General features: G+C 72.5%; 95 protein-coding genes, 3 rRNA genes and 1 pseudogene (2 of these 99 only partly in view). 40 read left to right on the plus strand and 59 right to left on the minus strand.

All coding sequences use genetic code 11. From position 1 onward, the window contains the following. Window positions 1-1,153 carry the 5' portion of an ROK family protein gene (locus FB470_RS30195; RefSeq protein WP_306996953.1) on the minus strand. It extends 62 nt beyond the left edge of the window, so only the first 1,153 of its 1,215 coding nucleotides appear in the window; its start codon is at window positions 1,151-1,153; the stop codon falls past the left edge of the window. Window positions 1,154-1,394: 241 nt separating this feature from the next. Here FB470_RS30195 and FB470_RS30200 point away from each other — a divergent pair, with 241 nt between their 5' ends. Next, the gene (locus FB470_RS30200) at window positions 1,395-2,546 is read left to right on the plus strand and encodes an epoxide hydrolase family protein (protein WP_306996955.1); all 1,152 of its coding nucleotides are present in this window, start codon (window positions 1,395-1,397) and stop codon (window positions 2,544-2,546) included. Here FB470_RS30200 and FB470_RS30205 read toward each other — a convergent pair. Next, window positions 2,530-3,726, minus strand: coding sequence for an ROK family transcriptional regulator (locus FB470_RS30205; RefSeq protein WP_306996957.1), 1,197 nt, complete (start codon window positions 3,724-3,726; stop codon window positions 2,530-2,532). The genes FB470_RS30200 and FB470_RS30205 overlap by 17 nt on opposite strands. A 188-nt stretch (window positions 3,727-3,914) precedes the next feature. Here FB470_RS30205 and FB470_RS30210 point away from each other — a divergent pair, with 188 nt between their 5' ends. The 3 genes from FB470_RS30210 (at window position 3,915) to FB470_RS30220 (ending at window position 9,387) form a co-directional block, all read left to right on the plus strand. After that, window positions 3,915-4,874 carry a sugar phosphate isomerase/epimerase family protein gene (locus tag FB470_RS30210; protein ID WP_306996959.1) on the plus strand — a complete coding sequence of 320 codons (960 nt, stop codon included), beginning with the start codon at window positions 3,915-3,917 and terminating at the stop codon, window positions 4,872-4,874. Window positions 4,875-4,910: 36 nt separating this feature from the next. After that, window positions 4,911-8,189: a PQQ-dependent sugar dehydrogenase gene (locus FB470_RS30215; protein ID WP_306996961.1), complete on the plus strand. Its 3,279-nt coding sequence runs from the start codon at window positions 4,911-4,913 to the stop codon at window positions 8,187-8,189. An 88-nt stretch (window positions 8,190-8,277) separates the two neighbouring features. Beyond that, window positions 8,278-9,387 (plus strand): CapA family protein, encoded by a 1,110-nt coding sequence (locus FB470_RS30220; RefSeq protein WP_306996963.1) that lies wholly within the window; start codon window positions 8,278-8,280, stop codon window positions 9,385-9,387. 465 nt (window positions 9,388-9,852) lie between these two features. Here FB470_RS30220 and FB470_RS30225 read toward each other — a convergent pair whose 3' ends face one another. Further along, complete coding sequence (locus FB470_RS30225) at window positions 9,853-10,266, minus strand: VOC family protein (RefSeq protein ID WP_306996965.1); 414 nt, start codon at window positions 10,264-10,266, stop codon at window positions 9,853-9,855. 63 nt (window positions 10,267-10,329) lie between these two features. Between FB470_RS30225 and FB470_RS30230 the strand changes: the two genes are divergently transcribed. Beyond that, window positions 10,330-10,629 carry a hypothetical protein gene (locus tag FB470_RS30230; protein WP_306996967.1) on the plus strand — a complete coding sequence of 100 codons (300 nt, stop codon included), beginning with the start codon at window positions 10,330-10,332 and terminating at the stop codon, window positions 10,627-10,629. 50 nt (window positions 10,630-10,679) lie between these two features. Continuing rightward, window positions 10,680-11,468, plus strand: a complete 789-nt coding sequence (locus FB470_RS30235; RefSeq protein WP_306996969.1) for an SDR family NAD(P)-dependent oxidoreductase — start codon at window positions 10,680-10,682, stop codon at window positions 11,466-11,468. Here the strand turns inward: FB470_RS30235 and FB470_RS30240 are convergent. After that, window positions 11,462-12,721, minus strand: a complete 1,260-nt coding sequence (locus FB470_RS30240; protein WP_306996971.1) for an alpha-amylase family protein — start codon at window positions 12,719-12,721, stop codon at window positions 11,462-11,464. The two genes, FB470_RS30235 and FB470_RS30240, sit on opposite strands and share 7 nt — an antisense overlap. A gap of 57 nt (window positions 12,722-12,778) precedes the next feature. Between FB470_RS30240 and FB470_RS30245 the strand changes: the two genes are divergently transcribed. The 9 genes from FB470_RS30245 (at window position 12,779) to glgB (ending at window position 31,499) form a co-directional block, all read left to right on the plus strand. After that, on the plus strand, window positions 12,779-14,719 hold the full coding sequence (locus FB470_RS30245) for a 4-alpha-glucanotransferase (protein WP_306996973.1): 1,941 nt from the start codon (window positions 12,779-12,781) through the stop codon (window positions 14,717-14,719). Between the two features lie 58 nt (window positions 14,720-14,777). Then, window positions 14,778-16,895 (plus strand): glycogen debranching protein GlgX, encoded by a 2,118-nt coding sequence (gene glgX, locus FB470_RS30250; RefSeq protein WP_306996975.1) that lies wholly within the window; start codon window positions 14,778-14,780, stop codon window positions 16,893-16,895. Next, window positions 16,892-19,162: a malto-oligosyltrehalose synthase gene (gene treY / locus FB470_RS30255; protein ID WP_306996977.1), complete on the plus strand. Its 2,271-nt coding sequence runs from the start codon at window positions 16,892-16,894 to the stop codon at window positions 19,160-19,162. Before glgX (FB470_RS30250) ends, treY begins: the two co-directional genes overlap by 4 nt. Next, window positions 19,159-20,868 carry a malto-oligosyltrehalose trehalohydrolase gene (gene treZ / locus FB470_RS30260; protein WP_306996979.1) on the plus strand — a complete coding sequence of 570 codons (1,710 nt, stop codon included), beginning with the start codon at window positions 19,159-19,161 and terminating at the stop codon, window positions 20,866-20,868. The genes treY and treZ overlap by 4 nt, the downstream gene beginning before the upstream one ends. Window positions 20,869-20,902: 34 nt before the next feature. Then, a complete protein-coding gene (gene glgX / locus FB470_RS30265) occupies window positions 20,903-23,038 on the plus strand; it encodes a glycogen debranching protein GlgX (RefSeq protein ID WP_306996981.1) in 2,136 nt (711 codons plus the stop codon). Between the two features lie 1,005 nt (window positions 23,039-24,043). Next, entirely contained in the window at window positions 24,044-26,023 is a 1,980-nt protein-coding gene (locus FB470_RS30270; RefSeq protein WP_306996983.1) for an alpha-1,4-glucan--maltose-1-phosphate maltosyltransferase, read from the plus strand. 91 nt (window positions 26,024-26,114) lie between these two features. Then, complete coding sequence (treS, locus tag FB470_RS30275) at window positions 26,115-27,926, plus strand: maltose alpha-D-glucosyltransferase (RefSeq protein ID WP_306996985.1); 1,812 nt, start codon at window positions 26,115-26,117, stop codon at window positions 27,924-27,926. A 1-nt stretch (window position 27,927) separates the two neighbouring features. After that, window positions 27,928-29,316, plus strand: coding sequence for a maltokinase N-terminal cap-like domain-containing protein (locus tag FB470_RS30280; protein WP_306996987.1), 1,389 nt, complete (start codon window positions 27,928-27,930; stop codon window positions 29,314-29,316). Continuing rightward, complete coding sequence (gene glgB, locus FB470_RS30285; protein WP_306996989.1) at window positions 29,313-31,499, plus strand: 1,4-alpha-glucan branching protein GlgB; 2,187 nt, start codon at window positions 29,313-29,315, stop codon at window positions 31,497-31,499. Before FB470_RS30280 ends, glgB begins: the two co-directional genes overlap by 4 nt. Before the next feature lie 69 nt (window positions 31,500-31,568). Here glgB and FB470_RS30290 read toward each other — a convergent pair whose 3' ends face one another. Then, the gene (locus tag FB470_RS30290) at window positions 31,569-32,312 is read right to left on the minus strand and encodes a TetR family transcriptional regulator (protein ID WP_306996991.1); all 744 of its coding nucleotides are present in this window, start codon (window positions 32,310-32,312) and stop codon (window positions 31,569-31,571) included. 122 nt (window positions 32,313-32,434) lie between these two features. On the opposite strand from FB470_RS30290, the gene FB470_RS30295 reads away from it, so the two are divergent. Further along, window positions 32,435-32,887 (plus strand): hypothetical protein, encoded by a 453-nt coding sequence (locus FB470_RS30295; RefSeq protein WP_306996992.1) that lies wholly within the window; start codon window positions 32,435-32,437, stop codon window positions 32,885-32,887. A gap of 538 nt (window positions 32,888-33,425) precedes the next feature. Here FB470_RS30295 and FB470_RS30300 read toward each other — a convergent pair. The 3 genes from FB470_RS30300 to FB470_RS30310 form a co-directional block, all read right to left on the minus strand. Then, window positions 33,426-34,691, minus strand: coding sequence for an FAD-binding oxidoreductase (locus FB470_RS30300; RefSeq protein WP_306996994.1), 1,266 nt, complete (start codon window positions 34,689-34,691; stop codon window positions 33,426-33,428). A 79-nt stretch (window positions 34,692-34,770) separates the two neighbouring features. After that, complete coding sequence (locus FB470_RS30305; RefSeq protein WP_306996996.1) at window positions 34,771-35,088, minus strand: nuclear transport factor 2 family protein; 318 nt, start codon at window positions 35,086-35,088, stop codon at window positions 34,771-34,773. 10 nt (window positions 35,089-35,098) lie between these two features. Further along, the gene (locus FB470_RS30310; protein WP_306999562.1) at window positions 35,099-36,664 is read right to left on the minus strand and encodes a PucR family transcriptional regulator; all 1,566 of its coding nucleotides are present in this window, start codon (window positions 36,662-36,664) and stop codon (window positions 35,099-35,101) included. Between the two features lie 111 nt (window positions 36,665-36,775). On the opposite strand from FB470_RS30310, the gene pruA reads away from it, so the two are divergent. Then, window positions 36,776-38,401, plus strand: coding sequence for an L-glutamate gamma-semialdehyde dehydrogenase (pruA, locus tag FB470_RS30315; protein WP_306996998.1), 1,626 nt, complete (start codon window positions 36,776-36,778; stop codon window positions 38,399-38,401). A gap of 10 nt (window positions 38,402-38,411) precedes the next feature. After that, entirely contained in the window at window positions 38,412-39,320 is a 909-nt protein-coding gene (locus FB470_RS30320; RefSeq protein WP_306997000.1) for a proline dehydrogenase family protein, read from the plus strand. Here FB470_RS30320 and FB470_RS30325 read toward each other — a convergent pair. The 5 genes from FB470_RS30325 to FB470_RS30345 are packed head-to-tail and all read right to left on the minus strand — an operon-like array spanning window position 39,310 to window position 43,997. Continuing rightward, entirely contained in the window at window positions 39,310-40,290 is a 981-nt protein-coding gene (locus FB470_RS30325) for a serine hydrolase domain-containing protein (protein ID WP_306997002.1), read from the minus strand. The genes FB470_RS30320 and FB470_RS30325 overlap by 11 nt on opposite strands. A 33-nt stretch (window positions 40,291-40,323) precedes the next feature. Next, a complete protein-coding gene (locus FB470_RS30330) occupies window positions 40,324-41,481 on the minus strand; it encodes an LLM class flavin-dependent oxidoreductase (protein ID WP_306997003.1) in 1,158 nt (385 codons plus the stop codon). 2 nt (window positions 41,482-41,483) lie between these two features. Continuing rightward, entirely contained in the window at window positions 41,484-42,491 is a 1,008-nt protein-coding gene (locus tag FB470_RS30335; protein ID WP_306997005.1) for an ABC transporter substrate-binding protein, read from the minus strand. Continuing rightward, the gene (locus FB470_RS30340) at window positions 42,478-43,188 is read right to left on the minus strand and encodes an ABC transporter ATP-binding protein (RefSeq protein ID WP_306997007.1); all 711 of its coding nucleotides are present in this window, start codon (window positions 43,186-43,188) and stop codon (window positions 42,478-42,480) included. Before FB470_RS30340 ends, FB470_RS30335 begins: the two co-directional genes overlap by 14 nt. Then, complete coding sequence (locus FB470_RS30345) at window positions 43,173-43,997, minus strand: ABC transporter permease (protein WP_306997009.1); 825 nt, start codon at window positions 43,995-43,997, stop codon at window positions 43,173-43,175. The genes FB470_RS30340 and FB470_RS30345 overlap by 16 nt, the downstream gene beginning before the upstream one ends. Window positions 43,998-44,166: 169 nt before the next feature. Here FB470_RS30345 and FB470_RS30350 point away from each other — a divergent pair, with 169 nt between their 5' ends. Further along, window positions 44,167-44,505 (plus strand): cupin domain-containing protein, encoded by a 339-nt coding sequence (locus FB470_RS30350; protein WP_306997012.1) that lies wholly within the window; start codon window positions 44,167-44,169, stop codon window positions 44,503-44,505. Here FB470_RS30350 and FB470_RS30355 read toward each other — a convergent pair. Continuing rightward, window positions 44,498-44,908: a winged helix-turn-helix domain-containing protein gene (locus FB470_RS30355; protein WP_306997014.1), complete on the minus strand. Its 411-nt coding sequence runs from the start codon at window positions 44,906-44,908 to the stop codon at window positions 44,498-44,500. The genes FB470_RS30350 and FB470_RS30355 overlap by 8 nt on opposite strands. An 88-nt stretch (window positions 44,909-44,996) precedes the next feature. Between FB470_RS30355 and FB470_RS30360 the strand changes: the two genes are divergently transcribed. The 3 genes from FB470_RS30360 (at window position 44,997) to FB470_RS30370 (ending at window position 47,993) form a co-directional block, all read left to right on the plus strand. Beyond that, the gene (locus FB470_RS30360) at window positions 44,997-45,758 is read left to right on the plus strand and encodes an IclR family transcriptional regulator (RefSeq protein WP_306997016.1); all 762 of its coding nucleotides are present in this window, start codon (window positions 44,997-44,999) and stop codon (window positions 45,756-45,758) included. Window positions 45,759-45,843: 85 nt separating this feature from the next. Continuing rightward, on the plus strand, window positions 45,844-46,773 hold the full coding sequence (locus FB470_RS30365) for a PDR/VanB family oxidoreductase (protein ID WP_306999564.1): 930 nt from the start codon (window positions 45,844-45,846) through the stop codon (window positions 46,771-46,773). Window positions 46,774-46,787: 14 nt separating this feature from the next. Continuing rightward, complete coding sequence (locus FB470_RS30370; protein ID WP_306997018.1) at window positions 46,788-47,993, plus strand: cytochrome P450; 1,206 nt, start codon at window positions 46,788-46,790, stop codon at window positions 47,991-47,993. Here FB470_RS30370 and FB470_RS30375 read toward each other — a convergent pair. From FB470_RS30375 to FB470_RS30395, 5 genes are read right to left on the minus strand one after another with little or no spacing between them, the layout of a single operon-like run. Beyond that, a complete protein-coding gene (locus FB470_RS30375) occupies window positions 47,974-48,543 on the minus strand; it encodes an ABC transporter permease (protein WP_306997020.1) in 570 nt (189 codons plus the stop codon). The genes FB470_RS30370 and FB470_RS30375 overlap by 20 nt on opposite strands. Window positions 48,544-48,570: 27 nt before the next feature. Continuing rightward, entirely contained in the window at window positions 48,571-49,431 is an 861-nt protein-coding gene (locus tag FB470_RS30380; protein ID WP_306997022.1) for an FtsX-like permease family protein, read from the minus strand. A gap of 2 nt (window positions 49,432-49,433) precedes the next feature. Continuing rightward, window positions 49,434-49,943 carry an ABC transporter ATP-binding protein gene (locus FB470_RS30385; RefSeq protein ID WP_370876608.1) on the minus strand — a complete coding sequence of 170 codons (510 nt, stop codon included), beginning with the start codon at window positions 49,941-49,943 and terminating at the stop codon, window positions 49,434-49,436. Next, window positions 49,940-50,164, minus strand: coding sequence for a hypothetical protein (locus FB470_RS30390; protein WP_306997024.1), 225 nt, complete (start codon window positions 50,162-50,164; stop codon window positions 49,940-49,942). The genes FB470_RS30385 and FB470_RS30390 overlap by 4 nt, the downstream gene beginning before the upstream one ends. Before the next feature lie 15 nt (window positions 50,165-50,179). Next, window positions 50,180-51,028 (minus strand): universal stress protein, encoded by an 849-nt coding sequence (locus FB470_RS30395; protein WP_306997026.1) that lies wholly within the window; start codon window positions 51,026-51,028, stop codon window positions 50,180-50,182. Window positions 51,029-51,085: 57 nt separating this feature from the next. Here FB470_RS30395 and FB470_RS30400 point away from each other — a divergent pair, with 57 nt between their 5' ends. Beyond that, window positions 51,086-52,027: a zinc-binding dehydrogenase gene (locus tag FB470_RS30400; protein WP_306997028.1), complete on the plus strand. Its 942-nt coding sequence runs from the start codon at window positions 51,086-51,088 to the stop codon at window positions 52,025-52,027. A gap of 29 nt (window positions 52,028-52,056) precedes the next feature. On the opposite strand, the gene FB470_RS30405 is transcribed toward FB470_RS30400, so the two are convergent. Beyond that, the gene (locus FB470_RS30405; RefSeq protein ID WP_306997030.1) at window positions 52,057-52,899 is read right to left on the minus strand and encodes a DMT family transporter; all 843 of its coding nucleotides are present in this window, start codon (window positions 52,897-52,899) and stop codon (window positions 52,057-52,059) included. Between the two features lie 52 nt (window positions 52,900-52,951). Between FB470_RS30405 and FB470_RS30410 the strand changes: the two genes are divergently transcribed. After that, window positions 52,952-53,503, plus strand: coding sequence for a CGNR zinc finger domain-containing protein (locus FB470_RS30410; protein ID WP_306997031.1), 552 nt, complete (start codon window positions 52,952-52,954; stop codon window positions 53,501-53,503). Between the two features lie 197 nt (window positions 53,504-53,700). Here FB470_RS30410 and FB470_RS30415 read toward each other — a convergent pair. Together FB470_RS30415 and FB470_RS30420 are read right to left on the minus strand one after the other, a co-directional pair. Further along, a pseudogene (locus tag FB470_RS30415) lies at window positions 53,701-53,867 on the minus strand (IS5-like element ISMra2 family transposase); the annotation flags it as partial. 74 nt (window positions 53,868-53,941) lie between these two features. After that, entirely contained in the window at window positions 53,942-54,976 is a 1,035-nt protein-coding gene (locus FB470_RS30420) for a DNA polymerase IV (RefSeq protein WP_306997033.1), read from the minus strand. A 38-nt stretch (window positions 54,977-55,014) separates the two neighbouring features. Between FB470_RS30420 and FB470_RS30425 the strand changes: the two genes are divergently transcribed. Further along, window positions 55,015-55,782 carry a class I SAM-dependent methyltransferase gene (locus FB470_RS30425; RefSeq protein WP_306997036.1) on the plus strand — a complete coding sequence of 256 codons (768 nt, stop codon included), beginning with the start codon at window positions 55,015-55,017 and terminating at the stop codon, window positions 55,780-55,782. A 3-nt stretch (window positions 55,783-55,785) separates the two neighbouring features. On the opposite strand, the gene FB470_RS30430 is transcribed toward FB470_RS30425, so the two are convergent. Together FB470_RS30430 and FB470_RS30435 are read right to left on the minus strand one after the other, a co-directional pair. Next, window positions 55,786-57,702 carry a primary-amine oxidase gene (locus tag FB470_RS30430; RefSeq protein WP_306997038.1) on the minus strand — a complete coding sequence of 639 codons (1,917 nt, stop codon included), beginning with the start codon at window positions 57,700-57,702 and terminating at the stop codon, window positions 55,786-55,788. A gap of 15 nt (window positions 57,703-57,717) precedes the next feature. After that, on the minus strand, window positions 57,718-59,118 hold the full coding sequence (locus tag FB470_RS30435) for an APC family permease (RefSeq protein WP_306997040.1): 1,401 nt from the start codon (window positions 59,116-59,118) through the stop codon (window positions 57,718-57,720). Between the two features lie 240 nt (window positions 59,119-59,358). Between FB470_RS30435 and FB470_RS30440 the strand changes: the two genes are divergently transcribed. From FB470_RS30440 to FB470_RS30450, 3 genes are all read left to right on the plus strand, one after another. Continuing rightward, on the plus strand, window positions 59,359-60,798 hold the full coding sequence (locus FB470_RS30440; protein WP_306997041.1) for an APC family permease: 1,440 nt from the start codon (window positions 59,359-59,361) through the stop codon (window positions 60,796-60,798). Continuing rightward, window positions 60,795-61,541, plus strand: coding sequence for an IclR family transcriptional regulator (locus FB470_RS30445; protein WP_306997043.1), 747 nt, complete (start codon window positions 60,795-60,797; stop codon window positions 61,539-61,541). The genes FB470_RS30440 and FB470_RS30445 overlap by 4 nt, the downstream gene beginning before the upstream one ends. Before the next feature lie 81 nt (window positions 61,542-61,622). After that, window positions 61,623-62,117, plus strand: coding sequence for a pyridoxamine 5'-phosphate oxidase family protein (locus FB470_RS30450; RefSeq protein ID WP_306997045.1), 495 nt, complete (start codon window positions 61,623-61,625; stop codon window positions 62,115-62,117). Between the two features lie 15 nt (window positions 62,118-62,132). Here the strand turns inward: FB470_RS30450 and FB470_RS30455 are convergent, their stop codons facing one another. Beyond that, complete coding sequence (locus FB470_RS30455) at window positions 62,133-62,594, minus strand: hypothetical protein (RefSeq protein ID WP_306997047.1); 462 nt, start codon at window positions 62,592-62,594, stop codon at window positions 62,133-62,135. Between the two features lie 46 nt (window positions 62,595-62,640). Between FB470_RS30455 and FB470_RS30460 the strand changes: the two genes are divergently transcribed. Continuing rightward, complete coding sequence (locus tag FB470_RS30460) at window positions 62,641-63,570, plus strand: ABC transporter substrate-binding protein (RefSeq protein WP_306997049.1); 930 nt, start codon at window positions 62,641-62,643, stop codon at window positions 63,568-63,570. Here the strand turns inward: FB470_RS30460 and FB470_RS30465 are convergent. Both FB470_RS30465 and FB470_RS30470 read right to left on the minus strand, forming a co-directional pair. Continuing rightward, window positions 63,525-64,025, minus strand: coding sequence for an OsmC family protein (locus tag FB470_RS30465; protein ID WP_306997051.1), 501 nt, complete (start codon window positions 64,023-64,025; stop codon window positions 63,525-63,527). The two genes, FB470_RS30460 and FB470_RS30465, sit on opposite strands and share 46 nt — an antisense overlap. Before the next feature lie 119 nt (window positions 64,026-64,144). Next, window positions 64,145-65,026, minus strand: a complete 882-nt coding sequence (locus FB470_RS30470) for a LysR family transcriptional regulator (protein WP_306997053.1) — start codon at window positions 65,024-65,026, stop codon at window positions 64,145-64,147. A gap of 87 nt (window positions 65,027-65,113) precedes the next feature. Here FB470_RS30470 and FB470_RS30475 point away from each other — a divergent pair, with 87 nt between their 5' ends. The 5 genes from FB470_RS30475 (at window position 65,114) to FB470_RS30495 (ending at window position 72,126) form a co-directional block, all read left to right on the plus strand. Next, window positions 65,114-66,901, plus strand: a complete 1,788-nt coding sequence (locus FB470_RS30475; protein WP_306997055.1) for a gamma-glutamyltransferase family protein — start codon at window positions 65,114-65,116, stop codon at window positions 66,899-66,901. 212 nt (window positions 66,902-67,113) lie between these two features. Next, on the plus strand, window positions 67,114-68,715 hold the full coding sequence (locus FB470_RS30480) for an ABC transporter substrate-binding protein (protein ID WP_306997057.1): 1,602 nt from the start codon (window positions 67,114-67,116) through the stop codon (window positions 68,713-68,715). A 5-nt stretch (window positions 68,716-68,720) separates the two neighbouring features. Next, window positions 68,721-69,677 (plus strand): ABC transporter permease, encoded by a 957-nt coding sequence (locus FB470_RS30485; RefSeq protein WP_306997059.1) that lies wholly within the window; start codon window positions 68,721-68,723, stop codon window positions 69,675-69,677. Beyond that, window positions 69,674-70,546 carry an ABC transporter permease gene (locus tag FB470_RS30490; RefSeq protein ID WP_306997061.1) on the plus strand — a complete coding sequence of 291 codons (873 nt, stop codon included), beginning with the start codon at window positions 69,674-69,676 and terminating at the stop codon, window positions 70,544-70,546. Before FB470_RS30485 ends, FB470_RS30490 begins: the two co-directional genes overlap by 4 nt. After that, on the plus strand, window positions 70,543-72,126 hold the full coding sequence (locus FB470_RS30495; RefSeq protein WP_306997063.1) for an ABC transporter ATP-binding protein: 1,584 nt from the start codon (window positions 70,543-70,545) through the stop codon (window positions 72,124-72,126). Before FB470_RS30490 ends, FB470_RS30495 begins: the two co-directional genes overlap by 4 nt. A gap of 197 nt (window positions 72,127-72,323) precedes the next feature. Here FB470_RS30495 and FB470_RS30500 read toward each other — a convergent pair whose 3' ends face one another. The 4 genes from FB470_RS30500 to FB470_RS30515 form a co-directional block, all read right to left on the minus strand. Beyond that, entirely contained in the window at window positions 72,324-73,499 is a 1,176-nt protein-coding gene (locus tag FB470_RS30500; protein WP_306997065.1) for an ROK family transcriptional regulator, read from the minus strand. A 45-nt stretch (window positions 73,500-73,544) separates the two neighbouring features. Continuing rightward, complete coding sequence (locus FB470_RS30505) at window positions 73,545-74,975, minus strand: sugar ABC transporter permease (RefSeq protein WP_306997067.1); 1,431 nt, start codon at window positions 74,973-74,975, stop codon at window positions 73,545-73,547. 14 nt (window positions 74,976-74,989) lie between these two features. Continuing rightward, complete coding sequence (locus FB470_RS30510) at window positions 74,990-75,763, minus strand: ATP-binding cassette domain-containing protein (protein ID WP_306997069.1); 774 nt, start codon at window positions 75,761-75,763, stop codon at window positions 74,990-74,992. A gap of 92 nt (window positions 75,764-75,855) precedes the next feature. Continuing rightward, window positions 75,856-76,974: a sugar ABC transporter substrate-binding protein gene (locus FB470_RS30515; protein ID WP_306997070.1), complete on the minus strand. Its 1,119-nt coding sequence runs from the start codon at window positions 76,972-76,974 to the stop codon at window positions 75,856-75,858. 240 nt (window positions 76,975-77,214) lie between these two features. Between FB470_RS30515 and FB470_RS30520 the strand changes: the two genes are divergently transcribed. Continuing rightward, window positions 77,215-77,577 carry a cupin domain-containing protein gene (locus tag FB470_RS30520; RefSeq protein WP_306997072.1) on the plus strand — a complete coding sequence of 121 codons (363 nt, stop codon included), beginning with the start codon at window positions 77,215-77,217 and terminating at the stop codon, window positions 77,575-77,577. A 7-nt stretch (window positions 77,578-77,584) separates the two neighbouring features. Here FB470_RS30520 and FB470_RS30525 read toward each other — a convergent pair whose 3' ends face one another. From FB470_RS30525 to cmk, 5 genes are all read right to left on the minus strand, one after another. After that, the gene (locus FB470_RS30525; RefSeq protein WP_306997074.1) at window positions 77,585-78,835 is read right to left on the minus strand and encodes a M1 family metallopeptidase; all 1,251 of its coding nucleotides are present in this window, start codon (window positions 78,833-78,835) and stop codon (window positions 77,585-77,587) included. Further along, window positions 78,823-82,683 (minus strand): Pls/PosA family non-ribosomal peptide synthetase, encoded by a 3,861-nt coding sequence (locus FB470_RS30530; protein WP_306997075.1) that lies wholly within the window; start codon window positions 82,681-82,683, stop codon window positions 78,823-78,825. Before FB470_RS30530 ends, FB470_RS30525 begins: the two co-directional genes overlap by 13 nt. Before the next feature lie 139 nt (window positions 82,684-82,822). Beyond that, on the minus strand, window positions 82,823-84,247 hold the full coding sequence (gene der / locus FB470_RS30535; RefSeq protein ID WP_306997078.1) for a ribosome biogenesis GTPase Der: 1,425 nt from the start codon (window positions 84,245-84,247) through the stop codon (window positions 82,823-82,825). Next, window positions 84,244-84,921 (minus strand): lysophospholipid acyltransferase family protein, encoded by a 678-nt coding sequence (locus tag FB470_RS30540; protein WP_306997079.1) that lies wholly within the window; start codon window positions 84,919-84,921, stop codon window positions 84,244-84,246. The genes der and FB470_RS30540 overlap by 4 nt, the downstream gene beginning before the upstream one ends. After that, window positions 84,918-85,619, minus strand: coding sequence for a (d)CMP kinase (gene cmk, locus FB470_RS30545; protein ID WP_306999567.1), 702 nt, complete (start codon window positions 85,617-85,619; stop codon window positions 84,918-84,920). The genes FB470_RS30540 and cmk overlap by 4 nt, the downstream gene beginning before the upstream one ends. A gap of 117 nt (window positions 85,620-85,736) precedes the next feature. Between cmk and FB470_RS30550 the strand changes: the two genes are divergently transcribed. Both FB470_RS30550 and FB470_RS30555 read left to right on the plus strand, forming a co-directional pair. Beyond that, window positions 85,737-86,219: a cation:proton antiporter regulatory subunit gene (locus FB470_RS30550; RefSeq protein ID WP_306997080.1), complete on the plus strand. Its 483-nt coding sequence runs from the start codon at window positions 85,737-85,739 to the stop codon at window positions 86,217-86,219. 4 nt (window positions 86,220-86,223) lie between these two features. After that, a complete protein-coding gene (locus FB470_RS30555; RefSeq protein ID WP_306997082.1) occupies window positions 86,224-87,423 on the plus strand; it encodes a cation:proton antiporter in 1,200 nt (399 codons plus the stop codon). Between the two features lie 32 nt (window positions 87,424-87,455). Here FB470_RS30555 and FB470_RS30560 read toward each other — a convergent pair whose 3' ends face one another. The 11 genes from FB470_RS30560 to FB470_RS30610 form a co-directional block, all read right to left on the minus strand. Further along, the gene (locus FB470_RS30560; protein WP_306997084.1) at window positions 87,456-88,043 is read right to left on the minus strand and encodes a TetR/AcrR family transcriptional regulator; all 588 of its coding nucleotides are present in this window, start codon (window positions 88,041-88,043) and stop codon (window positions 87,456-87,458) included. A gap of 55 nt (window positions 88,044-88,098) precedes the next feature. Continuing rightward, on the minus strand, window positions 88,099-88,455 hold the full coding sequence (locus FB470_RS30565) for an arsenate reductase family protein (RefSeq protein ID WP_306997086.1): 357 nt from the start codon (window positions 88,453-88,455) through the stop codon (window positions 88,099-88,101). Next, window positions 88,455-90,293, minus strand: coding sequence for a DNA helicase RecQ (gene recQ / locus FB470_RS30570; protein ID WP_306997088.1), 1,839 nt, complete (start codon window positions 90,291-90,293; stop codon window positions 88,455-88,457). Before recQ ends, FB470_RS30565 begins: the two co-directional genes overlap by 1 nt. A gap of 59 nt (window positions 90,294-90,352) precedes the next feature. Continuing rightward, on the minus strand, window positions 90,353-91,096 hold the full coding sequence (locus FB470_RS30575) for a pseudouridine synthase (protein WP_306997090.1): 744 nt from the start codon (window positions 91,094-91,096) through the stop codon (window positions 90,353-90,355). Beyond that, the gene (scpB, locus tag FB470_RS30580) at window positions 91,086-92,048 is read right to left on the minus strand and encodes an SMC-Scp complex subunit ScpB (RefSeq protein WP_370876713.1); all 963 of its coding nucleotides are present in this window, start codon (window positions 92,046-92,048) and stop codon (window positions 91,086-91,088) included. Before scpB ends, FB470_RS30575 begins: the two co-directional genes overlap by 11 nt. 56 nt (window positions 92,049-92,104) lie before the next feature. Further along, window positions 92,105-92,965: a segregation and condensation protein A gene (locus tag FB470_RS30585; protein ID WP_306997092.1), complete on the minus strand. Its 861-nt coding sequence runs from the start codon at window positions 92,963-92,965 to the stop codon at window positions 92,105-92,107. Beyond that, window positions 92,962-93,387: a cobyrinic acid ac-diamide synthase gene (locus tag FB470_RS30590; RefSeq protein ID WP_306997095.1), complete on the minus strand. Its 426-nt coding sequence runs from the start codon at window positions 93,385-93,387 to the stop codon at window positions 92,962-92,964. Before FB470_RS30590 ends, FB470_RS30585 begins: the two co-directional genes overlap by 4 nt. Then, complete coding sequence (locus FB470_RS30595; RefSeq protein WP_306997097.1) at window positions 93,384-94,358, minus strand: ParA family protein; 975 nt, start codon at window positions 94,356-94,358, stop codon at window positions 93,384-93,386. The genes FB470_RS30590 and FB470_RS30595 overlap by 4 nt, the downstream gene beginning before the upstream one ends. 86 nt (window positions 94,359-94,444) lie before the next feature. After that, entirely contained in the window at window positions 94,445-95,347 is a 903-nt protein-coding gene (xerD, locus tag FB470_RS30600; RefSeq protein WP_306999571.1) for a site-specific tyrosine recombinase XerD, read from the minus strand. Between the two features lie 46 nt (window positions 95,348-95,393). Beyond that, a complete protein-coding gene (locus tag FB470_RS30605) occupies window positions 95,394-96,020 on the minus strand; it encodes an NUDIX domain-containing protein (protein WP_306997100.1) in 627 nt (208 codons plus the stop codon). Beyond that, the gene (locus FB470_RS30610) at window positions 96,017-97,717 is read right to left on the minus strand and encodes a CTP synthase (RefSeq protein ID WP_306997102.1); all 1,701 of its coding nucleotides are present in this window, start codon (window positions 97,715-97,717) and stop codon (window positions 96,017-96,019) included. The genes FB470_RS30605 and FB470_RS30610 overlap by 4 nt, the downstream gene beginning before the upstream one ends. 97 nt (window positions 97,718-97,814) lie before the next feature. On the opposite strand from FB470_RS30610, the gene aroA reads away from it, so the two are divergent. Beyond that, window positions 97,815-99,101 (plus strand): 3-phosphoshikimate 1-carboxyvinyltransferase, encoded by a 1,287-nt coding sequence (gene aroA / locus FB470_RS30615; RefSeq protein ID WP_306997104.1) that lies wholly within the window; start codon window positions 97,815-97,817, stop codon window positions 99,099-99,101. Here the strand turns inward: aroA and FB470_RS30620 are convergent. Beyond that, complete coding sequence (locus FB470_RS30620) at window positions 99,094-99,927, minus strand: LLM class flavin-dependent oxidoreductase (protein ID WP_370876611.1); 834 nt, start codon at window positions 99,925-99,927, stop codon at window positions 99,094-99,096. The two genes, aroA and FB470_RS30620, sit on opposite strands and share 8 nt — an antisense overlap. Window positions 99,928-100,083: 156 nt before the next feature. Here FB470_RS30620 and FB470_RS30625 point away from each other — a divergent pair, with 156 nt between their 5' ends. Continuing rightward, a complete protein-coding gene (locus FB470_RS30625) occupies window positions 100,084-100,932 on the plus strand; it encodes a TIGR03621 family F420-dependent LLM class oxidoreductase (RefSeq protein WP_306997109.1) in 849 nt (282 codons plus the stop codon). A 74-nt stretch (window positions 100,933-101,006) separates the two neighbouring features. Here the strand turns inward: FB470_RS30625 and FB470_RS30630 are convergent, their stop codons facing one another. The 8 genes from FB470_RS30630 to FB470_RS30665 all read right to left on the minus strand — a co-directional run bounded on the left by FB470_RS30630 (window position 101,007) and on the right by FB470_RS30665 (window position 108,851). Beyond that, window positions 101,007-101,954 (minus strand): copper transporter, encoded by a 948-nt coding sequence (locus FB470_RS30630; RefSeq protein WP_306997111.1) that lies wholly within the window; start codon window positions 101,952-101,954, stop codon window positions 101,007-101,009. Then, window positions 101,951-103,135 carry a putative cytokinetic ring protein SteA gene (steA, locus tag FB470_RS30635; RefSeq protein WP_306997113.1) on the minus strand — a complete coding sequence of 395 codons (1,185 nt, stop codon included), beginning with the start codon at window positions 103,133-103,135 and terminating at the stop codon, window positions 101,951-101,953. Before steA ends, FB470_RS30630 begins: the two co-directional genes overlap by 4 nt. 105 nt (window positions 103,136-103,240) lie before the next feature. After that, on the minus strand, window positions 103,241-105,028 hold the full coding sequence (gene recN / locus FB470_RS30640; protein ID WP_306999573.1) for a DNA repair protein RecN: 1,788 nt from the start codon (window positions 105,026-105,028) through the stop codon (window positions 103,241-103,243). A 47-nt stretch (window positions 105,029-105,075) separates the two neighbouring features. Continuing rightward, window positions 105,076-105,987, minus strand: a complete 912-nt coding sequence (locus FB470_RS30645; protein WP_306997115.1) for an NAD kinase — start codon at window positions 105,985-105,987, stop codon at window positions 105,076-105,078. Next, the gene (locus FB470_RS30650; protein WP_306997117.1) at window positions 105,984-106,793 is read right to left on the minus strand and encodes a TlyA family RNA methyltransferase; all 810 of its coding nucleotides are present in this window, start codon (window positions 106,791-106,793) and stop codon (window positions 105,984-105,986) included. Before FB470_RS30650 ends, FB470_RS30645 begins: the two co-directional genes overlap by 4 nt. Window positions 106,794-106,797: 4 nt before the next feature. Continuing rightward, window positions 106,798-107,019, minus strand: coding sequence for a hypothetical protein (locus tag FB470_RS30655; RefSeq protein ID WP_370876612.1), 222 nt, complete (start codon window positions 107,017-107,019; stop codon window positions 106,798-106,800). A gap of 10 nt (window positions 107,020-107,029) precedes the next feature. Continuing rightward, window positions 107,030-108,049, minus strand: a complete 1,020-nt coding sequence (locus FB470_RS30660) for an HAD-IIA family hydrolase (RefSeq protein WP_306997121.1) — start codon at window positions 108,047-108,049, stop codon at window positions 107,030-107,032. Continuing rightward, on the minus strand, window positions 108,042-108,851 hold the full coding sequence (locus tag FB470_RS30665) for a tetratricopeptide repeat protein (RefSeq protein ID WP_306997123.1): 810 nt from the start codon (window positions 108,849-108,851) through the stop codon (window positions 108,042-108,044). Before FB470_RS30665 ends, FB470_RS30660 begins: the two co-directional genes overlap by 8 nt. Between FB470_RS30665 and FB470_RS30670 the strand changes: the two genes are divergently transcribed. Beyond that, window positions 108,822-110,813, plus strand: coding sequence for a hypothetical protein (locus tag FB470_RS30670; RefSeq protein ID WP_306997125.1), 1,992 nt, complete (start codon window positions 108,822-108,824; stop codon window positions 110,811-110,813). The genes FB470_RS30665 and FB470_RS30670 overlap by 30 nt on opposite strands. A 61-nt stretch (window positions 110,814-110,874) precedes the next feature. On the opposite strand, the gene rrf is transcribed toward FB470_RS30670, so the two are convergent. The 3 genes from rrf to FB470_RS30685 all read right to left on the minus strand — a co-directional run. Beyond that, a 5S ribosomal RNA gene (rrf, locus tag FB470_RS30675) occupies window positions 110,875-110,991 on the minus strand. Between the two features lie 71 nt (window positions 110,992-111,062). Continuing rightward, a 23S ribosomal RNA gene (locus FB470_RS30680) occupies window positions 111,063-114,183 on the minus strand. Window positions 114,184-114,471: 288 nt separating this feature from the next. Next, window positions 114,472-115,343: ribosomal RNA gene (locus FB470_RS30685) — 16S ribosomal RNA — on the minus strand; it runs 651 nt beyond the window's last position. The 16S, 23S and 5S rRNA genes sit together here, the layout of an rRNA operon.

Here is a 115,343-nt window from a genome sequence, read left to right on the forward strand (position 1 = left end):
GGATCGCGGCCTGGGCCGCGCCGGTGCCGACCGCGGTGAACCCGAGCCGGGACGCCACGATGCGGGGGCCACCGGCTTCGGCGGTCACCGAGCGGGCGGCCAGTTCGATGCGGATCGGTTCGGTCAGCCACTCGCGCAGCGGGGCGAAGTAGCCGCCGAGCACGACGGTGTCGGGGTCGAGCAGGTCGGTCAGCACCGCGATGCCGTGCCCGAGGTGCGCGCCCAGCTGGGTGAGCGCGCCCAGGACGCGGCGGTCGCCCTGCTGGGCGCGCTGGCGGATGATCGCGGTCCGCTGCGCGAGGTCGAGGGCCGGGTCGTGGAGCAGGTCGCCCGGTGCGGCCAGGGAGTGCAGGAGCGCGTCGATGCCGACGACGGTCTGCCAGCAGCCGCGGCGGCCGCACACGCAGGGCCGGCCGGTGGGTTCGAGGGAGAGGTGCCCGGCCTCGCCCGCCGCGCCGCGGATCAGGGTGCCGCCGGTGATCAGCCCGGCGCCGACGCCGAGGCCGCCGAGGAGGTAGACGACGTCGGTGGCGCCGGTGTTGTCGGTCTCGGCGAGGGCGGCGAGGTTGGCGTCGTTGCCGATCGCGATGCGGGCGAGGGGGAAGCCCGTGCGAGCGGCGAGCCCGTCGGCGAGGGCGACACCCCGCCACCGCAGACCCGGCGCGAGGCGCACGGTGGTGGCATCGACGATCCCGGGTGCGGCGATGGCGATCCCGGCGACGTGTCCGTCCACTTCGGACATCGCGGCGTCGGCGAGGGCGGCCAGGGCGTCCAGCGTGCGTTCCGGGCCCAGCGCGCGCACGTCGGCGGTGGTGCGGCGGCGCGTGGTGGCGGTGCCGGACAGGTCGAGGACGGTGCTGCCGAGGTGGTCGGAGTCCAGTTCGAGGCCGATGCCCCAGATGCCGCGGGGCTTGAGTTCGACCAGCTGGCCGGGGCGGCCCTGGCCGCCTTCGTGGCGGCCGCCGGCCTGCAGGAGCTGCCGGGTTTCCAGCTCGGCGACCAGGTTGGAGACGGTCGCCTTGCTGAGCCCGCTGCGGACCGCCAGCTGGGCCCGGGACTGGGCGCCGTGGCGGCGCAGCAGCCGGACGAGCAGGGCGAGGTTCGCCCGGCGGACACCGGCGCGATCTCTCGGCCGGGTGAGGGTGTGCGGCACCGCGGAGCTCCACTTCGTTGGGAAACTGGCCGGTTCTCAGTGCTCTTGCGTACCGGGCCTACTCTGACCGGCCGACGACTTCTGCCGCAATCCGGCAAAAGGAGTAACAACGAGATCGTTACTTTCGAACGAGGATGCCAAAAGTCGGCTCAGCTTCGAACGGGATTCCACTGAGTGGAAGCGGTAAGGGCGTCTCGGCAACGGTCAGGATCCGGCCGCTAGGGGTGACACCGTGTACCCCATGACCACACCGGAACCGTTCCGCATCGCCGTGCCCCAGTCCGATCTGGACGACCTCGGCGCCAGGCTCGGGCGCACTCGCTGGCCGGGCCAGCTCCCCGGCGCCGGCTGGACCTACGGCGTCGACGAGGACTACCTCGTCGACCTCGCCGAGTACTGGCGGACCGGCTACGACTGGCGCGAGCACGAGGCCCGCCTGAACGAGGTCCCGCAGTTCACCACCACCATCGACGGCCAGACCGTGCATTTCCTGCACGCGCGCTCGCCCGAGCCCGGTGCGACACCGCTGATCATCACGCACGGGTGGCCCAGCACGGTGTACGACTTCATCGACATCCTCGGCCCGCTGACCGATCCACGCGCCCACGGCGGGGACCCCGCCGACGCCTTCCACGTGGTGGCCCCGTCGGTCCCGGGATTCGCGTTCTCCGGGCCGACCCGCGAATCCGGCTGGGGCGTGCGCCGCATCGCCCGGGCCTGGGCGGAGCTGATGCGGCGGCTCGGATACCGGCGCTACGGCGCTCAGGGCGGCGACTTCGGCAGCATCGTCTCACCGGAGCTCGGCCGGATCGCGCCGGAGCGCGTCCTCGGCGTGCACGTCAACGCGCTGGCCAACGCCTCGACCCCGATCCACCCCGGCGAGCTGGACCTGGTCTCCGAGGAGGAGCGGGAGCAGGCCCGGCAGAACCAGCGGTGGTGGTACCGCCACTCCGGCTACGCCACCCAGATGTCGACCCGGCCGCAGACCCTGGCCTACGCGCTCAACGACTCGCCGGCCGGCCAGCTGGCCTGGAACCTGGAGTGGTTCGCCGACTGGGACCCGGACCGCAGCGACCGGACGCCGATCGACCGGGACGCCGTCCTGACCGACGTCACGATCTTCTGGCTGACGGGAACGGCCGGCTCCGCGGCACGCCTGTACTACGAGGCGGGCGCCGAGGCGTGGGGCCATCGCCCCGCGCGCTCACCCGTGCCGACCGCCGTGGTCAACTTCCTCGGCGACCGGGCGATCCGCGGCCTCGCCGAACTGTCCAACACCGTCACGCGCTGGACGAGTCATCCGCGCGGCGGTCACTTCGCCTCGCTGCAGGCACCGGACCTCCTGGTCGCCGACATCCGGGAGTTCTTCCGGCCACTCACCCCGGCACGCTGAACGCGTGGTCGCTGGCCAGCCAGGCCGCTCCGACCACCCCCGCCTGATCACCCAGCTCCGACAGCACGATCGGCAGGTTCCCGGTCGCCAGCGGCAGCGACCGCCGGTACACCGCAGACCGCACCTCGGCCAGCAGCGCGTGCCCCAGCCGCGACACCCCGCCGCCGATGACGACCATCCCCGGGTTGAGGAAGCTCACCAGCGAAGCGATCACCTGCCCCAGCCGCCGCCCGCCCTCGCGCACCAGGGTCGCCGCCGCGAAGTCGCCCGCCTGCGCCGCTTCGGCGACGTCCCGTCCGGTCAGCCGGTCCCGCCCGGCCAGCAACCCCGCCAGGTACGGCGACCGCCCGCTCCGGGCCAGCGTCATCGCGTCCCGCGCGAGCGCCGCCCCGCCGAAGTACGCCTCCAGGCACCCGACCTCGCCGCAGGCGCACGCCGGCCCGTAGTCGTCCAGCTTGATGTGCCCGATGTCCCCCGCGGTGCCGGCCACCCCGCGGTACACGCGCCCACCGACGATGATCCCCCCGCCGATACCCGTGCCGACCTTCACGAACACCAGATCGTCCAGCGACCGCGCCACCCCGGCGTGCCGCTCCCCCAGCGCCATCACGTTCACGTCGTTGTCGACCGTCACCGCGCAACCCCAGTGCCCCGCCAGCCGGTCGCGCACCGGGAACCGGTCCCAGCCGGGCATGATCGGCGGCGCGACCGGCATCCCCTCGCGGAAACTCACCGGCCCGGGCAGCCCGACACCGGCGCCCGCCAGCCGTCCCGGGGCGTCGCCGAGCACCTTCGCCGCCAGCTGCTCCACCCGGTCCAGGACCGGCACCGGCCCGCGCCGCACGTCGCAGTCCTCCACCGCGTGCGCCAGCACCTCGCACCGCCCGTCGGTGACGGCCACGCCCACCGACGTCGCGCCGACGTCCACCCCCAGGAACCGCACGTCGTCGGCCAGGCGCACCAGCGTCGAGCGCCGCCCGCCGCGGCTGGCCGCCGGACCGCCCGCGAGCACCAGCCCGCCTTCGGCCAGCCGGGTGATCTCCGCGGCCAGGCGGGCCCGCGGCACACCCAGGCGTTCGCCGAGTTCGACGCGCGCCAACGGCCCCTCGTCGCGCAGCAGGGCGAGCAGCCCGGCCTGCTCGCGGGTCTCGGCCGATGGGGGAAAACCGCTGGTGGTCATGGGGCACCAGCCTCCTCGCAGCTCGCGCGTGCTCCGACCCTAACCCCGTTCACCCGGCTTTTGAGCACACGCGGCCGAACTTTGTTCCGCGAAGTTCGAAACTCTGGACACTTCCGGCGAAAGGCTCCTACGTTGACCCGCGCACTGCGCAAGGGGGGTCGGTTCCTACTCGGCTGAAGGAGAAACCCGTGTCCCACTCGTCGTTCGACCGCCGCGGATTCCTGCGTACCGCGGCGGGCGCGACCGTCGCGGTCAGCGCCGCGGCACTCGCCGGCTCGCTGCCGGCCGCCGCGACCCAAGGCGGCGGCCGCCTCGTCCCGCAGAACCAGATCGGCATCCAGCTTTACAGCGTCCGCGACAAGGTCACGCAGCTCGGCTTCCGGGCGGTGTTCGAACAACTGTCCCGCATCGGCTACCGCGAGATCGAGTTCGCCGGCTACACCCAGAGCACCTCGATCCTCGGGCGGCAGATCACCGTGCCCGAGATCGCCCAGCTGCTCAACGACTTCGGCCTCAAGGCCGTGGGCAGCCACGTCGGGCTGGGCAACTTCCGCACCAACCTCCAGGGCGAGCTCGACAACGCCGAAATCCTCGGCCTGAAGCACATCGGGACCGCCAACGCGCCCAGCAACGTCAACACCGTGGCGGGTTACCAGGCGGCCGCGGAGGAGTTCAACCGGTTCGGGGCCGCGGCCGCCGACCGCGGCATGAAGTTCTACCAGCACAACCACTCCGGCGAGTTCGCCTTCGCCACCGACCGCCCGGACGTGCGGCTCTACGACGTCTTCTTCGACAACACCGACCCGGATCTGGTCTTCCTCGAGATGGACGTCTACTGGGCCTACGTCGGCCAGTACCGCTACCCCGGGTTCGAACCGGCCGACTACATCACGCGCGCGCCGCACCGCTACCCGTTGCTGCACCTCAAGGACGGCGACACCAACCCGGCCAACCCCAACGGCTACGACATCGTCGAGTTCGGCGCCGGCGACCTGCCCTACAGCCAGTTCCTGCGCCGCGTGAACGGACGCGGCCGCTACCACGGCATCTGGGAGCAGGACACCGCCCCGAACACCCAGCCCAACCCGCCCGGCTCGTTCGCCGCCGCCCTGCGCAGCTACCAGGCGCTCACCGACCTGCGCGGCTGACCCTCCCCGTCGAAACCCCATCGGAGTGATGTCGCGATGCATGCTGCCCTGAGACGGCTGCTCACCGCCGCGGCGGTGACAGCCCTGCCGGTGCTCGGCCTCGCCGTGCCGGCGTCGGCACTCGAGGAAGACCCCGCACTCAACTGGACCAACTACGAAAAGATCACGCTCACCAAGACCGTGGGCGAACCGATCGACCTGGCGGTGCTGCCGGACAGCCGCGTCCTGCACACCGCCCGCAGCGGCGAGCTGCGGCTGACCGACCCGAAGACCGGTGTGACGAAGGTCGTCAACACCATCCCCGTCTACCAGAACTCGGAGATGGGCCTGCAGACGGTGACGCTCGACCCGGGCTTCGCCGAGAACCACTGGGTCTACCTCTACTACTCCCCCAAGCTGAACACCCCGGCCGGCTCGGCGCCGGAGCGGCTTCCCGCCGGCGCTGACGACTCCTACTGGAAGCAGTGGGAGGGCTACGACGTCCTGAGCCGGTTCAAGTGGACCGGCGACGCGCTGGACCTGAGCACCGAGCAGGAGATCATCCGCGTCACCACCAACCGCGGCCAGTGCTGCCACGTCGCCGGTGACGTCGACTTCGACGCCCAGGGCAACCTGTACCTGTCCACCGGCGGCAACACCCCCGCCTCCGGCCCGAACGTCAACGGCTACACCCCGATCAACGACGCCCCCGGCTACAACCCCGGCCTCGACGAGCGGCGGGGCTCGGGCAACACCAACGACCTGCGCGGCAAGATCCTGCGCATCCACGTCAACGACGACGGCAGCTACACCATCCCCGAAGGCAACCTGTTCGCGCCGGGCACCCCGCTGACGCGGCCGGAGATCTTCGTGATGGGCCTGCGCAACCCCTACCGGATGACCGTCGACAAGGCCACCGGCGCGGTGATGTGGGGCGACTACGGCCCCGACGCCGGTACCGCGGATCCCAACCGCGGCCCGATGGGCTACGTCGAATGGCAGACCACGACGAAGGCGATGAACTCGGGCTGGCCGTACTGCACGGCCGACAACACCCAGCCCTACCGGGACTTCGACTTCGCCACCCTCACCCCGGGACCGGCGTTCGACTGCGCCGCCCCGGTCAACGACTCGCGCTGGAACACCGGCCTGCGCACGCTGCCGCCCGCCACCCCGGCCACCCTGTGGTACGGCGACAAGGACAGCGACCAGCCCTGGCCCGAGCTGACCGCGTTCCGCTCCAGCGGCGGTCAGGCCCCGATGGGCGGCCCGGTCTACCACTACGACGCGAACAACCCGTCGCCGACGAAGTTCCCGGCCTACTGGGACGGCAAGGCGTTCTTCGGCGAGTTCTCGCAGGACTACGTCGCCGCGTTCACCCTGGCCGGCCCGGACGGACCGGTGACGAAGCTGGAGAACTTCCTGCCCAACAAGGACCTGTCCACCTTGGGCCAGCCGATCTGGGACAACCCGATGGACCTGGAGTTCGGCCCGGACGGTTCGCTCTACGTGCTGGAGTACGGTGACGGCTTCTTCCGGCAGAACCCGGACGCCGGGCTGTACCGGATCGACTTCGCGCAGGGCAACAAGACGCCGACCGCGCGGATGACGGCGACCCCGTCCTCCGGGCAGGCGCCGCTGACGGTGTCCTTCGACGCCAGTACCTCCAGCGACCCCGAAGGGTCCGCGCTCACCTACGAGTGGGACTTCGATGGCGACGGCACGTTCGACGCCACCGGCGTCCAGGCCTCGCACACCTACACCGAAAACGGTCAGGTCGAGGCACGGCTGCGGGTCACCGACGACGCGGGCAAGCACGGGCTGACCTCGGAGCAGGTGACGATCGGCAACACCGCGCCGACCGTGGGGCTGCCCGCGCCGGCCAACGGCGGGTTCTTCGACTGGGGCGACGCGATCCCCTACGCGGTGACCGTGACCGACCCGGAAGACGGCGCGAACCCGGTGTGCAGCCGGGTGGCGTGGGCCTTCGGCCTGGGCCACAACCAGCACGGGCACCCCGTCAACAGCGGCACCGGCTGCAGCGGCGCGGTGGTCACCCCGGCCGACGCGGGCCACGGTGCGACGGAGAACGTCTTCGGCGTGCTCAACGTGACCTACACCGACAACGGCGCGAACGGCGTTCCCGCCGCGACCGGTGAGGCGCAGGCGATCCTGAACCCGAAGCTCATGCAGGGCGAGCACGCCGACGCCAGCAGCGGCGTGACCATCACCGACGACACGTCCGCGTCCGGGCTGCGTTCGGTCACCGGCTTCGACGCCGGCGACTGGCTCGCCTACGACCCGGTCAACTTCACCGGCATCACGGGCGTGCAGACCCGGGCGCACGGGGCGGGCCGGCTGCAGCTGCGGTGGAACGCCGCGGACGCCGCACCGTTCGCGACGATCGACGTGCCCGCCGGCGACGGCTGGCAGACGGTGACCACACCGTTGAGCGGCCTGCCCGCCGGTGCCGGGAAGCTGTTCGTCACCTCCGGCGGCGGGGTCGACGTCGACGCCTTCACCTTCCAGGGCGCCGGAGTCGCCGACAAGACACCGCCCGCGGTGACGGCGTCGCTGACGCCGCCGGCGCCGACCGGCGCGAACGGCTGGTACACCGGCAACGTCACGCTCGCCGTGTCGGCCACCGACAACGGCACCGTGTCCAGCCGGCAGTACTCGGTGAACAACGGCGCGACGTGGGCCAACGCGGCCAACCCGGTGACCCTGTCGGCCGAGGGCACCACCACGGTGCTGTACCGGGCGACCGACAGCGGCGGCAACGTGTCCCAGCCGGGCAGTCTGACGGTCAAGATCGACAAGACCGCGCCCGCGGTGACGGTCGGCGGCGTGAGCGAGGGGCAGAACTTCGGCGACTCCGCCGTCCTGACCCCCGTGATCACCGCGACCGACGCCACGTCCGGGGTCGCCGCGGTGACCGCGACGGTCGACGGGCAGCCGGCCGAACCGGGCAAGCCGCTGGAGCTGTGGCGGCTGCCGCTCGGGGCGCACCGGCTGGCGGTGACCGTCACCGACCAGGCCGGTCTCACCACGACCAGGACGGTGGCCTTCACGACCGGGACGTCGTTCGGTGACGTGCGGACGCTGGTCGACCGGTTCCGGGACGCCGGCCTGGTGACCAGGACGGGCGCGATGCAGCTGCACAACGCGCTCGACCAGGCCCAGAAGCACGCCGATGCGGGACGGATCGACGCCGCGCGGGACGCGCTGCAGAACTTCGCGGCGGTCACCACCGACCCGGCGAAGGTCCGGGACCGGCTCGTCGCGGAGGCCCTCCGTCGCGACGCCACCGCCCTGTCGGAGTCACTGAAGTCCTGACCGGGTGAATACGAGGGCCACCCTCGGTGCACGGACGCACCGAGGGTGGCCCTTCCCGTGTCCGGCGGGACTGGCAACATCGGGCGCTATGCGCATCCGCTCGGTTCTCGCGGCCCTCGCGGCGGTCCCGCTGCTCGCCTCCTGCTCCGGATCCGGCGGCGACCCGGCCGGCGGTGGCACGAGCGCCGCGGTCACGCCGCGGGCGGACAGCGGGTTCACCGTCGCCGCCACCGGGGACGTGCTGATCCACCCCGCGCTGACCGACCAGGCCACCTCCGACGGCGGCGGGACGCGCGACTACCGGCCGCTGCTGGCCGCGATCGCCCCCGAGATCAGCAGCGCCGACCTGGGTGTGTGCCACCTGGAGACGCCGCTCGCGCCGGCGGACGGCCCGTTCGAGGGCTACCCCGAGTTCAGCGCGCCGCCGGAGATCGCCGGCGCGCTGGCCGCCACCGGGTACGACGACTGCTCGACCGCCTCCAACCACACGCTCGACCAGGGCGTCGAGGGCGTGAACCGGACGCTCGACGAACTCGACGCGGCCGGCATCCGGCACACCGGCTCGGCGCGGAGCCGGCAGGAGGCGGCCACACCGCTGGTGCTGGACGTGCACGGGGTGAAGGTCGGGCACGTGTCCGCCACGTTCGGGTTCAACGGCAAGAAGCCACCCGCGGGCAAGCAGTGGGTGTCGAACACGCTCGACGCGGACGCGGTGCTGGCCTCGGCTCGCGCGGCGCGGGCCGCCGGGGCGGAGGTCGTGATCGCGAGCCTGCACTGGGGCACCGAGTTCCAGCACGAGCCGACCGCCTCCCAGCGCCAGATCGCGCAGCGCCTGCTGGGCGACCCGGCGGTGGACCTGATCATCGGGCACCACGCGCACGTCGTGCAGCCCATCGAGAAGATCAACGGCAAGTGGGTCGCCTACGGGCTGGGCAATTCGATCGCCAAGCACGACGAGCCGCGCGGCACCACCGAGGAAGGCCTGATCGGGCGGTTCCACTTCACCCGCTCGGGCACCGGGTGGACCGTCGACCACGCGGAGTACGTGCCGACGGTGATCGACCTGGGCCCGCCGATCCGGCTGCGCACCGCCGACGACCCGGCCCTGGCCCCGGCCCGCGCCGCCCAAGCGGTCGCGCGCACGGACGGGATCGTGCTCAGCCGGGGCGCCGGCGGGCAGGGCCTGACCCGCGGCTGAGCACCGGACTCGCCCCGGCTCGCGAGTTCCGCGACCCGGGAGCGCCGCGCCGCCGTCGGCGAGGCGGTCGCCGAGAGCCGGGTGCCGCACCGTCCACAACAGACCAACCCGGCCGGGTGGCGGGTGCGCTCTGAAAACTGCCAGAGGTTGTTGACGGTCTGGGCTCCTGATGCAGGAAGGGAGCTCATGGCTGGGCGAGTGTGGAGTGAGATTCGGCCCACTGAAGATTCGAAATGTACCTGCGTCGCTACCACGATCACCAGATCGGCCACTCGACGATCTACCGCATCCTCAACCGCGTGGGCATGAGCCGGCTGCCCGCCTCCCAGCGCTACAAACGCCATCACCACCGGTGGAAGCGCTACGCCCACACGGCGGCCTGGGCGGCCACACCCCGGATGAGAAGCCCCTACAGAAGACCCAGTCCCGATCCCCGGGTGTCAACGACCAACAGCAGCAGCACAGCTAGCGGCCGTTGATCTGCTGCACCGCCCAGGAATTGCCGTCCGGGTCGGCGAAGAAGACGAATCCCGTGTTGTGCAGGTCGTCGTCGGCCCGGGCGGGGCGGAACCCCTCCGGGCCGGCGAACTGCACCTCGCTCGCCTCGACCCCGCGCGAGACCAGTTCATCGTGCGCGGCGCGGACGTCGGGCACCACGAGCTGCAGCCCCTTGAGCGACCCGGGCGTCATGTCCGGGACCACGCCGCGGCCGATGACGATCGAGCAGCCGGATCCGGGCGGGGTCAGCTGGACGATCCGGTTGCCGCCACCGACGTCGGTGTCGTGGTCGACCGCGAAGCCCACCTGGTCCGCGTAGAACGCCTTGGCGGTGTCCAGGTCGGACACCGGCACGATCACCACTTCGAGGCCCCAGTACATCGCCCCACGATGCCACGCCCGCGCGTGGGTGTGAAGGTTCCGCCGTCCGGGTAACTCACGGTCGTGACACCGCGCAACGACGAGCCACTGGACCTGGGCGCCACGGAACTGTCCGGCGCCGAGGAGGACCGCATCCGCGACGAGCACGACCTGGACCGGCCGCAGGTGTTCGACGAGCGCAACGCCGTGGGTGACCGCGCGGAGACGCGCTCGACGCTGCTGCCCGAGGAGGAGCACGCCGGCAGCGCCGACCCGCGGGCGCAGGCCCGCGAGGTGCTGCGGGACTCCGACCTGCGCACCGAGGTCCCCGAGTCGGCCCCGGACACCATGATCGAGCGGCGCCGCCCCGAAGAAACCGCCTGAGCCGCCGCCGGCACCGCGGCACCCGCGTCCGCCTCTGATTCAATGCGGGAATGGATCTCCGGCTGAACGGGAAACGGGCCATCGTCACCGGCGGCAGCCGGGGCATCGGGTTCGCGGTCGCGGCGGCGCTCACCGCCGAGGGCGCCGACGTCGCGATCGTCGCGCGCGACGCCGAAGCGCTCGACCGCGCCCGCGCGCGGATCGGCGGCAACACCCTCGCCGTGCCGGCGGACGCGACCGACGACAGCGCCGTGCGCGCCGCGGTGGAGCGGACCGTCGCCGGATTCGGCGGGGTCGACATCCTCGTCAACGCCGCCGCGCAGCCCGCCGACCCGACGAAGCCGGCCACCCTGGCCGACCTGGACGACGACGACCTGCGCGCCGAGATCGAGACGAAGGTGCTCGGCTACCTGCGGTTCGCCCGCGCCGCCGCGCCGCACATGATCGCGGGTGGCTGGGGCCGCATCGTCAACATCTCCGGCCTCAACGCGCGCCGCACCGGCAGCCCGTTCGGGTCGATCCGCAACGTGAGCGTCGCCGCGCTGACCAAGAACCTCGCCGACGAACTCGGCCCGCACGGCATCACCGTCACGGTCGTCCACCCCGGGCTCACCGTCACCGAACGCACCCCGGGGATGGTGGAGGGCGTGGCACGCTCCCACGGCGTCAGCGCGGCCGAGGCGGAGACCCTCCTCGGCCGCGGCAGCGCGATCGGCCGGATGGTCACCGCCGAGGAGGTCGCCGACGTCGTCACCTTCCTCGCCTCACCGCGCAGCGTGGCCATCACCGGTGACGCGATCGCCGCCGGCGGCGGCATGCCGGGCCCGATCTTCTACTGACCGAGGATCGCCCACCCGTGCGGCGGCACGGTCGGCCACGGCGCCTTCCCGTCCGGCGACGAGGAGTCCAGCACCCGCAGCCCGTCGATGCCCACCGGGAATGAATACGGGTCGTCGCGGGTGTTGAGCAGCGTCAGGACCTGGTTGCCCTCGTCGTCGCGGGAGCGGAACGCCATCGCCCGGTTCGTGAGGTGCTCGACCTCCGTGCGGGCGCGCACCAGCCAGGCGTTGCGCCGCCGCAGGCCGATCAGCCGCTGGTGCAGCCGGTACACCGGCCAGCCGTGCGGCGCGAGCCGGGTGGCGTCGGCGGGGAACTCGGGCCGGATCTCGTCGTCTCCTCCGGCCCGCTGCTCCTTGACACCGCGGAAGGCCTGCTCGTCGCCGTAGTACACGCTGGGCACGCCGCCGACGGTGAACAGCACGGCCAGCGCGTGCGCCAGGTGCCGCTCGTCGGGCAGCTGGCTGGCCAGCCGGGTCACGTCGTGGTTGCCCGCGAAGGTCTGCGGCACGAACGAGCCGAGCAGCTCGTCGTGCCGCTCGAGCGCCCAGGACAGCTCGAAGAAGTTGCCGTCGCGCAGGGAACTCCAGATCGCCTTCCACAGCTCGTACTGGGTGACCGTGTCCAGCCCGCTGCGCGCGACGTAGGCCGCGTAGTCACCGTGCAGCACCTCGCCGGCGAACCAGGCATCCGGGTACCGCTGCCGCACGCCCGGCAGGACCCGCGCCCAGAACTCCGGCGGCACCGCGTACGCGGCGTCCAGCCGCCACCCGGACACGCCGCGGGCGAGCCAGTGGCTCATCACGCGGGCCACGTAGTCCGCGACGGCGGGCTGGTCGTGGTCGAGCGCGACGAGGTGCCGGTGGCCTTCGAAGACCGCGTGGTCGCCGCCCTCGCGCCGGAACCACTCCGGATGGCCGAAGCCGCGGGCGACGTGATTGAACACACCGTCCAGCACGATCCGCAGCCCGCGGTCGTGCGCGGCGGCCACCAGCCGGTCGAAATCGGCGTCGTCGCCCAGCCTGGGGTCGATCCGGAAGTGGTCGACCGTGTCGTACCCGTGGGTCTCGGCGGCGAACACCGGCCCCAGCAGCAGACCCGAACAGCCCAGTTCAACCGCGTAGTCGAGCCACCCCTCCAGCCGGGCGAGCCGGTGCTGCGGCTCACTGCCCGCCGGGAGCGCTTCGCGCGGCGCGCCGGTGAAGCCGAGCGGGTACACGTGCCACCAGATCGCGTGGTCGGCCCAGCGCGCCATGCCTTCTCCTCGTCTCGTCGTGTGGCGGCACCCGCCCCGGACCGCGATCCTGGACGGGTGGACACCGACCTCGCCGCTCTCGCGCACGCCTACGGCGTGGCCACCCGGTACGAAAACGCCGAGCGCCGCGAGGTCGAGGTGGAGCCGGACGTCGTCGTCGCCGTGCTCGCGCAGTTCGGCGTGGACGCGTCCGGGCCGGACGCGGTCCGCCGCGAACTGGCCGCGATCCGCGAGCGGCGGGCAACCACGGTGCTGCCCCCGACCCTCGTGCTGCGAGAAGGTACCGAACACGACGCGGGCGGCCCGGCTGTCCTGCATTTGGAGGACGGCACCCGCCGGGAGATCGGACGGACGATTCCCGCCGATCTGCCGCTGGGCTGGCACCGGGTGGAGACCGCGGACGCCGAGATCACCCTCGCCGTCGTGCCGCACCGCCTGCCCGAGGTGCCGCCGGCCTGGGGCTGGATGCTGCAGTTGTACGCGCTGCGCTCGGCGGAGTCCTGGGGTGCCGGCGACTTCGCCGACCTCGCGGAGTTCGCGCGCCGGTCGGCCGCGGAGCTGGGCGCCGGCGTGGTGCTGGTCAACCCGGTGCAGGCGATCAGCCCGACCCACCCGGTCGAGCGCTCGCCCTACTCCCCCGCCAGCCGCCGCTACGCCAACCCGCTCTACCTCCGGGTCACCGACACGGCCGAGTTCGCCCGCGCGGACGATGACCTGCGCGCCCGGGTGCTCGCCCTGCGCCCGGACAACCCGGACCTGATCGACTACGACGCGATCTGGAACGCCAAGCTCGGCGCGCTGGACCTGCTGTGGCCCCTGCACGAGCCGGAGCCGCTGGACGAGGCCGTGCGCGACTTCGCGACCTTCTGCGCGCTGGCCGAGCGGCACGGGCCGGACTGGCGCGAGTGGCCGGAACCGCTGCGCGATCCGCACGGCGCCGCGGTCGCCGCCGCCCGCGGCGAACTCGGCGACCGGATCGCCTTCCACGGCTGGCTCCAGCAGTTGTGCGAGGACCAGCTGGGCCGGGCCCGGGAGGCGGCGCGGGCGATGCCGGTCGGGATCGTGCACGACCTGCCGGTGGGGGTGCACCCGGGCGGCGCCGACACCTGGGCGCTGGGCGAGGTGTTCGCGGCGAAGGTGACGGTCGGCGCGCCGCCGGACACCTTCAGTCAGCAGGGCCAGGACTGGAACCTGCCGCCGTTCCGCCCGGACCGGCTCGCCGAGCTGGGCTACGCGCCGTTCCGCGACGTCGTCCGCGGGGTCCTGCGGCACGCCGACGGCATCCGCGTCGACCACGTGGCCGGGCTGTGGCGGTTGTGGTGGATCCCGCCAGGCGAGCCGCCGTCGCGCGGCACGTACGTGCACTACGACGCCGAGGCGATGCTCGGCATCCTCGCGCTGGAGGCGCACCGCGCGGGCGCGGTCGTGGTGGGCGAGGACCTGGGCACGGTCGAGGCGGCGGTGACCAAGACGCTGCACGAGCGCGGCGTGCTCAGCTCCGCCGTGCTGTGGTTCCAGCGCGACTACGACGCGCCCGGTCACCCGTTCGTGCCGCCGCCGGACTGGGACCGCGACGCGATGGCGAGCATCACCACGCACGACCTGCCGACGGCCGCCGGCTGGCTCGCGGGCGAGCACGTGCGCGTGCGCGCCGAACTGGGCCTTCTCCACGAGCCGCCGGAGCAGGAGCACGCCACGGCCGCGGCCGAGCGCGCGGACCTGCTGGCGTTCGCCGCGGCGCGGGGCATCCCCGTCGACGACCCGGTCGCGGCGCTGCACGCGCTGCTGGCGTCCGCCGCGTCGCGCCTGCTGCTGACCACACCGGCCGACGTCGTCGGCGAACGGCGCCAGCCCAACCTGCCCGGCACCATCGACGAGTACCCGAACTGGCGGATTCCCTTGCCCGTCACCGTGGAATCGTTTTTCGCGGACGCACGACTGCGCCACTTCGTGAGCGCATTGCGCGCCGCGCGCCCGCTGACCCGGCGAAGCGCGTGAAGACCGCTAGATTGGGCACACATCGGAAGTCACGGCTCACGACGCAAGAGGAGACCCTGTGCCGCCCTGGCCCGGAATGCCCTACCCGCTCGGCGCCACCTACGACGGTGTGGGCACCAACTTCGCCCTCTTCTCGGAGGTCGCGGAGTACGTCGAGCTGTGCCTGGTGAACCCCGACGGCACCGAGGAACGGCACCGCCTGACCGAGGTCGACGGTTTCGTCCACCACGGTTACCTGCTCGGTGTCGGTCCCGGTCAGCGCTACGGCTACCGCGTGCACGGGCCCTACGACCCGTCGCGCGGCCTGCGCTGCAACCCGAACAAACTGCTGATCGACCCCTACGCCAAGGCGATCGCGGGTCACGTCGACTGGGACGAGTCGCTGTTCGCCTACCCGTTCGGTTCGCCGGACGAGCGCAACGACACCGACTCCGCCGCGCACGTGCCGCACTCGGTGGTGGTCAACCCGTTCTTCGACTGGGGTGACGACCGCCCGCCGCGCACGCCGTACAACGAGTCGGTGATCTACGAGGCGCACGTCCGCGGCCTCACCATGACCCACCCCGAGGTGCCGCCCCGGCTGCGCGGCACCTACGCGGGGCTGGCGCACCCGGCGGTCATCGACCACCTCACGAAACTCGGCGTCACGGCGATCGAGCTGATGCCGGTGCACCAGTTCATCACCGACCACGGGCTGTCCGAAAAGGGCCTGCGCAACTACTGGGGCTACAACACCATCGGGTTCTTCGCGCCGCACGAGGGCTACGCGGCGCTGCCCGAGCAGGCCGGCCAGGTGCAGGAGTTCAAGGGCATGGTCAAGACCCTGCACGAGGCCGGCATCGAGGTGATCCTCGACGTGGTCTACAACCACACCGCCGAGGGCAACCACCTCGGTCCGACGCTGTCCATGCGCGGCATCGACAACCAGGCCTACTACCGGCTGGTGGAGGACGAGCCGCAGTACTACATGGACTACACCGGCACCGGCAACTCGCTGAACGTGCGCAACCCGCACACACTGCAGCTGATCATGGACTCGCTGCGGTACTGGGTCACCGAGATGCACGTGGACGGGTTCCGCTTCGACCTGGCCGCCACACTCGCCCGCGAGTTCTACGACGTCGACCGGCTGTCCACGTTCTTCGACCTGGTGCAGCAGGACCCGACCGTCAGCCGGGTCAAGCTGATCGCCGAGCCGTGGGACGTCGGGCCCGGCGGCTACCAGGTGGGCAACTTCCCGCCACTGTGGACGGAGTGGAACGGCCAGTTCCGCGACACCGTGCGGGACTTCTGGCGCGGCGAGCCGGCCACGCTGGGCGAGTTCGCCTCGCGCATCACCGGCTCCTCGGACCTCTACCAGGACGACGGCCGCCGCCCGTACGCCTCGATCAACTTCGTCACCGCGCACGACGGCTTCACGTTGCAGGACCTGGTGTCCTACAACAGCAAGCACAACGAGGCCAACGGCGAGGACGGCCGCGACGGCGCCGACGACAACCGGTCGTGGAACTGCGGTGTCGAGGGTCCCACCGACAAGACCGAGGTGCTCGAGCTGCGAGCCCGCCAGCGCCGCAACATGCTCGCCACGCTGCTGCTGTCGCAGGGCGTGCCGATGCTGCTGCACGGTGACGAGATGGGCCGCACCCAGCAGGGCAACAACAACGTCTACTGCCAGGACAACGAGATCTCCTGGATGGACTGGTCGCTGGCCAAGACCAACGCCGACCAGGTCTCCTTCGCCGCGGCGCTGGCCGCGTTCCGCAAGAAGCACCCGGTGTTCCGGCGCCGCCGCTTCTTCGCGGGCAAGCCCATCGGCAAGGGCGAGGAGCTGCGCGACATCGCCTGGTTCACGCCCTCCGGCGAGGAGATGAAGGAACAGAACTGGGACGACGGCTTCGGCAAGTCGATCGTGGCGTTCCTCAACGGCGAGGGCATCAACGACCTCGACCCGCGCGGCATCAAGGTGGTCGACGACTCGTTCCTGATGGCGTTCAACGCGCACTACGAGGACATCGAGCTGACGCTGCCGAACGCCGACTACGGCGCGGGCTGGGCCGTCGTGGTGGACACCGAAGCGGGCACGGTCGCCGAGGAGCCCGGCGAGCCGGTCCCGGCGGGCGGGACGCTGAACCTGCCCGCGCGGTCCCTGGTCGTGCTGCAGCGAGTCGACGCATGAGACCGTCGTCGACCTACCGGATCCAGCTGCGCCCGGAGTTCACCTTCGCCGACGCCACCGGCCAGATCGGTTACCTGCGCCGGCTCGGCGCCGGCGCGCTCTACGCGTCGCCGGTGCTCGACGCCACCCCCGGGTCCACGCACGGCTACGACGTCGTCGACCCGACGCGGGCGCGGCCCGAGCTGGGCGGCGAGGAGGCCCGGCGGGAGCTGGCGAAGCGGCTGCGCGACGCGGGGCTCGGGTTCGTCGTGGACATCGTGCCCAACCACATGGCGATCGAGGCCGCCCAGGCGAACCCGTGGTGGTGGGACGTACTGCGAAACGGCCCGGGCTCCGCGTACGCCGACTACTTCGACATCGACTGGCGCCGCGGCAAGATCCTGCTGCCCGTCCTCGGCGACGACGCGGACGTGGCGGAGTTGCGCGTCGAGGGGGACGAGCTCGTCTACTACGAGCACCGGTTCCCCGTCGCGCCGGGCACGGGTGAGGGCTCGCCGCGGGAGGTGCACGCCCGCCAGCACTACGAACTCGTGGGCTGGCGGCGCGGCAACGCGGAGCTGAACTACCGGCGGTTCTTCGACATCACCACGCTCGCCGCGGTGCGGGTCGAGCTGCCGGACGTCTTCCACGCCACGCACGGCGAGGTGCTGCGCTGGGTCGCCGAGGGCGACGTCACCGGGCTGCGCGTCGACCACCCGGACGGGCTGGCCGATCCCGGCGGCTACGTGCGGATGCTGCGCGCGGGCGCCCCGGAGGCGTGGCTGGTGGTGGAGAAGATCCTGCACCCGGGCGAGGACCTGCCGCAGAGCTGGCCGGTGGACGGCACGACCGGCTACGACGCGCTCCGCGAGATCACCGGGCTGCTCGTCGACCCGGCGGGCGAGGCGCCGCTGACCGAGCTGGCGCGGTCGCTGGGCCAGCCGGTGGACTACCACGAGGTCGAGCAGCGGGCCCGGCGCCTGGTCACCGACGGCATCCTGGTGGCCGAGGTGCGGCGGATCGCGGCGCTGGTGCGCGGCATCGACCACGAGGCGGCCCAGGGCGCGGTGGCCGAGACGATGATCGCCTTCCCGGTGTACCGGTCGTACCTGCCCGAGGGCGAGTCGCACTGGGCCACCGCGATCGCCGAGGCCCGCGCCGCCCGGCCGGATCTGGCCGAGGCGATCGACGCGCTGGACTTCCAGGTGCGCGAGGACCCGCACGGCGAACTGGCCACGCGCATCCAGCAGACCTCCGGCATGGTGGTCGCCAAGGGCACCGAGGACACCACCTTCTACCGCTACACGCGCTTCGCCGCGCTCAACGAGGTCGGCGGCTCGCCGAACGACTTCGGCGGCGAGGTGGACGCCTTCCACGCGATGGCCGCCGCGCGCGAGGCCGGCTGGCCCGCGGCGATGACCACGCTGACCACGCACGACACCAAGCGCTCGGAGGACGTGCGGGCCCGCCTGGCGGTGCTGTCCGAGGTGCCGGCCGAGTTCGCCGCCGCGGTCCGCCGGTGGACGCGCCGGCGCGGGATCGACGAGCCGTCGCTGAACCTGCTGGCGTGGCAGACGCTCGTGGGCGCGTGGCCGATCACGCCGGACCGCCTGCGCGGATACCTGGACAAGGCGGCCAAGGAGAGCAAGCTCCGCACCACCTGGACCGACCACGACGAGGAGTTCGAGCGGGCCGTCGCCGCCTGGCCGGAGCAGGTCCTCGGCGACGCCGAGCTGGCCGGCGAGGTCGAGGCGTTCGTCGGGCGCGTCCGGGGTCCCGGCTGGTCGAACTCCCTGGCGCAGAAGCTCGTCCAGCTCACCGCGCCCGGCGTGCCGGACGTCTACCAGGGCACCGAGCTGTGGGATCTGTCGCTGGTCGACCCGGACAACCGGCGGCCGGTGGACTACGCGCTGCGGTCGGCACTGCTGGCCGAGATCGAGGGCGGGTGGCTGCCCGAGGTCGACGAATCCGGGGCGGCGAAGCTGCTGGTCGTGCACCGCGCGCTGACCCTGCGACGGGACCGGCCGGAGCTGTTCACCGGCTACCGCCGCCTGCACGCCGAAGGCCCGGCCGCCGGTCACGCGATCGCCTACGAGCGCAGCGGGCTCGTCGTGGTGGCCACCCGGTTGCCCGTGGGCCTGGCCGCGGCGGGCGGCTGGCGTGACACCGTGCTGCCGCTGCCGGCGGGTGAGTGGACCGACGCGATCACCGGGTCGGCCGTCACCGGTGAGCTGTCCGCGATGCTCGCGCGCTACCCGGTCGCCCTGCTGGTGCGAGGAGAGTCATGACGTTCCGCGTGTGGGCCCCCGCGGCCTCCCGTGTCCGCGTACGCACCCGGGACACCGATCACGAGATGACCACCGGTGGCGGCGGCTGGTGGTTGTCCGACGTCCCGGCGCCGCCGGGCACCGACTACGCCTTCGTGCTCGACGACGACGAGAAAGCGCTTCCCGACCCGCGCTCGTCGTGGCAACCCCGGGGTGTGCACGGGCCGTCGCGGGTCTACGACCACTCCGCGTTCCCCTGGACCGACCAGGACTGGACCGGGCGCGCACTGCCCGGCGGGGTGATCTACGAGCTGCACATCGGCACGTTCACGCCGGAGGGCACGTTCGACGCGGCGATCGACCGGCTCGGCCACCTCGCCGACCTCGGTGTCACCTTCGTCGAGGTGCTGCCCGTGAACTCCTTCGACGGCACGGACGGCTGGGGCTACGACGGCGTGCTGTGGGGCGCGGCGCACGAGCACTACGGCGGGCCGGACGGGTTCAAGCGGTTCGTCGACGCCTGTCACGCCCGCGGCCTGGCCGTGGTCCTCGACGTCGTCTACAACCACCTCGGCCCCTCCGGTGCCTACCTGGACCGGTTCGGGCCGTACTTCGCCGGCCGCAACGACTGGGGCCCCGGGCTCAACCTGGACGGCGAGGGCTCCGACGAGGTCCGCCGCTACGTCCTGGACAACGCGCTGGGCTGGCTGCGGGACTTCCACGTCGACGCGCTGCGGCTGGACGCCGTGCACGCACTGGCCGACCGGCGGGCGACGCACCTGCTGGAGGAACTGGCCGTCGAGGTCGAGGCCCTGTCCGCGGCCGTGCGGCGCCCGCTGACGCTGATCGCCGAGTCCGACCTGAACGACCCGCGGCTGGTCACCGCCCGCGAGGGCGGCGGGTACGGCCTGCACGCCCAGTGGTGCGACGACCTGCACCACGCGCTGCACGTGACGCTGTCCGGCGAGACCAGCGGCTACTACACCGACTTCGGCACGCCCGGCGCCCTGGAGCGGACGCTCCGGCAGGCGTTCTTCCACGCCGGCACGTGGTCGTCGTTCCGCGAGCGCACGCACGGCCGTCCCGTGGACACCCGCACCCTGCCGGGCCACCGGTTCCTGATCTACCTGCAGAACCACGACCAGATCGGCAACCGCGCCACCGGCGACAGGCTGTCCGCGTCGGTCTCCCCCGGCCGTCTGGCCTGCGGCGCGGCCATCGTGTTCTGCTCGCCCTACACACCGATGATCTTCATGGGCGAGGAGTGGGCGGCGAGCACGCCGTGGCAGTTCTTCGCGTCCTTCCCGGACCCGGAGCTGGCCGAGGCGGTGCGCACCGGGCGGCGGCGCGAGTTCGCCCGGCACGGCTGGGGCGAGGCCGAGGTGCCCGACCCGATGGACCCGGAGACCGTCGAGCGCTCCCGCCTGGACTGGTCCGAGCCGGCCAAGGAGGGGCACCGCGAGGTGCTCGAGCTGTACCGGGCGCTGATCAGGCTGCGGCGGGAGCGGCCGGAGCTGGCCGACCCGTGGCTGGACCGGTTCCGGGTGCGGTCGGAGGGGTCGTGCCTGGTGCTCGACCGCGGCCCGCTGCGGCTGGTGTGCAACTTCGGTCCCGACCCCGCCGACCTGGGCGGACAGGCCGGTGAGGTCGTCCTGTCGTGGGGCTCGGCCACGGCGGGTCACCTTCCGCCGGACACCTTCGTCCTGATCGACACCGATCGGCCCTGACGGAACTGTCGGGGGTGCCTGGGACAATCGGGGCATGGCCACCCGACCTGCCTCCGACAGCCTCGTCCTCGCCGGGCGCCCCTTCCCCCTGGGCGCGCACCCCGAGGGCGGGGGTGTCCGGTTCGCCGTGACCTCGACCGTCGCCGACGCCGTGGAGGTCTGCCTGATCAGCGAGGACGGCACGGAGCGGCGGGTCGAGCTGACCGAGCGGACCTTCGGGGTGTGGCACGGGCTGGTGCCCGGCGTGACGTCGGGCCAGAAGTACGGCTACCGCGTGCACGGCCCGTACGACCCGTCGCGCGGCCTGCGGTGCAACCCGAACAAGATCCTCGTCGACCCGTACGCCACCCGGATCTCGGGCGGCCTGACCGACCTCGACGCCGCACTGGGGTACGCGGGCGATCCCATGCACCACCGCCGCTCCAAGGTCGACTCGCTGGGCAGCGTGCCGCTGTCCGTGGTCACCTCGCACGGCGGGCCGGACACCGGCGCGAAGCCGGAGGTGCCGTTCGAGGAGTCGGTCCTCTACGAGTTGCACGTCAAGGGCTTCACGCAGCGGCACCCGGAGATCCCGCCGAACCTGCGCGGCACCTACCTGGGCCTGGCGCACCCGGCGGCGATCGAGCACCTGGTGCGGCTCGGGGTCACCGCCGTGGAGCTGCTGCCCGTGCACTGGTTCACCGAGGAGCCCTACCTGGTGCGCACCGGGCGGAAGAACTACTGGGGCTACTCGCCGCTGGGCTACTTCGCACCGCACGCCGGGTACGCCACCGAGCCCGGGCGGGAGGTGGCCGAGTTCCGCACCATGGTCGCCGCGCTGCACGCCGCCAACATCGAGGTCATCCTCGACGTGGTGTTCAACCACACCTGCGAGGGCGGCCTGGACGGGCCGACGCTGTCCTTCCGCGGCCTGGACGCCCCGGCCTACTACCTGCACGCCGGGCGCGGCCACGCGATCGACCTCACCGGCTGCGGCAACACCCTGGAGCCGCGTTCGCCCACGGTCATCCGGCTGGTCACCGACTCGCTGCGGTACTGGGCGACCGAGATGGGCGTCGACGGGTTCCGGTTCGACCTCGCCAGCACGCTGGGGCGGCCGGGCGGCGGCGCGTTCGACCGCGATTCGGCGATGCTGACCGCGATCACGGCCGATCCGGTGCTGTCCCGGTGCAAGCTGATCGCCGAGCCGTGGGACGTCACCGGCCACGGCTACCGGGTGGGCGACTTCGGGGCCCAGTGGGCGGAGTGGAACGGCCGCTACCGCGACACGGTGCGCGACTTCTGGCGCGGCGCGGTCAGCGTGGACGACCTGGCGTTCCGGCTGTCCGGGTCGTCGGACCTCTACGACCACAACCTGCGCCGCCCGTGGCAGTCGATCAACTTCGTGACGGCGCACGACGGTTTCACGTTGCGGGATCTGGTGTCCTACAACGACAAGCACAACGAGGCCAACGGTGAGGACAACCGCGACGGCACCAACGACAACCGGTCGTGGAACCACGGCGCCGAGGGCGAGACGGACGATCCGGAGATCCGCGCGCTGCGGGCCCGCCAGGCGCGCAACCTGCTCGCCACGCTGCTGCTGTCGACGGGCACGCCGATGCTCGTCGCGGGCGACGAGCTGTGGCGCACCCAGGGCGGCAACAACAACGCCTACTGCCTGGACGACGAGACGTCGTGGCTGGACTGGTCCGGCGACCCCGACGCGACGGCGATGCTGGCGTTCACGCGCCGGCTGGTGCACCTGCGGGCCGCCAGTCCCGCGCTGAGGCAGCCGGAGTTCTTCGAGGGCCGCACGACACCCACCGGGCGCCCCGACCTGATCTGGTTCCGCCCGGACGGGGAGGAGATGACGGAGGAGGACTGGTTCGACGGCGGCCGGCGCACGCTGATGATGTGGATCGACGGGTCGAACAGCCAGTCCCGCACCCGCGAGGGCGAACTGATCGCCGACCACTCGTGGCTGCTGATCCTGCACGCGGGCGACGAACCGGCGAAGGTGGTCCTCCCCGGGCCCGAGTTCGGAGCCACCCTGAAGCCGACGCTGGACACCACCACCCCCGACGGGAGCCCCGCCACGCCGGGCACGCTGACGGCCGGCAGCCGCGTGACGCTGCGCCCGCGATCACTCCTGCTGCTGCGAGCGCCCCGCGACATCCCGGAGCGCTGACACCCCGGACGCCCGGACAACCGGCTCCCGCGAACACCGCCGGACGCTGCGGGCCGCTCCCCGATCGCCGGGCCCCCGATCTCCGGGCGCACCGCGGAGCAGCGGCTCGCGAAGCGCGCCGCCCCCGGCCGGGCACATCGGGCGGCGCCCGCGCCGCCGCTCGCGAGCGCCGGGCCGACCGGGTGGGTGGGGCGCGCGCTGCTGCCCGCGAAGGTGCCGCGACCGGAACCCGGCGCGAACCAGCCGGGCGAACCCTGCGGGCCGGCTGGTCGCCGCCCGCCAGCGCCGCGCCCGGCGTCCGCCGGAGACGCGGGGCGCGCCGCGAGCGGCACGGGCACTCACCCGGCGCAGGACACAGCCGGAAATTCCGTCGACCCGACCCGACCCGACCCGCCACGCACAGCGCCGTCTTCCTGTCCCGGGCGCCCCTGCCCGGGGCACGCCTCCCCCGCACCCGGGCACGCGTTCCGCCGCCACGCTCCGGGCACGCCTCCGCCCCGCCGGACCTTCCGAACCTCCCCCGCACCCGCCGCATCCCGGGACGCGCCCCCGCCCCGCCGAACCTTCCGAACTTCCCCACACCCGCCGCACCCCGGGGCACGCCTCCCGCCGCCGCGCTCCGGGCACGCACCCGCCGGACCTTCCGCCAATCCCGGCAGCATCCGCAAACCCGGTTACCCGCCAGTACGCCCACCGGCCCGAATCCCGCGGAGCGGCAAGCCCTTTCAAGCTGACGCCCGTTGGAGTTACCCGGCTTGCCTGAACGCCGTCGAAGGGCCGAAAGTGCACTCCGGAAGGCCCCGGAGCGAACCGGGCCGTGACGCCTGGGTTACCAGTCGATGACCACACTGGACACACGTGGCCCCCCGACGGAAAGTGGCACCCGAGGCGGTAGTTTGCGCACGTTCGCGGCTGGGTACTTCCTTTCGAAGACCTGCACGTCCCCCACCGGGTCGTCGGGTGAGGCTGCACTACCACACAACTCGGGTGAGAGGGGCTCTGCCGATGACCGGCCGGCTCGGCATCGACGACGTGACCCCAGCGGTCAGCTGTGGCCACTACCCGGCCAAGGCCGTGGTGGGGGAACACGTTCCGATCTCGGCGACGGTCTGGCGGGAGGGTCACGACGCGGTCGCCGCCACCGTCTCCTGGCGCGGCCCGCACGACCGGATCTCCCGCCGCACCCGGATGGCCGAGCAGGGCACCGGTCTGGACCGCTTCGGCGCGGTCATCGTCCCCGACGCCGAGGGCCTGTGGACCTTCCGCGTGGACGCGTGGAGCGATCCCTGGTCGACCTGGAAGCACACGGTCAAGGTCAAGGTGGCCGCCGGCCAGGACGCCGAAGAGCTCGCCAACGACCTGGAGGCCGGCGCGCGCCTGCTGGACCGCGTCTCCCGCCGCCCGGACCGCCGCCGCGAGCGGGCCCTGCTCGCCAGCGCGGCGCACGCCCTGCGCGACACCGACCGCTACCTGTCCGAACGGGTCGGCCCGGCGCTGTCCGACGACGTCGAGCGGATCATGCACGAGTACCCGGTGCGCGAGCTCGTCACCAAGGGCAAGCCGATGCGCATCTGGGTCGACCGCGAACGCGCCGCGTACGGCTCCTGGTACGAGTTCTTCCCGCGCTCCACCGGCGGGGTCGACGCCGAGGGCCGCCCGGTGCACGGCACCTTCGCCACCGCCGCGAAGGCACTGGACCGCATCGCCCGCATGGGGTTCGACGTCGTCTACCTGCCCCCGATTCACCCGATCGGCCGGGTGAACCGCAAGGGCCGCAACAACACGCTCACCCCGGACGAGACCGACGTCGGCTCGCCGTGGGCGATCGGCGCCGACGAGGGCGGCCACGACGCCGTCCACCCGCAGCTGGGCACCATCGACGACTTCGACGACTTCGTGGCCCGCGCGCACGAGCTCGGCCTGGAGGTCGCCCTCGACCTCGCGCTGCAGGCCGCGCCCGACCACCCGTGGGTGCTCAAGAACCCGGAGTTCTTCACCACCCGCCCGGACGGTTCCATCGCCTACGCCGAGAACCCGCCCAAGAAGTACCAGGACATCTACCCCCTCAACTTCGACAACGACCCCGAGGGCATCTACGCCGAGGTGCTGCGGGTCGTGCTGCACTGGGTCTCGCACGGGGTGCGCATCTTCCGGGTCGACAACCCGCACACCAAGCCGCCGGACTTCTGGGCGTGGCTGATCAAGACCGTGAAGGACGCGCACCCGGACGTGCTGTTCCTGTCCGAGGCCTTCACGCGCCCGGCGCGGCTGTGGGGCCTGGCCAAGCTCGGTTTCACCCAGTCCTACACGTACTTCACCTGGCGCACGACCAAGGAGGAGCTGATCGAGTTCGGCGTCGACCTGGTCGAGCACTGGGACACGGGCCGCCCGAACCTGTTCGTCAACACGCCGGACATCCTCCACGAGTCGCTGCAGAAGGGCGGCCCGGGCATGTTCGCGCTGCGCGCCGCGCTGGCCGCCACGATGTCGCCGACGTGGGGCGTCTACTCCGGCTACGAGCTGTACGAGAACCAGCCGGTGCGCGAGGGCAGCGAGGAGTACCTCCACTCGGAGAAGTACGAGCTGCGCCCGCGCGACTTCGAGAAGGCGCTCGCCGAGGGCCGCTCGCTGGAGCCGTGGCTGACCAGGCTCAACGCGATGCGGCGCGCCCATCCGGCCCTGCAGCAGATGCGCACGCTGCGGTTCCACCACGTGGACAACCCGGCGCTGCTGGCGTATTCCAAGCAGGATCCGGCGACGGGCGACACCGTCGTCGTGGTGGTGACCCTGGACCCGCACCAGGCCCAGGAGGGGACCCTCTGGCTCGACCTGCCCTCGCTCGGTTTCGACTGGCACGAGCGGCTGATCGCGCACGACGAGGTCACCGGCGAGACCTGGGACTGGGGCCAGGCCAACTTCGTGCGTCTCGAACCCTGGCGATCGGTCGCGCACGTGGTGGGCGTGCAACGGCGGCTGGCCGGCTGACGCCACAACAGATGTTGTCCCGCAACCCCGCGCACCGACCGGCGCCGGGGTGATCGAACGCACCCGGATGAGGTGGGGAGAGGTGGAGTTCATGGACGAAGACGCCCGGCCCGACTCGGCACTCGGGCTGGAGGGCATCCCGCACACCGGTGAGGCGATGACTCCGGACGGGATGCTCGTCGAGCCGCAGGCCGAGGACTTCAAGCACGCGAAACAGGCCCCGGACAACCCGCTGTGGTACAAGGGCGCCGTCTTCTACGAGGTGCTGGTGCGCGCCTTCCGCGACTCCAACGGCGACGGCACCGGTGATCTGCGCGGTCTGGCGAGCCGGCTCGACTACGTCGAATGGCTCGGCGTCGACTGCCTCTGGCTGCCGCCCTTCTACGCCTCGCCGCTGCGCGACGGCGGTTACGACATCAGCGACTTCCGCGCGGTGCTGCCCGAGTTCGGCACCGTCGAGGACTTCGTCTACCTGCTCGACGAAGCCCACCGGCGCGGCATCCGGGTGATCACCGACCTCGTCCTCAACCACACCTCCGACCTGCACCCGTGGTTCCAGCAGTCCCGCTCGGACCCGGACGGCCCCTACGGTGACTACTACGTCTGGAGCGACGACGACTCGCGCTACTCCGACGCCCGCATCATCTTCGTCGACACCGAGACCTCCAACTGGACCTACGACCCGGTGCGCGGGCAGTTCTACTGGCACCGCTTCTTCTCCCACCAGCCCGACCTCAACTACGAGAACCCGGACGTGCAGGAGGCCATGCTCGACGTCCTGCGGTTCTGGCTGGACCTGGGCATCGACGGGTTCCGCCTGGACGCGGTCCCCTACCTGTTCGAACAGGAGGGCACCAACTGCGAGAACCTGCCCCGCACGCACGAGTTCCTCAAGCGCTGCCGCAAGGTCGTCGACGACGAGTACCCGGGCCGGGTTCTGCTGGCCGAGGCCAACCAGTGGCCCTCCGACGTGGTCGAGTACTTCGGCGACCCGGCCACCGGCGGCGACGAGTGCCACATGGCGTTCCACTTCCCGCTGATGCCGCGCATCTTCATGGCCGTGCGGCGGGAGTCCCGCTTCCCGATCTCGGAGATCCTGGCGCAGACGCCGAAGATCCCCGACGGCGCCCAGTGGGGGATCTTCCTGCGCAACCACGACGAGCTGACCCTGGAGATGGTCAGCGACGAAGAACGCGACTACATGTACGCGGAGTACGCCAAGGATCCGCGGATGAAGGCCAACATCGGCATCCGCCGCCGTCTGGCGCCGCTGCTGGAGAACGACCGCAACCAGCTCGAGCTGTTCACGGCTTTGCTGCTTTCGCTGCCCGGCTCACCCGTTCTGTACTACGGTGACGAGATCGGAATGGGCGACAACATCTGGCTGGGTGACCGCGACGCGGTGCGCACACCCATGCAGTGGACGCCCGATCGCAACGCCGGTTTCTCGGGTTGCGACCCGGGCCGGATCTACCTGCCGGTGATCATGGACCCGGTGTACGGGTACCAGGCGATCAACGTCGAGGCCCAGCGGGACAGCGCGTCGTCGCTGCTCAACTGGACCCGGCGGATGATCGAGGTCCGCAAGCAGCACCACGCGTTCGCCGAGGGCGACTTCGTCGAGCTCGGCGGGTCGAACCCGAGCGTGCTGGCGTACAAGCGCACCTGGATCCGGCCGGACGGGCGGCTCGACATCGTCCTGTGTGTGAACAATCTGTCGCGATTCCCGCAACCGGTCGAGCTGGACCTGTCGGAACACCACGGCTACACGCCCCTCGAGCTCACCGGCGGTGTGCAGTTCCCCGACATCGGGGAACTGCCGTACCTGCTGACGTTGCCCGGGCACGGCTTCTACTGGTTCCAGCTGCTGGACGCGGACGCGAAGGCGAGGCGAGGTGAGTGACTTGACCGATCCCCGTGACCTGGTCGGTGCGCTGGTGACCGAACTCCCGGAGTGGCTGCCCACGCAGCGGTGGTTCGCCGGGAAGGACCGGCCGGTCACCGCGGTCCGCCCGCTCAGCACGACGGTCCTGCTGGAGGGCGACCCGCTCCTGCTCCACCTCGTCGTCGAAGTGGAGCAGGACGACCGTCGCGAGCCGTACCAGCTGCTGATCGGCAGCCAGGCGCACCTGCCGGAGTACCTCGGCTCCAGCTGGATCGGCACCGAGCGCGGCCTGCCCTGCTACGAGGCCGCCGGCGACGCCGACCTCACGGGCACGCTGCTGGACCTCATCGTCGAGGACGCGCGGATCGGGTCGCTGCGGTTCGCCCGCGAACCCGGCGCGCAGGTGCGCGGCGGGCTGCGGGCACGGCCGGTGACCGCCGAGCAGAGCAACACCTCGCTGGTGTTCGGCCACCACTACATCCTCAAGCTGTTCCGCAAGCTCACCCCGGGCGAGAACCCGGACCTGCGGCTGCACCGCGCGCTGCACGGGGTGGGCTGCACGCACATCGCGGAGCTGCTCGGCTCGATCACCGGGGACCTCGGCGGCGAGCCGGCCACGATCGGGATGCTGCAGAAGTTCGTGCCCGACGCGGTGGACGGCTGGGCCATGGCCACCACCAGCGTCCGCGATCTCATGGCCGATCCCGAGCTGCCCCCCGACGAGGTGGGCGGCGATTTCGCCGGGGAGGCGCAGCGGCTCGGCCAGGCTGTCGCCTCCGTGCACTCCGACCTGCGGCGGGCCCTCGGCGACGAAATCGCCGACGAGGGCGAGTTCGACCGCACGGTCAAGGCGATGCGGGATCGTCTGGACACCGTGATCCGCGCGGTGCCCGCACTGGCCGAGCACGCCACCGCGCTGCGGGCCGCGTTCGACAAGGTGCGTGAAGCCCGTGGACCGGTGTCCATGCAGTACATCCACGGCGACCTGCACCTGGGGCAGGTGCTGCGCACGGTCACCGGATGGCTGCTGATCGATTTCGAGGGCGAGCCGGCCGCGCCGGCGGCCGAACGGGTCGCGCTGCGCTCGCCGTTGCGCGACGTCGCCGGGATGCTGCGCTCGTTCGACTACGCCGCGCACCAGATGCTCATCGGTCAGGACGGCGACCCGAAGCTCACCGAGCGGGCGCTGGAGTGGGCGCGGCGCAACCGGTCGGCGTTCTGCGACGGCTACGCCAAGGCGGCGCCGGACACGGTCGGCGACCCGCGCGGGCACGCGGACCTGTTGCGCGCCTTCGAGCTCGACAAGGCCGTCTACGAAGTGGCCTACGAACACGCCAACCGGCCGGAGTGGCTGACCGTGCCGCTGACGTCCATCGCCCGGATCACCGCAGGAGGCGAACAACCGTGAACGCGGTCCCAGCCGAACTGCCGGACGCGGCCCCGCCGCCCGGCGACATCGACCGGCTGCTGGCCGGCTCGCACCACGACCCGCACTCGGTCCTCGGTGTGCACACCGTGGGTGAGACGGTGGTGGTGCGCGCCTTGCGGCCCGGCGCACGCCGGGTCACCGTGGTCGCCGCCGACCACAAGTTCGACCTCGACCGCGTCGTCGACGGGCTGTGGGCCGGCTCGGTGCCCGAGCACCCCGGCGACTACCGGCTCGAGGTCGACTACGACGGGCACGTGTGCACGATCGACGACCCGTACCGGTGGCTGCCCACGGTCGGGGAGCTCGACCAGCACCTGATCGGCGAGGGCAGGCACGAGCGGTTGTGGGACGTGCTCGGCGCCCACCCGCGCTCCTACGAAACGCCCAACGGGGTCGTCACCGGCACCTCGTTCGCCGTGTGGGCGCCCACCGCGCGCGGGGTGCGGGTGATCGGCGACTTCAACGGGTGGGACGGCCGGTCGCACCCGATGCGCTCGCTCGGCTCCTCCGGGGTGTGGGAGCTCTTCATCCCCGGCGTGGAGATCGGGACGCACTACAAGTTCCGCATCCTCGGCGCCGACGGCAACTGGCACGAGAAGGCCGATCCGATGGCGTTCGCGACGGAGAAGCCGCCCGCGACCGCGTCGGTGGTCACCGCGTCGGCCTACGAGTGGTCCGACGACGCGTGGCTGGCCCAGCGCGACGCGACGAACTGGGCCAACGCGCCGATGAGCGTCTACGAGGTGCACCTCGGGTCGTGGCGGCCCGGCCTGGATTACCGGGAGCTGGCCGAGGCGCTCGCGGACTACGTCCAGGACATGGGTTTCACCCACGTCGAGCTGCTGCCGATCGCCGAGCACCCGTTCGGCGGGTCGTGGGGCTACCAGGTCACCTCCTACTACGCACCGACCGCGCGGTTCGGGCACCCGGACGACTTCCGGTACTTCGTGGACCGGCTGCACCAGCGCGGCATCGGGGTGATCGTGGACTGGGTGCCCGCCCACTTCCCGAAGGACAACTGGGCGCTGGCCCGCTTCGACGGCACGCCGCTGTACGAGCACCCCGACCCGCGCCGCGGCGAGCAGCCGGACTGGGGCACCTACGTGTTCGACTTCGGCCGCAACGAGGTCCGCAACTTCCTGGTCGCCAACGCCCTGTTCTGGCTGGAGGAGTACCACCTGGACGGTCTGCGCGTGGACGCGGTGGCGTCGATGCTGTACCTGGACTACTCGCGGCCCGAGGGCCAGTGGGTGCCCAACTCCTACGGCGGGCGTGAAAACCTGGACGCGGTGCGGTTCCTCCAGGAACTCAACGCCACCGTCTACAAGCGACACCCGGGCGCGGTGATGATCGCCGAGGAGTCGACCGCCTGGCCCGGTGTCACCCGGCCGACGCACCTGGGCGGGCTCGGGTTCGGGTTCAAGTGGAACATGGGCTGGATGCACGACACGCTGCACTACCTGGCCCACGACCCGGTGTACCGGTCCTACCACCACAACGAGATGACCTTCTCGCTGGTGTACGCGTGGAGCGAGAACTTCGTGCTGCCGCTGTCGCACGACGAGGTGGTGCACGGCAAGGGTTCGCTGTGGGGGCGCATGCCCGGCGACGACTGGAACAAGGCGGCCGGGGTGCGGTCGCTGCTGGCGTTCATGTGGGCGCACCCGGGTAAGCAGCTGCTGTTCATGGGCGGCGAGTTCGGCCAGGAGCAGGAGTGGTCGGAGGAGCGGTCGCTGGACTGGCACCTGCTGGACCAGCCGCTGCACGCCGGGATCCAGAAACTGCTGCGGGACCTCAACGGGGTGTACGCCTCGACGCCGGCGTTGTTCAGCGCGGACACCACGCCGGAGGGCTTCGCGTGGATCGACGCGAACGACTCGGGCGGCAACGTGGTGAGCTTCCTGCGCATCGGCGAGGACGGGTCGCGGCTGGCGTGCGTGGCGAACTTCGCCGGCATGCCGCACCACGACTACCGCGTGGGCCTGCCGGTGGCCGGCCGGTGGCGCGAGGTGGTCAACACCGACGCCGGGATCTACGGCGGGTCCGGCGTGGGCAACTACGGCGCGGTGGAGGCCGAACTGGAGCCCTGGCACGGGCAGCCGGCGTCCGCGGTGCTGCAGCTCCCGCCGAACGGGGTGCTCTGGCTGACCCCGGACGAGTGAGCCGGACCACGATCACCAGCACTAATGGCACGGGGTGCCACTCCTCCCGGAGTGGCACCCCGTGCCGTTTCAGTCCTCGGACCGCAGCGCCCGGCTGATCTGCCGGACCACTTCGGACAACGGCGCGGAAGCTTTGAGCACGGCGATCACCGCCTCGTCGTCGCCGGTGTCCCGCGGGGGTCCGGTCGTGTCGCCGAAGGCGTCGATGACCAGTGCGAAGGCTTCCTTGGCGTGGGCGTGGGCGTCCTCGGCGCCGCCGCTGCGCAGCCACCGCCGCAGCACGTGGTTGTGCGCCGCCGCGACGGCCGCCGCCGCCACCGAGCCGCGCAGGTCCCACAGCGGATCGCCGGCCGCCTGGAACCGCGCGCGCAGGTACGTCGCGAGCACGCGCTGGTAGCGGTCGACGCTCGCGACCTCCTTGTCCCGCAACGAGGGCACGGTGCGGGTCAGCGCGAAGCGCTTGACCGAGACGTCCGGGTCGGCGAGGTAGGAGTCGAGCACCAGACCCACGCCCGCGCAGGCCACCTCGAGGGGGTTCTGCCGGTCGTCCGCGCTGGCGAACAGCTGCTCGATGCGGACCAGGACCTCCTCGTGGTTGGGGAAGATCGCGTCCTCCTTGGACCGGAAGTACCGGAAGAAGGTGCGCCGGCCGACCCCGGCGGCCGAGGCGATCTCGTCCACCGTCGTGGCGTCGTACCCCTGCTCCGAGAACTTCTCGATCGCCGCGACGGTGAGGGCGTGGCGCAGCCGCCGGCGGCCCGCGGTGGTCCTGCCCACCCGCGGCCGCGGCGCGGGCCGGGACTCGTCGGACATGAGGACGAACCTAACAGGCCGGACTTGCTAAGGGCACGCAGTGCCATTAGCATCACAGTCATCCACCACCGCTTCGGGCACTGCCGCTCTGGTGCCCCACCTCACCGGGAAGGGGACCGGCCATGAGTGTCGATCACGACCTGGGCACCAAGCGCCCGGGTACCACGCCGATGGACTACCGCCGCGTGTTCGGCTGGCCGGTCCACTGGCAGAACGGCTCCCTCAATTTCGTGATCGGGGCCGGGATCGGCGCCGTCGCGGTGCCGCGGGCCCGGGCCGAGCAGGTGCTGGAGCACCTGACGCGGCAGGGTTGCCGCGGGCCGGCGCTGAGTGTGCCCACCAAGCACGGTTCGGTGGTGATCTTCCTCGTCGAGGCCGACATCCTGGGCAGCGACGCCGAGTTCCTGCCGCGCGACGTGCGGGTGCTGACGGCCGGCACCTCGGTGCCGATGCCGGGCACCCACGGCCCGGCCGACCTGGCGCGCTGGATCGTGCCGCCGGACCCGCAGCAGCGGTGGCTGCCGAGCCTGACGGCGGTCCTGGCCGCCATCCGGTCCGCGGGCCGCTACCGCTGACGAACGCGGCCCGCGCGGCGGCGCGCCCCCGGCGGCGCGAGCTCCGCAGGATCTGACAACACCCGCGGCCGACTCCCGCTCCGGGGCATGTTGCGGTTGCGGCGGCACGAGGTCCGGCGCGCCCATCGAAACAACCTCACCGGGGCGGCGGCCCGCTCCCGGGGGCGATGTTGCGGTTGCAGCGGAACAGGTTCCCAGGGTCACCCTCGGGCCGCCCGGACCGCGGCCCGCGCCGACGTGAGGATCCGGTTCCGGCGGCGTGAAGTCCGGGGCGCCCATCGAAACACCCTCGCCCCACCCGGGCCCCGGCCCGCGCCGACGCGAAGGCCCGATTGCGGCGGCGCGAGGTCCGGCGCACCCATCGAAACAACCCCACCCCACCCGAGGCGCCGCCCGCGCCGGAACGAGGGTCCGGTTGCGGCGGCGCGAGGTCCCGGGGGCGCCCACCGAAACACCCTTACCCGGGCGGCAGCCCGCGCGGGGGCGATTTTCAGCGGCAGCGAAACAGGTTCCCCGAGGCCACCCTCGGCGCCCACCCTCACCCCACCCGGGCCGCGGCCCGCGCGGGGGCGATGTTGCGGTTGAAACGGAACAGGTTGCGCGGATCGTGGCGGGCCTTGAGGGTGGCCAGGCGCTCGTAGAGTTCCGGCTCGTAACCCGCCCGGGTCTGAGCCTCGCTCGCCGTGTCGGCGCCGCCGTACAGGAACGCCAGGTTGTGGCCCGTCGTCCAGGGCGCGAGGTCCCGCGCGACCCTCTCGTGCACGTCCCGGTCGTCCGGGCCCGAGATCACCCGCACCGCGTAGCGCGCCGCCCGGTGGCCGACCATCGCCGGGCCCGGACGGCCCATCGCACCGCCCAGGTGGCGGATGTCGACCACCGCACCGACCCCGGCCACGGCCTCCAGCGCTTCCGGCGCCAGGTCGCGCAGCAGGTGGTTCGTCGCCCGGTAGGCGTGCGGCTCGTCCGGATCACGGTGGATCGACGACGTCTCCGCGTACGGCATCGTCCGCACCGTGTCGCTCAACCGCTCCCCCACCGCGCGCAACGGAGCCACCAGCCCCGCGTCGTGCACCAGCGACGCCACCCGCACCGACGCGATCCGCCCGGCGGGCCCCGGCACCAGCGTCACCGACGAGGTCACCTCCTCCCGCAGCGACTCCGTCCACTCGCGCCACACCTCCAGCACCCGCGGGACCAACGGCGCGGCGAACACCAGCTGCCCGCCGAACACCGCCGGCACCTCCACCAGATCCACCTCGAGCGCGGTCACGACCCCGAAGTTCCCGCCGCTGCCCAGCACGGCGCCGAACAGCTCGTCGCCCGGCGCCAGACAACGCGACAGCCCGTCCGCGGTGACGATCTCGACGCGCCGCACGTGGTCGGCGGCGAACCCGAACCTCCGCCCCAGCAACCCGACTCCCCCGCCGAGCGTGTACCCGGCCACCCCGACCGACGGCGACGACCCATTCAGCGGCGCCAGGCCGTGCGCGGCCGCCGCTTCCACGAGCGCACCCGCCCGCACACCGGCCCCGACCCGGGCCGTCCGGCGCACCGGATCCACGTGCAGTTCCGTCAGCCGCCGCGTGCTGATGAGAACCCCGCCGTCGGCGGGGACCGACAACCCGTGCCCGGTCGCCTGCACCGCGACGGGCAGGTCCCGTTCCGCCGCGTGGACGACCGCACGCCGGACGTCCCCGGCGTCGCGCGCCGGAACGACCACCGCGGGCCGGTGCCGGTAGGCCGTCTGAAAACCGCGGACCTCGTCGTCGTAGCCGTCGTCGGCCCGTGTGAGCATCTCCACCATGCCCCCAGCCTCGGCCAGTGCGGGCCAGAAGTCCAAGAGCTGCTGGGTCTGCTGACCAGAACCAGCCGTTATGGCACGGTCAGCGGATGCGCAGCCGGGCGATGCGGTCGTCCCGCACGACGAACTCGAACGTCCCCGGTCCGTTGAAGCCGTTGCCGCTGACCTGCAACGTGACCGTCGTGGTGTCGCCGCTGGTCCGGGAGCCGGTGACGTCGAAGTGGGCCTGGACGCCGATGTTCTCCCGGTCGTTCCAGCCGGCGAGCTCGTCGCGGCCGGTGAAGGTGCGGCCCCAGTCGTCGACCTGACCGTCCTCGGTGAAGGCGTCGAGGAACGCCTCGCTGTCGCCGCGGTTGGTGGCGTCGAACATCCGCCGGACGGCGGCGGGCAGGTCCGTCATGGAACCCAGCCTATACGCCGGGCGGCAGCCTGAGCTGCAACGACGCGAACAGCCGCACCAGCGGATCGCCGAGGTCGATCCCGGCCACCTCCGCCGCGCGGCGCACCCGGTACCGCAGCGTGTTCGGGTGCACGTGCAGGCGGGCCGCGGCCGGCCGGACGTCCCCCAGGGCGTCCAGGTAGGCCAGCAGTGACACGGCCAGGTCCGGATGCCGCGATCGCAACGCCGTCAGGCGGGGGTCGCGCAGCCGGGGCTGCTCGGCCAGCATCGCGAGCGTCTCGCTGACCAGCACCTGGGAGCGCACGTCGGCCAGGGTCGCGACCTCCAGGTCGAGCCCGCGCGCCATCGCGTCCAGCACCCGGTCCGCCTCCTGGCGCGAGACGCCGACGTCCTCCACCCCCGCCACGACGCACCCGACCGCGGCCCGCACCCGGGTCCGCGCGGCCGCCACCATCTCGCGGGTCAGCTCGAGCAGCGCCGGTTCCCCGTTCGGCGGCAGGTCGGGCAGGAAGGCGTACGTCCGGTCGCCGAGCTGGGTCACCAGCGCGCTGCGCCGGTAGGCCGCCGCGTGCACGGAGATCACCGCGGCCAGCGCGGCGCGGCGCAGTTCCAGCTCCGTCCGGTCCGCCGGCTCGGCCTCGCGCGGGGCGAACGCCACGACCGCGGCCGGTTTGGCCGGGTCGGCGCCGATCTGCCGCGCCACCGAAACCGGGTCGCTGCGCCCGTCGAGCATCCCGGCCAGCAGGTTCTCCCGGAACCGGGTGCCGGCCGCGCTGGGCTGCCGCACCAGGTGCAGTGCCGCGACGCGCGCGGCACCGACCAGCGCCTGCTCGGCCCGCTCGGCCAGCGGCGTCGCGCCCTGCTGCACCCAGATCGACCCGAGCGGCCGCCCGCCCGCGTGCACCCCGACCGCGAGCCGCGTGCGGATGCCCAGGTCGGGGCGTTCCTCGATGCGCACCACCTCTTCGGTGGCCCGCAGCCGCCGGTAGACACCCCACTCGTGCAGCATCGCCAGGTACGGCGCGGGCCCCTGCCTGCCCAGGATCGACAACCGCCGCAGCTCGTCCACCTCGTCGTCGGAGCGGGAGTAGGCCAGGACCCGGCTCGCGGTGTCCTCGATGCTCACGATCCCGCCGGTCAGCTCGGCGATCGTCTGGGCCAGCGAGAACAGGTCGCCGAGCGTCTCCCCCGCGTCCTCGTCCGCCGCGCCCCGCGCCGATTCCAGCACCCCGCGCACCAGCGTCGCCAGCTGCTCCCACCGCACGTCGGGCGCGACGGCGAGCAGCGCGATCCCGGCATCGGTGGCCGCCGACCGCAGCAGGGGCAACGCGGAGTCGGACTCGACCTTGACCGCCGCCGCGGCCGCGCCCTGCCGGCCCGCGGCCCGGATCAACGGCACCGCTGCCCGGCCGCGCGCCCCGATCACCAGCGCCAGGTCGCCGGGCCGCACCTCGGGCGGGTCATCCGGTTCGATCACCACGACGTCGGTGATCTCGCCCTCCAGCCCGTCCGGTGCGACCTCCACCTCGACCAGCGGATCGCCCAGCGCGATGAGGATCTGCCGCAGGCTCACGATCTTGTCCAATCAGCCAATCGAGGGCTCGAAGCTTAGCCGATCGGACAACCTTCCGCGGTCTTCGCGCTCCTAGCGTTGAGACATCCCGCACGTCGACGAGAAGGAGCAGCCGTGGACGCCGTGACCACCGTGCCCACCCCGGTCAACGAGCCGGTCCTGCAGTACGCGCCGGGCAGCCCGGAACGCGCCGAGGTGCAGGCAGCGCTCGCCGAGCTGGCGAAGGAACCCGTCGAGCTGACCGCGACGATCGGCGGCGAGCAGCGGATGGGCGGCGGGCCCCGGGTCGACGTCGTCCAGCCGCACAACCACCGCGCCGTCCTGGGCACCTTCGGCTCCGCCGCCCAGCAGGACACCCGTGACGCACTCGCCGCCGCCCGTGCGGCCGCCCCGGCGTGGCGGAAGCTGTCCTTCGACGACCGCGCGGCGATCCTGCTGCGCGCCGCCGACCTGCTCACCGGCCCGTGGCGGGCGACGCTCAACGCCGCCACCATGCTCGGCCAGTCCAAGACGGTGTTCCAGGCCGAGATCGACTCCGCGTGCGAACTCGCCGACTTCTGGCGCTTCAACGTCTCCTTCGCCCGCCGCCTGCTCGCCGAGCAGCCCGCCAGCTCGCCGGGCGTGTGGAACCGGACCGACCACCGGCCGCTGGAGGGCTTCGTCTACGCCATCACCCCGTTCAACTTCACCGCGATCGCCGGCAACCTGCCGACCGCGCCCGCTCTGATGGGCAACGTGGTGCTGTGGAAGCCCTCCCCGACGCAGACCTTCGCCGCGCACCTGACCATGCGGCTGCTGGAGGAGGCCGGCCTGCCGCCGGGCGTGATCAACCTGCTGCCCGGGGACGGGCCGGCCGTCTCGGAGGTCGCGCTGGCCTCGCCGGACCTGGCCGGCATCCACTTCACCGGATCGACCCGCACCTTCCGGCACCTGTGGTCGCAGGTGGGCGCGAACATCGCGAACTACCGCACCTACCCGCGCATCGTCGGCGAGACCGGCGGCAAGGACTTCGTCCTGGCCCACCCCTCGGCCGACGTCGACGTGCTGCGCACCGCGCTGATCCGCGGCGCTTTCGAGTACCAGGGCCAGAAGTGCTCGGCCGCCTCGCGGGCCTACCTGCCGCGCTCGGTGTGGAACCGGATGCGGGACGACTTCCTGGCCGAGGTCGAGTCGCTCACCATGGGCGATGTCACCGACCTGGGCAACTTCATGGGCGCGGTGATCGACCGGCGCTCGTTCGACAAGCTGTCCGGGGTGCTGGACCGCGCCCGCGGCGACGACCGGCTGGAGATCCTCGCGGGCGGCACCGCCGACGACAGCGACGGCTTCTTCGTGCGCCCGACCGTGCTGCGCTCGGACGACCCGGAACACGAGGTGTTCACCACCGAGTACTTCGGCCCGGTGCTCGCGGTGCACGTCTACGACGACGCCCGGTACGACACCGTGCTGCGGCAGATGGAAGGCGTCGCGCCCTACGGGCTGACCGGGTCGATCATCGCGACCGACCGGGCCGCGATCGCGCACGCCACCGAGGAGCTGCGGTTCGCCGCGGGCAACTTCTACGTCAACGACAAGCCGACCGGCGCGGTCGTCGGCCAGCAGCCCTTCGGCGGCGGCCGGGCGTCGGGCACCAACGACAAGGCCGGGTCCGTCCACAACCTGCTCCGCTGGGTGAGCCCGCGCTCGATCAAGGAGACGTTCGTGCCGCCCACCACCGTCGGCTACCCCCACCAGGGCTGAGGAGGCCGCCATGTTGCGCACCGCGTTGCTCGCCGCCGCCGGGTCGCCGGGGTGCCGGTCGCTCGTCGAACGGTCCCCGCTGACCCGTCCGGTGGTCCGCCGCTTCGTCGCCGGGTCCGGAGTGGACGAAGCGGTGGCCGCGACCGCCGCCCTGGCCGGCACTGGCCGGGCGGTCACGCTCGACCACCTCGGCGAGGACACCACCGACGCGTCGAGGGCCGCGGCGACCGTCAAGGCCTACGTCGAACTGCTGACCCTGCTGGCCGATCACGGCCTCGCCGGCGGCGCCGAGGTGTCGGTGAAGCTGTCCGCCGTCGGGCAGCGGCTGCCCGACGGCGACCGGGTGGCCCTGGACAACGCCCGCCGCATCTGCGAAGCCGCGGCCGCGGCGGGCACCACGGTCACGCTCGACGCGGAGGACCACACCACGACCGACGCCACGCTCGGCGTGCTGCGCGAGCTGCGCGCGGACTTCCCGTGGACCGGCGCGGTCCTGCAGGCCTATCTGAGGCGGACCGAACAGGACTGCCGCGACCTCGCCCACGCGGGCTCGCGGGTCCGCCTGTGCAAGGGCGCCTACTCGGAGCCGGCCTCGGTCGCGTTCCCGGAGCGGTCCGAAGTGGACCGTTCGTACGTGCGGTGCCTGCGGGTGCTGATGGCCGGCGACGGGCACCCGATGGTCGCCACGCACGATCCGCGGATGATCGCCATCGCCGAGGAGCTGGGCCGCGGCCGGCCGGACTGGGAGTTCCAGATGCTGTACGGCATCCGCGACGCCGAGCAGCGGCGGCTCGCCCGCGACCACACCGTGCGCGTGTACGTCCCGTACGGCGACGAGTGGTACGGCTACTTCATGCGGCGGCTGGCCGAGCGCCCGGCGAACCTCGCGTTCTTCCTGCGGGCACTGGTCAGGCGGTGAGCTCCGCGAGCCGGCGCGCGAGCGGCCAGGCCCCCTCGGCGGTGTTGGACAGCACCGTGCAGGTGACCTCCGGGCGGTACGCGGTCCGGAACGACACGCCGGCGTCGTAGCCCTCGAGGACGACCGCGTCGCCGTCGAGCCAGAACCCCAGGCCGTAGCGCATGGCCTCGGAGGGCACGCCACTGCGGGCGGCGGTCATCTCCCGCACCCGCGAGAGCGGGACGATCCGGCCCGCGAACAACGCGGCCCAGAAGGCGTGGACGTCGGCGGCGGTCGAGTAGACGCCGCCGTCCCCGCTGCCGGTGACGGGCAGGTGGAACACGTTGGTCCGCGTCTGGCCGAGATAGCCGAGCGCGACCCCGGCCGCGGGTTCGTCGGACCGCAGGAACGCCGTGGCGGCCATGCCCGCGGGCTCGCAGACCAGCTCGCGGACCAGATCCGGGAACGGGCGGCGGGCGGCGCGCTCGGCGAGCAGGGCGAGCACGACGTAACCGCTGTTGCAGTAGGAGAACCGCTGCCCGGGCGGGAACTTCGGCGGATGGCCGTCGAGCACGCCCAGGTAGTCCTCCGTGGACTCCAGTTCGTGCACGGGCACCGGCAGGACGTGGTCGGTGACCGGCCGGCCGGCCTCCTCGTCGCAGTAGTCCCCGATGCCCGAGGTGTGCGCGAGCAGGTGCCCGACCGTCACCTCGTCACCGATCAACGGCAGGTCGGCGCCGAGCAGCGACCGCGCGGTGGTGTCCAGTCCGAGCACGCCGCGCTCGGCCAGCGCGGCGATCGTCAGCGCCGTGAGCCCCTTGGTGCCACTGGCCAGCGCGAAGCGGGTGCCGACGGTGTTGCGCACCCGCAGCCCCCGGTGGGCGAAGCTGTAGGCCTTCGCGAACGTGCGGCCGCCGGAGTCCACCCGGACGACACCGGAGAACCCGGTTCCGGCGGCCACCGCGTCGACGATCTCCTCCACCCGGTCCATCGTGCCCGGTGGAGGAGATCGTCACACCTGCTTTTACTGCGCGGCGACGTGCCGTTCCTCCGGCAGTCCCACCCGCCGGTCCCGCGTGCCGCGCAGCAGCCCGCGGTGCGCCAGCTCGGGCAGCACGCCCTCGGCGAACCAGTACGCCTCCTCCAGGTGCGGGTACCCGGACAGCACGAACTCCTCGATGCCGAGCGCGTGGTACTCCTCGACCAGGTCGGCGACCTCGGCGTGGCTGCCGACCATCGCCGTGCCGGCGCCGCCGCGGACCAGGCCGATCCCCGCCCACAGGTTCGGGTGGATCTCCAGCCCGCGCACTCCCCGGCCGAGCCCGCCGCCGTGCAGGGCGACCATCCGGCGCTGCCCCTCCGACTCGCTGGCCGCCAGCTGTGCCTGTGCCTTCGCGACCTGCTCGGGGCTGAGCGCGTCGAGCAGCTTCCCCGCCTCCGCCCACGCCTCGGCCGAGGTGTCCCGGGAGATGGTGTGCAGCCGGATGCCGAAGCGGATCGTGCGGCCCCGCGCCTGCGCCAGTTCCCGCACGCGCCGGATCTTGTCCGCGACCTGCGCCGGGGGCTCGCCCCAGGTCAGGTAGACGTCGGCGTGCCGGGCCGCGACCGGCAGCGCGGCCGGCGACGAGCCGCCGAAGTACAGCGGCGGCACCGGGTCCGGCGGCGCGAGCACCGTGGCGCCCTCGACCGACAGGTGCTCCCCGGTGAAGTCGAAGGGCTCGCCGCTCCACACGCCGCGCGCGATCGTGAGGAACTCGTCGGTGCGGGCGTAGCGCCGGTCGTGGTCGTGGAAGTCGCCGAACCGCTTCTGCTCGATCGAGTCGCCGCCGGTGACGATGTTGAGCAGCAGCCGCCCGCCGGAGATCCGCTGGTAGGTGGCGGCCATCTGCGCGGCCAGCGTCGGCGAGATGACGCCGGGCCGGAAGGCGACGAGGTACTTCAGCCGCGTGGTCTCGCGGATCAACGCGGCCGTGGTCAGCCACGCGTCCTCGCACCACGTGCCGGTCGGGGTCAGCACGCCCTCGAACCCGAGCTGCTCGGCGGCGCGCGCGACCTGCGCCAGGTAGCCGATGTCGGCGTCGCGTTGCGCGACCGGTCCGCGCGATCGGTTCGCGTGGAAGCGTTCCACGATCGTGCGCCCGTCGCCGGACGTGGGCAGGAACCAGTGCGGTGTGATCGTCATCGTCATCCCCTCACGGCGGCCAGATCGGCGGCGAACCGGGTATCGGTGAACTCGGCGAAGTCGACTTTGCCGGGCAGGACCCCGTCGTCGGTGAACGCGTCGGCGAGCTCCTGCTCCGAGGCGATCACGGTCGCGTCCAGGGCGACCGGCACGTCCGGCCCGTTGCGGGCGGCGGCCAGCGCCACCTCGGGAGCCAGGCCGGTGTCGGCGGCCCAGGCCCGGCCCCAGTCGTCGCGATGCGCGTCCGCCCAGTGCTGCGCCTTGGCGATGCGCACGACGTAGTCCCGGATCGCGGCGTTCTTCCCGGCGTCGGACAGTGCGGCGTTCCCGGCGACCTGGAACGTGTAGCCGTTGGCGATGCCCGTGCCGTCGACGAGGGTGCGCGCACCGGCCTCGAGCTTGGCCTGCGCGGTGTAGGGGTCCCACACCGCCCACGCGTCGATCTGGTGCCGGGTGAACGCGCCGTAGGCGTCGGCGGGCTGCAGGAACGACAGCTTGACGTCCTTCGTGGACAGTCCGGCCTTGCGCAGGTTCAGCAGCACCTGGCCGTGCGCGGAGCTGCCCTTGGCGACGCCGATCGTCTTGCCCTTGAGGTCGGTGATCGACCGCGCGGCCGAGTCGGCGGGCACCAGCAGGGCGTCGCCGCGGACGTCGCCCTGGGCCGAGCTGACGATCGAGATCTTCGCCTTCGCGGCGGCGGAGAAGATCGGCGGTGTGTTGCCGACCCCGCCGACGTCGATCGCGCCCGCCGAGGCGGCCTCCAGCAACGGTGGCCCGGAGGTGAAGGTGGACCACTCGATCCGGTAGGGCAGGTCACCCAGCAGGCCGGCGGCCTTGAGCAGCGCGTGGGAGCCGCCCTTCTGGTCGCCCACCTTGAGGGTCACCTTCGCCAGGTCGGCCGCGCTCACCGGCGGCGGCACGGACGGGCCCGGCGATTCGGTCCCGCCGCCACACGCGGTGAGGCTCAGCGCGAGCGCCGCGACGACGGTGAGAACTCTAGGCAATCGCATGATCGGTCACTCCCAGATCGGCCAGCACCCTGGCGCGAACGTCGATGTGGTCGGACAGGGTGCGCGGACGCGGGTGGTCCAGCGCGTGCTCGGCGACGATCCGGCCCTCCCCCAGCACGAGGACGCGGTCGGCCAGCAGCAGCGCCTCGTCCACGTCGTGGGTCACCAGCAGCACACCCGGCCGGTGCTCGGTCCACAGGTCCTCGACGAGGCGGTGCATCGCCAGCCGCGTCAGGGCGTCCAGCGCGCCGAACGGCTCGTCGAGCAGCAGCAGGTCCGGTTCGCGGACCAGGGCCCGCGCCAGCGAGACCCGCTGCGCCTCGCCGCCGGAGAGGGTGCGCGGCCAGGCGTCGGCGTGACCGGCCAGGCGGACCTCGGCCAGGGCTTGTTCGGCGAGCGCCCGGTCGCGGCCGCGGCCCGGCAGGCCGAGGACGACGTTGCGCCACACCCGGCGCCACGGCAGCAGCCGCGGCTGCTGGAACGCCACCGACACCGCCCCGTCGACGACGACCTCGCCCTCGATGTCGGCGTCCAGCCCGGCGAGGATCCGCAGCAGCGTCGACTTGCCCGAGCCGCTGCGGCCGAGCAGGGCGACGAACTCGCCGCGCGCGATCTCGGCGTCCACATCGGACAGGACGGTGCGCTCGCCGAAGCGTTTGGTCAGGCCGCGCACCCGGGCGGTCAGTTCCCGCGCCATCGCAGCGCCCTCCGTTCGATCAGGCGGACCAGCGCGTCGGTGATCAGGCCCAGCGCGGCGTAGACGATCAGGCCCACGACGATCACGTCGGTGCGCAGGAACTCGCGCGCGTTGTTGATCAGGTAGCCCAGACCCGCGTCGGCGTTCACGGTCTCCCCGACGATCAGCGCCAGCCACGCGACGCCGAGCGACTGCCGCAACCCAACCAGGGTCTGCGGCACCGCGGACGGCAGCACCACGTGGACCAGCCGTTCCCAGCGGGTGAACCCGAGCGCCGTGGTGGCCTCGACCAGATGGTCGTCGACCGTGCGGATCCCGGCGTGGACGTTGAGGTACAACGGGAACGCCACACCCAGCGCGACCAGGACGATCTTCGGTTCCTCGCCGATGCCGAACCACAGGATGAACAACGGGATCAGGCCGAGGAACGGCAGCGTGCGCAGCATCTGCACCGGCGGGTCGATGAGCACACCGCCCCAGCGCGACAGACCGGCGACCACGCCGAGGACCAGCGCGACGCCGGCGCCGAAGACGAACCCGAGACCCACCCGCACGATCGACACGGCGAACGCCTCACCCAGCTCGCCCGAGCGCGCGGTCTCGACACCGGCCTGCAGCACCGTCCACGGTGAACTCAACTGGTCCGGGGACAGCACGCCCGTCGAGCTGGCCAGCTGCCACAGGACGAGCAGCGCGACCGGGCTGATCCAGCGGCGCAGGTCGGGCAGGCGGCGTCTCCGGGACGGACGCGGCGGCGACCCGGAAACCTCCTCGGGGCGCGCGAGAACGTCCGTTGCGGAAAGCGACACGACTTTCTCCCAAGTTTTCGGGGATTTCGAGGAGAAATGCTTCCCGCCACGAACGGGTGGGTCAACGCCGTCCCGGATGCCGGACCCGGTTCCCCTGAACAGCCCCGACTTTCTTTCACCGTGTCCGGAAACCGTTGACAGCCGGGGCAAACACGGCGAAGGTGGGCCGATGACCGACTTCCGCACGCTGACCCACGTCGAAGGACTCGAGCTCACCGGCGGCCCCGGCCGGTTCCGGGTGCTGCGGGAGAGTCCGCGGGGACTGCTGCTGGAGATCTGCTACCCGGCGGGCGTCGCGTCGCCCGAGCACTCGCACGACCACGACAGCTTCGTCTACGTGCTCTCGGGCGAGCTGACGGGCACCATCGACGGCGAACCGGTGCGGCTGGGGCCCGGCGACACGGCGGTCCACCCGCGCGGGGTGCCGCACACGGTGGCGGCCGTGACGGACGGGCGGTGGCTGGAGTTCAAGGCGCCGGCGCCCGAGGTGGGGCGCGTGCTCAGGTGATGTCGGCGCGCCCGTCGAAGCGGTAACCGACGCCGCGGACGGTGGTGATCAGGGAGCGGCCGATCTTCGAGCGCAGCTTGCGGATGTGCACGTCGATGGTGCGGCCGCGGCTCGGACCGGGCAGGCGCCAGACGTCCGCGGTGAGCGCCTCCCGGTCGAAGACGCGGCCAGGGTGGCGGGCCAGGTGCAGCAGCAGCTCGTACTCCAGGCGGGTGAGCCCGACCTCGGTGCCGTGCGAGAGGACCCGCCGCGCGGTGGTGTCGATCCGCAGTGCGGCCGCGGGCTCCAGGGCGTCCAGCGCTTCGCTGATGAGCGCCCCGATCCGGTCCGGGTCCCCGTGCACGACGATGTGCAGTTCGACGGCGCCGTCCGGTCGGTCGACCCGGGTCAGGGACTGCGTCATGACCCCATCGAGCCAGGGTCGGGCGGGTGGGTCAATCGCGTCCCGGTGGGTGGGCCGGGATCACCGGACGGCGTGCGACACTCGTCCCGTGGCCAGGAAGCCGACCGGGGAGTCCGTCCTCGCGCGCGCGGTGCGGATCTTCGAGGCGTTCACGCCGGAGGAACCCGTGCTGCAGGTCTCCGAGATCGCCCGGCGCACGGGACTGCACCTGGCCACCGCGTCGCGGCTGGTGGCCGAGCTCGCCGCGCACGGGCTGCTCGCCCGGGACGACGATCGCCGGGTGCGGATCGGCGTGCGGTTGTGGGAGCTGGCCCTGCGCGCCTCCCCCACCGCCACGCTGCGCGACACCGCGATGCCGTTCATGGAGGACGTCCACGCGGTCGTCGGCCACCACGTGCAGCTCGGTGTCCTCGACGGCGACGAGGTGATCTTCCTGGAACGCCTCTCCGCGCCGAAAGGGGTCATCAACTACACCCGCATCGCGGGACGGCTGCCGCTGCACGCCTCGTCCTCCGGGCTGGTCCTGCTCGCCCACGGGCCCGCGGACCTGCGCGACCGCATCCTCGCCGCCCCCATGCAGGCCTACACCGCGAACACCATCACCACGTCCGCCCGGCTGCGCCGCGCGCTCGCCGACATCCGCAAGCAGGGCTTCGCCTGGTGCCCCGGACACATCCACGAGGAGGCCCTCGGGGTGGCCGTCCCCGTCCGCGACGCGCGCGGCACCGTCGTCGCGGCCCTGTCGGTCATCGTGCCCAACACCGCCGAAAGCCGGGCCGTCACCGGGATCCTGATGACCGCCGCGCGCGGCGTCACCCGCTCCCTCCCGCCTTCACCTCTCATTCATTGAGAACCCGCTCGCCGCCGCCGTCCGCCGAACCGCATCCTCGTGCCGGACAGAACCAGCGCGAGGAGGCGTTCCGGTGAGCGAAGTCGTGCCCCTGCGGGTCACCGCACGAGAACCACGCGCCGACGGGGTACTGGCCCTGACCCTGGCCCGGCCCGACGGCGGACGGCTGCCCGACTGGACCCCCGGCGCGCACATCGACCTCGTGCTCCCGGCCGGCACGACCCGCCAGTACTCGCTCTGCGGCGACCGCTGGGACGCGCACACCTACCGGATCGGCGTGCTGCGCGAACCGCACGGTCGCGGCGGCTCCGCCTACGTGCACGACCACCTGCGCGTCGGCGACCACGTCGGCGTCGGCGGGCCGCGCAACAACTTCCCGCTCGTCCCCTCGCCGCGGTACCTGTTCATCGCCGGGGGCATCGGCATCACCCCCCTGCTGCCGATGATCGCCCAGGCCGCCCTGCTCGGCGCCGACTGGACCCTGCTCTACGGTGGCCGCCGCCGCGACTCGATGGCCTTCACCGACGAACTGGCGGTCCACGGCGAACGCGTCCACCTGGTGCCGGAGGACGAGCGCGGCCTGCTCGACCTCGCCACCTGGCTCGGCACCCCGCGCCCGGACACCAAGGTCTACTGCTGCGGGCCGGCGCCGCTGCTGGCCGCGGTGGAAGCCGCCTGCCGCCACTGGCCGCCGCACTCCCTGCACGTCGAGCGCTTCACCGCGCGGGAACAGGCGCCGGTGCGGGACGAGCCGTTCGAGGTCGAGCTGCGCCGCACGGGCACCACGGTCACCGTCCAGCGCGAGGTGTCGGTGCTCGACGCGGTGCGCCGGGCGGGCGTGGACGTGCTGTCCTCCTGCCGCCAGGGCACCTGCGGCACGTGCGAAACCGGTGTCCTGGACGGGATCCCGGACCACCGCGACGCGATCCTCGGCGACGACGAACGCGCCGCGGGCGACTGCATGTTCGTGTGCGTGTCCCGCTCCTGCACCGACCGTCTCGTCCTCGACCTGTGACCACGGAGGCCACCATGACCGGCACCCTCGCCCCGCCCGTCGACGACACCGACCCGTTCGGCCACGACGTCCTCGCCGAACCCGGGCCCCTGCACGCCCGGTTGCGCGACGCCGGGCCGGTCGTCCACCTGAGCCGCTACGACGTCTACGCCCTCGCGCGGTACGAGCACGTGCACGCCGCGCTGGTGGACTGGCAGGACTTCTCCTCCGCCGCGGGCGTGGGACTGGCCGACTTCCACACCGAGAAGCCCTGGCGCCCGCCGAGCCTGCTGCTGGAAGCCGATCCACCGCACCACGACGCGCCGCGCCGCGTGCTGTCCGGCATCCTCGGGCCGCGCGCGCTGCGGAAACTGCGCCAGGAGTGGTTCGCCGCCGCCGAGGAGCTGGTCGAGCGGACCCTGACCGCCGAACTCGACGTCGTCCCGGCGCTGGCCGAGGCGTTCCCGCTGCGCGTGTTCCCGGACGCGGTCGGCATCGGCCGCGAGGGGCGGGAGAACCTGCTGCCCTACGGCAATTTCGCCTTCAACGCCTTCGGCCCGCGCAACGACCTCGTCACCGAACTCGCCCCGCGGATGCCGCGGTGGTCGGGCTGGGTGACCGAGCAGTGCGCCCGCGAGGCGCTCGGCGCGGACGGCTTCGGCGCCGCGATCTGGGCGGCCGCCGACCGGGGCGAGATCACGCCCGAGCAGGCGCCGCTCGTGGTCCGGTCCCTGCTGACCGCCGGGGTGGACACCACCGTGCACGGCCTGGCCGCGGTGCTCTACGCCTTCGCCACCCATCCGGAGCAGTGGGACCGGCTGCGCGATCAGCCCCACCTGGCCCGGGTGGCCTTCGACGAGGCGGTGCGCTGGCAGTCGCCGGTGCAGACGTTCTTCCGCACCGCCACGACCGGCACCCGGATCGGCTGCGTGACCATCCCGGCGGGCCGCAAGATCCTCATGTTCCTCGGCGCCGCCAACCGGGATCCGCGGCGCTGGGCCGATCCGGACGTCTTCGACCTGGGCCGCGACCCCTCCGGGCACGTCGGGTTCGGCATGGGCCTGCACCAGTGCGTCGGGCAGCACGTCGCCAGGCTGGAGGCCGAGGCGCTGCTGACCGCACTGGCGAAGCGGGTGCGCCGGTTCGAGCTGCTCGGACCGGGCACCCGCCACCTCAACAACACCCTGCGGGCCTGGAAGTCGCTGCCGATGCGGCTGCACCTCACTCCGCCGCGCCGGTGAGCGACACCGGGTTCGGCCGGGTCGCGGACAGCGCCGTCCACAGGCTCGTCACGCCGGTCACCGCGAACGCGCCCGCCACCACGACGGCGATCAGGCCCCACGGGACCACCAGGACCGTCTGCCCGGTGACGCGGCCGGTGGCCGACGAGATGCCGATCAGCGTCAGCGCGGCCGCGAGACCGCCCAGGACCAGGCCGATCCCGGTGACCGCACCGGACTCGAGCACCGCCGAACGCACCACCTGACCGCGGGTCAGGCCGGTCACCCGCGCCACGGCGAACTCGCGGCGGCGGTCCGCGGCCGCGATGACCACGGCGTTGATCACCGCGATCAGCGCGTACAGCCCGGCCGGGCCCATGATCACCGTCATGATGCCGTTGCCGGTATCCTGCTGCCGGGAGCCGGCCGCGGCGAGGTAGTCGTCCACTGTGGTCACTTCGCCGCGGGTGGCGAGGTGCGCGCGCACCGCCGCGGCGTCGGCTCCGGGGGCGAGCCGCACGACCCCCTGGGGCAGCAGGAATTCCGCACCGCCGAGGGATTCCGGTAGCACGGCCACCACCCGCAGGTCCAGTCGCGGTCACCGATCCGCACGGTCACGGAGCTGCCGGCCGGCGGGAAACCGGCGGCGACCGCGATGCTGGCGCCGGTCAGGTCGGCCAGCGATCCGCTCGCGGGGCCGCGGGTGTGGGTGGCGGTGTAGGCGGCCGGGTCGACGACAGTGGCGACCCCCTGCTCGGTCTCGGTGTCGACGCCGGAGTCGGGGTCGGGGTCCTCGGTGCGGGTGATGACCGAGACCGGTACCCGGCTCTGCGGGGACACCACCCCACCAACGTCCAGATCCGACGGTCCGGTCGTGGTGACCACCAGGTCGCCGCGGAGGCCGGCGCGTTTCGCGCAGGGCCTCCATCGGCCGGACCTTCGCGGCCCGCCGGGACGCGGCGAGCACGCCCACCACCGCCACACCCAAGCCGACACCCGGGGAGACGCCGAGGATCCAGTCCTGCCGGCGCGCGGTGAACGTCGCCGGGACGAACCCGAGGTCGTGCAGCAACCAGGTCTGCGCGCGCATCGCCAGCAGGCCGAGCGGGACGCCGGCGCCGGTGCCGATCACGCCCAGCAGCAGGGCTTCCGACAGCAGCAGGCGGCGCACCTGGCCGCGGGCGCCACCGACGAGCCGCAGCAGCGCGAGGTCGCGGCGGCGCTGGGCGACCGTGAAGGCGAAGGTCGAGCTGACGATGAACACCGCGAGGAACGCGGAAACGGCCGGCGTCAGGCCGAGCAGGGTGATCGCCTCGACGGCCTCGCCGCCCGCGGTCGCCGCGGACACGAGGATCAGCAGCGACGACTGGACGAGCGCGACGCCGAGGCACACGGTCAGGATCGCGCCGAGGAACAGCTGCCAGCGGTCGGTGAAGGTGTGCCAGGACAGGCGCAGCACGGTCAGGCCTCCAGCCGGGCCAGGCGGTCGGCGACCTCGCGCGCGGTCGGTGCCGTGGCGTGGTCGACGATCCGGCCGTCGCGCAGGAACACCACCGACTCGGCACTGGCCGCGGCGGCGGGGTCGTGGGTCACCATCACGATGCTCTGGCCGCCGGTGACGAGTTCGCGCAGCAGCCCGAGGACGTTCCGGGCCGCGGTGGAGTCGAGGGCGCCGGTGGGTTCGTCGGCGAAGAGCACGCGGGGCCGGGTGACCATGGCGCGGGCGATCGCGACCCGCTGCTGCTGGCCGCCGGACAGCTCCCGCGGCCGGTGCCGGCGGCGCTCGTCCAGCCCGACGGCGGCGAGCACCGCGCGAACATCCTTGGTGGACGGACGGGCACCGGCGAGCCGCAGCGGCAAGGCGACGTTCTGTTCCGCGGTGAGCGAGCGGATGAGGTGGAAGCTCTGGAAGACGAACCCGATGTCGCGGCGGCGCAGGGCGGTGAGGTCGGCGTCCCCGGCGGCGGTCACGACGCCGCGGGGAACGCGACGCTCACGCCGTCGAGCGCGCGCACGCTGTGGTGCCCGGCGCCGTAGGTGCGGGTGACCGCCCGCAGCTCGACGGCGGGCAGGGCGGGCGCGGTCCGCGCGGCGCGGGTTCCAGTGGCGTTGTCAGAGGGACGATCCCACCGCGAACGGACGCCGGGGGACAGCGGTGCCGGCCACCGGATGCGGGGTGGGGCCTGCCCCACCCCGCCACCCGCCGACTACTCCGGCCGGACCACGAGCACGGGACACTCCGCGTGGTGGATCAGCGCCTGGCTCGTCGAGCCGAGCACCAGTCCGCGGAACCCGCCCCGCCCGCGGCTGCCCACCACCACCAGCTGCGCCCGTGCGCTGCGGGACAGCAGCTCGTCCCGCGGCCGGTCCCGCACCACGACCCGCTCGACCGGCACGTCCGGGTAGCGCTCCCGCCAGCCGGCGAGCCGCTCGGCCAGCAGCCGCTGCTGTTCGCGCTCCACCTCGGCCCAGTCGAGGTCCGGGGCGGGCAGCGGGACACCGTAGTCGGCGTCGCTCCAGGCGTGGACCGCCACCAGCGGCACCTCGCGCCAGGCCGCCTCGTCGAAGGCGACCGCCAGTGCCCGCTCGCTGGTGGGGCTGCCGTCGACCCCCGCCACCACGGGGCCGCTCGCGTCCGGCCGCCCGCGCACCACCGCGACCGGGCAGTGCGCGTGCGCGCTCACCGACACCGCGGTCGATCCGGCCAACATCCCCGTGAACCCACCCCGGCCGGACGAGCCCAGGACGATCATCCGCGCCGTCCGCGACAGCTCCAGCAGCAGCGGAGCCGCCGGCTCCAGCGGCATCTCCGTCGACACCGTCACCTCGCCGGCCTCGCGCGCGGCGTCGGCGAGCAGCTGCTGCCCGGCGCGCTCCAGCTCGTCGAAGAAACTCTGCGGCACCGGCAGCCCGCCGTCGAACCGCCCGCCGGTGACGTCGGCGGCGTAGACCAGGCGCAGCGGCAGCTTGCGCAGCGCCGCCTCACCCGCCGCCCACCGCACGGCCTCCAGCGCCGCCGCCGAACCGTCCACACCCACCACGATCTCGTCCGCCATGTGCCCCACGCTACCCACGCTTGACCTCCACCGCGGTGGAGGTTGCAGCCTGGGCGCATGCGCGTGATCGAGGCGGAGCGGTTCGGCGGACCGGAGGTGCTGCGGGTCAAGACGGTGCCCGACCCGCGTCCCGGCCCGGGGCAGGTCGTGGTCGAGGTCAAGGTCGCGGGGGTGCTCTCGATCGACACGGTGATCCGGCGCGGCGAAGCCGGCGACCTGTTCCCGGTGTCCCCGCCCTACGTGCCCGGTGCCGGCGCGGCGGGGCAGGTCGCCGAACTCGGGGACGGGGTGGACCGGTCGTGGTGCGGGCAGTGGGTGCTGGCCGACGTCGACGGCGGCGGCTACGCCGAACAGGTCCTCGCGACACCCGGTCAGCTGATCCGCGTCCCGCCCGGGGTGGGGCTGCGCGAGGCGATGGCGCTGCTGCACGACGGCGCCACCGCGCTGGCGGTGTTCGAGCGGGCCGGTGTGCGGCGTGGCGAGACGGTGCTCGTCCAGCCCGCTGGGGGTGGGCTGGGCAGCCTGCTCGTGCAGCTCGCGCACGCGGCGGGGGCGCGGGTGACCGGCGCGGCCCGCGGTGCGGAGAAGCTGGAGACGGTACGCGCGCTGGGCGCGGACGCGGTGGTGGACTACAGCGAGCCGGGGTGGGCCACCCGGGTCGGCCCGGTGGACGTGGTGTTCGACGGCGTCGGCGGCGGGCTGGGCCGGGCGGCGGCGGAACTGGTGGTGCCGGGCGGGCGCTACTCCAACTACGGCTTCGCCGGGGGCGCACCGCTGCGGGCGGACGAGGTGAAGCCCGGTGTGACCGCCTACGGGCTGGACCAGCTGCACGACTACGCCCCGGGCCGCCGGGACCGGGCCCGCCGGATGCTCGGCCTGGCCGCCCGCGGCAAGGTGCGCACGGTCATCGGGCAGACCTTCCCGCTGGCCCGCGCCGCCGACGCCCACCGGGCGCTGGAGGCACGTGCCGCGAAGGGCAAGACCCTGCTGGTGGTCTAGGCCGTGCCCTGGATCGGGCGCGGACCGGTTCATCGGCGGGCGGCCACCACCGCGCCGGTGAGGACCAGGGCGCAGCCGATCAGCTGCGACGGTGACAGCCGCTCCCCCAGCACCAGCGCGCCCAGCACGACCGCGCCCACCGGGGTGAGCAGGAGCAGCACCGCGCCGACGTGACTGGGCAGCCGCGGCGCGCCGACCGCGACCAGCAGCCACCCCAGGACCTGCCCGGACACGGCGACCAGCACCAGCCAGCCGATCGCGGCCCAGCCGGGCGCGAGGTCGAGCCCGTACCCGAGCAGCCCGGCGATCGCGGAGACGATCGCCGCGGAGGCGGTCACCACGAAGTACGGCCGGCGGGTGCGGCCGTCCTGCCCGCCGCGCCGCAGCAGGAACAGGAACGCCGAGTAGCACAGCGCGGCCAGCGAGGCGTGGATCGCCCCGGCCAGTGGCGCCGGCCCGGTCGAACCGCCGGTCAGACCCGCCGCGAGCACCACCCCGGGCAGCACGAGCACCACGGCCAGGAGGTAGCGGGGCGGCACCCGCTCCCGGTCGACCAGCCACGCGATCAGCGGCACGATCACGACCTGCAGGTTCACCAGCACCGTCGACAGCCCGGCACCGACCTCGCCGATCGCCTGTGTCCACAACAGACTGTCACCGGCGAAGAACACCCCTGCGAGTGCCGCGCGGACGACGTCGGCCCGGCTCGCCGCCCCGGCTCGTTCCCGTGCGGCGAGCACCGCCAGCGGCGGCAGCGCGAGCAGGCAGCGGTAGAACGACGCCGTCCCCGGCGCGGTCCCGGACAGCTCGATCAGCACGGCCGAGGCGGAGACGGTCAGCGCCCCCGTCGCGACTCCCCAGGCAGGTCGCATCCCGTCCGGCTACCCCCTGGACCTAACGACCAAACGCGGTTATGGTCGTTAGATGTTCGTCGGTGGGCACGTGGCGCTGGACCTGGTGAACACGGTGGCCTGGCGGCTGGACCCGTCACGCCGGGAGGACCGGCTCCGCGACGACGAGGCGCTGCGCGACTGGGCGGTGTCCGCGGGGATCGCGTCCGGCCCGGCGGTGGCCGGCGGGGTGGCACAGGTGCGCGACCTGCGGGAGGCGGCCTACCGGGTGCTGCACCCGATGGCGACGGCGGGCTCCGCGCCGCGGCGGCGGGCGGCCGCGGACTTCGAGCCCCTGCGGGGCCCGGTACTGGACGCGCTGGCCCGGGCCGAGGTCGTGTCGGTGGTGCCGCTGGAGTGGCGGATCCCTGTCCGCGCGACGAGCGACCTGCCCGCGGCGCTGGCGCTGGAGGTGTGGCGGCTGCTGCAGTTCGAGGACCTGACCCGCCTGCGCCAGTGCGCCGACGACGGCTGCGGATGGCTGTTCCTCGACCGCAGCCGCAACGGCTCCCGCCGCTGGTGCAGCTCCGCCGACTGCGGCAACCGGGAACGGGCTCGACGCCACTACCGCCGCGGCCGGGCCTGATCCGGGCCCGCTGGGCGCGGCCAAACCAGTCCGCGCGCTGTGAGTCGTCGGAGCCGGAGGATGATGACGGCGACGGTGAGTTCGGCGTGGGTCGGTTCGGCACCGTGGTCGACGCGGTCCGATCCGGGCGACCGCGACCCCGTCGAGCAGCGGCACCAGCGGCGGGTTGTCCCCCGGCGTGGCCGGCGGTGAGCAGCACGCATCGGCAGGCCGCGCCCGTCGACGGCGAGGTGGATCGTGGTGCTCAGCCCGCCGCGGGAGCGTCCGAGTCCTTCCCCTGCGAGGGCGAGGGCGTCGACGGCGCGGGTGCAGCCCCCATTTTCCGGGCCCCAGCCGCGTGCCGGTGCGCCCGGACCACACCCGATCCGTCACCTCACCCCGACCACCACGCCCAAGATCAAACCAGAACCCACAGCCGGATCAATTACAGGACACCGCCTAGTCCGCGCGCTCGAACTCCGCGCGCACACCCAGCAAGCGCACCGGCCGGGTCCATTCGAAACGGTCCAACAGCGACAGTGCCGCGCGCTCGATCTCCCCGCGTTCCCGGGTCGGCGCGGGCAGGGTCAGGCTGCGGGTGAACGTGAGGAACGGCTTGAACCGCACCTTGACACCGATCCGCACCGCCGGGCGGCCCTCGGCCAGCACGTCCTCCGCGACGCGCGCCGCCAGCACCGACACCTGCTCGTCGACCGCGGCGCGGTCGGTCAAATCGGTCTGGAAGGTCGTCTCCCGGCTCCGCGAGCGCGCCACGTACGGCGTCGCGGTGACCTGGGTGTCGCCGGCGCCCTGGGCGAGCATCCGGTACCACGGGCCCATCGTCGGGCCGAAACGCGCGGCCAGCTCGTCCGGGTCCGCGAGCCCCAGGTGCCGGACCGTGGTCAGCCCGGCCTCCGCCAGCTTCTTCGCCGTCTTGCGCCCGATCCCCCACAGCGCGTCCGTGGGCAGGTCCGCCATCACCTCGACCCAGTTCGCCCGGGTCAGCCGGTAGGTACCGGCCGGTTTCGCGAACCCGGTCGCGATCTTGGCGCGCACCTTGTTGTCCCCGATCCCGACCGAGCACGACAGGCCGGTCGTCTCGGCGACCCGCCGCCGGATGTCCGCGGCCAGGCCCTCCGGGTCATCGGTGCGCGCGCCGACGAACGCCTCGTCCCACCCCAGCACCTCCACCACCACGGGGAACGAGCGCAGCGTCGCCATGACCCGTTCGGAGACCTCCTCGTAGGCCTCCTTGTCGACGGGCAGGAACACCGCGTCCGGACAGCGCTTCGCCGCCAGCCGCAACGGCAGGCCGGACTGGACGCCGAACTCGCGGGCCTCGTAGGACGCGGTGGCCACCACGGCCCGCTCCCCCGGGTCGCCGTTCCCGCCGACCACCACCGGTTTCCCGCGCAGCTCGGGGTGCCGGGCGACCTCGACCGCCGCGATGAACTGGTCCAGGTCCACGTGCAGGACCCAGTCGCCGGCAGACACGCGCTCCAATCTAGCCCGCCAGGCCCCACAATGACCCGGTGAACGCGCACCCGACCGGCTACGACGCGGAACTGCGACGGCACACCGAGGTCCTGCGCCGGGCCTGCGACATCCAGCTCCACGACCACGTCCTCGACCTCGGCTGCGGGGCCGGGCAGACCACCCGGCAGGCCGCCCGCGCCGCCCGGGCGGGCGGGGCGCTCGGGGTCGACATCTCCGCACCCGCCATCGAGCGCGCCCGCGAACTCGCCCGCGCCGAGGGGCTCGGCAACGTCACCTTCGAGCACGCCGACGCCCAGGTCCACCCCTTTCCGCCGCAGCGCTTCGACCTGGCGATCAGCAGGTTCGGCACGATGTTCTTCGCCGACCCCACCGCCGCGTTCAGCAACATCGCGCGCGCCCTGCACCCGGGCGGGCGCTTGGTGATGCTGGTCTGGCAGACCGCCGACCGCAACGACTGGGACATCGCCCTCCGCCGGGCCCTCGACGCCGAGGTGCCACCCGGCGGCCCGGACCCGTTCTCACTCGGCGAGCCGTCCACGGTGCGACAGGTCCTGGGCTCCGCCGGGCTCGCGGACGTCACCTTCACCGACATCCGCGAGCCGGTCTGCTACGGCCCCGACGTGCCCACCGCCCTCGACTGGGTCCGCGGGTTCACCTGCACCAGCCGGACACTGCGGCGGCTCGACCCCGCGACCGCGGCCCGCGCGGTCGAGCGTCTGCGCGAGACGCTCGCCGCGCGGCTGACCGGCGCGGGTGTCGAGTTCGGCTCCCGGGCCTGGCTCGTCACCGCTCGCCGGCCCTGACACTCAGCCCGCGTGACAGTGCCCGCCGCCCGACGGCGGGACGTCCAGCGTCGGGTTGCGGTCGAAGAAGCCGACCGGCTTCAGCTTGAACCCGGTGTAGTCCACCGGCATCACCGGCCAGTCCTCCGGACGCGGGAAGTGCGTCAGCCCGAAGGTGTGCCACAGCACGATGTCCTCGCCGTCGATGTCCCGGTCCGCCGCCGTCCACGCGGGCAGCCCGGCGCCGCCCGGATTCTGGTTCACCAGGTCACCGGCCGGGTACCGCTGGGCGTCGTCGTAGCGGGTCACCCACAGGTGCTTCGTCGCGAAGGTCGCGCGGGCGTGCACCGACGACGACTCGTCGGCCAGCAGCGTCGGCTGCCCCTCCGGGTACAGCACGTAGGCCGGGTTGCGCCCGAACCGGTTGCGCCGCTCCGGGTTGACGATGTGCCACACGCGCCCGCGCGTGTTGTCGGCCGCCCGCGCCGCCCCGGACTCGCGCCCCAGCCGCGTCCGGGCCTCGCGGAAGGCGTTGCCGTACGGGTTGGCCTCGCTCACCGGCACCCGCACCGCGTCCACCTCGTCCACGGCGTTGCGGTCGCCGTCCACACTGACGTCCAGCCGCGCGCAGAACAGGTGCTGGTGGTAGGGCGCGCCCAGGCCGGGCGCCATCTCGGTGGCGTACTCGTGTCCCTCCACCGGGTAGGCCGAGGTGAACGTGATCCCGGTGGCCTTCGCCTCCAGCTCGATCGTGCCGTCGAGGTAGAAGTACCAGTAGAACCCGTAGTCGTAGTTGCCGATCGTGGTGAAGAACGACACCACCAGCCGCCGCTGCCGCCGCGTCTCGTGCGAGCCGGCGAACATGTCGCTGTGCTTCCACAGCACGCCGAAGTCCTCTTCGTGCATGCAGATCGCCTTGCGGATGGTGCGCGGCTGCCCGAGGTCGTCGGCGACCACCGCGTCGAAGTAGCGGATCTCGCCCAGGCAGTCGCAGCCCAGTTCGAGCGAGTTGGTGTAGCGGGCGAACATGTACTCGCCGCAGTCGAAGTAGTTCTGCCAGAACCGCACCGGCGACGGGTCGGCGTAGGGCACCACCATCTCGGCCACCGACGCCCGGTAGAGCACCGGACGATCGTGGAAGGAGATCTGGTGCAGTGTCAGGCCTTCCCGCTCGTTGAAGCCCAGCCGCAGGTCCCAGTTCTCCCACCGCACGCGGTGGCCGTCGACGGTGAAGCTCGGGCCCTCCGGCTGCGTGATCTCGATCGGTTTGAGGCTGGTGCGGTGCGGCCCGGTCTGCGCCGGGTCGTCGAAGTTGCCGGGCTCGGCGGGCACCGGCAGCTCGCGGTGGTCGATCACGCGGGTCACCGCGCGGGCGGTCAGGTCGACGTAGGCGACCAGCCCGTCCACCGGGTGCGCCCACGGGTGGTCCTTCTCGTGCAGCTGCTGGAACCCCAGTGCCCGCACCACGCGCCGCCCGGTCTCCTCCGGGTGGTCGTAGGCGCCCGCGGACAGCGGCACCGCCCGCACGGTCGCCGGGTCCAGGCCGCGGCGCGAGAGGGCCTCGGTCCAGCGGGGTTCGGCGTTGAGGATGTCCTCGATGAGCTCGAACTCGGTGTCGATGATCGGCGGCTGGCCGTCGGTCACCGGGTCGATCTCCCGCACCGCGTCCACAGTGGACCTCGTCACCGACGCGACCACGTCCTTCGACGAGCCGTCGGCCAGGTCCAGCAGGATCGCCCGGAACCGGCGGTCCACCTCCTCGCCCGGCCGGTACGCCCGCACGGCGGCCTTGGCCGGTTCCTCCAGCGCCAGGAAGGCGAACCGGACGGACTCCGCGAGCAGGCCGGCCGCGGCCAGGATCTCGCGCACCGCGCCCACCTCGCCGGCGGTCATCGGGTCCAGCGGGTGCGTCGTGGTGGTGCGTTCTTCGGCGAGTGTCATGAGCAGTTCCTTCCGTCAGGCGAGGGCGGGTTCGGTGGCGGGCGAGCGCAGGACGGCCGAGAGGACGGCGCCGGCCGCGAACGCTCCGGCGAGCACGGCTCCGATGACGGCGGCCAGGCCGACCGAGCCGCCGATGAGGGTCGGGAAGTTGAGCACGGTCAGCACCAGGCAGGTGCCCAGCCCGGCCAGGCCGAGCACCGGCGCGGCGAAGGTGTGCCAGACGCGCCGGTCCACCCGCGTGCGGCGGAAGAACACCACCACGGCCAGGCAGGTCAGCGTCATGAGCACGAGCACGCCGAGGGTCGCGGTGCCGGCCATCCACGAGAACACCTGGGTGACCGGGTCCATCCCGGCCAGGGCGAACACCGCGATCAGCACGACCGCGCTCGCCGACTGCGCCAGCGACGCGACGTGCGGGGAACCGTGCCGGCCGTGGCTGCGGCCGCACGCCGCGGGCAGCGCGCCGGAGTTGCCGAGCGAGAACGCGTACCGGGCGATCACGTTGTGGAACGACAGCAGCGCGGCGAACAGGCTCGTCACCAGCAGGACCTGCACGACGTCCGCGCCCGCGGTGCCCAGGTAGCGCCCGACCGTGGTGATCAGCATGCTGCCCGGGTCGGCCCCGGCCTGCTCGACCGCGGCGGAGTCACCCCAGGCGGACACCACGGCCCAGCTGGACAGGGTGTAGAACCCGGCGATGAGCAGCAGCGACGCGTAGGTCGCCCGCGGGATGGTGCGGCCCGGGTCGCGGGCCTCGTCGCGGAACACCGCGGTGGCCTCGAACCCGATGAAGCTCGCGATCGCGAACATGATCGCGATGCCGACCGACCCGGAGCCGATCGACGCCGGCCGCAGGAACGCCGTCGACAGGCCGCCGGCCCCGCCGCGCGCGGCGACGACCGCGTCGAAGACGAGCACGATTCCGGCCTCGCACAGCAGCAGCACGCCGAGCACCTTGCTGCTCAGCTCGATGTGGCGGTAGCCGAGGAACCCGACCACGGCGAGCGCGGCCAGCGACCACACCCACCACGGCAACGCCGGGCCCCCGTAGTGCTGGACCAGGCCGTCGACGGCGGCGCCGAGGTAGCCGTAGACGGCCAGCTGCACCGCCGTGTAGGTGACCAGCGCGAGGAAGGCGGTGCCGAGCCCGGGCGCCCGGCCCAGCCCGCGCCGGACGTAGGCGTAGAACGCCCCGGCCTGCGGCACGTGACGGCTCATCGCGCAGAACCCGACCGCGAACAGCAGCAGGACCACGCAGCACAGCACGAACGTGGCGGGGAAGGCGGCGCCGTTGCCGAGCGCGAGGCCCAGCGGCACGCTGCCGGCGACGACCGTCAGCGGCGCGGCGGCCGCGACGACCATGAAGACGATGGAACCGGCACCCAGTGAACCGGCGAGGGACCGTGGCGAATCCATGAGACCTCCGGGGGAGGAGCGGGATTTCGATGACGGCTGCACAGCGTTGAGCAGCAACGTTGCGCCACGGGCGCATACCGGTCAAACCCCGGTCTCCGGCACCGGGAACTCCGGCGGGGGCGTTCTCGCAACGCGGGAACGGGCCGGGAGAAATTCTCATTCGGCCGCACGGAGCATGTTCGGAGGCGCAACCCCGGAGTTACAGTGCCAGGTTACCGTCCACAGAGGAGGAAGAACCGGATGCCGTTGCCACCCCGGGTGCTGCCGCCGCTGCGGCGCGAGTCCCCGATGTCCGGGCTCGACCGGCGCAACCTCGGCCCGCTCCAGGTGTTCGCGCAGTCGATCTCGGCGGCGGCACCCTCGGCGGCGATGGCGGCCGCGCCGGCGGTCGCGGCGGCCGCCGCGGGGTCGGGGGTCCTGTGGTCGTTCGTCGTGGCGACCGTGCTGGCGCTGCTCATCGGGCTGGGCATCGGGCAGTTCACCCGCCGCATGGCCGCCGCCGGGTCGCTGTACAGCCTGACCGCGAAGGGCCTGGGCGCGGTCGCGGCGTTCGCCTGCGGCTGCGCGCTGCTGGTCGGGTACGGGCTGCTCACCACGGCCGCGCTCACCGGCTCCGGCGTCTACCTGCAGGACCTGCTGGGGCGGGCCGGGATCGAGGTGGGCTGGGGCCTGGTCGCCGGGATCGTCCTCGTGCTGGGCGCGCTGGCGACCGTGTGCGTGCTGCGCGGCGTGCGGCTGTCGGCGCAGGTCGTGCTCGTGACCGAGGCGGTGTCGATCACGCTGATGCTGGTGGTGTTCGGGCTGTTGCTGGTCCGGGTCGGGCCGGACCTGGCGCCGGCGGCGCCGGACCGCGGCGTGGCCGGGATCGCGGCCGGGGTGCTGCCCGCGCTCGGCGCGTTCATCGGGTTCGAGGCGGCCGCGTCGTTCGGCGTCGAGGCGCGGCGGCCGTTCCGCACGGTGCCGCGCGCGGTGCAGGGCACGGCCGCGCTGTGCGGAGTGCTGTACCTGGTCGCGGCCTACACCCAGGTCGTCGGGCTGGGCCGGTTGCCGGGCGGGCTGGCCGGGCAACCCGAACCGGTGAGCACCCTCGCGGCGCTGCAACGGCTGCCGTGGCTGTCCTACCTGCTCGACCTCGGGATCGCGGCGTCGTTCTTCGCGTGCGCGCTCGCGACCGGCAGCGCGCTGGTGCGGGTGCTGCTGTCGATGGGGCGGGAGGGCGTGCTCCCGGCGGCGCTGGGCCGGACGCACCCGCGCTACCGCACCCCGCACGTCGCGATCCTGGTCGCGCTGCCGCTCGCCACGCTGCTGCCGGTGGTGCTGGTGGCGACCGGGACGAGCACGTCGTCGGCGTTCGTCACGCTGCTCAACGCCGCGGTGTTCGGGTACCTGGTGGCCTACCTGCTGGTGTGCGTGGCGGCGCCGGTGTTCCTCCACCGGATCGGCGAGCTGACCCGCGGCGCGCTGGCGGCGGCCGCCATCACCGCGCCCGCGCTGCTGGCCGCGCTGGTCGTGTTCACACTCGACAACCTCGGCGGGCCCTATCCGGCGCTGTTCGGGGCCTTCGTCCTGGCCGGGCTGGCGTGGCTGGGCTGGTTGCGGGCGCGCCGCCCGGCGCAGCTGGCCCGCATCGGGATCTACGACGAGACGTCGGAGGCCGACCTGCTGGGCGGTGAGCGGTGAGCCCGGAAACCCCGCTGTCCGGCCGCCAGCCCAAGGCCGTGCGCAGCGCGCTGGCCGTGCTCGAGGAGGTCGTGGCCGCCGGTCCGGGCGTCACCGCGAAGGAGATCTCGGCGGCGCTGAAACTCCCCCCGGCGACGACCTACCGGCTGCTGAACCTGCTGGTCGGCGAGGAGTACCTGGTGCGGCTGCCGGACCTGCGCGGGTTCGCGCTCGGCCGCCGGGCCGGCCGCCTGGCGACACCGGTGGCGGTGCGCCCGCCGGCGGCCGCGCGGGCGATCGTGGAGCACCTGCGGCAGCGGGTCCGCTGGGGCGTGCACCTGGCGTCCTACGCCGCCGGGCGGTTGACGCTGATCGACCCGGACCCCGACCACCCGCCCTCCGACGCGGCGCTGCTCGCCCGGTACCCGCACGTGTCCGCGCTGGGCAAGCTGCTGCTGGCCGACCAGCCCGACTGGCGGGCGATCGTGCGCGAGCTGCGGTCGTTCACCGGACGCACGATCGTCGAGGCCGACCACCTGGGCGCCGAGCTGGCCGAGGTGGCGCGCACCGGCCTGGCCCGGCAGTGCGGCGAGCTGCAGGAGCGCCGCGGTTGCCTGGCCGTGGCGATCCGGGACGTGGTCAGCGGCGAGCTGGTCGCCGGGCTGGCCGTGAGCGGCCCCGCCGAGCGGGTGGCCGAGCCGAACGGCGAGCTGGTCGCGTTGGTCCGCGACCACGCCGGGCAATTGGCACCACTTCTGGCGTAAGCGATGTCGAATCCGCGCGAACGGCTCCGTCCCACCCTCGACTGCGCCACGATGGGCGCACGCGAGGTGGAGGAGACGGACATGGAGCGCGACGAAGTTGCCGAGGTGCTGGCCAAGCCGATCTCGCGGCAGCTGCTGGAATCGTCGATCCCGGCCCGGCTGGCCTACGACGGCCTGGACGGCGACCCGCGGGTGATCCCGATCGGGTTCTGGACCGACGGCGGCAACCTGGTCATGGCGACCGTGCCGAACTCGGCGAAGGTCGCGGCGCTGCGGCGCAACCCGCGGGTGGCCATCACCATCGACACCCAGGACCAGTGGCCGCCGCGGGTGCTGCTGATCCGCGGCGCGGCCCGGCTCGACCTGGTCGACGGCGTGCCCGACGGCTACCTCGAGGCGTCCCGCAAGGTGACCCCGGCCGAGCAGTTCGAAACGTGGGAGCAGGGCGTGCGCGCCCTGTACGAGCAGATGGTCGTGATCACCGTCGAGCCCGACTGGGCGAAGCTGCTGGACTTCGAGACGACCATCCCGAAGGCGGTCGAGGACCTGATCCTGGCGCGGCAGGCCCGGTCCTGACGGACGACCGCCCGATCAGGTCCCGGCGGCCACGGCCACCACCCGGTCCGCCGCGACGTCGAACGCGAGGACCGGACGGCCACCGCCCTCCGGGGCCAGCAGCACCGGCTTGCCCAGGTGCCGTCCCAGCGCGGCGAACAGGCGGCAGACCGCGTCCACGCCGCGCTGTCCGCGCAGTTCGCGCAGGTCGATGTCGAAGTCGATCGTGCCCGCCTCGATCGGCCAGAAGTTGACCTGGAACCCGGGCTCGGGCCAGACCCGCAGCAGCCCGCCCGCGCCCAGCACCGCCGCGGCGGCCGGGAGCGGAAGCGGACCGGCATCCTCCGCGTAGGAGTGCGGCCAGCCCCGGGACACCACCAGGTCGAGCAGTGCCTGCCAGTCCTCCTGCCGCGTGCCCGGCACGTACCCGTCCGGCAGGGCGCCCATGACCCCGGGGTCGAACAGGTCCCGTACCTCGGCCCACCTCAGATCCGGCATCGCTCCAGAATGCCCGGCCCCGGGCGCGCGCTCTACCCTCGACGGCATGCGGATCGTGTCCCTGCTTCCCGCCGCTACCGATCTCGTGGCCGAACTGGGCCTGGCCGGGCAGCTGGTCGGGCGGACGCACGAGTGCGACTGGCCGCCGGGGATCGCCGACGTTCCCGTGGTCACCGGCAGCGGGATCGGCGCGGACATGAGCAGCCGCGAGATCTCCGCGGCGGTCGGAGGCGCGCACTCCGGCTCCGCGCTCTACGCCCTCGACGCCGCCAGGCTCGCCGAACTGCAGCCCGACGTCGTCCTCACCCAGGACCTCTGCGAGGTCTGCGCGGTGTCCTACCGCCGCGTCTCCGAGGCGGTCCGCGTGATGGACGCCGGGCCGCGGGTGCTCAGCCTCGAACCGCGCACCCTGGCCGGGGTGCTGGACTGCCTCCTGCTCCTCGGCGACGTCCTGGGCGTGCCCGAGGTCGCCCGCGCCAAACGGCGGGAACTCCAGGAGCGCCTCGACGCGGTGCGGGCTGCGACGGCACACCGGGACCGGCCGCGGGTCGCCGCGATCGAATGGCTCGATCCGGTGTGGCCCGCCGGTCACTGGGTGCCCGAGCAGATCGCCGCCGCGGGCGGGGAACCCCTGCTCGCCGGAGCGGGCGAACACACCAGGGCGATCGACTGGGCGGAGGTGACCGCGGCGCGGCCCGACGTCCTGCTGCTGCTCCCCTGCGGCCTGCCCCCGGAACGGACCGAAGCCGAGCTCGGCGTCCTCACCGGCCGCCCCGGCTGGGCGGACCTGCCCGCCGTGCGGACCGGGCGGGTGTGGATCCTCGACGGCCCGGCCTACTTCAACCGCCCCGGACCGCGGGTGGTCCGCGGCGCCGAGATCCTCGCCCACGTCCTGCACGGCGTCGGTGACATCGACGCCGGGGAGGCCCGTCAGGCCAGCCGCACCTCGATCTCCGGCGGCGTGCGCAACGTCTGATACACCACGCAGTACCGCTCGGTGAGCTTGCCCAGCGACGCGAGCTGCTCCGCGGAGGCGTCGGTGTCCAGGTCGAACGACAACCGGATCGACCGGAACCCGACCGGCGCCGACCGGTCCACCCCCAGCGTGCCGCGGAAGTCCAGGTCACCCTCTGCCCGGACCCGGCCGCCTCGGATGTCCAGGCCCATCGACGTCGCGACCGCCCGCAGCGTCACCCCGGAACACGCCGCCAGCGCCTCCAGCAGCATGTCGGCGGAGCAGGCGAGGCTGCCGTCGCCCCCGGTCGCCGGGTGCAGGCCGGCCTCCACCACGGCGCGCCCGGTCTCCACCTTGCACGAGATGCCCGCGCCCAGCTCCGCGTCGGCGTGCAGGGTGATCAACGCCTGCCCCGGGTCCTCGCGGTAGCGCTCCTTGAGCGGTGACTGCCGTTGCCTCAGTTCGCCTGCGTCCATCCCGACAGTATGACCCCGGGTGGACGGGCTCACGCGGGTGTCAGACCGGGGTCGGGACCGGGGCGATCTCCTCGACGACGCGCCGTCGACGGAACGGCAGCAGCCCCACCGCCGAAGCGCTAACCCCGGCCGGCCAGGGTCGTGTCGATGAACGCCCGCGTGGCCGCCGTCAGCGGTCCGCTCCGGTGCACCAGCCACTGCGGCAGCCGCTCGGGCGGGTCGAACCGGTAGACGTCCGCGCCCGCCCGCACCGCCAGGTCGGACCAGCCGTCCGGCATCAGGCCCGCCCCGATGCCCCGCAGAACCATCGGCAGCACCACGCCCCGGTCCCCGACCTCGGCCGCGATCGTCATCTCCCCGACGGTCGCGGCCAGCCGGTCGAACAGCGCCCGCACCGCCGTCGCCGGCTTGGTCACCACGAACCGCATCCCGCGCAGCACCTCGGGGCCGACCGCCGGGCCGGGCTCGCCGAGCGCGCCGGGCGGCACGACCAGCAGGAACTCCTCGTCCCGCAGGTGGTGCGTCACCAGCCCCTGCCCGGCCGGCCGCTCCGCGCTGCCGCACACCCCGACCTCGCACCGGCCCTGCAGCACCATCGCCACCACCTCCGCCGCGGACAGCGCGGACGACGTGCTCACCGTGACACCCGGATGCCGCTTGGCCAGCTCGGCGATGATCGACGTGACCGGCTCCAGCCCGGACGACGAGGTCGCCGCGACGTCCACCCGCCCGGCCGCGCCGTCGCCGATCGCGCCCGCCGCAGCCCGCAGCGCGTCCAGGTCCCGCAGCACCAGGCGCGCCCGGTCGGCCAGCGCCTCCCCCGCGGTGCTCAGCACGGCGTTGCGCCCGACGCGGTGGAACAGGGTCACCCCCAGCTCGTGCTCCAGCTTGCCGATCGCGCGGGACAGCGACGGCTGCGCCACGTGCAGCGCCTTCGCCGCCGAGGTGAACCCGCCGTGCTCGACGATCGCGACGAAGTACTCCAGCTGGCGGCGTTCCATCGCGCTCCTCACCCATAGCGGCCGGCTATCCGGATGGTGTCACACATGTCTTGGACGTCCACTGGGGCGAGGGTGTCTACTCGGATCGTGTTCACCACCCGTCCCACGCTGCAGGGCACCCACGGCATGGTGTCGTCCACCCACTGGCTCGCCTCGGCCGCCGCCATGGCCGTGCTGGAGGACGACGGCAACGCCTTCGACGCGGCGGTGGCCGCCGGGTTCGTGCTGCACGTCGTCGAACCGCACCTCAACGGCCCCGGCGGGGAGGTGCCGATCATCCTCGCGCCGGCCGGCCAGGCACCCCGCGTGCTGTGCGGGCAGGGCCCGGCCCCGGCCGGCGCGACGGTCGCGCACTACACCTCGCTCGGCCTGGACCTGGTGCCCGGCACCGGTCCGCTGGCCGCCGCCGTGCCGGGCGCGTTCGACGCCTGGATGCTGCTGCTGCGCGACCACGGCACCAAGACGCTCGCCGAGGTGCTCGCCTACGCGATCTCCTACGCCGAGAACGGCCACCCCGCGGTCGAGCGCGTCGGCTCCACGATCGCCACCGTGCGCGAGCTGTTCGAAACCGAGTGGACCAGCTCCGCCGAGATCTACCTGGCGCACGGCCGTCCGCCCGCGCCCGGCGAGATGCTGCGCAACCCGGCGCTCGCCGCGACCTGGCGCCGCCTGATCGCCGAGGCCGGCGCCGCGGGAGCGGGCCGCGAGACCCAGATCGACGCCGCCCGCCGGATCTGGCGCGAGGGCTTCATCGCCGAGGCGATCGCCGACGCCGTCACCCGCCCGACCATGGACACCTCCGGCGAGCGGCACACCGGCACCCTGACCGCCGACGACCTGGCCCGCTTCGAGGCGGGCTACGAGGACCCGGTCACCTACGACTGGCAGGGCTGGACCGTCGCCAAGTGCGGGATGTGGAGCCAGGGCCCGTCGTTCCTGCAGCAGCTCGCCCTGCTGCCGGACGGCCTCGAGTACGGCACCCCGGACTACCTGCACACGCTCATCGAGGGCACCAAGCTCGCGATGGCCGACCGCGAGGCCTGGTACGGCGACAGCGCCGACGTCCCCGTGGAGACGCTGCTGTCGCGCGAGTACAACGACGCCCGCCGCGCCCTGATCGGCGAGCGGGCCTCGACCGACCTGCGGCCCGGTTCGCCCGGCGGACGGCACCCGCGGCTGAGCAAGCAGGCCGAGCTGTCCGCCGGCGGCGCTGTTCCACCGCCGGCGGCCGCCGGGGCCGGCGAGCCGACCGTCGCCAACGACGGCGCGACCCGCGGCGACACCTGCCACCTCGACGTCGTCGACCGCTGGGGCAACATGATCGCCGCGACCCCGAGCGGCGGCTGGCTGCAGTCCAACCCGGTCATCCCCGGCCTGGGCTTCCCGCTGGGCACCCGGCTGCAGATGGCGTGGCTCGACGAGGGCCTGCCCAACTCGCTGGTGCCCGGGCGCCGCCCGCGGACCACGCTGTCGCCGTCGATGGCGCTGCGCGACGGGGTGCCGGTGATGGCGTTCGGCACGCCCGGCGGCGACCAGCAGGACCAGTGGAGCGTGCACTTCTTCCTCGCCGTCGCCCTCCGGGAAACGGTGCGCGGAAGTCTCGACCTGCAGGGCGCGATCGACGCCCCGAACTGGCACACCGACAGTTTCCCGAGCTCGTTCTACCCGCGTGCGACAAAACCGGGAAGCGTCACCATCGAATCGCGCATCGGCGATTCCGCCATTGCCGCCCTGCGGCGCCGCGGGCATGACGTGACGGTCGGCGAACCGTGGTCGGAAGGGCGGCTGTGCGCGGTCGCCCGCGACCCGGAAACCGGTGTCCTGTCGGCGGGTTCGAACCCGCGCGGCATGCAGGGCTACGCCGCCGGACGGTAGGTCCGCGGCATTCGGAAAAGGAAGCAGCGGTTCGGACCATCCCCCCGGACCGCTGTTTTCCTGCCCTTTTCCCACCCGGAACATGTCACCAGAATCAACCCCGCGGAAATCGATGACAAACTCCGGGAAACTACCGTAAACTGCGCACACATTCGACGCGCTGGAGTTTTCCCATGGCCCACAACAGTTCGCGATGGCGCACATTCGCGTCAGTGGCGGCGGTCACCGTGGCGCTCACCGCGTGCGTGCCGGTACAGCACGTGGCGAGCACCGCCGAGCACACCGACGACTACGGGACGCCGGTCGGCGCCCAGGCGGTCCAGGCCGGGGGCGAGCTCGTGATGGGCCTGTCGTCCGAGCCGGACCGGCTCGACCCGACCACGTCCAGCTCGCTGTACACCCGCTACGTCATGAGCACGATCTGCGAGAAGCTCTACGACCTCGGCCCGTCCGGGCAGATCGTGCCGCAGCTGGCCACCGGGCTGCCCACGACCTCTCCCGACGGACTGACGGTGACCATCCCGGTCCGCACCGGGATCACCTTCGCCGACGGCACCCCGTTCGACGCCGCGGCCGTGCGCACCAGCCTGCAGCGCCACCTCACGCTCAAGGGTTCGCAGCGCACCAGCGAGATGGGCCCGGTCCGCAGCGTCGAGGCACCCGACGCGAGCCACGTCGTGATGACGTTCAAGAAGCCGTTCGCGCCGATCACCGCCGCCCTGGCCGACCGCGCCGGGATGATCCTCTCCCCCGCCGCGCTGGCCGCCGAGGGCGCGAACTTCGGCGACCACCCGGTGTGCGTGGGGCCGTTCAAGTTCGTCAAGCGCGTGCCGCAGACCTCGATCGAGGTCGAGCGCGACCCGCGGTACTACGACGCGGCGCAGGTCCACCTCGACCGCATCCTGTACCGGATCATGCCGGACGCCAACATCCGCGCGGCGAACCTGCGCTCGGGCGACATCCACGTCGCCGACACGATCTCACCGCAGGACGTGGACGCGCTGGCCAAGGACCCCGATCTGAAGGTGCTGCAGTCGCCGTCGCTGGGCTACCAGGGCGTCACGATCAACACCGGCAACGTCGACGGCGCCGGCACCCCGCCCAAGCCGATCGACACGCCGCTGGCCCGCGATCCGCGGGTGCGGCAGGCATTCGCGTCCAGTGTGGACCGTCAGACGCTCGTCGACACCGTCTTCAACAACTGGTTCGACGTCGCCTGCTCCCCCATCGCGCCGCAGTCGCCGTACGCGACCCCGGCCAGTGACGCCTGTCCCGCCTACGATCCGGCGCGGTCCCGGCAGCTGCTGGCCGAGGCGGGCGTGCCCACGCCCTACACCGTGACACTGCAGGTGTCCAACACCCAGGACCAGCTCCGCTACGCCCAGGCGCTGCAGGCCAGCGTCGCCGAGGGCGGGTTCGACCTGAAGATCGTGCCGGTGGAGTACTCGACGCTGCTGGACGTGCAGAAACGCGGCGACTTCGAGCTGCTGCAGCTGGGCTGGTCCGGCCGCATCGACCCGGACGGCAACACCGCGCGGTTCCTGTCCACCGGTTCCGGCGGCAACTACGGCGGGTTCTCCTCGGCCGAACTGGACGACCTGCTCTCGCGCGCCGCCCGAGCGCCCGGCACCGCCGAACGCGCCGACCTCTACGGCCGGGCGACGCAGGTGATCCAGCGGGAGAACCCCATCGTCTACACCTACCGGCTGCGCAACCTGACCGTCCACTCGGCACGGGTGGCCGGGGTGGAGGTCTACTCCGACGGCGTGGTCCGGCTCGGCAGGGCCGCGTTCCGCGCGGACCAGGAGGGCTGATCCGCATGCTGCGTTACCTGTTCCACCGCCTCTGGCAGTCCGCCGTGACGCTGGTGCTCGCCTCGATCGTGGTGTTCGCCGGGGTGCGGGCACTGCCCGGCGACCCGGCGCTGGCCATGGCGGGCGAGGAGGCCGATCCGCAGACGCTCGCCGCCGTCCGGGCCCAGCTGGGTCTGGACGACCCGCTGCCGGTGCAGTACGTCAAGTTCCTCGGCCACGCCCTGACCGGCGACTTCGGCCGCTCGACCCGCACCGGCACGCCGGTGTCGGAGATGATCGGCGCGACCCTGCCGGTCACCGTGCAGCTCGCGGTGTACGCGATGCTGATCGCGGTGCTGGCCGGCCTGCTGCTCGGCGTGATCGCCGCGGTGTTCCGCGGCCGCTGGCCGGAGTGGGCCGCCAACGGCTTCTCGCTGTTCGCGCTGTCGGTGCCGACGTTCTGGCTCGGCATCCTCGCCGTGGTCTACCTGTCCGTCCAGTTGGGATGGTTCCCGGCGTCGGGATACGTGTCGCCGCTCAAGGATCCGGTGCGCGGCCTGTACTACCTGACGCTGCCCGCGGTGATCCTCGGGTTGTCGCACGCCGCGGTGGTGCAGCGGCAGACACGCGGGTCGATGGTCGGCACGCTCACCGCGGACTTCGTGCGCACCGCCCGTGCGAAGGGCCTCGGCCGCGGCGCGGTGATCGTCCGGTACGGGCTGCGCAACAGCCTGATCGTGGTCACCACGATCGTCGGACTCCAGCTCGGTGGGCTGATCGCCGGCGCGGTGGTCACCGAGCGGATCTTCAGCCTGCCGGGCATCGGCAAGCTCACGCTCGACTCGGTGTTCAGCCGCGACTACCCGGTGATCCAGGCCGTGGTGCTGGTGATCACCTTCGCCTACATCGTCATCAACCTGCTGGTCGACGTCCTCTACACGGTCATCGACCCGCGCGTCCGGGTCTCCGGGAGGGCTTCATGACCGCGATCACCGAGACCCCCGTCGCGGCGGGCCGGGTCCGCGGCCGGGTGTGGCGGAACCTGCTGCGCAACCCGATGGGCGTGACCGGCGGGGTACTGCTGCTGATCGTGCTCGTCGCCGGGATCTTCGCGCCCTGGCTGGCGCCCTACCCACCGTCCGAAGTGCACTTCACGACCCCGTTCCAGCAGCCGGCCACCGTCGGGTTCGCCCTCGGCACCGACGACCTGGGCCGGGACGTGCTCTCCCGCGTGTTGTCCGGGACCCGGACCTCGCTCGAGGTCGGGCTGCTGTCGGTGCTGCTCGCCGTCGTCGTCGGCGTACCGCTCGGGCTGCTGTCGGGGTACTGGCGGTGGCTGGACGCGATCGTGTCCCGCCTGACCGACCTGATGCTCGCGTTCCCGTTCCTGCTGCTGGCGGTCGGGCTGGCGGCGATCAACGGCGGCGGCCTGACCAACGCCGCGATCGCGCTGGGCATCGCCAACATCCCGACCATGATCCGGGTGGTGCGGGCGGAGACGCTGCGCCTGAAGGACAGCGACTTCGTCCTCGCCGCGCACACCATGCACGCCGGGGCGCTGCGCATCCTCGGCCGGCACGTGCTGCCCAACGCCGCGTCGGCGATCATCGTGCAGGCCACGGTGATCATGCCGGCGGCGGTGCTGGGCGAGGCGATCCTGTCGTTCCTCGGGCTGGGCATCCAGCCGCCCGAGCCCAGCCTGGGCATCATGCTCTCCGACGCGCAGCAGTACCTGTTCCGCACCGTGTGGCCGGGCGTGTTCCCCGGCATCGCGCTGGCCCTGATCTGCCTGGGGTTCAACCTGTTCGGCGACGCGCTGCGCGACGCACTCGACCCGAGGAGCTCCCGATGACCGAACCGTTGCTGCGGGTGGAGGACCTGCGGGTGTCCTTCGGCGGCACCGAGGTGGTGCACGGCGCGGACCTGACGATCATGCCCGGCGAGCGGGTCGCGGTCGTCGGCGAGTCCGGCTCCGGCAAGTCGACCACGGCGCACGCGGTGCTGGGCCTGCTGCCCGGCGGCGGACGAGTCACCGGCGGCCGGATCGTGGTGCGCGGCGAGGACATCACGCACGCGGGCGAAAACCGGCTGCGGCGGCTGCGCGGCCGGGAGATCGGGCTGGTGCCGCAGGATCCGATGACGAACCTGAACCCGGTCGCGCGGGTCGGCCGCCAGGTCGCGGAAACCCTGGTGACGCACGGGCTGGCGAACCGGCGCGAAGCGATGGCGCGGGCCGTGGAGATCCTCGGCGAGGCCGGGTTGCCGGAACCGGCCCGGCGGGCGCGGCAGTACCCGCACGAGTTCTCCGGCGGGATGCGGCAGCGGGTCCTGATCGCGATCGGCCTGGCGTGCCGCCCGGACCTGCTGATCGCCGACGAGCCGACCTCGGCCCTGGACGTCACGGTGCAGCGGCAGATCCTGGACCACCTGGACGGGCTGACCCGCGAGCTGGGCACGGCGATGCTGCTCGTGACGCACGACCTGGGCCTGGCCGCCGAACGCGCGGACCGGGTGGTCGTCATGTCGCAGGGCCGGGTGGTGGAGTCCGGGCCGGCGATGCGGGTGCTGACCGAGCCCGGGCACGAATACACGCGGCGGCTGATCGCGGCCGCACCGTCGCTGAAGGAGCCGCTCGCCGTGGCGGCGGCCGCGCCGCCGGTGCTGGAGGTGTCCGGGGTGTCCAAGGAGTTCCGGATCCGCGGCGGCGGGGGCGTGGTCAAGGCGGTGGAGGACGTGTCGTTCACCGTGGAGCGCGGCCGCACCACCGCGATCGTCGGCGAGTCGGGGTCGGGCAAGACGACGACGGCGCGGATGGTGCTCGGGCTGATCCCGGTGAGCGGCGGCACGATCCGGCTGGACGGCGAGGACCTGCCGGGCCTGCGCGGCGCGCGGCTGAAGGCGGCGCGGCGGGCGATGCAGCCGGTGTTCCAGGACCCCTACGCCTCGCTCGACCCGCTGTTCACGGTGGAGCAGCTGATCATCGAGCCGCTGCGGATCTTCCGGGTGGGTGATCGCGCGAGCCGTACTGCGAAGGCGCGGGAGCTGCTGGACCAGGTGGCCCTGCCGGCGTCGGTGGCGCACCGGTACCCCAACGAGCTGTCCGGCGGGCAGCGCCAGCGGGTGGCGATCGCCCGCGCGCTGGCGCTCGGCCCGCGGCTGGTCGTGTGCGACGAGGCGGTGTCGGCGCTGGACGTGCTGGTGCAGGACCAGATCCTCACCCTGCTGCGGCGGCTGCAGGACGAGCTCGGGCTGAGCTACCTGTTCATCTCGCACGACCTGGCCGTGGTGCGCGCCATCGCCCATGACGTGGTGGTGATGCGCGCCGGACGGGTCGTGGAGCGCGGCCCGGTCGCGAAGGTGCTCCAGGCGCCCGAAGAGGCCTACACGCAACAACTCCTGGACGCGATCCCCGGAGCCGGCGTGTTCGCCTGACCCGCCGGCGGCGCCCGGTCACAACCCGGGAGCCGCCGGTGCCTGCGCGTGTCCTGCGCCGCAGCGGCCCCTGGTGTGGACGGCGTGGCGGCCGGCATCGGCTGCCACGCGAGCGACGCGCCCCGCCCGGCCCGGGTCCGTTGAACCGCACCGTTTCCCGCAGCGCACCCGGTTCCGTGCCCGCCGGATGGCGGCCCTCACCAGTCCGCGAGCACCGTCTCGAACGCCAGCTCCGCCGCCCCCAGCAGTTTCGCGTCCGTACCCAGCGCCGAGGTCGCCACCCGCGTGCCCGCCAGCGCCCGGCTCATCAGACTCCGCTCGCGCACCGACTTCTCGATCCCCTCCACCACCACCGGCGGCAGGGCCGTGAACAGGTCGCCGAGCACGACCAGCTGCGGGCACAGCAGGTTGACCACGTTGGCGAGCCCGAGCGCGAGCCAGTCGGTGAACTCGGCGAGCTTCTCCGGCACCTCGCCGTTGGCGCCGAGCAGCCGCAGCTCGTGCACGATCGCGCCGACCGGGCTGTCCTCGTCCAGCCCCAGCGCGCGGGCCAGCGCCCGCTCCCCCACCTCGGTCTCCCAGCAACCGTAGGACCCGCAGTAGCACTGCCGCCCCTGCGGCCGCACCACCATGTGCCCCACCTCGCCGACGTGGTGACCCCCGGCACCGCGCATCGACACGCCGTTGGAGATCACCCCGCCACCGACGCCGACGTCCGCGCTGATGTAGACCAGGTCGTCGAACCCGCGCGCCACGCCCCGCAGGTGCTCGGCGAGCGCACCGAGCTCGGCGTCGTTGCCCATGTGCACCGGCAGCTGCAGCGCCCGGGACAGCCACGCGCCCAGCGGGATGTCCGTCCAGTGCAGGTTCGGCGCCTCGTGCACGAACCCGTCGGCGTGCCGCACCACACCCGGCACCGACACCCCCGCCGCGACCGGCCGCACCCCGAGCTCGTCGATCAGCGGCCCCGCGGTGTCGACGATCTTGGTGAACACCTCGCGCGGGTCGTTGGTGGTGGAGCGGATGTTCCACCCGCCCCGCCCGAGGATCTCGCCGCCGATGCCGACCAGCGCCATCCCGGCCCGCTCCACGCGGATGTCGATCGCGAGCACCACCGCGGCGTGCGGCTGCGGCAGCACCAGCAGCGACGGACGGCCGGCGCCGCTGCGCTGGGCCGGCACCCGTTCCTCGACGAGACCGTCCTCGGCCAGCCCGTCCACCAGCGCCTTGATCGTGCTGCGGTTGAGCCCGAGGTCGGTGGCGAGACTGGCCCGGGTGGACGGACCGTGGACGTGCAGCCGGCGCAACAGGGCAGCCCTGTTGTGCCGGCGCACGTCATCGGGGCGCGTGCCCGCGGTCGGTGTGGTCGTCACCTGCGCTTCCCTGCTGGCCGGTGGTCGGCGTTCCTCACCCGCGCCTCAGCGCGCCGCCGCGGCGCGCCTGCGGGAGAGCGCGTCGACGGCTGCGGCCACCAGAAGGACCAGACAGGTGATGATGTTCACTGTAGCCGCCTGGAATCCGAGCAGGCCGAGGCCGTTCTGCACGGTCGCCAGCACCAGGCCGCCGATCACCGCGTCGCGCAGCCGCCCGCGGCCACCGAACAGCGACGTGCCGCCGATGACGGCCGCACCGACGGCGAACAGCAGGGTGTTGCCGCCGCCGGAGTTGCCGTCCACGGCGCCGACCTTGGAGCTGTAGACGATCCCGCCGATCGCGGCCACCGACGAGCAGATCAGGAACACGCTCATCCGGATCTTGTCGACCTTCACACCAGCGCGCCGCGCGGCCTCCTTGTTGCCGCCGACCGCGTAGACGTGCCGGCCGTAGCGCGTGCGGTCCAGCACGAACGTCCCGGCCACCAGCAGCACCAGCACGATCGGCACCACGTAGGGCACGCCGGCGATCGTGGTCAGGTTCGGGTTGGGCGAGCGGTTGGTGTTGAGCAGGTAGGTCGCCACCGCGCCGAGCACCAGGACCGCGCCGACCTTGACGAGCACGATCGTCGTCGGCTGCGCGACCAGCCCGCGCCGCAACCGTCCGAAGTGGCGGGTCAGCACGACGGCCGCGTACCCGCCCGCCGCCAGGACGAACAGGATCCAGCCGGCCAGGCCGGACAGGTTGCCGTTGGCCACCTGGTACAGCACGTCGCTCTGCCGGATGGAGATGGTGCCGCCCTCGCCGACCAGTTGCAGCAGCAGGCCGTACCAGCCGATGAACAGCGCCAGGGTCACCACGAACGACGGGATGCCGATCTTGGACACGATGGTGCCGGTCAGCGCGCCGATCACGACGCCGACGCAGATCGCCAGCACGATCTCGACCCACGGGTTCGCCGAGAACCCGGCCAGCATCACGACCGGCACGACGAGCGAGAGCACCGCGCCGATCCAGACGCGCATCCACACGCACAGCGCGGCCGCCACGATGGAGCCGACGATGAAGCCGTAGAACACCGTGCTGCCGAAGTTGCCGAGCAGGTTGCCGTTCTGCGTGAAGTGCAGCGCCATCACCGACGCCGCCAGGCCGGACGCGGTGCCGGCGGACAGGTCGATCTCGCCGAGCAGCAGCACCGGCACGATGCCCATCGCGATGATGGTCTGGCCGGCGCCCTGCGCGAACAGGTTCGCGATGTTGTTCAGGGTCAGGAAGGTGTCGGAGAGCCCGGTGAACACCAGAACCAGCACGAGGAGACCGAGCAGGGCGGGCAGTGCGCCGAGCTCGCCGCCGCGCAGGCGTCCGAAGTAGTCGCCGATCGCCTCGCGGGTGGACCGCGAGGTGGTGTCGATGCCGAAGTCGGAGATCGCCGCCGGGGGCTGGCCCGAGTCGGGCTTCGTCGGGGTTTCAGTCATGGTCACTTCTCCGCTCACACGGCCGCGGTCTCGGGGCGGGCCAGGCCGAGGTCGCCGGACCGGCCCGCGGTGATCAGTTCGACGACCTGGCTGTTGGTGACGTCCTTGGTGGCGACGTCGGCGGCGAGCCGGCCGAGGTAGAGGGTGGCGATCCGGTCGGCCACCTCGAACACGTCGTTCATGTTGTGGCTGATCAGGACCACGCCCAGGCCCTGTTCGGCCAGCCGCCGGACCAGGTCGAGGACCTGCCGGGTCTGGGCCACGCCCAGCGCGGCGGTCGGCTCGTCGAGCAGCACCACCTTGCTGTTCCACAGCACGGCCTTGGCGATGGCGACGGTCTGCCGCTGCCCGCCGGACAGCGACGCCACCGGCGTGCGGACGGACTTGACCGTGCGCACCGACAGCGAGGCCAGCGTCTTGCGCGCGGCCATCTCCATCGACGCCTCGTCGAGCAGGCCGTTCTTGTTGCGTTCCCGGCCGAGGAACATGTTCTGGACGATGTCGAGGTTGTCGGCCAGGGCGAGGTCCTGGTAGACGACCTCGATGCCGAGCGCGGCGGCGTCGCGCGGGTTGTGGATGTGGACCGGCGTGCCCTCGAAGAGGATCTCGCCGCTGTCGATCGGGTGGATGCCGGCGATGCACTTGACCAGCGTCGACTTTCCGGCGCCGTTGTCGCCGACGAGCGCGGTCACCTCCCCCGCGCGCACCTCGAAGTCCACGTCGTGCAGGACGTGGACGGGCCCGAAGCTCTTGTTGACGCCCCGCAGCGCGAGGACGGGCTCGTTCATGGATGAACCTCCGCTATCCGTGGAGTGACGCACGTCCGGGGACGTGCGGACCGGGGTCACCGGCCCGCACGTCCCCAGCGTGATGCGTGTCGTCAGGAGATGCCCAGCTGCTGGCAGATCGCGGCGGTGTCGCCACCGCAGATCTCGCTGGCCTTGACGTAACCCTGCTCGACCGGGACCTTGACGTTGTCCTTGGTGATCGACTGCGGGGTGAGCAGCACCGACTTGACCGTGCGGTGTCCGGTCGGGTCGTCGGAGCTCTGCTTGGCGATGGAGTCCGCGGTGGCGGTGTCGCCCTTGACCAGCGCGGCGGCCAGCTGCGCGGTGGCGTCGGCCTCCTGCTTGATCGGCTTGAACACGGTGGAGTACTGCTGGCCCTGGAGGATCGACTTCAGGCCCGCGGCGCTGGCGTCCTGGCCGGTGACCGGGACGCTGCCGGCGAGACCGTTCTTCTGCAGCACGGTGATCACGGCGCCGGCCATGCCGTCGTTGGCGGCGAGGACGCCGTCGACCTTGCCGCCGTTGGCGGACAGGAACTGCTCGAAGGTCGCGCCGCCGACCGCGTTGTCCCACTTGTCGATGCGCTGGCTGGCGACCTTCTTGAGCGCGCCCGAGTTGTAGAGCGGGCCGAGGATCTCCTGCTGGCCGTTGTAGAACAGCGTCGCGTTGTTGTCGGTCGGCGAGCCCTCGATCTCGATGACCTGCGCCCCCGGCTTGTTCTTCAGCGCGTCCGCGAGCGCCTGGCCCTGCAGGCGGCCGACCTGGACGTTGTCGAAGCTGACGTAGTAGTCGGCGCTGCCACCGAGGTTGAGGCGGTCGTAGTTGATGACCGGCACACCCTGCTGCTTGGCCTTCTGCTCCACCGTGGCGCCGACGTCACCGCTGGGCGCGGCGATGATCAGGACCTTCACGCCCTGGCTGAGCATGCTGTCGGCCTGCTGCGAGAACCGCTGGTTGTCGCCCTGGGCGTTTTCGATGATCGGGTTGAGCCCGGCCTTGGTGAGCGCGTCCTGGAGCATCGGCTGGTCGAACCCGGCCCAGCGGGCCGAGGTGGCGGTCTCGGGCAGGATCACGCCGACCTTCGGGCCGCCGTTGTTGGACCCGCCGCCGCCACTGCTCTGGTTGTTGGAACTGTTCGCACCACACGCGGTCATCGCCAGGACGAGCCCGGTGCCCGCGGCGGCCAGCGCGAGGGTCTTTCTCCGCTTCATTGCGTCCCCTTGGCAGGAATGTTGTGACTCACAACATTTGAATGTTGTGGCCGACAACATACGTCGTAACCCGGCGTGAGGGAAGGCTGATCCGACACGTTCCGGTAACAAAAGGGCCGCGATCCTCAAGTCCGGCGGACGGACGGGCAGGCCTTCCGGCCCTAGTGGGCAGAAGGGGGCCGGCGCACCCTGACCGGAAGGGATTCCACGGGTCCGGCAAGCGGCGGCAAGGAGGTCGTCATGTCCGACATGCGCAAGCTGAGTCTGGACGATCCCGAAGAGGTCCGGCCCTTCGAGGAGGACTCCGGGCAGCTCGAGCTGGTGAACGTTGCCGGCGGCGCCATCGGCCGGGCCACGTTCCAGCCCGGGTGGCAGTGGTCCAAGCACGTCAAGCCGATCGCGGGCACCGACAGCTGCCAGGCCTCCCACCTGGGGTACGTCCTGTCCGGCCGCATGACGATCCGGATGGACGACGGCGACCAGGCCGACTTCGGTCCCGGTGACGTCATGATGGTCCCGCCCGGGCACGACGGCTGGGTCGTCGGCGACGAGCCGTGCGTCGTGGTCGACTGGTCGGGTTACGCCGACTACGCCAAGCGGTGAGCGACCGCTACCCCAGCCAGACGGCGAAGTCCTCCCGCAACGGGACACCCGCGGCGCGCTCGGCGTGGGCGATGAACTCCTCCGTCGTGACCGTGCCGTGGGTGTGCCCGGCCACCCACGACCGCAGCATCGGGAAGAACACCGCGTCCCCCACGCGCCCGCGCAACGCGTGCAGCGTCAGGGCGCCACGCTTGTAGACCTGCTCGTCGAACAGGTGCGCCTCGCCGGGGTCGCCGATCGGCACGTCGGTGCCCACGCGCGAGCGCCACTCACGGGCGTGCTCCTCGGCCGGCGCGCCGCCCGAAGCTTCCGACCACAGCCACTCCGCGTAGGTCGCGAAGCCCTCGTTGAGCCAGATGTGCCGCCACCCGGCCACGGTGAGGCTGTTGCCGAACCACTGGTGCGCCAGCTCGTGCACCACCAGCCGCTCGAAGGTGCGCCGCCCGTCGACGTGGTTCCCGCCGAAGATGGCCATGCCCTGCGCCTCGATCGGGTCGTCCAGGTCGTCGTCGGTGACCACCACGACGTACTCGCCGAAGGGGTAGGGCCCGAACCACTCCCCCAGCACGCGCAGCATCTCCGGCTGGCGCCCGAAGTCGTGCGCCGCCGCGTCCCGCAGCCGCCTCGGGACCGCGATCCGTTGCCCCGGGCCGAGTTCCAGCGACTCGTACCGTCCGATCTGGACACTCATCAGGTAGGGCGCGGTCGGCTCGCGCCGCTGGAACACCCACGTCGTCGCGCTGCCGCCGGCGCGGCGCGCCACCAGGTCGCCGGTCACCAGCACCGTGTAGGCCGACGCCGTGGTCAGCGCGACCCGGTAGGTCGCCTTGTCGCCGGGCCGGTCGTTGCACGGGAACCACGACGGCGCCCCGGTGGGCTGGCTCGCCACCAGCGCACCGTCGGTCAGCTCGTCCCACCCGATCTCACCCCAGCGGCTCGCGACCGGCCGCGGGTTGCCCGCGTAGCGCACCTCGACGGTGAACTCCCCGCGCACCGGGCGGGCCGGCCGCACGACCAGCTTCCCGCCGCGGTGGGTGAACTTCGCGGGGCGCCCGTCGACGCGCACACCCTTGACCGTCAGGCCGGCCAGGTCCAGCGGGATCCGCGCCAGCTCCGAGTCGGCGACCGCGCTCAGGACCGCCCGCGCGGTGAGCCGGTTCGGCGCGAGCTTGTAGTCCAGCTCCAGGTCGTAGTGCGCGACCCGGAACCCGGTGCTGCCGTGGCCGAGCGTGTAGTCGGCGCGCCTCACGCCCGCCACGCCGCGATCGGGTTGCCCAGCCAGCGGCTGTCGGCCGGGACGGCGTCGCCGCGGGTCACCAGTGAACCCGGGCCCACGGTCGTGCGCGCGCCGATGCTCGCGCCCGGCAGGACGATCCCGTGCGGGCCGACGGTCGCGCCCTCGGCCACGGTCACCTCGCTCATGCGCATGATCCGATCATGGAACAGGTGGGTCTGCACGACACAACCGCGGTTCACGGTCGCGCCGTCGCCCAGCCGCACCAGATCGGTCTCCGGCAGCCAGTACGTCTCCAGCCACACGCCCCGGCCGATCTTCGCGCCCATCGTGCGCAGCCAGCACGGCAGCAGCGGCGTGCCCGCGCTCCAGCCCAGCAGCCACGGCACCGCGAGCGTCTCGACGAACGTGTCGGCCAGCTCGGTGCGCCACACGAAAGAGCTCCACAGCGGGTGGTCCACCGCGCGGAACCGCCCGGTGAGCAGCCACTTCGCGGCCGTCGTCACCGCACCGGCGGCGAACCCGGCCGCGACGAGCACGACCGGCGCGGCGACGGCCGCCACGAGCGGCCCGGCCGCCGACCACACGGCCGCGAGCGCGGCCAGCACCAGCACGGCCAGCGCCACGGCGCACATCACCGGCACGATCCGGCACAGCTCGACCGCGGCCCGCGCGACCTTGAGCCGCGGTGGTGGCGCGAACGTCCGGGTCTCGTCCGCCGCCTCCACCGCGCGGCGCAGCGGCATCGGCGGCATGCCCAGGTAGGACGAGCCCTTCTTCGCCTTGCGGGGAGCCGAGGACAGCACGCCGACCAGGCCGCGCTTGGGCACCGCGCGCCCGGCCGCCGCCATCCCGGAGTTGCCGAGGAACGCCTGCTTGCCGATGCGGCTCGGCGCCACGTGCAGCCAGCCGTGCCCCAGCTCGTAGGTGGCGACCATAGTGTCGTCGGCGAGGAACGCGCCGTCGTCGACCTTGGTCATCCGCGGCACGGCGAGCACGGTCGACACCTCCGCGCCGCGCCCGACCTTCGCGCCCAGCAGGCGCAGCCACACCGGCGTGAACAGGCTCGCGTACAGCGGGAACAGCACCTGCCGGGCCAGGTCCATCAGCCGCTCGGTGGCCCACACCTGCCAGGCGATCCGGCTGTGCACCGGGTGGTAGCCCTCGTGCAGGCCCAGGCCCAGCAGCCGCACCGAGACGAGCACCAGCACCGCATAGGTGACGAACGCGGCCGCGGTGGCCACCGGGACGGCCGGCAACGCGTGCCCCAGTGCCACACCGGGCGTCGCGGTGCCGATGACCGCCGCCCCCAGGATCAGCACACCCGGCACCGCGGCCAGCAGCGGGAACAGGCCGAGCACGAACGAGGCGGCGCCGTAGGCGAAGGCCCAGGACCGCGACCGCGGCGGGCGGCTGGACGGCCAGCGCAGCGCGCCCTCGCCGTCCCGCTGGGCGGGCGAACCGGCCCAGCGCTGCCCGGCGGGCACCGCGCCGAGCACGGTCGAACCGGCCGCGATCTCCGCGCCCTTGCCGATGCGGGCGCCCGGCAGCAGCACACCGCGCGCGCCCACGCGCGCACCCGCACCGATGCGGATCTTGCCGACGTGCACGACGTCGCCGTCCACCCAGTGCCCGGATAGGTCGACCTCGGGTTCGACCGCCGCTCCCCGGCCCAGCTTGAGCAGGCCGGTGACCGGGGGCGGGGTGTGCAGGTCGACGTCCTTGCCCACCTTCGCGCCGAGCGCCCGGGCGTACAGCGTCATCCAGCTCGCGCCGGAGATCCCGGCCGCACCGGCGGTCTCGGCGAGCCGCTCGGCGGCCCACAGTCGCACGTGGACACCACCGCCGCGCGGGTACGAGCCGGGCCGGACACCGCGCAGCAGCAGCCGCGCACCCCCGGCCGCGATGCCGATGCGTCCCGGCGGGCTGAACAGCACCACCCAGGCCGCGGCCAGCGCCCACCACGGCACGGCCGGCGCCCATCCGGTCCCGGCCCACGAGAGCACAGTGGACAGTGCGGCGAACGCGGTCAGCCAGCGCAGGCCGGTCAGGGCGAGCACCGGCACCAGCAGCGCGGCCTGGACCGCACCGGCCCGGCGCGGCACCGGCCGCACGTCCCGCCGCCGGGCGGTCTCCCCGTCGAGCCCGTCGAGCAGGCGGGCGAGCGCGCCCAGCTTCGGATGGCGGTAGAGGTCGGCGACCGACACCTGCGGATGCCGGGTGCGGATGCGCGCCACGAGCTGCGCCGCGGTGAGACTGCCGCCGCCGTGGGTGAAGAAGTCGGCGCCGGGATCGCTCACCGGCACGCCGAGGATCTCGGCCCACCCTTCGGCGAGCCAGGACTCGGTCGGGGTCAGGGGCGCCGCACTGTCCACCGTGGCCAGCGGCCAGGGCAGGGCGGCGCGGTCCACCTTGCCGGACGTGCGCGTCGGCAGGTCGGCGACCACGGCGAGCAACGGCACCAGCGCGGCGGGCAGCCGATCGCGCAACAGGGCCGAAGCGGAGTCGGCGTCGAACTCGCCCTGCGGCACCACGTACCCGACGAGGACCTGGTTGCCGGCCTTGGTGGTGCGGATCGCCGCGGCGGCTCCGGCGACCCCGGGCAGCGCCTGCAGCGCGGCGTCGACCTCGCCCAGTTCGATGCGGCGGCCGCCCAGCTTGATCTGCTCGTCGGCGCGGCCCAGGAACAGCAGGCCCTCGGGCTCGGCGCGCACCAGGTCACCGCTGCGGTAGGCGCGCGCCCAGCCCAGCGCGGGCAGCGGCGCGAACTTCTCGGCGTCCTTGACCGGGTCGAGGTAACGGGCCAGGCCCACCCCGCCGATCACGAGCTCACCGGACTCCCCCATGCCCACCGGCTCGCCCGCGCCGTCGACGACCGCGAGGTCCCAGCCCGCCAGGGGCAGGCCGATCCGCACCGGGCCCTCGCCGGTCAGCGGCGCCGCGCAGGCGACGACGGTGGCCTCGGTGGGGCCGTAGGTGTTCCACACCTCGCGCCCCTCGACGGCGACCCGCTCGGCCAGCTCCGGCGGGCACGCCTCGCCGCCGAAGATCAGCAGCCGCACGTCCTCCAGCGCCTCGGCCGGCCACAGCGCGGCCAGCGTCGGCACGGTGGACACGATCGTGATGCGCTGGGCCACCAGCCACGGCCCCAGGTCGACCCCGGTGCGCACGAGGGCCCGCGGCGCCGGCACCAGGCACGCGCCGTGCCGCCACGCCAGCCACATCTCCTCGCACGAGGCGTCGAACGCGACCGACAGCCCGGCCAGCACACGGTCACCGGCGCCGATCGGCTCGTCGGTGAGGAACAGCCGCGCCTCGGCGTCGACGAACGCGGCGGCGGAGCCGTGCGTGACCGCCACGCCCTTGGGCTTGCCGGTCGAGCCGGAGGTGAAGATGATCCACGCGTCGTCGTCCGGGGCCGGCGCACCGGCGCGGCGGCCTGGTTCGGCGAGCATCGTCAGGCCGTCGTCCATCAGCACCGCGCACACGCCGGCTTCGCCGAACACCAGCTCGGCGCGCTCGTCCGGGTCGTCGGCGTCGACCGGCACGTACGCCGCGCCCGCGGCGAGCACGCCCAGGATCGCGACGTACAGGTCGGCGGTGCCGGAGGAGATCCGGACGCCCACGCGGTCCCCGCGCCCGACGCCTTCGGCGGCGAGGCGACGGCCCAGCGCCTGCGCCTCCTCGGACAGCCCGCGGTAGCTCAGAACGCGCTCACCGTCGTCGAGCGCCGCCGCGTTCGGGTGCCGCGCCGCGGTGGCGGCCAGCACGTCGAGCAGCGTCCGCCGCGCCGCGGCGGCCCCACCGGGGAACAGGGCGCGCTCCGGGGGCAGTACCCCGGGCAGCGTCGGATCGAGAACGGGCGCGCCCATCGAGTTCACCTTCCGCCAGCGGCCGGGCCGGAACTCGCGATTGTGTGAGGCGCCCGCGCGGGACGATCACTCTACCCGGGGTGACCGGCAGGTGGCCGGGCGGTCGCCGCCCGGTGTCGCCGGCGTCACAACCGGTGCGTCACTTGCCCTTCTTGCCGGGCTTCGGCTTCTTTTCCCGCACCCGCACGTTGATCCGCACCGGGCTGCCCTCGAAACCGAAGCGCTCCCGGAACTTCCGCTCGATGAAGCGCCGGTACCCGGCCTCCAGGAACCCGGTGGTGAACAGCACCAGCGTCGGCGGCCGGATGCCGGCCTGCGTGGCGAACAGCACCTTCGGCTGCTTGCCGCCGCGCACCGGCGGCGGGGTGGCCGCGATCAGCTCGGACAGCCACGCGTTCAGCTGACCGGTCGGCACCCGCTGGTCCCACGAGGCCAGCGCGGTCCGCAGCGCGGGCGCGAGCTTGCGCACCGAACGCCCGGTGAGCGCGGAAATGTTGACCCGCTCGGCCCACGTGACGCGCACCAGGCCGCGGTCGAGTTCCTTCTCCAGCTGGTGGCGGCGGTCCTCGTCGACCAGGTCCCACTTGTTCAGCGCCAGCACGCACGCCCGGCCGGACTCCACGACGGACGTGAGCACCCGCAGGTCCTGTTCGGACAGTGGCTCGCTGGCGTCCAGCAGGACGATGACGACCTCGGACGAGTCGATCGCCGCCTTGGTGCGCAGCGACGCGTAGTACTCGGTGCCGCTGGCGGTGTGCACCCGCTTGCGCAGGCCCGCGGTGTCGACGAACCGCCACACCTGGCCGTCCAGCTCGACGAGCGAGTCGACCGGGTCGACCGTGGTGCCCGCGACGGAGTCCACCACGGACCGCTCCTCGCCGGTCAGCTTGTTGAGCAGGCTGGACTTGCCCACGTTGGGCTTGCCCACCAGGGCCACCCGCCGCGGGCCGGCGACGGCCTCGCGCTCGCGCGGCGCCTCCGGCAGCGCCTTGACGATGGCGTCGAGCAGGTCACCCGAGCTGCGGCCGTGCAGCGCGCTGACCGCGTGCGGTTCGCCCAGGCCGAGCGACCACAGCGACGCGACGTCGGACAGCAGGCGGTCGTCGTCCACCTTGTTCGCCGCCAGCAGCACCGGCCGCTTCGAGCGGCGCAGCACCTTGGCCACCGCCTCGTCGGTCGCCGTCGCGCCGACCGAGGCGTCCACCACGACCAGCACCGCGTCCGCCGTGTTCATCGCCAGCTCGGCCTGCGCCGCGACCGCGGCCTGCAGCCCGGTCGCGCTCGGCTCCCAGCCGCCGGTGTCGACCACGGTGAACCGGCGCCCGGACCACTGCGCGTCGTAGGCCACCCGGTCCCTGGTCACGCCCGGCGTGTCCTGCACGACCGCCTCCCGGCGGCCGAGGATCCGGTTGACCAGGGTGGACTTGCCCACGTTCGGGCGCCCGACGACGGCCAGCACGGGCTGGCTCAGCTCGGCTTCCTCCTCGCCACCGCCGTCGTCGGCCTGGCCCTCGAGCGCGGTGAACTCCGCCTCGTCCGACCAGGTCCCGTCAAGCTCCGTCATAACTCCGCTTTCTTCCCGCGCACGGGCTCGCCCTGCGCTGCACGCCATTCGTCGAGGGTGCGGACCAGGCCCGCGAGCTCGTCCCGCAGCCGTTCGGTCGCACTGTCCAGGCCCGCGCGGCCCCGGCCGACCTCGAGGGTGAACGGTTCACCCACCAGGACGTCGACGCGCGGCCGGAACCGCCGCCCGCTGCCGGCGGGACGCCGCGTGCCGCGCGCCGCGACCGGCAGGACCACCGCGCCCGAGGCCCGGACCAGCCAGGCGGCGCCGCGCTCGGCGGTCGTCACGTCGCCCTCGCCGCGGGTCCCCTCCGGGAACACCGCGACCAGCCCGCCGGCCTTGAGCACGTTCGCCACGGTCAGCAGGGGTGCGCGGTCCGGTTCGCCGCGCCGCACCGGCACCTGGCCGATGCGGCGGAGGAACCACCCCAGCGCGCCGCCGAACATCTCCTCCTTGACGAGGAACACCGCGCGCCGCGGCAACATTCCGAAGATGATCTGCGGTTCCAGCATCGAGCTGTGGTTGGCCACCACCAGCACCGGGCCGGTCTTCGGAACGCGCTCCAGGCCGCGGATGCGCAACCGGAACGCCGGCCGGAAGCAGAACCTCCCGACGAGCCGGGCGGCGTCGTGCAGGCGGGCCGAGGCGCCGTCGGGAAGACCGGCAGGGCTCACCGCGTGACCTGCGCGCACGTGCCCAGCAGGCCGCGACGGCCGGCCAGTTCCGACAGGGCCACCAGCACCTGGTCGACGGACAGCTCGCTGGTGTCCAGGTGCACCGCGTCGTCGGCCGCCTTGAGCGGCGAGGCGGCGCGGGTCGAGTCGAGCCGGTCGCGCCGGTCGACCGAGGCCAGCGCCTCGGCGGGGGTGCTCTGCCGCCCGGCCGCGGTGTCCTGGGCGCTGCGCCGCGCGGCGCGCACCGCCGGGTCCGCCGTCAGGTACACCTTCAGCGGCGCGTCCGGCACCACGACGGTGCCGATGTCGCGGCCCTCGACGACGATGCCGCCGACGTCGGCCAGCACCTCGGCGATGATCGCCCGCTGCCGCGCCACCAGCAGCTCCCGCACCTGCGGTACCGCCGACACCGGCGACACCGCGTGGTTGACCTCGGCGGTGCGGATCTCGCCCGCGACGTCCTCGCCCGCCAGGTGCACGCTGGGCGCCGAGGGGTCGGTGCCCAGGGTGAAGTCCGTGGCACGGGCCTGGGCGGCCACCGCCGGGGCGTCGGCGGGGTCGATCCCCGCGCGCAGCACGGCCAGCGTCACCACCCGGTACATCGCACCGGTGTCGAGGTAGCCGGCCGACAACCGGCCGGCCAGTTTGCGCGCCACCGTCGTCTTCCCGGTTCCCGACGGTCCGTCCAGAGCGACCACGCCGCGTAGGGCTCCCGCCACCGATGCTCTCCTCGCCGTCTCGTCGGGTGTGCGTACCTGCGGTGTTCCATTGTGCCTGGCACCCCCGTGCACGGGTCCACCGGTACCGTGGCGGTCGTGAACGTGGAAGTAACGCCCTTACCGGGCATCGGCGTCCGGAAGGACTTCGCGACGCGGAACGGCCGCCGCATCGGCGTGGTCACGCACCGCGACGGCCAGATCGAGCTGATCGTGTCGAAGTCCGACGACCCCGACGCGTGCCTGGCGTCCCTGCCCCTGACCGCCGACGAGGCCGGCGCGCTGGCGAACCTGCTCGGCGCCCCGCAGCTGGTCGCCCAGCTCACCGAGGAGCACCGCGAGGTGCCCGGCATCAACACCAGGCAGCTGCCCGTCAAGGCGAACTCGCCGTTCGACGGCCGCACCCTCGGCGACACCGCGATGCGCACCCGGACCGGCGTGTCCGTGGTCGCCGTGATGCGCGCCGGGCAGGTGCACCCCTCGCCCACCCCCGACTTCACGTTCACCGCCGGTGACGTGCTGGTCGCGGTGGGCACGTCCGAAGGCCTGGAGGGCGCCCTCAAGATCCTCAAGAACGGCTGAGCCCTTGGACCACACCGCACTGTCCCTGATCGAACTCGGTGCCGTCTTCTTCGCGCTGGGCGCCCTGGGACGCCTCGCCGGGAGGATCGGTCTTTCCCCCATCCCGCTCTACCTGCTCGGTGGCCTCGCCTTCGGGCAGGGCGGGCTCATCCCGCTCGGCGACATCGGCAGCTTCACGCACCTGGCCAGCGAGATCGGCGTCGTGCTGCTGCTGTTGCTGCTCGGCCTGGAGTACTCGGCCGCCGAGCTGTTCACCGGTCTGAAGCGCTCGTGGACGGCGGGCGTGCTGGACATCGTGCTCAACGCCGCGCCCGGCGCGGCCGTCGCGCTGCTGCTGGGCTGGGGCCCGATCGGCGCCATCGTGATGGCCGGCGTCACCTACATCTCCTCCTCCGGGATCATCGCGAAAGTACTCGGCGACCTGGGCCGCCTCGGCAACCGGGAAACGCCGGTCGTGCTGTCGATCCTGGTGTTCGAGGACCTGGCGATGGCCCTGTACCTGCCGATCCTCACCGCGCTGCTCGGCGGCGTGAGCTTCCTCGGCGGCCTGCAGGCCGTCGGCGTCTCGCTGCTGGTGATCACCGTCGTGCTGGTGATCGCCCTGAAGTACGGCCGCTACGTGTCGGCGATCGTCGACTCCGACGACCGCGAGGTGTTCCTGCTCAAGGTGCTCGGCGCGGCGCTGCTGGTGGCCGGGCTCGCCTCGGCCATGCAGGTGTCCGCCGCGGTCGGCGCGTTCCTGCTCGGCATCGCCATCTCCGGTTCCACCGCCCACAACGCGACACGGTTGCTGGAGCCCCTGCGGGACCTGTTCGCGGCGGTGTTCTTCGTGGTGTTCGGCCTGAACACCAACCCGGCGGCGATCCCGCCGGTGCTCGGCTGGGCCGCACTGCTGGCGGTGGCGACGACGCTGACGAAGCTCGGCACCGGCTGGTGGGCCGCCCGCCGTCAGGCCGTGGGCAAACTGGGCCGCGCCCGTGCCGGTGCGGCGCTGGTGGCCCACGGGGAGTTCTCCATCGTCATCGCCGGACTGGCCGTGTCGGCCGGCGCGGTGGCCGACGAACTGGCCGCACTGGCGACGGCGTACGTGCTGCTGATGGCCATCCTCGGCCCGATCGCGGCCCGCGTGGTCGAACCGCTGGCCAAGGGCCTGCAGCGCCGCCGGGGCCACGGCCACGAACCGGCCACCTCACGCGCCGGCTGATCCCGGGGCCGGCGACAACGTCGTCGGTGGCCTCAGTTCCCCGTCCGGCGCAATCCCGCGACGAGCAACCCGACCAGGCGCCGGGCGTCGTAGCGGGCATCGCCGCCGGCACCGATGCACAGGTTTCCCACCCCGCGCATCAGCTCGTAGGCGCCGATGCCGGGCCGGATCTCGCCGGACCCGGTCGCCGCCTCCAGCAACCGCGCGGCCACCGGCTCGAGCCGGTCGAGGAAGTAGGTGTGCAGCGTCTCGAACCCGGCCTGGTCGGACTGCAGCACCGCGGCCAGCCCGTGCTTGGTGACCAGGAAGTCGACGAACAGGTCGATCCACCGCGTCAGCGCCGCGTACGGCGTGTCGCTCGACTCCAGCAGGGCCGGCCCGGCCTCGGCGCACGCGTCGACCTGGTGCCGGTAGACGGCGATGATCAGGTCGGCCCTGGTCGGGAAGTGGCGGTAGATCGTGCCCATCCCGACGCCGGCCTCGGCCGCGATGTCCCGGACCGGGGCGTCCACGCCGGAACGCACGAAGACCGCGGCGGCCGCGTCGAGCAGGATCTTCTCGTTGCGCCGGGCGTCCGCGCGCTTGGTCCGGCCCGTCCTGGCCGCGCCGCTGTCGTTCATCGCACCGGTCCCTCCGTTCCCCAGGTTAGCGGAACGAGGTTCCAGTTGCTCCGGGTCACGGCAGCACGGAGCGGACGGCGTCCTCCGAACGCCCCACCACCGTCGTCCCGTCGTCGGCGGTGATGATCGGCCGCTGGATCAGCTTCGGGTGCCCGGCCAGCGCGGCCAGCCAGCGGCCGCGGTTCGCCGCGTCCCGCGGCCACTGCTTGATGCCCAGCTCGGCCGCCTCGGGCTCCTGCAGCCGCGCGATGTCCCACGGGTCCAGCCCGAGCCGTGTGAGCACGGCGTCCAGCTCCGCGGCCGTCGGCGGGTCCTCCAGGTACCGGCGCACCTCGTAGGACACCCCGGCCTCGTCCAGGATGGACAGTGCCGAGCGGCACTTCGAACACCGCGGGTTGACCCAGATCTCCACTATTCGCCCTCCGTCAGAGTCGCCAGGATCTTCTCGCCGTAGCGGGCGAGCTTGCTCTCGCCGACACCGCTGACCCCGGACAATGCGTCCAGTGTGGACGGCTGCTCGGTGGCGATCTGCCGCAGGGTCGCGTCGTTGAAGATGATGTAGGCGGGCACGCCCTGGTTCTTCGCCTCCTCGGTGCGCCAGGCGCGCAGCCGCTCGAACACCGGCTGCGCCTCGGGCGGCATCTCGGCGGCCGACTTGCGCTTCGCGGTCGCGGCGGCGCGGGAGGCGCGTTCGCGCTTGGGCTCGCGGCGCATCCGGACCTCGCGCTTGCGGCCGAGCACCTCGCCGCTGGCCTCGGTGAGCAGGAGCGTGCCGTAGTCGCCCTCGACCGCGAGCAGGCCCTGCGCCAGCAACTGCCGCACCACGCCGCGCCATTCGCTCTCGGACAGCTCGGTGCCGACGCCGAACACGCTCAGCTGGTCGTGCCGGTGCTGCGTCACCTTCGGGGTCTGCTTGCCCAGCAGGATGTCGATGATCTGCCCGGCGCCGAACTTCTGCCCCCGCTCGTGCTGCAGCCGGTACACCGCGGACAGCAGTTTCTGCGCGGCGATGGTGCCGTCCCACGACTCCGGCGGCGTCAGGCACGTGTCGCAGTTGCCGCACGGGCTGCCGGACTGGCCGAAGTAGTTCAGCAGCTGCACGCGGCGGCACTCGACGGTCTCGCACAGCGCCAGCATCGCGTCCAGGTGCTGCGACAGGCGGCGGCGGTGCGCGTCGTCACCCTCGGAGGTCTGGATCATCCGGCGCTGCTGCACGACGTCCTGCAGCCCGTAGGCCAGCCACGCCGTGGACGGCAGGCCGTCGCGGCCCGCGCGGCCGGTCTCCTGGTAGTAGCCCTCGACGGACTTGGGCAGGTCCAGGTGCGCCACGAACCGCACGTCGGGTTTGTCGATGCCCATGCCGAACGCGATGGTCGCCACCACGATCAGCCCGTCCTCGCGCAGGAACCGCGCCTGGTTGCGCGCGCGGGTGCGGCTGTCCAGGCCCGCGTGGTACGGGACGGCGCTGATCCCGTTCTGCACGAGGAACTCGGCGGTCTTTTCCACCGAGTTGCGCGACAGGCAGTACACGATGCCCGCGTCGCCGGGGTGCTCGGTGCGGATCAGGTCGAGCAGCTGCTTCTTCGGCTCGGCCTTCGGCGCGATGCGGTACTGGATGTTGGGCCGGTCGAAGCTGGCGACGAACTGACGCGCCTCACCGAGGCCCAGCCGGGAGACGATCTCGGCGTGGGTGGCCTTCGTCGCGGTGGCCGTCAGCGCGATGCGGGGCACGTCCGGCCAGCGGGCGTGCAGCTCGGACAGGCCGAGGTAGTCGGGCCGGAAGTCATGGCCCCACTGGGACACGCAGTGCGCCTCGTCGATGGCGAACAACGCGACCTTGCCGCGGTCCAGGAGGGTGCGCGTGGACTCCATGGACAGCCGCTCGGGCGCCAGGTACAGCAGGTCCAGCTCGCCGGCGACGAAGGCGGCCTCGACCTCGCGCCGCTGCTCGAAGTCCTGCGAGGAGTTGAGGAAGCCGGCGCGCACGCCCACCGCCAGCAGCGCGTCGACCTGGTCCTGCATGAGCGCGATCAGCGGGGAGATCACCACGCCGGTGCCCTCGCGCACCAGCGAGGGCACCTGGTAGCACAGGGACTTCCCGCCGCCGGTCGGCATCAGGACGACGGCGTCGCCACCGCCGATGACGTGCTCGACGATCGCTTCCTGGTCGCCGCGGAAGGCGTCGTAGCCGAAGACGCGGCGCAGGATTTGCAGCGCGTCGCTCACCGGGATCGTCTCAGCGGAAGCCACGCCGCGATCCTAGGGGGTGCGCCGCGGTGCCGGGCGGTGCCACACGACATGCCCGGCGGCTACAGGCCGACCCGCCGGTAGAGCCCGCCGACCTCGTCGCGGTTGAGCTTGCGGATCGTGCCCGGCTTGCCGTTGCCCAGCTGGACGTCGCCGATCGCGGTGCGCACCAGCTTGCGCACCGGGAACCCGACCTCGGCGAGCAGGCGCCGCACGATGTGCTTGCGCCCTTCGTGCAGCACGATCTCCAGCAGGGTGCGCCCGCCCTGGCTGTCCTTGACGCGGAAGGCGTCGACCCGCACCGGGCCGTCCTCCAGCTCGATGCCGGCCTTGAGTTCCTTGCCCAGGCCGCGCGGCACCTTGCCGTCGACCTCGGCCAGGTAGGTCTTGGGCACGTGGTAGGAGGGGTGCATCAGCCGGTGGGCGAGGTCGCCGTCGTTGGTGAGCAGCAGCAGGCCCTCGGTGTCGGCGTCGAGGCGGCCGACGTGGAAGAGGCGTTCGCTGCGGTCCCGGACGTAGTCGCCGACGCAGGGGCGGCCCTGGTCGTCGTACATGGTCGTGTGCACGCCGCGGGGCTTGTTGAGGGCGAGGTGGATGAGGTCCTCGCGCAGGATGACGCGGGTGCCGTCGACGTGGATCACCGCGCTGTCCGGGTCGACCCGGCGGCCCAGTTCGCGGACGATCTTGCCGTCGACGCTCACCCGGCCCTGGACGATCAGCTCTTCGGCGGCGCGGCGCGAAGCCACGCCGGCCTTGGCGAGCACCTTCTGCAGGCGCACGCCCTCGGCTTCGGGCTCAGATGTCATCGATGGAGTCCACTTCCGGCAACAGGGGGGCGATCGGCGGCAGGTCGGTCAGCGAGGACAGGCCCAGCCGCTCGAGGAACAGTTCGGTCGTCACGTACAGAGTGCCACCCGTCTCCGGGTCGGCGCCGCTCTCCTCGATGAGACCGCGGGCGAGCAGGGTGCGGATCACACCGTCGACGTTGACGCCGCGCACGGCGGCGACGCGGGAGCGGGTGACGGGCTGCCGGTAGGCGATGACGGCGAGCGTCTCCAGCGCGGCGCGGGTGAGCTTGGACCGCTGCCCGTCCAGCAGCAGCTTCTCCACGAACGGCGCGTAGGTGTCGCGCGTGTAGAACCGCCACCCCTCGCCGACGCGCCGCAGGTCGATGCCGCTGCGCCGCTCGGTGAGCTCGGCGGACATGACCTGGAGGGTCTGCGTGACGCGGTGCTCGGACTGGCCCAGCGCGGAGGCGAGCGCCTCTTCGGTGACGGGCGAGTCGACGACGAGCAGGAGCGCTTCGAGCGCCGCGGCCAGCGCCGAGTGCCCGGTGAGATCCGGAAGCCCGTCCCCCACCGCGACGAGGCCGTCGTCGTCGGGTTCGTCCCCGGTGGACGCGTCCTCTTCGGGTTCCGCGGGTGATGCCGCACCCGGCTCGGCGGCAGCCGACTCGCCGCCCGCCGCAGCGACAGCCGCGTCCACGGGGCCGTCCTCGGCGCCCTGGTCGGCAGGCACCACTTCCTCCGCGGGTGATTCCGCAGCCGGCTCGACCGCAGCCGACTCCCCGCCCCCCGCATCGACAGCCCTGTCCGCGGGGCCGTCCTCGTCGGGTTCGTCCCCGGTGGACGCTTCCTCCGCGGGTGATGCCGCACCCGGCTCGCCCGCAGCCGACTCGGCGGCAGCCGGCTCCCCGCCCTCCGCAGCGGCAGCCGCCTCCGCGGGGCCGTCCTCGTCACGCTGATCGGCGGGCACCACGTCCTCCGGTGTGCCGCCGTCCTCGGCGGTGGGCCGGCCCGGCTCCACTTCGGGATTCACCCGTACTCCTCTTCCTCGACGCGGGCGCGGTCCTCCTCGGCGGCCGCGGCCGCCTCCGACACGGACCCGCCGGTCCACCGCACCCGCAGCATGGTCAGCGGCTCGTCCTGTTCGAACTGGACACTGGACTCGCGGTAGAGCTCCAGCAGCGCCAGGAACCGGGCCACCACCTCGACGGTGTGCTCGCAGTCCTCGACCAGCTCGCCGAACGTGGCGTCGCCCCGCTCGGCCAGCTTCAGCCGCAGCAGCGCCGCGTGCTCCCGCACCGACACCCGGTGCGCGTGGATGTGGTCCAGCGACACCGTCGGCGGCGGCTTGGGCCGGAACACCGCCAGCGCGATCTCCGCCAGCTTCGCCGCGTCGACCCCGAGTGTCACCTCGGGCAACAGCCCGACGAACCGCTCCTCCAGCGACACCGACCGCGGGTACCGCCGCAGCGCCCCGGCCTCCAGCTCCGCGAACAGCGCGGCGACCTGCTTGTAGGCCCGGTACTGCAGCACGCGCGCGAACAGCAGGTCCCGCGCCTCGAGCAGGGCCAGGTCGTCCTCGTCCTCGACCTCGGCCGCCGGCAGCAGCCGGGCCGCCTTCAGGTCCAGCAGCGTGGCCGCGATGACGAGGAACTCGGTCACCTCGTCCAGGTCCCACTCCGGCCCCAGCGCCTGCGTGTAGGCGATGAAGTCGTCGGTGACCTGGTGCAGCGCGACCTCGGTGACGTCCAGCTGGTGCTGCGAGATCAACTGCAGCAGCAGGTCGAACGGCCCCTCGAAGTTGTCCAGCCGGACCTTGAACTTCGGCGCCGCCGCGTCGTCGCCCGCGACGGGCTGGGCCCCGTCGACCGGAGCCCCGTTCTCGCTCACGGCCCGGCGGCTTCCTCGGAGTCGAGGCCGCCCTCACGCAGGCGGCGTACCAGGACCGAGTCCGCGCCGTGCGCGTCGAAGTCCGCCAGCAGCACCGCGACCGCCTCGCGGACGAGCCGGCCGCGGTCGATGGCCAGGCCGTGCTCGGCCCGCAGGCTCAGCCGCGCCTGCTCCATCGCCACCAGCTCCTCGCCGGAGACGTACACGGTGATCTTCGAGTCGTGCTTCTGCCGTCCGCTGCCGCGGCGCGCGGTGGCGCTGCGCTCCAGCTGCTCGCGGTGCCCCTGGTTGTGCCCGTGGCCGGGCCGCTGCGCCTCGGGGCGCTGCGGGGCCGGCTTGGGCGGCGCTGGCACGTCCAGGGCCGGGCTGCTGGTCAGGCGGAAGAGTTCCGAAGCCCCGGGGAGGGAGGCTCGCCTGCTCACCGAGCGATCACCTCGCGGGCCAGTGCGCGATACGCCTGCGCACCGGCGGACTTGGGGGCCCAGCGCGTGATGGGCTCACCGGCCACAGTGGTCTCCGGGAACCGCACGGTGCGGTTGATCACCGTGTCGAACACGGTGTCGCCGAAGGCCTCCACGACCCGCGCCATGACCTCCCGTGAGTGGAGGGTCCGCGGGTCGAACATGGTGGCCAGGATGCCGGTGATATCCAGTTTGGGGTTCAAGCGTTCGCGTACCTTCTCGATCGTGTCGATCAACAAAGCCACGCCACGCAAGCTGAAGAACTCGCACTCCAGCGGGATGATCACGCCGTCGGCGGCCGTGAGCGCGTTCACCGTGAGCAACCCGAGCGATGGCTGGCAGTCGACCAGAACATAGTCGTACTCCGAGATGAGCGGTTGCACGACCCGGAGCAACGTGTGCTCCCGGCCCACCTCGGCGACCAGCTGCACCTCGGCAGCGGACAGATCGATGTTGCTCGGCAGCAGGTCCATGCCCTCGACACTGGTGTGCCGCAGGATGTCCTGGGCGGTCACCGACCGCTCCATGATCGCGTTGTAGACCGTCTGGTCCAGTTCGTGCGGCTGGACCCCGAGCCCCACGGACAGCGCGCCCTGCGGATCGAAGTCCACCAGCAGCACCCGGCGGCCGTACTCGGCGAGCGCGGCGCCGAGGTTGATCGTCGACGTGGTCTTGCCGACCCCGCCCTTCTGGTTGCACATGGCCAGCACCGTCGCCGGGCCGTGCTTGTCCACCAGGGGCGGTTCCGGGATCTCACGGAACGGTCTGCCGGTCGGGCCGAGTTTGGGCTTGCCGTTGACGGTGTCGGCGCCCGTGGCCACGACAGAGTCCACGGTGTCGGGCTCCCCCTCTGTCGCAATGGTCAGCTGGTCGAGGTTCGCGGCGGCCGAGCGGGCCGTGACCGATCTGGTCGAGGGCTGCGGTGTCGACATGGCGCGAAGACTCCTCGTTCGACGGGTAGCCGCAGCCTATTCGGCGAGCCGTTTGTCGCCAAAGCAACTCGCCGGAGGCGATCAGGTCAACCCAGCGCCCGAGGATGCGCCGTAGCATATACCTCACGCAGAGTGTTCATGGTGACCAGGGTGTAGACCTGGGTCGTGGTCACCGAAGCGTGGCCGAGCAGCTCTTGCACGACCCGGACGTCCGCGCCGCCCTCCAGCAGGTGGGTCGCGAAACTGTGACGCAGCGTGTGCGGGGACACGGCGGTGGAGATCCCCGCGCGTTCGGCGGTGGTCTTGAGGACCTGCCACGCGCTCTGCCGGGACAGCCGGGTGCCGCGGGCGTTGAGGAACAGCGCCGCGGTGCCGCGCCCGCGCCGGGCGAGCACCGGGCGGGCGCGCACCAGATACGCCTCCAGCGCCTCGACGGCGGGACGGCCGATGGGCACCAGCCGCTGCTTGCCGCCCTTGCCGTCGAGCAGCACGGTCCGCTCCTCGCGGTCGACGTCGTCGAGGTCGAGCCCGACGGCCTCGGAGATCCGGGCGCCGGTGGAGTACAGCAGCTCCAGCAGCGCCCGGTCGCGCAGCGGCCGCTCGCCCTCGGCCGGGGGCATGGCGAGCAGCCGCAGCACGTCGTCCACCGGCAGCGCCTTGGGCAGGCGCTTCGCCGCCGCCGGGGGCCGCACCTCACGGGCCGGGTCGTCCTCGGTCAGGCCGTCCAGGTGCGCGAAGCGGTGCAGCCCGCGCACGGCCACCAGCGCCCGCGCCGCCGAGGACGCGGCCAGTGGCGGGTGCCCCTCGCCGCCCTCGCGCAGCGCCGCGCCGAAGCCGGTCACGTCGGTCTCGGTGATCCGCCGGAAGTCGGTGATCCCCGCCTTCTCCAGGTACCCCAGGTACCGGCGCAGGTCCCGCGCGTAGCTGTCCAGGGTGTTGCGGGCCGTGCCGCGCTCGACCGCGAGGTGATCGAGATAGGCCGTGACCACCCGGGACGCCGGCAGAACATGCACGCCGACACCCTAGAGGCTGCGGTCAGGAAATGCGATCGGCGAAGCTGTGCGGCCGGTCCCGCCACTCGGCGTCGGCCGGCCGCGACGGGGCACCGTCGCGGATCACCACGTGCGCGGCGAGCACCCCGCCGACGGTGGCCCCGTTGACGATCTCCCCGGACAGCGCCATCCGCACCGCCTCCTCCAGCGGCACCCGGTGCACGACCAGGTCGGCCTCCTCGTCGCCGAGCACCTCCCGGTCCACCGGCGTCAGGTCGCGGGCCAGGAACACCCGCACGACCTCGTCGGTGAACCCGGGCGAGGCGGCCACGTCGACCAGCGTCTCCCACCGCCCGGCCGCGAGCCCGGCCTCCTCGGCCAGCTCGCGCCGCGCGGCCTCCACCGGGTCCTCGCCCGGGTGGTCGAGCAACCCGGCGGGCAGCTCCCAGATCCGCCGTCCCAGCGGGTGCCGGTACTGGTGGACCAGGGTGACGGCGCCGTCGTCGTCGACCGCGGCGATCGCGACGGCGCCCAGGTGCTCGACGACCTCGCGCCGGGCGGTGCCGCCGCCGGGCATCGCGACCTCGTCGACGCGCAGCCCCACCACGCGTCCGATGTGGACGTCCTTGCTGGACACCACACGGAACTCGTGCTCGCCGGGCGCGCTCAATGCGCGCTCACGGTGGGTTCGGGCAGCTCGACCGGCAGCCGGTCCGCGGTGCGGTACTGGACGACGGCCTTGATGAACGCGTCGAACAGCGGGTGCGGCCGGGTCGGGCGGCTCTTGAGCTCGGGGTGCGCCTGGGTGCCGACGAAGAACGGGTGCACGTCGGCGGGCAACTCGACGAACTCGACCAGCCGGTCGTCCGGGGACGTGCCGGAGAAGACCAGACCGGCGTCGGCCAGGCGCTTGCGGTAGGCGTTGTTGACCTCGTAGCGGTGCCGGTGCCGCTCGGAGACGTCCGTGCCGCCGTAGGCCCTGGCGACCTGTGAGCCGGGCTTGAGCCTGGCCGGGTAGGCGCCCAGCCGCATGGTGCCGCCCATGTCGCGCTCGCCGGCGACGACGTCCTTCTGGTCGGCCATCGTGGAGATCACCGGGTGCTCGGTGGTGTCGTCGAACTCCGCCGAGTTCGCGCCCTCGATGCCGGCCAGGTTGCGGGCCGCCTCGATGACCATGCACTGCAGGCCCAGGCACAGCCCGAGCACCGGGATGCCGCGGGTGCGGGCGTAGGTGATGGCGCCGATCTTGCCCTCGATGCCGCGTACGCCGAACCCGCCGGGCACCAGGACGCCGTCGACGTCGCCGAGTGCGGCGGCAGCGCCGGCCGGGGTGGTCGCGCGGTCGGAGGCGACCCACACGATCTCGACCTTGGCGCGGTGGGCGAAGCCGCCGGCGCGCAGGGCCTCCGTGACCGACAGGTAGGCGTCGGGCAGGTCGATGTACTTGCCGACCAGCGCGACGCGGACCGTCTCGGACGGGTTGTGGACGCGGTCGAGCAGGTCGCCCCACACCGTCCAGTCCACGTCGCGGAAGGGCAGGCCGAGGCGGCGCACGACGTAGGCGTCCAGCGCCTCGCGGTGCAGCACCTTCGGGATGTCGTAGATCGACGGGGCGTCCGGGCAGGCGATGACCGCCTCGGTGTCCACGTCGCACATCAGCCCGATCTTGCGCTTGAGGTCCTCGGGCAGGTCCCGGTCGGCCCGGCACACCAGCGCGTCGGGCTGGATGCCGATGTTGCGCAGCGCGGCGACCGAGTGCTGGGTCGGCTTGGTCTTCAGCTCCCCCGACGGCGCGAGGTAGGGCACCAGCGACACGTGCAGGAAGAAGCAGTTGTCCCGGCCGATCTCGTGCCGCACCTGGCGGCAGGCCTCCAGGAACGGCAGCGATTCGATGTCGCCGACCGTGCCGCCGACCTCGGTGATGACCACGTCCGGCTGCTTCCCGGTGCCGTCGGACTCCGCGACCGCCATGATGCGGCGCTTGATCTCGTCGGTGATGTGCGGGATGACCTGCACGGTGTCACCGAGGTACTCACCGCGGCGCTCCTTGGCGATCACCTCGGAGTACACCTGCCCGGTGGTGACGTTCGCCGAGCCGGAGAGGTCCCGGTCGAGGAACCGCTCGTAGTGACCGATGTCCAGGTCGGTCTCGGCACCGTCCTCGGTGACGAAGACCTCGCCGTGCTGGAACGGGTTCATGGTGCCCGGATCCACGTTGAGGTAGGGATCCAGCTTCTGCATCGTGACCCGCAGGCCGCGAGAGGTGAGGAGCTGGCCCAGGCTGGAGGCCGTCAGGCCCTTGCCCAGTGAGGAGGCGACGCCCCCGGTGACGAAAACGTACTTGGCTGTCCGCGGCTGAAGTCCCACGGGCTTCCACCTTATCGCACCCGCCCCCGGACGCTCGCTCGCCGCGCCCACGTAGTTCGATGGGTCACGTCCGACGTTCACGCGTGAAAGAGGCACCGTGTCCCAGCCACCCGCTTCCCAGCCCACCTGGACCGCCCCGGTCGCGCCCGGTCCGCTCGACGCGACGGTGCGCGTGCCCGGTTCCAAGTCGATCACCAACCGCGCGTTCGTGCTGGCCGCGCTGGCCGCGGAGCCGACGCTGGTGCGCGCCCCGCTGGACTCCCGCGACGCGCGGCTGATGCTGGGCGCGCTGGAGGCGCTCGGCGGCGGCTGGGAACGCCGCGGCGAGGACGTCCTGGTGCGGCCGCTGGTGCACGGCTCGACCGAGCCGGCCTCCGTGGTGCTGGGCAACGCGGGCACCGTCGCCCGGTTCACGCCCGCGCTGGCCGGGCTCGGGTCGGCGCCGGTGACCTTCGACGGCGACGAGGCGATCCGCCGCCGCCCGATCGCGCCGCTGCTGTCCGCGCTGCGGGAGGCGGGCGCGGACATCGACGACGCCGGCCGCGGCGCTCCCCCGTTCACCGTGCGCGGGCACGGCGGGCTGCCGGGCGGGAAGGTCGACCTCGATTCCAGCGCTTCGAGCCAGTTCCTGTCGGCTCTGCTGCTGGCCGGGCCCGCCTTCGACGCCGGGGTGACGGTGCGGCTGACCGGCGGGACCCCGCCGAGCGAGCCGCACATCGCGATGACGCTGGGCATGCTCACGCGGTTCGGCGCGTCGCCGGAGCGGGACGGCGCGGAGTTCCACGTCGGGCCGGCCGCGCTGTCCTGCCCGGACTTCGCGGTCGAGCCGGACCTGTCCACGGCGGCACCGTTCGTGGTCGCCGCGGCCGCCGCCGGCGGCACCGTGCGCATCCCGGGCTGGCCGGAGTACTCCACCCAGCCGGGTGACTGGCTGCGCAGCCTGATGGCGGAGCTGGGCCAGCGCGCCGAGCTCACCGCGGACGGGCTCAGCGTCACCGGAACGGGCGAAATTCCGGGCGCTCGCCTCGACCTGCACGAGGTCGGCGAGCTGACCCCGGTGATCGCCGCGCTGCTGTGCTTCGCCGACGGGCCGTCGGTCATCTCCGGGGTGGCGCACCTGCGCGGGCACGAGACCGACCGGCTGGCGGCGCTGGCCACCGAACTGTCCGCGCTGGGCGCCGGGGTTCGCGAGACCGCGGACGGCCTGGAGATCACCCCGGCTCCCCTGCACGGCGGGCACTTCCGCACCTACGACGACCACCGCCTGGTGATGGCGGGAGCCGTGCTGGGCCTGCGCGTGCCCGGCGTTTCGGTGGAGAACCCGGCGACGGTCGGCAAGACCTTCCCCGGGTTCACCGCCGCGTGGGACGCGATGCTCAGCTGACCACGTCGGCCAGGCGCTCCACCTGGTCCGGATCGGTGCCCCAGCAGTACAGCACGAGTTCGTCGGCGCCGAGGTCCGCGAAGTGCTTGGCCGCTTCGCGGACCTGTTCCGGCGTGGTGAGCATGCGCTCGGCGGTCTGCCGCGCGTAGTCGCCGGTGAAGGCGTAGTAGTGCAGGATCGCGGCGCGTGCGTCGTCCACTGTGGACTCGGGGCCGAGCGCGACGTTGACCTGCGCGACCATGCGCGGGCTGCCGTCGCGGGCCTCCTCGGCCCAGAACCGCTCGACCTTCGTGAACAGCTCGCCGGCCCACTGCGGCGGCGCGGCGCACAGGAAGCCGTCACCCCAGCGCGCGACGCGGCGCAGGGCGGCGTCGGCGAAGGCGCCGAACAGGACCTCCGGGCCGCCGGGCCGGGCCGGCGCGGGGCCGATCGGCTCGGCGCCGGACCAGATCCGCCGCATGCGGGCCATCTGCTCGTCCAGGCGGCGCCCGCGGTGGCGGGGATCGGTGCCGGTGGCCTGGTGGTCGTCCGCGCGCCCGCCGACGCCGAGCCCGAGGGTGAACCGGCCGCCGGAGAGGCGGTCGAGGGTGGCGGCCTGCTTGGCGAGCAGGGCGGGTTCGCGCAGCGGGGCGAGCAGGACCTCGGTCTGCAGGCGGACGCGCGTGGTGGCGCCGGCCAGCACGGCGAGGGCGACCAGGGGCTCGGGGTTGTCGTAGACGAGCCGGTCGAGGAGCCCGAGCGTGCGGAACGGGCCGTCGTCGGCGCGACGGGCCCAGTCGGTCAGGTTCTCCGGGCGGCCGATGGGCAGGCCGAGACCGTAGTGCATTGAGTTCCTCCAGAAAACGGGCGTGGCGGACAACGGTGCCGCCCGCTCCGGACCGGTTCGTGTGCTGCCTTCTGCGGCTGTACTTCGGTGGCAGGCACGGTCCCGTGGAGTACGTTCGATCCTAGCCGAAGATCACCGGGGGAAGGAACGAGTTTCATGACCGATCGCCGGTTCCGGTTCGGGCTCGTCAGCGGGCGGCCCGGTCCCGCGCGGCAGTGGGCCGGCCTCGCCCGCCGCGCGGAGGACGCCGGTTTCGACACCCTGCTGGTGCCCGACGGCGCGGGGGTGCAGGCGTCCGTCCCGGCGCTGGCGGCCGTCGCCGCGTCGGGTTCCCGGCTGCGGATCGGCACGTTCGTGCTGGCCGCGCCGCTGCATTCGCCCGGCCGGATCGCGTGGGAGACCGCCACGCTCGACCAGCTGTCCGAGGGCCGGTTCGAGCTCGGTCTCGGGGCGGGGCGGGCCGACGCCGGCACCACGGCCGAGCTGCTGGGGATGCCGTTCGGCAGCGCCGGTGACCGCGTGGGCCAGGTGGGTGAGGCCATCCGGGCGGTGCGGAAGCTGTTCGCGGACGGCACCTTCACGCCGGTCCAGCAGCCGGCGCCGCCGATCCTGGTGGCCGGCGGCGGGAACCGCCTGCTGCGACTGGCCGCGGAGGAGGCCGACATCGTCGCCGTGCACGCGGGCCGGGAGAACACCGAGGACGGGCTGCGGGCTCGGCTGCCCGTGCTACGGGAGGCCGCCGGGGCGCGGTTCGACGAGCTCGAGCTGAGCGTGAACGTGTTCGCCATCGGCGACGGCGAAGTCCCGGAGTGGCTGCGGCAGTTCGGCATCGACCCGTCGGCGAGCCGGGACAACGCGAACCTGTCCGTCCTGACCGGCGGCACCGCCGAGGTGGTGGATCTGCTGCGCCGCCGGCGCGACGAGTTCGGACTGTCCTACGTGACGATCAACGCCCACGCGCTCGAGCAGGCCTTACCCGTGGTCGAAGCCCTCGCCGGCACCTGAGCACCCGGGCGCGCCGGTCCTGCCCGCCGCCGGTCACAGCCGTGCCGTATAGGTCGTTATACACCGAACCCGGGTCAGCTGCCCGGCTGGGGCACGCCCGGCGCGGGAGACTGGGCGTTGCCCGCGATGCCGTACCGCCCGGTGCCGCCGTCCAGCTGTTCCTTCAGCGCCAGCACGGTGCTGATCCGCCCCGCGGCCGTGTTCGCGTTGTCCACGGTGGACAGGATCGACGTGGCGGACGTGTCCGCCCGCACGAAGCCGATCGCCCCGGTGCCCTCGGCCGACGCCGGGTCGCCGGCCAGCACCGTGCCCGCTCCGGAGCGGTCCAGCTGCGCGGCGAACCGCGCCAGGGTGGCGGCCTTGTCGCCCGCGCCGTCGCCCGTCGCCTGGCCGCCGGTGAGCACCAGCGCCAGCTGCCCCGGCCCGATGCCCGGGCTGGCGTTCACGAACCCACCGTCCTGCAGGCCCGCGATCGCCGCGGACAACTCGTCCGTGGTGGACTGCGGCTGCGCGGTGTCCTTGTTGAGCAGCAGCACCGAACCCACGAGCGCCCCGGCCAGCGTGCCCGGGTCACCGGCCGTCGGGAAGGTCGAGCCCGCGGGCTGCAGCCGGGTCACGACCTGGCGCAGCTGGTCGGACTTGGCCGGGTCGGTGAAGGAGTCGGTCAGCTGCAGCTCCCCCGAGACCCGCGCGCCGGACTGCTCCACGAGCTGCCGCAGCGCGTCGCGGTCGGCCGGGTTCGCCTCCTGGGTGGTGATCAGCACGACCGAACGGCGGTCCAGCGCGCCCGCGACGACCTTGGGGCCGACCGAGGCGGCGAAGGCGTCCGCATCGGACAGTCGCGCGTTGAGCTGGTTGCGCTGGGCCTCCAGATCGGACACCTGGCCGGCGAGCTTGCCCTTCTCGTCGGACAGCCCGGACAGCAGCGCCCCGTTGAGCGCCGTCGATCCGAGCACGACACCCACGGCCAGTGCCAGGAACACCGCCGCGATCGAGACGATGTGGTACCGCAGAGAAATCACGTGAAGAGCCCCTTGACCCAGCTTGCGAAGGAATCCCAGGTGGAGCGCGCCCAGTCGAGGTAGGCCCCGCCGACGTCGGACATGAGCAGCGCGACCGCGACCGCGACGAGCGCGGCGACCACCAGCAGCACCACCGCGCCCAGGGACACGCGGCTGCGGTGCAGGGCGGCGACCGCCTTGCCGTCCACGAGCCGGGTGCCGAGCTTGAGCCGGGTCAGGAACGTCGACGGGTTCGACCCGGACCGGCCGTGGTCGAGGAACTCCCGCAGCGTCGCCTGGAAGCCGACCGTGACGACCAGCCCCGCCTCGTGGGTGTCGGCGAGCAGCAGCGCGAGGTCCTCGGGGTTGCCGGACGCCGGGAACGTGACCGCGCCGATGCCGAGGTCCTGGATGCGCGCCACACCGGGCGCGTGCCCGTCGGGCTGGGCCGGGACGACGACCTCCGCGCCGCACTTGAGCGTCTCGGCGTCGATGCCGAACGGGTCACCGACGATGATGTCCGGCTGGTAGCGCTGGGCGCGCAGCGTGTCCGCGCCACCGTCCACACCGATCAGCACCGGCCGGTGCTCCGCGATGTACTTCTTGAGCGCCTTGAGGTCCTCGGCGTGCCCCTTGCCGGGGGCGACCACGAGCACGTGCCGGTCGCGCAGCGGCACCCGGACCTCCGGCACGCCGACGCCGTCGAGGATCAGCGTGCGCTCGCGGCGCAGGAACTCGATGGTGTTGGCGGAGAAGGCCTCCAGCTGGGTGGACATCCCGGCCTTGGCCTCGATCATCTGGTCGGCCACGCTGTCGGGTGTCTGCTCGGTGCCGCTGGCGAGCTGCTTGTCGCCGGCGTAGACCGCGCCCTCGTGCACCCGCACCCGGCTGCCGTCCTTGAGCCGCCGCAGGATCTCGCCGCCGACGTTGTCGACCAGCGGGATCCCGGCGTTGACGAGGATCTCCGGCCCCAGGTTGGGGAACCGCCCGGAGATCGAGGGCGAGGCGTTGACGACGGCGGCGACCTCGGCCTCGACGAGCGCGTCGGCCGTGGTGCGGTCGAGGTCGATCTGGTCGAGCACGACGATGTCGCCGGGACCGACGCGGCGCAGCAGGTCCCGCGTTCGCCGGTCCACCCTGGCGACGCCGACGACGCCGGGGAGGGCCTCGGTGGTGCGCGAGAGCAGACCGGGAAGCTTCATGTGCCCGATGGTGACAAACACCGGCCGGTTGCCGCGCCGCAACACGCCGTAAGCGATCCGGTTTCTCGGGGTGATCTTGAGATCGCGACCGGTGCGTGTGGACGGTCAGCGCTTGGCGCGCTTGCCCTTCTTGCGGGGTTTCACCGCCGCCTGCTTGTCCGCGTCGGCCACGGCGAGCAGTTCCTCCGCGTGCGCGCGGCCGGACTCGGTGCTCTCCATGCCGGCCAGCATGCGGGCCAGCTCGACCACGCGCTCGGACTTCTCGAGCGTCTTCACGTCGCTGCGCGTGACGCCCTCGGCGGTGCCCTTGTCGACCACCAGGTGCCGGTCGGCGAACGCGGCCACCTGCGGCAGGTGGGTCACGACGAGGACCTGGTGGGTGCGCGCCAGCCGCGCCAGGCGGCGCCCGATCTCGATCGCCGCCCGGCCGCCGACACCGGCGTCCACCTCGTCGAACACCAGTGTCTGCACGGTGTCCGCGTCGGCGAGCACGACCTCGATCGCGAGCATCACGCGGGACAGCTCACCGCCGGAGGCGGCCTTGTGCACCGGCATCGCCGGGGCCGCCGGATGCGCTTTCAGCATCAGCTCGACGTCGTCGACACCCGAGCTGCCCGCGTGCACCAGCTCGCCTTCGACGCGCAGCGCCTGCGGGTCGGAGGGATCCGTGCCGCGCCGCCGCACCGTCACCTCGATCTGCGCCGCGCCCATCGCGAGCCCGGCCAGCTCCTCGGTGACCGCACCGGCCAGCTCGGCGGCCGCGACCGCGCGGGCCCGCGAGACGACCGCGGCGTGTTCGGCCAGCCGCCCGGCCAGCTCGTCACGCCGGGCGGCCAGCGCCGCCAGCGCCTCCTCCGAGGTGTCCATCGACTCCAGGCGTGTCCGCGCGTCCTCGGCCCAGGCCAGCACGCCGTCGACGTCGGCCGCGTACTTGCGGGTCAGGGTCTTCAGCTCGGCCTGGCGCGCGAGCACCTGCTCCAGGCGCGCGGGGTCGGCCTCCAGCCCGTCCAGGTAGCCGCCCAGCTCGGCGCCGACGTCGTTGAGCAGCATCTCGGCCTCGGCCAGGCGGGGTTCCAGGTCGCGCAGCGCCGAGTCGTCGGCGCTCGCCAGCCGCCGCCGGGCCTCGCCGATCAGGCCGAGCGCGCCCGGCTGGTCCGGATCGCCGTCCGCCGCACCGGACACCGCCGCCTGCGCACCGCTCGCCGCCGTGCGCAGCTCCTCGGTGGCGGTCAGCCGCTTGACCTGCTCGGCCAGCTCGGCGTCCTCCCCCGGCTGCGGGTCCACCGCGGCGATCTCGTCCAGGCCGTGCTTGAGCAGGTCGGCCTGCTGCGCCATCTCGCGCGACCGGCTGGTGCGCTCGGCCAGCTCGGTGACCACCGCCAGCCACTCGTCGCGGACCGCGCGGTAGGCGGCCAGCGGCGCGGCGACGTCGTCCCCGGCGAAGCGGTCGAGCACCTCACGCTGCTCGGACGGCCGCAGCAGCCGCAGCTGGTCGTTCTGCCCGTGCACGGCCAGGAGGCGGTCGGCCAGGTCGGACAACACGCTCACCGGCACCGAACGGCCGCCCAGGTGGGCACGCGAGCGCCCGTCGGACCCCACCGAGCGCAGGGTGATCAGGCTGCCGTCCTCGTCGGGCTCGCCGCCGGCGTCGGCCACGATGCGGGCGACGTGCTCGGCGAACACACCCTCGAACCGCCCCTCGACGCTCGCCCGGCCGGAGCCGTTGCGGACCTTCGACGCCTCGGCGCGTCCCCCGGACAGCAGGTGCAGCCCGGTGACCACCATCGTCTTGCCGGCGCCGGTCTCGCCGGTGACCACGGTGAATCCCGGGTGCAGTTCGAGCAGGGCGTCCTCGATCACTCCGAGGCCCTGGATGCGCATCTCGGCCAGCACGGGGACCACCGTAGCGCTCCGCTCCGACAATCCGTGACGGACTCGCCTCAGCGCGCGTGCCGCTCCCGCCAGCTCTTGACGGGCAGCGCGAACTTGTGGACCAGGCGGTCGGTGAACGGGCCCGGGTGCAGGCGCACCAGCCGGACCGGCACCTCCCCCGCGACCACCTCGACCCGCGCGCCGCGGGGCAACGCGATGTGCCGCAGCCCGTCGCAGGTCAGGACCGCCGGCGAGCCGTGCGGATCGACCCCGACGGTGATCACCGAGTCCCGCGAGACGACGAGCGGCCGGGAGAACATCGCGTGGGCGTTGCTGGGCACGACGAGCAGCGCCTCGACGTCGGGCCAGATGATCGGCCCGCCCGCGGAGAACGCGTAGGCCGTCGACCCGGTCGGAGTGGCGCACAGCACACCGTCGCACCCGAACGCCGACACCGGACGGCCGTCGACCTCGATCAGCGCGTCCAGGATGCGCTCGCGGGTGCTCTTCTCGACGCTGGCCTCGTTGAGCGCCCACGTCCGCGCCACGATCCGGTCCTCGACCGACACCGTGACGTCGATCGTCATGCGCTCCTCGACGGTGTAGTCGCGCGACACCACGCGGGCCACGGTTTCGGTGAGCGCGTCGGAGTCGGCCTCGGTGAGGAACCCGACGCGGCCGAGGTTGACCCCCAGCACGGGCACCCGCGCCGGGCGGGCCAGCTCGGCCGCCCGCAGGAGAGTGCCGTCACCGCCGAGCACCAGGACCAGCTCGGCGCCCCGCGCCGGGTCGTCGTGCGGCGCGACCAGGCTGCACAGCTCGTCGAAGGACTCGTGCTCGATGAGCTCCTTGACCTCGTCGTCGATGACCCGCAGGCCGATGCCGGCTTCGGCGAAGCGGGTGGCGACCTCGCGGGCGGCGTCCTTGGTCGTCTCGCGGTCGGGGTGCATGACCAGCAGCACCTCGCGGGTTTCGCTCACTGGGGACCCTTCTCGACCGCTTCGCGGACCAGCTGTTCGACGTCGGTGCCGGGCGCCGGGTCGCGCCGCAGCCAGACGAAGTATTCGACGTTGCCCGACGGGCCCGGCAGCGGGCTCGCGACCGCGCCGTGGGGGTGCAGGCCCAGCCCCGCCGCGGCGGCGAGGACGTCGAGGACGGCGCCGGCGCGCAGCTGCGGGTCCCGGACCACACCGCCGCTGCCGAGGCGTTCCTTGCCCACCTCGAACTGCGGTTTGACCATCGGCACCAGGTCGGCGTCGTGGTGGGCGCAGGCCAGCAGCGCGGGCAGGACCAGGCGCAGGGAGATGAACGACAGGTCTCCGACGACGAGGTCGACGGGGCCGCCGGTCTGCTCCGGGGTGAGGGTGCGGACGTTGGTCTTGTCGAGCACCACGACCCGCTCGTCGGTCTGCAGGCGCCAGTCGAGCAGGCCGCGGCCGACGTCGGCGGCGACCACCTCACGGGCGCCGCGGCGCAGCAGGACGTCGGTGAACCCGCCGGTGGAGGCGCCGGCATCCAGGCAGCGTTTGCCCTCGACCGACAGGCCGGCCGGTTCGAAGGCCTCGAGCGCGCCGAGGAGCTTGTGAGCGCCGCGGGAGGCCCAGCCGGGGTCGTCGGAGGCCTTGACCACGATCGGCGCGCCGGGTTCGACGCCCGTGGCGGGTTTGCTGGCGACCATGCCGCGCACGGTCACCTTGCCCTCGCTGATCAGCGTGCTGGCGTGCTCGCGGGACCGGGCGAGGCCCCGGCGCACCAGTTCGGCGTCGAGCCGGGCCCTGCGGGGCATCGGCTCACACCTTGTCGATGCTGGACAGCGCGGCGGTCAGCGCGGAGTGCACGGTGTCGAAACGTTCGACGTGCTCGGCGAGCGGGACCTGGTCCAGGTCGTCGAGCGCGGCCATGGCGTCGGCGATCCCGGGCCGCGGGTCGGCCGGGGGCGCGGCGCCCGGCGGCGGCCCGGGCACCGGCGGTCCGGGCGTGGGGCGCGGCTGCGGACTGGGTTGGTGCTGCACGGTCACCACGCTAACGGATCGGTTCGCCACCGGTGGGGAGCCCCAGCTCGGTGAACGCGGCCGTGGCGCGCTCGCCCCCGGGTCGCAGCGCGGTGACGCCGGTGTCCCAGGCGACGGCGCACAGGGTGCGCAGGAGCGCCAGCGGGGTGCCGTCCCCGTCCGCGACGAGGGTGTCGCCGTGCGGGCGCACCTGCCAGCCGGGCTGCGGCGCGATGCGCAGCTCGCCTGGGGGTTCGGCGAGGGCGCCGAGGTCGGCGCCCAGGTAGGTGGGGCGCTCGGCCGGGGCCGCGGCGACGAGGGTGGCCGGGGTCGCCACACCGGTGAGCACGCACAGCGAGTCGACCCCGGCGGTGACGGCTCCCGCGATGTCGGTGTCCAGCCGGTCGCCGACGGCCAGCGGGCGGCTCGCGTTCGCCGAGGCCGCCGCCGTGTGGAACAGCGGGGCCTCGGGCTTGCCGGCCACCTCGGGGGTGGCGCCGGTGGCCGTGCGCAGTGCGGCGACCATCGATCCGTTGCCGGGCAGCAGGCCGCGCTCGGTGGGCAGGGTGGTGTCGACGTTGCAGGCGACCCAGAGGGCGCCGGCGCGGATCGCGACGCAGGCTTCGGCCAGGTCGGCCCAGCCGGTGGCGGGGTTGTGGCCCTGCACGACGGCGGCGACGTCGCCACCGTCGTCGCCGGCCTCGCGCACGGGTTTGAGGCCGGCGGCGGTGATCTCGTCCTCGAGCGCGGGTGCGCCGACGACGAGGACGGCCGAGCCGGCGGGCAGCCGGTCGCCGAGCAGCTTCGCGGCTGCCTGGGCGCTCGTGCTGACCTCGTCCGGCGCGGCGTCGACGTCGAGTGCCCGCAGGTGCGCGGCGACGTCCCCGGGTGCCTTGGACGCGTTGTTGGTCACGAACCGCACCGGGGTGCCCTGCTCGCGCAGGCGGCGGATCGCCTCCGCGGCTCCCGGGATGGGCCGGGCGCCGTGGTAGACGGTGCCGTCGAGGTCGAGCAGGAACGCGTCGTAGGCGGTCCGGAGGGCGTCAGCCATTCGCCAGCTCCGCGGCGCGCTCGGCGGCGTCGGTCTCGTCGTCCTCGTCGGCCTCGGCGGCGTGCAGGAACCAGCGCAGCGCCTCGTCGGTGCGCCCGGCCGCCACGAGGTTGTCGGCGTAGGCGTAGAACAGGCGGGCGCTCCACGGGTCGCGTTTGCGCGGGTCGAGGTCGTCGCCCTGCAGGGAGACCACGGCGGCGTCGACCTGGCCGAGGTCGCGTCGCGCCCCGGCGGCGACGATCTTCAGCTCGATCTCGACGTCGCGCGGCAGCTTGTGGCCCTGCATCTCCTTGGCGAGGTCGAGGGCCCGCTCCGGCCGGCCGAGGGCGCGTTCGGCGTCGGCGATGACGGCGATGTGCTGGTCGGTGCGGGTCATCCGGCGGACGGCCCGCAGCTCGGCGAGGGCTTCCTGCCAGCGGCCGGCGTGGTAGGCCACCAGGCCGAGCGCTTCGCGGACGATCGGCACGCGGGAGGCGCGGGTCTTGGCGTACTTCGCGTGCGCCAGGGCGGCCTCCGGGTCGGTGTCGATGAGGTTCCCCGCGGCGACCAGGTGCTTGCCGACGGTCTCCGCGAGCGACTTCGGGAGGGTGCGCAGCTCGCGGCGGGCGTCCGGGTCGAGGTCGCTGAACTCGATGTCCTCGGGCAGTTCGGGGGCTTCGAGGAGTTCCCGGGCGAGGGTGGCGTCGTCGAGGTCGCGGCCCCGCCCGGGCCGGCGGTCCTCGCCGCGGTTGCCGCGTCGCCGATCGCGGAACTCGGCGTCCGCGATCTCCACGTGGTCCTCCCGGGCGACCGGTTCGGTCACGGCGGCGTACTCGTCCTCGGCCAGCGCCTGGATCTCGTCGTCGGAGGGGAGGTCGGCATCGTTGGCGCGGGCGTCGCGCTCGCTGGCACCTCGCGGTTCGCGCTCGTCGGCGCGGGCGCCGGCCTCGTCGGCGCGGGTCTCGCGCTCGGTGACACCTCGCAGCTCGCGCTCGTCGGCGCGGGTCTCGGCCTCGCTGGCGCGGGGCTGCGGCTCACTGGCCGATCCGGTCTCGGCCTCGGCGGCGCCGGTCCCGGCCGCGTTGGCGCGGTTCTCGGCGTCGGTGTCGGCGGGCTGTTCAGCCGTGTCGCCGGGTGCGCCCGGCTCGCCGGCGATGCCGGCTTCCCCGGCGTCGGCGGGGGCAGGCCCGGACCGGGCGGCGGCCGCCGTGGCCGGGTCCTCGCGGATCGTGTCGGCCGCCCGCTCCTCGACCGCGGTCTCGTCGAGGCCGGTGACGGTGCCGTCCACCTCGCCACTCGGCCGATCGTCGCGGCGGTACTCGCGCCCGGAGGTCCGGCTGTCGTCGCGTTTGCCGTAGGCGCCGCGGCGCTCGTCGGAGGAACGCCCCTCGCGGTCGCCATAACCGCCACGACGCTCGTCCGACGAACGCCCTTCGCGGTTGCCGTAACCACCACGGCGCTCGTCAGAGGAACGCCCCTCCCGGTTGCCATAGCCGGCACCGCGACGGTCACCGAAGGAACTGCCCTTGCGGTCGCCGTAGCCGCCGCCACGGCGGTCGTCGGAGGGACGCCCCTCACGGTCGCCATAGCCACCCCGGGCGCCGGACGAACGACCCGGCCGGTCGCCGTAGCTCCCGCGACGGTCGTCGAACGAACGCCCCTCACGGTTGCCGTAGCCCGCACGGCGGTCATCGAAGGAACGCCCCTCGCGGCTGCCGTAGCCCCCACGGCGCTCGTCCGACGAACGCCCTTCCCGGCTGCCGTAGCCCCCACGGCGGTCATCGAAGGAACGCCCCTCGCGGCTGCCATAGCCGCCACCGCGCCGGTCGTCGGAGGGGCGGCTTTCGCGGTTGCCGTATCCACCGGTGCGGCGGTCGCCAGAGCCGCCACCACGGCGGTCGTCGGTGGGGCGGTTGCCGCGCTTGTCGTCGCGGTTCCAGCCCGGCCGGTCGTCGCGGCCGGCGCCCCGGCGGTCGTCGTCCCGCTTCCAGCCGGGGCGGCTGTCGGAGCCACGACGCTCGTCGTCCCGCTTCCACACGGGACGGTCGCCGCGCTGGTCGTTGCCGCGGTTCCAGCCGGGCCGGTCGCCGCGGCCGCCACGGCGGTCGTCGTCCCGCTTCCACACGGGACGGTCGCCGCGCTGGTCGTTGCCGCGGTTCCAGCCGGGCCGGTCGCCGCGGCCGCCACGGCGGTCGTCGTCCCGCTTCCACGCGGGACGATCACCACGGCGGTCGTCGAAGCCGCGGTTACCGCGCCGGTCGTCGTCACGGCCCCGGTCGCCGAAGCCGCGGCTGCCACCACGGCGGTCGTCATCGCGACCGCGGGCACCGAAGCCGCGGTTACCGCGCGAGTCGTCATCGCGACCGCGGTCGCCGAAGCCGCGGCTGCCGCCACGGCGATCGTCGTCGCGGGCGCGGTTCGCGCTGCCGCCGGAGGCGCGATTGCCTCCACGGCGGTCGTCTTCGCGGTTCCAGCCCGGGCGGTCTCCGCCGGAGCGCCCGCTGCGCTGGTCGCCGAAGTCGCGGCCACCGCGCTCGCGGTATCCGCTTCCGCGGCGGTCACCGCCGTCGCGTCCGCTGGATCGGTTGTCGTCCTGCCGGCCATATCCGCCCGACCGGCCACCCTGCCCCGCTTTGCCTCGCGGGGTGCCTCGCTGCGCTCCCGAACGCCCTGTACCGGGAGCCGAATCGCGGCGCCGGGGGCGATCGGATGCGGCGTCGTCGAAGTCGCGCCGCCCGAAGTCCGCCACCTGGGCCTCCTCTTTCTACGTTGTGAAGATCGATAAACACGCCAAGGGCCCGTCAGGCGAGCCAATCGGCTATCCTAACGGGCCCTTGGGAAAGGGTGTTCGGCGGTGTCCTACTCTCCCACACCCGCGAGGGTGCAGTACCATCGGCGCTGGCAGGCTTAGCTTCCGGGTTCGGAATGGGACCGGGCGTTTCCCTACCGCCATGACCACCGAAACTCTCCGAAACAACACCAGAAGTTTCCGGTGTGGTGTTTCAGAGTTGCAGAGCGGATGCGTAGCAGCTTTGTGGGCAAGTCCTCGGCCTATTAGTACCAGTCCACTCAAAAACACATTACTGTGCGTCCATGTCTGGCCTATCAACCCAATCGTCTCTTGGGGGCCTTAACCCACAAAGGGGTGGGAGACCTCATCTAGGAACAGGCTTCCCGCTTAGATGCCTTCAGCGGTTATCCCTTCCGAACGTAGCTAACCAGCCATGCCACTGGCGTGACAACTGGCATACCAGAGGTTCGTCCGTCCCGGTCCTCTCGTACTAGGGACAGCCTTCCTCAAGTCTCCTACGCGCGCGGCGGATAGGGACCGAACTGTCTCACGACGTTCTAAACCCAGCTCGCGTGCCGCTTTAATGGGCGAACAGCCCAACCCTTGGGACCTACTCCGGCCCCAGGATGCGACGAGCCGACATCGAGGTGCCAAACCATGCCGTCGATATGGACTCTTGGGCAAGATCAGCCTGTTATCCCCGGGGTACCTTTTATCCGTTGAGCGACATCCCTTCCACCAGGAGATGCCGGATCACTAGTCCCTGCTTTCGCACCTGCTCGACCCGTCAGTCTCACAGTCAAGCTCCCTTGTGCACTTACACTCAACACCTGATTGCCAACCAGGCTGAGGGAACCTTTGGGCGCCTCCGTTACCTTTTAGGAGGCAACCGCCCCAGTTAAACTACCCACCAGGCACTGTCCCTGAACCCGATCAGGGCCCTAGGTTAGATTCCCAATCCGACCAGAGTGGTATTTCAACAACGACTCCACCCGAACTAGCGTCCAAGCTTCACAGTCTCCCACCTATCCTACACAAGCCGAACCGAAAACCAATACCAAGCTATAGTAAAGGTCCCGGGGTCTTTCCGTCCTGCCGCGCGTAACGAGCATCTTTACTCGTAGTGCAATTTCACCGGGCCTGTGGTTGAGACAGCCGGAAAGTCGTTACGCCATTCGTGCAGGTCGGAACTTACCCGACAAGGAATTTCGCTACCTTAGGATGGTTATAGTTACCACCGCCGTTTACTGGCGCTTAAATTCTCAGCTTCGCCCCCCGAAGAGAGCTAACCGGTCCTCTTAACGTTCCAGCACCGGGCAGGCGTCAGTCCATATACATCGTCTTACGACTTCGCATGGACCTGTGTTTTTAGTAAACAGTCGCTTTCCGCTGGTCTCTGCGGCCAACTCACCCTAGCCCGCACGGGGCTTCAAGTGCTTTGGCCCCCCTTCTCCCGAAGTTACGGGGGCATTTTGCCGAGTTCCTTAACCACAGTTCACCCGACCGCCTTAGTATTCTCTACCTGACCACCTGTGTCGGTTTGGGGTACGGGCCGCACATGTTCTCGCTAGAGGCTTTTCTCGGCAGCAGAGGATCACCCTACTTCGCCTCAACGGCTACGCATCACGTCTCAGACTCTATGAGCAGCGGATTTACCTACCACTCGTCCTACACGCTTACACCAGTACAACCACTCACTGGCGGAGCTACCTTCCTGCGTCACCCCATCGCTTGACTACTACACACTCAGGCCCCACGCTCACCACCATTGGCCCGAAGGCCGCCGGCAGCTCGGGTGGTTAGTATCATGCGCCTCGTCATGGGCGAACATACGCGGGTACGGGAATATCAACCCGTTGTCCATCGACTACGCCTGTCGGCCTCGCCTTAGGTCCCGACTTACCCTGGGCAGATTAACTTGACCCAGGAACCCTTGGTCATCCGGCGGCAGAGTTTCCCACTCTGCATTCGCTACTCATGCCTGCATTCTCACTCCCACACCCTCCACGACTCGCTTCCGCGGCCGCTTCTCTGGATGCAGGACGCTCCCCTACCCAACAACACCACTGCACACAACACTCAAAGCATTGCGCGGATGTATATGTGTCATTGACACGGCTTCGGCGGTGTACTTCAGCCCCGCTACATTATCGGCGCAGGACCACTTGACCAGTGAGCTATTACGCACTCTTTCAAGGATGGCTGCTTCTAAGCCAACCTCCTGGTTGTCTCGGCGACCCCACATCCTTTCCCACTAAGCACACACTTAGGGGCCTTAGCCGGTGTTCTGGGCTGTTTCCCTCTCGACGACGAAGCTTATCCCCCGCCGTCTCACTGCCGCACTCTCACGTGATGGTATTCGGAGTTTGGTTGACTTCGGTAACCCGGTAAGGCCCCTAGGCCATCCAGTAGCTCTACCCCCACCACGAAACATGCGACGCTGCACCTAAATGCATTTCGGGGAGAACCAGCTATCACGGAGTTTGATTGGCCTTTCACCCCTACCCACAACTCATCCCCCAGGTTTTCAACCCTGGTGGGTTCGGCCCTCCACGAGGTCTTACCCTCGCTTCAGCCTGGCCATGGGTAGATCACTCCGCTTCGGGTCTAGACCACGCGACTCACACGCCCTATTCAGACTCGCTTTCGCTACGGCTACCCCACACGGGTTAACCTCGCCACGCAGCACTAACTCGCAGGCTCATTCTTCAAAAGGCACGCCATCACAAAACCAAAGCTTCGCTCTGACGGCTTGTAGGCACACGGTTTCAGGTACTCTTTCACTCCCCTCCCGGGGTACTTTTCATCTTTCCCTCACGGTACTCGTCCGCTATCGGTCACCAGGAAGTATTTAGGCTTACCGAGTGGTCCCGGCAGATTCACAGCAAATTCCACGAGCTCGCTGCTACTCGGGAACACCACCACACAACACCAACACAGCTTTCGCGTACGGGACTCTCACCCACTCCGGTCCACCATCCCAGGCGGTTCCACTAACTGCGCGGCATCATGCCAGGAGTGTCAGCTCCTGGAAGGCAGGTCCCACAACCCCGCACACACAACCCCTGACAGGTATCACATGCGCACGGTTTAGCCTCCTCCGCTTTCGCTCGCCACTACTCACGGAATCACTAGTGTTTTCTCTTCCTACGGGTACTGAGATGTTTCACTTCCCCGCGTTCCCTCCACGCACCCTATATATTCAGATGCGGGTAACACCTCATAACAGGTGCTGGGTTTCCCCATTCGGACACCCTCGGATCACAGCTCGGTTGACAGCTCCCCGAGGCTTATCGCAGCCTCCCACGTCCTTCATCGGCTCCTGATGCCAAGACATCCACCATGTGCCCTTAACAACTTGACCACAAAGATGCTCGCATCCACTCTGCAATTCTCAAACACCACACCCAGAAACAACACACGTGTTGCCTCAGGACCCAACAGCGTATCAACAAGCACCCACCACCCACACCGTGGACCCTCGTTCCACACCAACCGAAGCCGGCAGTACTAAACGAACCCTTGGTACAAGCGATGAGCATCAGCCAGCCGTCCACAATTCCTCGAGCAACCAGACAACACCACACACGGGCGTTCAGCCTGGCCACTCCACGTCCCACCACAGTGAGCGTGGATGTGTTGTGCTCCTTAGAAAGGAGGTGATCCAGCCGCACCTTCCGGTACGGCTACCTTGTTACGACTTCGTCCCAATCGCCAGTCCCACCTTCGACCACTCCCTCCCCGCAAGCGGGGTTGGGCCATGGGCTTCGGGTGTTACCGACTTTCATGACGTGACGGGCGGTGTGTACAAGGCCCGGGAACGTATTCACCGCAGCGTTGCTGATCTGCGATTACTAGCGACTCCGACTTCACGCAGTCGAGTTGCAGACTGCGATCCGAACTGAGACCGGCTTTAAGGGATTCGCTCCACCTCACGGTATCGCAGCCCTCTGTACCAGCCATTGTAGCATGTGTGAAGCCCTGGACATAAGGGGCATGATGACTTGACGTCATCCCCACCTTCCTCCGAGTTGACCCCGGCAGTCTCCCGCGAGTCCCCGCCATTACGCGCTGGCAACACAGGACAAGGGTTGCGCTCGTTGCGGGACTTAACCCAACATCTCACGACACGAGCTGACGACAGCCATGCACCACCTGCACACCGGCCACAAGGGGGCCGACATCTCTGCCGGTTTCCAGTGCATGTCAAGCCCAGGTAAGGTTCTTCGCGTTGCATCGAATTAATCCACATGCTCCGCCGCTTGTGCGGGCCCCCGTCAATTCCTTTGAGTTTTAGCCTTGCGGCCGTACTCCCCAGGCGGGGCGCTTAATGCGTTAGCTACGGCACGGACAACGTGGAAGTCACCCACACCTAGCGCCCAACGTTTACAGCGTGGACTACCAGGGTATCTAATCCTGTTCGCTCCCCACGCTTTCGCTCCTCAGCGTCAGTATCGGCCCAGAGACCCGCCTTCGCCACCGGTGTTCCTCCTGATATCTGCGCATTTCACCGCTACACCAGGA

This window comes from Amycolatopsis thermophila, from assembly GCF_030814215.1.
Taxonomy (GTDB): Bacteria; Actinomycetota; Actinomycetes; order Mycobacteriales; family Pseudonocardiaceae; genus Amycolatopsis_E; species Amycolatopsis_E thermophila.

Excerpts from the sequence above, each read along its gene's own strand:
- der (WP_306997078.1), bottom strand. The coding sequence starts at position 84,247 with ATGACGGAGCTTGACGGGACCTGGTCGGACGAGGCGGAGTTCACCGCG.
- FB470_RS30650 (WP_306997117.1), bottom strand. The coding sequence starts at position 106,793 with ATGCCCCGCAGGGCCCGGCTCGACGCCGAACTGGTGCGCCGGGGCCTC.
- FB470_RS30505 (WP_306997067.1), bottom strand. The coding sequence starts at position 74,975 with ATGACTGAAACCCCGACGAAGCCCGACTCGGGCCAGCCCCCGGCGGCG.
- FB470_RS30205 (WP_306996957.1), bottom strand. The coding sequence starts at position 3,726 with ATGACCACCAGCGGTTTTCCCCCATCGGCCGAGACCCGCGAGCAGGCC.
- FB470_RS30370 (WP_306997018.1), top strand. The coding sequence starts at position 46,788 with ATGACCGGCACCCTCGCCCCGCCCGTCGACGACACCGACCCGTTCGGC.
- FB470_RS30495 (WP_306997063.1), top strand. The coding sequence starts at position 70,543 with ATGACCGAACCGTTGCTGCGGGTGGAGGACCTGCGGGTGTCCTTCGGC.
- FB470_RS30660 (WP_306997121.1), bottom strand. The coding sequence starts at position 108,049 with ATGGCTGACGCCCTCCGGACCGCCTACGACGCGTTCCTGCTCGACCTC.
- FB470_RS30215 (WP_306996961.1), top strand. The coding sequence starts at position 4,911 with ATGCATGCTGCCCTGAGACGGCTGCTCACCGCCGCGGCGGTGACAGCC.
- FB470_RS30235 (WP_306996969.1), top strand. The coding sequence starts at position 10,680 with ATGGATCTCCGGCTGAACGGGAAACGGGCCATCGTCACCGGCGGCAGC.
- FB470_RS30325 (WP_306997002.1), bottom strand. The coding sequence starts at position 40,290 with ATGGACCGGGTGGAGGAGATCGTCGACGCGGTGGCCGCCGGAACCGGG.
- glgX (WP_306996981.1), top strand. The coding sequence starts at position 20,903 with ATGGCCACCCGACCTGCCTCCGACAGCCTCGTCCTCGCCGGGCGCCCC.
- FB470_RS30465 (WP_306997051.1), bottom strand. The coding sequence starts at position 64,025 with ATGGACGCAGGCGAACTGAGGCAACGGCAGTCACCGCTCAAGGAGCGC.
- FB470_RS30270 (WP_306996983.1), top strand. The coding sequence starts at position 24,044 with ATGACCGGCCGGCTCGGCATCGACGACGTGACCCCAGCGGTCAGCTGT.
- FB470_RS30300 (WP_306996994.1), bottom strand. The coding sequence starts at position 34,691 with ATGGTGGAGATGCTCACACGGGCCGACGACGGCTACGACGACGAGGTC.
- FB470_RS30520 (WP_306997072.1), top strand. The coding sequence starts at position 77,215 with ATGTCCGACATGCGCAAGCTGAGTCTGGACGATCCCGAAGAGGTCCGG.
- FB470_RS30340 (WP_306997007.1), bottom strand. The coding sequence starts at position 43,188 with ATGGCGCGGGAACTGACCGCCCGGGTGCGCGGCCTGACCAAACGCTTC.
- FB470_RS30410 (WP_306997031.1), top strand. The coding sequence starts at position 52,952 with ATGTTCGTCGGTGGGCACGTGGCGCTGGACCTGGTGAACACGGTGGCC.
- FB470_RS30240 (WP_306996971.1), bottom strand. The coding sequence starts at position 12,721 with ATGGCGCGCTGGGCCGACCACGCGATCTGGTGGCACGTGTACCCGCTC.
- steA (WP_306997113.1), bottom strand. The coding sequence starts at position 103,135 with ATGAAGCTTCCCGGTCTGCTCTCGCGCACCACCGAGGCCCTCCCCGGC.
- treY (WP_306996977.1), top strand. The coding sequence starts at position 16,892 with ATGAGACCGTCGTCGACCTACCGGATCCAGCTGCGCCCGGAGTTCACC.
- FB470_RS30350 (WP_306997012.1), top strand. The coding sequence starts at position 44,167 with ATGACCGACTTCCGCACGCTGACCCACGTCGAAGGACTCGAGCTCACC.
- FB470_RS30455 (WP_306997047.1), bottom strand. The coding sequence starts at position 62,594 with ATGCCGGATCTGAGGTGGGCCGAGGTACGGGACCTGTTCGACCCCGGG.
- FB470_RS30450 (WP_306997045.1), top strand. The coding sequence starts at position 61,623 with ATGGAGCGCGACGAAGTTGCCGAGGTGCTGGCCAAGCCGATCTCGCGG.
- FB470_RS30225 (WP_306996965.1), bottom strand. The coding sequence starts at position 10,266 with ATGTACTGGGGCCTCGAAGTGGTGATCGTGCCGGTGTCCGACCTGGAC.
- FB470_RS30220 (WP_306996963.1), top strand. The coding sequence starts at position 8,278 with ATGCGCATCCGCTCGGTTCTCGCGGCCCTCGCGGCGGTCCCGCTGCTC.
- FB470_RS30470 (WP_306997053.1), bottom strand. The coding sequence starts at position 65,026 with ATGGAACGCCGCCAGCTGGAGTACTTCGTCGCGATCGTCGAGCACGGC.
- FB470_RS30330 (WP_306997003.1), bottom strand. The coding sequence starts at position 41,481 with ATGACGATCACACCGCACTGGTTCCTGCCCACGTCCGGCGACGGGCGC.
- treS (WP_306996985.1), top strand. The coding sequence starts at position 26,115 with ATGGACGAAGACGCCCGGCCCGACTCGGCACTCGGGCTGGAGGGCATC.
- FB470_RS30510 (WP_306997069.1), bottom strand. The coding sequence starts at position 75,763 with ATGAACGAGCCCGTCCTCGCGCTGCGGGGCGTCAACAAGAGCTTCGGG.
- FB470_RS30515 (WP_306997070.1), bottom strand. The coding sequence starts at position 76,974 with ATGAAGCGGAGAAAGACCCTCGCGCTGGCCGCCGCGGGCACCGGGCTC.
- FB470_RS30430 (WP_306997038.1), bottom strand. The coding sequence starts at position 57,702 with ATGACACTCGCCGAAGAACGCACCACCACGACGCACCCGCTGGACCCG.
- FB470_RS30435 (WP_306997040.1), bottom strand. The coding sequence starts at position 59,118 with ATGGATTCGCCACGGTCCCTCGCCGGTTCACTGGGTGCCGGTTCCATC.
- FB470_RS30305 (WP_306996996.1), bottom strand. The coding sequence starts at position 35,088 with ATGACGGACCTGCCCGCCGCCGTCCGGCGGATGTTCGACGCCACCAAC.
- FB470_RS30335 (WP_306997005.1), bottom strand. The coding sequence starts at position 42,491 with ATGCGATTGCCTAGAGTTCTCACCGTCGTCGCGGCGCTCGCGCTGAGC.
- FB470_RS30440 (WP_306997041.1), top strand. The coding sequence starts at position 59,359 with ATGCCGTTGCCACCCCGGGTGCTGCCGCCGCTGCGGCGCGAGTCCCCG.
- FB470_RS30620 (WP_370876611.1), bottom strand. The coding sequence starts at position 99,927 with ATGCACTACGGTCTCGGCCTGCCCATCGGCCGCCCGGAGAACCTGACC.
- FB470_RS30355 (WP_306997014.1), bottom strand. The coding sequence starts at position 44,908 with ATGACGCAGTCCCTGACCCGGGTCGACCGACCGGACGGCGCCGTCGAA.
- FB470_RS30200 (WP_306996955.1), top strand. The coding sequence starts at position 1,395 with ATGACCACACCGGAACCGTTCCGCATCGCCGTGCCCCAGTCCGATCTG.
- FB470_RS30395 (WP_306997026.1), bottom strand. The coding sequence starts at position 51,028 with ATGGCGGACGAGATCGTGGTGGGTGTGGACGGTTCGGCGGCGGCGCTG.
- treZ (WP_306996979.1), top strand. The coding sequence starts at position 19,159 with ATGACGTTCCGCGTGTGGGCCCCCGCGGCCTCCCGTGTCCGCGTACGC.
- FB470_RS30595 (WP_306997097.1), bottom strand. The coding sequence starts at position 94,358 with ATGTCGACACCGCAGCCCTCGACCAGATCGGTCACGGCCCGCTCGGCC.
- FB470_RS30400 (WP_306997028.1), top strand. The coding sequence starts at position 51,086 with ATGCGCGTGATCGAGGCGGAGCGGTTCGGCGGACCGGAGGTGCTGCGG.
- FB470_RS30530 (WP_306997075.1), bottom strand. The coding sequence starts at position 82,683 with ATGGGCGCGCCCGTTCTCGATCCGACGCTGCCCGGGGTACTGCCCCCG.
- FB470_RS30320 (WP_306997000.1), top strand. The coding sequence starts at position 38,412 with ATGTTGCGCACCGCGTTGCTCGCCGCCGCCGGGTCGCCGGGGTGCCGG.
- FB470_RS30295 (WP_306996992.1), top strand. The coding sequence starts at position 32,435 with ATGAGTGTCGATCACGACCTGGGCACCAAGCGCCCGGGTACCACGCCG.
- FB470_RS30485 (WP_306997059.1), top strand. The coding sequence starts at position 68,721 with ATGCTGCGTTACCTGTTCCACCGCCTCTGGCAGTCCGCCGTGACGCTG.
- FB470_RS30625 (WP_306997109.1), top strand. The coding sequence starts at position 100,084 with ATGACCGATCGCCGGTTCCGGTTCGGGCTCGTCAGCGGGCGGCCCGGT.
- FB470_RS30460 (WP_306997049.1), top strand. The coding sequence starts at position 62,641 with ATGCGGATCGTGTCCCTGCTTCCCGCCGCTACCGATCTCGTGGCCGAA.
- FB470_RS30490 (WP_306997061.1), top strand. The coding sequence starts at position 69,674 with ATGACCGCGATCACCGAGACCCCCGTCGCGGCGGGCCGGGTCCGCGGC.
- FB470_RS30560 (WP_306997084.1), bottom strand. The coding sequence starts at position 88,043 with ATGAACGACAGCGGCGCGGCCAGGACGGGCCGGACCAAGCGCGCGGAC.
- FB470_RS30405 (WP_306997030.1), bottom strand. The coding sequence starts at position 52,899 with ATGCGACCTGCCTGGGGAGTCGCGACGGGGGCGCTGACCGTCTCCGCC.
- FB470_RS30290 (WP_306996991.1), bottom strand. The coding sequence starts at position 32,312 with ATGTCCGACGAGTCCCGGCCCGCGCCGCGGCCGCGGGTGGGCAGGACC.
- FB470_RS30575 (WP_306997090.1), bottom strand. The coding sequence starts at position 91,096 with ATGACATCTGAGCCCGAAGCCGAGGGCGTGCGCCTGCAGAAGGTGCTC.